The organism is Mesorhizobium sp. WSM4833, assembly GCF_055811095.1.
This window is the reverse complement of record NZ_JBVVQG010000007.1, coordinates 56,549-169,609: the sequence shown is the minus strand read 5'-3', so window position 1 is coordinate 169,609 and position 113,061 is coordinate 56,549. Positions and strand designations below refer to the sequence as shown.

The following is a 113,061-nucleotide window of genomic DNA, read 5'->3' as shown; positions in this document are numbered from 1 at the left end:
CATCGGCGTCAGCATCTCTGCCAACAAGGTGCCGGGCATTCGCGCCGCGTTGACCCACGATACCTATTCCGCGGAGCGCGCCGCCAAGTCCAACAACGCCCAGATCATCACCATGGGCGCCCGCGTCATCGGTCCCGAACTGGCGAAATCGATCGCCGACGCATGGCTTGCCTCCGAGTTTGATCCGAATGGCCCATCTGCCGCGAACGTGCAGGCCGTCGACAAGCTCGACGCCAAGCGCTGAAAGACGCGGCAAGTCCGCTGATGATCAGTCGGTCAAGGCGGTCCGCATCGCCTCGATCACGGTGACGGCGGACGCAGCGCCCGGATCCATATGGCCAAGCGAACGTTCGCCGAGGCGTGATGCCCGGCCCTTGGTGGCCACCATCGCTTTGGTCGCTTCCGCGCCTGTCTCTGCCGCCTGGGCGGCGGCCTTGAGACTGGCGGCCAGATCCTTGCCTGAGGCCAGCGCTTCGCCCGCCGCTTGCCCCGCCGGCGCCCATGCATCGATCATCGTCTTTTCGCCAAGCTCTGCCTTGCCGCGATCCTGAATGCCGTTGGCCATGGCCTGGAACAGGGCGACCACATCCGCGTCGTCGAGCGCCGTCTTGCCCTTGACGGCTGCCGCGGCGCGCATGAGCGCGGTCGCATAGAGCGGACCGGAGGAGGCGCCGACCGCATTCAGGAACGACTTTGCCGCCGTGTTCAGCAAGGTGGTCGGATCGGTCGCCGCGGTGTCCAGTCCGGCCACCGCATCGCGCGCAGCGGAAAATCCAAGCTCCATCGCGATGCCGTGGTCGGCGTCACCGATAACCCCGTCAAGCGCGCACAGCCTGTCCCTGTCTGCTGACATGGAGTTTGCGATCGCCGCGAACATCGTGACAAGGCGGGCAGTATCGATTGTCGTCATGTCTTAGTCCTTGCCACAGAGTGGGTTTAGCCGGCGCGAAACATGGCGCAGTCGCAGGGGTGGTCCAGCATCGTCTGCAACTCGCCGTCCAGCCGATGCAGCGTGATCGAGGCCCCGGCCATTTCGAGCGAGGTGCAGTAATTGCCGACCCAGCTTGCGTGGATGGACACACCGATCTCATCAAGCCTCTGCTTCACGCGCCGGTTCATGATGTAGAGTTCCATCAGCGGCGTTGAGCCCAGCGAATTGACGAGCACCGCGACCTTGTCGCCGCGCGCCGGCGCCATCTCGTCGAGGATCCTGTCCAGCATCTCGTCGGTGATCTCATCGGCTGTTTTCAACTTTTCGCGTGCGATGCCGGGCTCGCCGTGGATGCCCATGCCGATCTCCATCTCGTCCGGCCCGATCTCGAAATTTGGCCGGCGGGTCTGCGGCAGCGAACAGGGCGACAGCGCCACGCCCATGGTGAAGGTGTGGTCGTTGGCCTTGCCGGCGATGCGCTCGCATTCGTCGAACGACAACATCCGGTCGCAGGCGGCGCCGGCCGCCTTGAAGATGAAGAAATTGCCGGCGACGCCGCGCCTCTTGTGCCGCTGGTCGCGCGGTGCCGAGGCGACGTCGTCGGTGCTCAGCACCGTGCGCACCTCGATGTCGTCCATCGCCGCCATCTCGGCCGCCATGTCGAAATTCATCACGTCGCCGGCATAATTGCCGTACATGAACAGCACGCCGGCGCCGCCGCTGACCGCCTTGGCACATTCGAGGATCGGGTCCGGCGGCGGCGAGGCAAAGACATTGCCGATGGCCGCAGCGTCAGCCAAGCCCTTGCCGACAAAGCCGAGAAAGCTCGGCTCGTGGCCCGAGCCGCCGCCGATGACCAGGCCCACCTTGCCCTGGCGCGGCCCGTCGCGGGCGACGATGGAGCGTGGACTGCCGTCCACGCTTTTGAGATGGCGGGGATGCGCTGCCAGGATGCCTTCCAGCATCTCGTCGACGGCGCGGTTGCCATCGTTGATGATCTTCTTGGTCTGCACCCGGCATCCTCCCGACTTCGGCATTTTCGCAGATAATACCGGGTGTTACCGGGATTTCCACCCGGCAAGGCGTATTTCGCGCGCTGAGATGTTCCCACGGCCAACACCTGGACGCAGGCGCTGGCTGTTTCAACCGCCGAGGCCGTCGCGGATGGCTGAGAAATAGCGATCGGTCCCGACCTGGCCGCCCTTGAGCGCGACCTCCAGTCCGTCGATCGCCTTGACGCGCGAGTGGGCAACGCAAAGCGGGGAACCCGGCGAAGCGGGCAGCGGCATGCGAATTGTCAGGGCATCGACGCCCGTCTCGCCGAGTGCGTGGCTCGACGTGTCGCCGCCTGCAATGACCACGCGACGCAGGCTCTGTTCCACCGTCAGGTTGCGAAGGATTTCTCCGAGGCCGCGGCCAAGCCTGTGGCGGGCGCCTTCCTCCCGGTCGATTTCGGCGCCCCTGTCGGCAGTGGGGCCAAGCGCGGTGTAGAGGATGACGCTGCGCCCGGCTTGCAGACTGGCACGGCCGCTTGCCGTTGCGCGCGTGATCGCCTGCTGCGAGGCCTCCGAAACCAGTTCGACCGGATCGACCTCGATGCCGTCGAAACCGTCGGTCAGGGCATGCCGGATCTGTCGTTCGGTGGTCGGCGAGCAACTGCCCGACACGACGGCTATCCGCTCGGCAGCGCCCGGCGGTGTGAAGCCTGGCCCAGCGCTGACGACGCCATTCGACGTCCATTCGGCCAGCAGCGCATATTCGACACCGGACGAGCCGACGACAAAAGAACCGCCGGGCTTGCGAACGCGCCACAGTTCCTTGCCGGCCAAAACCTGCGTCTCCAGACTGTCGACATCGACAAGCACGATGGCGGTGCCGTTTCCGGTCAGGCGATCGAACGCCGCCGACCGCGATGCCGACTGCAGCGTCGCAAGATCGACCAGCCCGGAGCTCAGCGCCGTCTGCCGCGACAGATGGATCAGCAGATCGGACTCATCCATTGGCGTCGTCGGGTGACGGCTCATCACCGGGTGGCGATCAATGCGGAAATATTGGTCGCGATAGGCCGCGAACAGATGGCCGAAAGCGGTATAGCGCTTGAGCTGCGGCGCGCCGACCAGCAGCGGCACGCTATCCTGCGCGAACACCGAGCGGCCGACCTCGATGGCTCGGCCGATGCTGCCGATCGTCGGGCTGGAATCGAAGGTCGAGCAGACCTTGTAGTGGCAAATCTCGGCGTTAAGCGTCTTCAGCCAGGCGAAGGCATCGCGCAGATGCGTGTCCATCCATTGCGGCGTCTCACTGCGGCTGGTGCCGGCCAGCCCTATCGCCCGGCAATGGCCAAACCGGGACAGCAGGGCCGCGTCCGGCTGGCGCATGAACAGCACGGTCGGCACGCCACCGAGCTCGAGCGCCTCCATGACATCGGTCGAGCCGGTCAGGTCGTCGCCATAATAGCTGAGAAGCAGGTCCTGCATCGTCTCAGGCTGCCTTGCCGTCGCCGAATTTTTCGATCGACCGCGCCAGTTCGGGATGGTTCAAGGCGAAGTCGGCCAGCGGAATGCCGTCGACCGCCGATTGCCAGGCTTGCTGCACGGCACGTACGCCGGCGCCCGGTCCGTCCGGATGGCTGACGATGCCGCCGCCGCAGAGATAGAGAAGATCCACGGTCCGGCCGGTTCGTGCATATGTCTCGGGCGCCTGACCGCCCCACTGGCCGGAACCTGCCACCGGTAATGCGCAGTCCCCAGCCGAAAAGATCGGCGTCGTCACCGCCTTGAAGGATTCGACGAAAGAGTCATCCGGCTCCCAGTATTTCGAGGCGATGCCGTTGATCTGGAACTGGTCGACGCCGAGCAGTCGCCAGAATTGCTGCCAGACCTTGAAGTCCATGCCGAGGCCGGGGTGACGGGTGAGGATGTCCCAGCCGTTGCGATGAGCATGCAGCACCAGGCCGGAGCGTTTTCTCAGGAATGCCATGCCGCCAAAGCCGATCGAATTGATGTTGATAACAGCACAATTGCCGCCGGCCTTCGCCACCAGATCGTGGTTGCGCATCATCTCGTCGGGATCGGCGTGCGAAATGCCGAAGGCATACATCACCTTCTTGCCGGTCTTCTGCTCGTGATCGAGGATCAGCGGCATGATTGCCTTCACCCGTTCCGACAGGGGCGAATAGGCCGGGCTCATCAGCTTCTCGTCATCCTTGATGAAGTCGACGCCGGCGGCGATCAGTTCCGCCACCATTGCCGCCGTCTCGTGCGGCCGCAATCCTAGCGCCGGCTTGACGATCGTGCCGATGATCGGGCGGTCAGTCACATTGGTCAGCCGGCGGCTGCCGGCGACCCCGAACTGTGGGCCAGGATGTACGCCGCAAAAATCCTCCGGCAGCTTCATGTCGATGACGCGAATCCCGGTGAGGCCCTTGATCGAATAGGTGCCGCCGATGGCGATCGTCATCAGCGCCGAAAGGTCGGTGCCGATGGCATCGAACGGAAAGGCGATGTCGACATCGGCGCGCCTGAACGGCCCCTTACCGTCATTGGGAAGCGACGGCCGCTCGGCATCGGGCAGAGGCCGAATCGCCAGCACACGCGCCGCCACCCGGGCCTTCAGTTCCTCGGTCTCGCCGGGCAGCGCTACGAAGGTGCCGGTCGACTGATCGCTGGCGATCTTGGCCGCCAGCGCTTCGATGCTTCCAGGCGTTTCGATGCGGTAGGTGAGCGTGATCATGGTCCGCTGTCTCAAGCCGAGGCGTTCGAAAAAGGTTCACTGGTGTTTCAAATCTGGTATAATGAGTACATAAGTATTGCAAGTCATATCCGGCAGCGGGATCGACAGACGGCAATTCCGGGAATTGTGGCGGCAGTGTTAGATAGGGCCGGGTCAAGGGAGTGATTCGCGGCGATGAACCGTTCGGAACCGATTGTCCGGCGCAAGCTTTCCGATGAGGTCTTCTTGCGGCTGAAGCGCCTGATCACCAGCGGCGAGCTGATGCCAGGCGACGACATGCCCTCGGAGCGCGAGCTGATGGAGCGCTTCGAGGTCGGCCGCCCCGCGATCCGCGAGGCGATGCAGGCGCTGAGCAATATGGGGCTGGTTGCGATCTCGCATGGCGAACGCGCCAAGGTGCTGCAACTCACCGCCAAGTCGATCATCAAGCAGGTCGACGGCGCCGCCAAGATCATCCTGTCGTCATCGAAAGACACGCTGGAGCACCTGAAGACCGCGCGCATCTTCTTCGAGCGTGGCATGGTCAGGGAAGCCGCCGAAAAGGCCACCGCCGAGGATGTGCTGCGGCTGCGGGCCACCGTTGCCGAACAGCGCGGCTTTCGCGGCGATTCCGAAGCCTTCATCTCCGCCGACATGAAGTTCCATACACAGATCGCCGCGATCTCCGGCAACCCGATCTATGTCGCCGTCAGCGAGGCGATGCTCGGCTGGCTGAAGGAATACCACACCGAAATGCTGATCTGGACCGGCAAGGAAAAGTTCACGCTCACCGAGCACGAAGAGATCATCGGCCGCATCGAGAAGAAGGATGCCGATGGCGCCGAGAAGGCGATGATCAAGCATCTCGAACGCTCGCGCGCGCTCTATGTGATGAACTCCGAAAAATAACGTCAGTCGATCCGGACGATCTCGTAAGGCGTCATCACGAGATGGCCTCGGCCAAAAGCTGAAATGTCGACTTGCACGTCGTCCGCCGTCAGGTTCGCCAGCCACACGACAGTGTCGCCCGAGGCCGAGCGTCCAGCCAGCGCCAGCACCTTGGTCTCATCGCTCGTCCCTGCGGCCACATGCGCAAGGCCGGCCAGTTCGCAAAGCCCCTTGATGGCTCTGAAGAGCGGCCGGGGCGATCCTTCCGCGACGGGTTCTCCGGATGACGCCAGCACGCCGAACGGTCCGGTGAAGCTGGAGAGCGTGAGCTGTTCCAGCCCAGCGGCTGCGACGCGCGCGGCATAGCCGATCGTCCAAGCCGCCGCGAACTGGCCGGCATGGCGCGGATCGCTGTCGGCCATGGCAATGCGCTGTCCGCCGGGATTGGGTTTGGTCGCTCCGCCATAAGGGTTCTGGCGCATGGCAATCGTCGATGGTCCGATCCGGTAGGGTTTTGCCCCGAAGATTGCCCGTGCCGATTGGGTGATGAAAGGCAGCGCCTCCAGCGACTGCATGACGCTGAGATCGTCGGCGGCGTGCACGATCGGGCAGGTGCAATGGGTGACGAAATCGAGCTGGTCTGCCGGGACGCGCTTGCGGTTGAGTTCGGTGAAATAGCTGAACATGCCGCCGCCGAGGCGGATGTCGGGGAATGCCCGCCGCGCTGCGGCATAAATGTCGTCGAGCGGCGGGCATTCCGGCCACGCGCTGCCCGGCGGTGTCGACTGCCGGTCGACCGACGGCGACACGGCAATGGCCGAGAGTTTTAGCCCGGCCCGGCGAACCAGGTCGGCGACGCCGGACAGCTCGGCGTCAAGATCGCCAGCGCAGACAACGACGCATTCAAGGGTTGTTTCGGCTGCGTAGGCAGTTGCGAGCCGGGCGAAAGCGCGCAAGGCATCGAGCCCGTGGCCGCGCGTCGGATCGTGGTGAAACAGCAGCTGTTGTGGGCCGAGTGCCGCCAGCGTGGAGAGGTTCGCCAGCGCCGTCTCGACATCCTCGGGATAGATGACCACGCCGACATCGGGCAGCCTTGCTCCCGCCTCGCCGAGTTCGACCCTGACCGGTTCGCTGGCCACTGCGGCAGCCGGCGCTTTGCCTTCACCTGCGATGCGCAGGCTGATCGTCTGGCTCAGGGGCTGGCCGGCAGGCAGCACATACGGCCACGGCAGCACCAGCGGCCGCACATAGGTCTTGTAGGAGGCGTCCGACCAGTTGCGCTGGTCCTCCATTTCGAAAGTATCGCCTTCCATCCGGCACTCAGCGGTGACACCAGGCCGAATCTGATGGGAGATGGCGCGGATATCCTTGAAAGGCTGCCAGGGGTCGATCAGCTGGGGAAGTTTCGTCGCCACCACGCTGCCGTCTGTGTGCTCGACCATGACCGGGCTACCGGCGAGGTCGGCGATCGGGTGCAGGATACAGAAGCCGCAGCGGTTGGTTTCGAAATCGTTTTCGGGAAGGGCGCTGACGTCGAAGACCAGACGGCCGTCGGCAGAGCCTTTGATGGTGGCGCGGAAGCCGAGCCGGTTTCCATCGGGGGCCAGGCAGCTTGCCGAATAGCTGACCGAAAAAGCGTCGGCACCCTGCTCGATCACCAGGTCCATCAAATTTGGCTCATAGGTGCCCCAGTCGCGGTCACGCACGATATAGGCGATGGCGCGTAGCACTTCGGTGCCGCCATGCCGAATGGTGCGCAGATTGCCGTTGACGAAGTCGGCGCTGAGCGCGCCTGCGCTGAGCCTGACCGGCTCGGCCTCGACCACGCGCGTGCCGTAAAGGAGGAAGGTATCGGCGGTCATTTCAGCGAGGCGTCGAGTTGCACCGGTTGCCGGCTCGCGGCCCCAGCATAGGCGGACTCGACCAGCGCGAACGTCTTGAGATTGTCCGCGCCCGAGGTCGCCGGTTGTACGCCCTTTGCCAGGCAGTCTACCCAGTGCTGCTGGATGGCGACGACGCTTTCCTGGATGTTGTGCCAGGGCCGCGACGCCCAGGCCAGCAGCGGCGGCGAGACGTCGGTGACGGCCGTGCCGCTCTTGCCGGTGACGGTCAGCCGGTATCCCTGCGCCAGCCGGATCGTGCCGTCGCTGCCATCGATCTCGATCAGCGTTTCGGGAAACGGCTCGGTGGCGAGCTTCGTCGCGTAGCTGCAGTCGACCACGGAGGTTGCGCCGCTCTTGTGGTCCATCAGCATGGTCGCCACATCCTCGCCCGCAATGGCGGGATTGATGCGGGCGATTCGTGTCGTGATGGTCGAGACGTCGCCGAGCAGGAAACGGGCGATATCGAGGATATGGATACCGAGGTCCTCGATGATGAAGCGCTTTCCCGTCGCCAGATAGGGCTGACCGGAAAACACGTCATAGGCCGAGCGGAAGGAGATACGCCCGAAGAAGGGCGTGCCGATCTCGCCGCTATCGAGCACGGTCCGCACCGCCTGGACAGGTGACTGCCAGCGAAAATTCTCATGCACCATCAGCGGAACGCCGGCTTCCGCGCATGCCTTGACCATCGCCTTTGCGTCGGCAAGCGTCGGCGCGAACGGCTTTTGGCAGATCACCGGAACGCGGTGGGCGGCCGCCATTTCGACAAGCGGACGATGGCTGGGCGCGGTGGTGGCGATATCGACGAAGTCCAGGCTTTCGCCGGCAAATAGTTCCGCCGCATCGGTATAGCGCTTCGCAATGCCGAACTGGTCACCGACGATCCGCAACCGTTCCGGGTCACGGTCGCAGATGGCGATGATCGAGGCGCCCGCTATGTCGCGCCAGGCATGCATCTGGTTGACGGCAAAGAAGCCGCAGCCGATCAGCGCTCCCCGCAGTTCCGCCATGCTCAGCCTGCCTTTGCCATCTGCATCAAGGTGACACGTTGCTGAAGCCGGCGCTGTGCCTGGTCGACGACGACGGCGACGATGATGACGAGGCCCTTGATCACCATCTGCCAGAACGAACTCACGCCCATCATCACCAACCCGTCCGAAAGGATGCCGATGACGAAGGCGCCCACGATGGTGCCGCCGATCGTACCGCGGCCGCCCGACATCGAAGTGCCGCCGAGCACTGCCGCCGCAATGGCGTTGAGCTCGAAGCTTTCGCCCGTCGCCGGATGCGAGGCCATCAGCTCGGACGAGATGATCAGGCCGACGATCGCCGCGCAGAAACCGGAGAACATATAGACGAACATCTTGACCATGTTGACCCGGACGCCCGAAATCCGCGACGCCCGTTCATTGCCGCCGACGGCGAAGATATGGCGACCGAGTGGCGTGTACTTGGCGAGATAGGCGGCTCCCAGTGCAACGACGATGAGGATCCAGATCGCCACCGGCAAGCCAAGCAGCCGACCGGCACCGAGGAAGCCGAAGCCGGTGGTGCCAAGCTCCGGCTTGCCGACGAGGTTGGGAAAGGTGCGGCCATCCGACGACAGCAGCGCCAGGCCGCGCGCGACATAGAGCACGCCGAGCGTGGCGATGAACGGCGCGACGTTTAGCCTGGTGATCAGCAAGCCGTTGACGGCGCCGATCAATATGCCGACGGCAAGCGTGATCAGCGCGATCTCAAAGACGTTGAAATAGATGGTGTAGCCGATCTGCAGGTCGATGCCGTTGAGCACGAGATACCCGGCCACCATACCGCACAGGCCGACGATCGAACCGACCGAAAGGTCGATGCCGCCGGTGATAATGACGAAGGTCATGCCCATCGCCAGGAACGCATTCAGCGCCACGTGCTTCGACATCAGGATCAGATTGGCGGTCGACAGGAAATTCGGCGCCGCGATCGAGAAGAAGATCAGCACGGCGATCAGCGCAATGAAGGTCCTGAGCTTCATAACTGTCAGCAGCACCGAGCCGCTGGAAGCGGAGGGAGCGGCCGCTTTGGCTGGGATGTCAGTCATGGGCGGTGCTCTCCGTATGTGGGGCTGGTCCGTGGCCAAGCGCCGATGCGGCGACGAGTGCCGCCTCCGTCGCCTCAGTGCGGTCGAACATGCCGGTCAGTTTTCCGTTGCTCATCACTGCGATGCGGTCCGACAGCGCCATCACCTCATCGAGATCGGAGGTGGCGAACAAAATCCCCAAACCGTCGCGGGACAGTTTGCGCATGGTGCGGAAGACGTCGGCCTTGGCGCCGACATCGATGCCTCGGCTGGGCTCGTCCATCAACAGCACCTTGGGTTCGGTGAGCAGCGCCTTGCCGATCACCACCTTCTGCTGGTTGCCGCCCGACAGCGACGACACCTCTTGCGCCGGGTCGGCGACCCTGATCGCCAACTCCCGCACCACCTGCGTCACCGCCTGCCTTTCGTCGGCGCCACGGATGTGGAACAGGCGGGCAAAGCGCGACAGGCTGGCCAGCGTCAAATTGCTGGCGACCGAAAGGATCGAGACAAGCCCTTCGCGCTGGCGATCCTCGGGGATTAGCGCTAGCCCGCGCCGGATGCGCCGCGTCGTATCGCGCTCCTTGACCTTTCTACCGCCAATGAAGATGTCGCCGGTCGAATGGCCGTGGCGGCCCATGATGCAGTCGAACAGTTCGCTGCGCCCGGCGCCCATCAAGCCGTATATGCCGAGGATCTCGCCGGCACGCAGCGACAACGAGACATGGTCGACGGCAAGTCCGCCGATGGCACGAGGCAGGCAGATCTCCTCGGCACGAAAAATCTCTTCGCCCGGAAGATGGCCGTCGGCCTTGGCGAAGTCCTTGGCGTCGGAGCCGATCATCTGGCGAACGATCCACTGCGTGTCGACGTTCTTCATCTCTTCCTGGCCGGTGATGCGGCCGTCACGCAGCACGGTGATGTAGTCGCCGATGCGGATCAGCTCTTCGAGCCGGTGCGAAATGTAGACGATGGCCACGCCGCGCGCCTTGAGGTCGGCGATCACCTTGAACAGGATCTCGACTTCCGCTGCACTCAGCGCCGAGGTCGGCTCGTCCATGATCAGGATGCGTGCATCGAGCGAAACCGCCTTGGCGATCTCGACCAGCTGCTGCTGGCCGATGCGCAGATCCTCGACCAGCATGTCGGGCCGGATGCCGGCCTGTAGGCGTTCCAGAAATTCCGCAGCGCGGTTTTCCTGTTGCGCGTGGTCGATTTTGCCGAAGCGGTTGGTGATTTCTCGGGTGGCGAAAATATTCTCGGCGACGCTCATATTGCCGAACAGGTTCAGCTCCTGGAACACCATGCCGATGCCACGGTTCACCGCATCACCGGATGACGAGAAGGAAACCTCTTCGCCTTCCAGCAGGATGCGGCCGGCGGTCGGCCGTTCGACACCGGCGATGATCTTCATCAGCGTCGACTTGCCGGCGCCGTTTTCGCCGACCAGCACGTTGACCGCGCCCTTGCGCACCTCGAAATTGGCGCGCTTGACCGCAACGGTGCCGGAATAGACCTTGGAGACGTCCTCGAGCTTCAGAATGATTTCGCGCTCCGCGATCGCGCTCATGGCTTCGGCCCGATCTCTGCCTCCGCCGGCGTCACCAGCGGCAGGTCCTGGCCGCTCCCCAGCGTATAGGCGCCGAGCACCTTGGCACTGCGGCCTTCCAGCGCCTCGCGCGGCAGCTTCGACAGCACCGTCTTGTCGGCATAAGCGTTGAAAGCCTTGCCGAACTGGGCGAAGTCGATCTGGTTGGTGAAGTCGTTGAACTGGATGAAGTCCAGGCTGTCGCGCAGCGCGGTACCGCGCACCGCCGGTCCGATCTGCACCCGTGCATCGGCTTTGCCGTCGCCGTCGACATCGACGTCGACCGTTGCCGCACGCGACTGTGTGTTGGCCGCGATAATCTTGCCTTCCAGCCGAACCGCGAAAGTCCAAGGCGAATTCGCCTGCTTGTTCGGATTGCCGTATTTGGCGCCGGCAGCCGCTGGGTCGGTTGTCGCCAGTGTGTGAACCTGCGCAAACGGTCCGGCTTTCTGCTGGAGATAGGGCACGACCTTTGCCGCCCATATCTCTTCGACCATCTTGTCTGGATTGAAGGTGGCAGCGTTGTTGCCGTCGTCCGATTTCGTCGGCAGGATCTTGCAGGCGGTCAGGCTGATGCCGACCATCACGGTAAGGATCGGCCAGTTCGGCTTGGTGTTCAGCATGGCGGCCTGTCGTTCAGCATCGTGGGCGGCCCACGGAAAATGGCGGCGAGGGGCGATCCTGGGTTCGCCCCTCGCTATTCAAATCACGCTGGCTCAGTTCGTCAGCGCGAAGGTCTCCAGCTTGGCGGCATTGTCGCCATTGACCAGAACGCAGTCCATCAATTGCTTTTCCTTGGCCGGCGACTTCTTGTTCTTGATGAAGTCGTTGGCCTGCTCGACCGCCATCTGCGCCTGCGCGAAGGCGGGCTGCAGCACCGTTGCCTTGATGCCGCCCGAGGTGATGGAGTCGCGAACATCGTTCGATCCGTCGAAGCCGACGACGATGACATCCTTGCGGTTCGCCGCGGCAAGTGCCGCATAGGCGCCCATCGCCATCGTATCGTTGCCGGAGATCACGCCCTTGATGTCGGGGTTGGCCTGCAGGATCGATTCCATCTTGGAATAGGCTTCCGTCTGGCTCCAGTTGGCCGACTGCTGGGCGACCATCTTCAGGTCCGGATAGTCGTCGATGACGTCGTGATAGCCCTTGGAACGAATGCCGGCATTGGTGTCGGATTCCTTGCCGACCAGCTCGACGAAATTGCCCTTCTCGCCCATCAGCTTGACGAATTCCTGCGCGCCGAGCTGGGCGCCCTGGTAGTTGTTGGAGACGATCTGCGCGACGGCGACGCCGGTGGCGTTGATCTCGCGGTCGATCAGGAAGGACGGAATGCCTGCGTCCTTGGCCTTCTGTACCGCGGCGACGGTGGCGTCGGCGCCGGCATTGTCGAGGATGATCGCCTTGGCGCCGCGGCCGATCGCGGTGTCGATCAGCTCGGACTGCTTGTTGGCGTCGTCGTCATGGACCAGCACCAGCGCCTCGTAGCCGAGTTCCTTGGCCTTGGCTTCGGCGCCGACGGCTTCCGCCTTGAAGAACGGATTGTCGTGCGAGGGCGTGATGATGGCGATGAGATCCGCCGCGTAGGCGGGCGCGGCCGTGCCAAGCGCCAGCATGCCGGCGAAAGCCGCAAGCGTCATTCTGCGTGTAAGTTTCATGAAGTCCTCCCGTTTGAAAAATTGCCTTGGTAACCCAAAGCATCTGTCGGCATCCGAATTCGTCAGGCGGCGCGGGCGGCGGATCGCTTTCGGGCTAAAGAGCCGTTTGCCGGCTTCCCCTCCACGGATCGTTGCTCCCCAGCCATCCTCCACTCGCCCAGGCATCGTACTCCTGCGAAAACCCTGTCGATCCGAGCCATGAACAGCTAAGCCAACTGGTATGATGAGTCAACCACGAATCCAGGTGATATGTACCTGATGAGCTACGATGCCGAGCGTCGCAACGGTACGGCGACGTCGCTGCGGCAGCGCCTCTCCTCTTCAGGTGATACGCTGAATGCTGGCGGCGATCTCTTCCGGCTCGAACACGCGCTTCCAGTCGTCCCGCATCAGCACCGGCTTGCCGAACTCGATCGCCTTGTTGCAGGCATCCGAGAAAACGCCCTTGGTCTCGCCGAAAATGACGGCGCCCAGCACGTTCATATGGCCGAGCAGGAAATCGAGCGCCGCCTGCTGGTCGACGCCGCGTGCCACGACCTCGTCGACGGCTTCCTTCATGACCACCAGCAACGAGGCGCACACCGTCTCCGAAAGCCCGGGTTCCAGCAGCGCCATCTGTTCGACGCTGACGCGGTGCGAACGCATGACCGGCGCCCAGATGATCTTCGCGATCGCCTCGCCCTTGGCGTAATCCTCTTCCGGCCCCTGCATCAAGGCGCTGACCATATGCTGCTTGGCCTTGACGCCGCCGAAATAGTCCTTCTTTGCCGCCATGTCTGTTTCGTCGTTGAAGATCGGCGGATGGCAGGGGTGGGTGACGAAATAGGTGAGGTCCGGTCGATTCGGCAGGTGGCCGGCGAAGGGTGCCGCCGCGTCGAGCACCACCACCATGGTGCCCGGCGCCAGCTTGCTCTCGATGCTGCTCGCCACCTTGCCGATATGCGTGTCGGGAACGGCCAGGATCACCACATCGGCGCCCTTGAGCGCTTCGTCGGCGCTAACCGCATCGAAACCCAGCCCGGTCTTCAGGCGCTCCTTGCCGGCATCGCTGACCTCGACATGGCGTATTGTGTAGGGCGACCCGCGAAAATTGGTCGACAGGCGGTAGCCCATTTTCCCACCGGCACCGAACAGCGCAATCGTTGTCATTTGGTCACTACTCCTGATCTCAGCGGACGGTATCACCCGTCGTCAACTGATCAACTGGTATAATCACGCTACCAGATTTTGGCAATCCGATAATGACCATGCGATGCGTTCGCCGCGTCATCGGCTGCCGCCGGCAAGCTCCAGCACGAGAACAATGGATGGCGCGCTCGGGATATGACCTCTAGATCACCAGAAGAAGCCCGCGCTTGCCCGCTGAGTGCGCATGAGCGCTGCTCTGCCATCCCCAGAAATAGGAGGCATGTGATAAGGGTCGGAGGTCGGGCCGGGCGCTACTTCAAAAGATCGACCAGCATGTCGAAAGCCGCATCGATATCGCCGCGAACCGCCGCCTGAACTGCCTGCTCGTCCCGGTCGCGCAGGGCCGCAAACATCTGTTGATGGTATGTGTTCGCGGTCGAGTAGGATCCATGCAGCATATTGAAATAGGGGCTGATCTGCAGCCATAGATCCTTGATGATCTTGAGCAGGGTTTCGGATCCCGCTGCTCGGTAGATTGCGAAGTGGAAGGTATAATTCGCCCTGAGATAGGCCTTTACGTCGTCCGCGCCATTCGCGCGTTCCAGTGAGTCCAGATCGCGCGCGAAAATCGCAAGGTCCGCATCACTGCGGTTCTGTGAGGCCCAGCCGGCGGCGATGGCCTCTATCTCAAAACGTACATTTCGCAAATCGGTGAGCCGCTCGCGGCTGAGCGCCGGAATACCAATGGAGCGCCCGGATACTACCGTCAGCGCGTTGGCTGCCGTCAGGCGCCGCAGCGCTTCCCTGACCGGCATCGGACTGACGCCAAAGGCGTCGGCGAGGCTCTGAACCGTGACCATCTCGCCCGGCACGATGCTGCCGTCGAGGATCAACTCGGTGACCTGATTGTAGACCCGGTCCTGCAGAGTTTCCTTGGACAGTGGAATGATCTCGACACCAGGCTTCCTGAACGCCGATCCAGCCATCTCCTGTCAACCTTCCCGCCTGAGGGCGACACCTGCTTGTGTGGTCGTGTCGGAATGCAAGGTTCGTGGTGCCACGTCAAGCGGCTGACACGGCCAGTTTTGATATAAACGATTTCATCATTGATATTTGATCAAATCATGATACGGTCGCTGGCATCGAATGACAAGGGTTTACGTTTTGTGCCCTTGGGAGGCATTCGGTCGTTCTGTTTGGGAGGAGTTCCACATGGGTATCGGATCGAAAGTCCGGCGGCTCGCGCTGCTGGCCGGCATGGCTGCGTGCGCCTTCGGCCTGTCCGCCGCGCAGGCCGCCGAGAAGCACAAGATCTTTCTCAGCATGAGCTACATCGGCAATGATTGGCAGGCGGAGGCGGCCAACATGGTCAAGGCCATGGCCGCTCATAAGAGCCTGGCCGACAAGGTCGACCTGCAGGTCCAGGTCGCTGGCCCCAACGCGCAACGCCAGATTCAGCAGATCAACGCAATGGTGCAAAGCGGCGCCGAAGCCATCGTCGTGTATCCGATCTCGCCGACCGCGCTCAACCAGGTCGTCAAGAATGCCTGCGACAAGGGTGTGAAGGTCTTTGCGTACGACGCCGAGATCACCGAGCCTTGCGCCTACAACGTCCACATAGACCAGCTGGAAGCGGGCAGGGTGACCGCCGAATGGCTGGTCAAGAAGCTCAACGGCAAGGGCAACATCATCGCCATCACGGGCGTCCCGGGAACATCCGTTGACGATCAGCGGACAAAGGCCGCCAAGGAAGTCTTCGCCAAGTATCCTGATATCAAGATCGTCGGCGAGGCTGTCGGCATGTGGAGCCAGGCGGTCGCCCGCACGGAACTTTCGAAAATCCTGGCCACCCGCAATTGGGACGACATCAACGGACTGTGGATGCAGGTCGGCTGCTTCACCGCCAACTCGATGCAGCTCGAGGCTGGCAAGAAGACCAGCGAACTCCTGCCTTGCGCCGGCGAAGGTTCCAATGGCGGCCGCATCCAGATGCTGCCGGAGGGCACCGAAGTCGAAGGTGCCGCTCCTCCTTATGCACCGGCGGGCGCACAACGCATTTCCTATGCCTCGCCGCCTTATTCGGGTGCGCTGGCGCTGAAGCTTGCCGTCGAGGCGATCGAAGGCAAGGACGTGCCGAAGACCACCATCCTGCCGCTGCCGGTCGTTACCAATGAGACGATCAAGCTGTGCGACGAAGGCACATGGGCGGAGATGAAGGCCGGCTGCAACGCCTTCAAGCCGTCGCTGGTCTCCAATCCGGGCTGGTTTGCCTCGATCTTCTCGGACCAGACACCCGAGGTCGGCCTTAATGCTGCCCTCGTCGGACAACCGGAGAACTAAGCCTCCCAAGGCCCGTGTGACGATGCACGGACAACTGTCCGTGCGTCGTCAATCCATGCCAAGCCGGCGATCGAGGACAATGACAGAACACTCCGAGCTCCCCGCCGTCGAGATCGACGGCATCAGCAAGGCGTTCGGCCCGACCGTCGCGCTGGACGGCGTGTCGTTTGCGATCGCGCCCGGCAGCGTCCATGCCCTGCTCGGTGAAAACGGAGCCGGCAAGTCGACACTGGTGAAGCTGCTGTCCGGGCTGGTCCGGCCGAGCCAAGGCCATGTCCGTGTCTTCGGCAAGGAGATCGCTTACGGCGCACCGCGCGCAGCACATGCGCTCGGCATGCAGACAGCATTTCAGGAGATGACCCTGGTGCGCGATCTCTCCGTGCTCGACAACATGCTGCTGCCTTACGCCCCCGTCGGCATCTCCGGCCTGATCCGCCGCGGTGCCGCCCGCAAGGCCGTCCGCCGCCATATCGAAGATCTCGGTTTTTCCGTCGATCTCGATGCCGAGGTGAGCGAGCTCGAGCTTTCGGTGCGCCAGAAGATCGAGATCGCGCGCGCCGTCTACCGCAAGCCGCGCATCCTTTTGCTCGACGAACCGACCTCGACGCTCGCCGGACGCGACGTCGACTGGCTGGGCGACATCATCGCCAGGCTGAAGGCGGCAGGCACCACCATCGTCTTCATCACCCACCGCATGCGCGAGGTCCGCGCTTTTTGCGACACGCTGACGATCCTGAGAAACGGCCGCCACATCGTCACCGCGCCGGTCGCCGATGTCTCGGATGCCGACGTCATCGAAAAGATCATCGGCCGCAGCATCGAGCAGACCTTTCCGCCCAAGCCGGACAGCGCCCAGGCCTTCGGTCCGCCGGTTCTGGGCGTGCGCGACCTCAAGGTCGGACGCAAGCTCGACGGCGCCGGCTTCGATCTGCGCAAGGGCGAAATCCTCGGCGTCGCCGGGTTGCAAGGCATGGGCCAGCAGGACCTGTTCCTGGCCTGCTTTGGCATGGCCGAGATCGAGCGCGGCCACATCCTCGTCGACGGCCGCAAGGTCTGGCTCGGTTCGCCGGCCGATGCCTTGCGCCCCAACATGGCCATCGGCCTGGTGCCGGAAGACCGCAAATCCGAAGGCCTGTTCCTGAAATTGTCGGGCAGCCAGAACGCCACGCTGCCGGTGATATCGCGCTTCACACGGCTAGGCCTTGTCGACGCGCAAGCCGAGACCCGCTCCGTCGAGGCGGCATTCGCCACTGTCGAGGTCGACCGCCGAGCGCTGTGGACGCGGGCCGGTGCGTTTTCCGGCGGCAACCAGCAGAAGATCGCCATCGCCAAGTGGCTGGTGGCGCAGAGCCGCATCCTGCTGTTGTTCGATCCCACCCGAGGCATCGACGTCGGCACCAAGCACGAGCTTTATGTGATGATGCGAAACTACGTGGCTTCGGGCGGTTCGATCCTGCTGCACTCGACGGAGATCCCCGAACTCGTTCACCAATGCGACAGGGTGCTGGTCCTCTATGACGGGCGCATCGCCGCCGAACTCGAAGGCGACGCCATCACCGAACCGGCCATCATGCGCCCGGCGCTCGGCCATGCCGGGGAAGCCGCCGCATGAGCAGCGCAGCAGCCTCATCCCCTGTTCCCGGCGGCTTCGGACTGCGCCGTGCGCTGGTGCGCAATCGCGGCGCGCTGATCGCCGCGGCCGTCCTGGCGATCCTGCTCTTCGTCGTCGACTGGATCAGCGCCGGGCCGCTGACCTATTTCGATGTGTCGTTCCTGTCGAGCGGCGGCGCCACCTCGGCGCTCGCGGCGATCGGCCAGACGATCGTGATCCTGTCGGGCGGCTTCGACCTGTCCGCCGGCGCGGTGATATCGCTGGTCAATGCCGTGCTGGCATCGAGCATGGATCCGATGGCGCCAGGCGCAAGCATCCTTCTGTGGACCACCGTCGGCATCGGCGTCGGCATGGCGGTGGGCGCCTTCAACGGCTTCTTCATCGCGGTGCTGCGCATGCAGCCGATCGTGGTGACGCTGTCGACCATGTTCATCCTGCAAGGCGTCACGCTGCTGGTGATGGACAAGCCCGGCGGCTTCGTGTCGCCCGATCTCGGCACCTTCTATCTCGGCGACGCGATCGCCGGCTGGCTGCCGATGCCGCTGGTGGTGATCGGTGTCGTCCTGCTCGCCTGGTTCTGGCTGAAGGGAACCCGCTTCGGCACAGCACTCTACGCGCTTGGCAGCGATCCGGAGTCGGCCGCTTCCGTCGGCATCAATGTCGTTCTGGTGCGCTTTGCCGTCTATGTCATCGCCGGCGGCTGCTATGGCCTTGCCGGCGTGTTCATCAGCGCCCAGACCGGCAGCGGCGATCCGCTGGTCGGCAATCCGCTGCTCTTGTCGATGTTCGCGGCGGTCGTCGTCGGCGGCACGCGCCTCGGTGGCGGGCAGGGCGGTCCGGTGGGCTCTGTCTTCGGCGCCTACATCCTGATGATCGTGGTGAACATCCTGCTGGTGCTCAACGTATCGGCCTATTATGCGACCATCGCCGAAGGCACCATTCTGGTGCTGGCAGCACTTGCCGGCTCGATCTCGCATGCATCGGTGCTTGCCGTGCAACTGCGCGCCGCGCGTGCCCGGTTTGCCGCCTGGCGCGCCGGCATATTGCCCTCGCAGCTCGAGCGCGTGGACCGGCGTCTCAAGATCGCCGAGCCAGCCCATGCCCAGCGCAGTCCGGCATCGCCGCGCCCTGCCTTCCATCTGCGCAATGCGGAAACGCTGCGCTATGCGCTGCCGGCCTATGTCTGCCTGCTGCTCATCGTGCTTGTCACCCAGATCTGGCTCGGCCGCGCGATCCTCAATCCGGGCTATTGGAATTCGCTGCTGGTGCTATCGTCCTTCCTAGCCGTCCTGGCGCTCGGGCAGGGAACCGTCATCCTGACCGGAGGCCTCGATCTCTCCGTGCCGTGGACGATCGGCATCTCCGGCATCATCCTGGCGGGCATGGTCAACGGCTCCGACGCCGCCCTTGTCTACGCCTTGCCGGTCGTCCTGGTGATGGCCTGCGCCATCGGCTTCGCCAATGGTTTCGGCATCGTCTATCTCGGCATCTCGCCGATCGTCATGACGCTCGCCACCAACGGCATTCTGCAAGGCTGTGCGCTGCTCTATTCGCAGGGAACGCCGGCCGGGTTTTCCTCGCCGATGCTGCGCTGGGTCATGACGGCCAAGCTCGCCGGCCTGCTGACTCCAATCGTGCTGCTGATGGTCGTCTTTGTCGTCGCAGCGGTACTCCTGCTTGGCCGCACCCCGTTCGGAAGGCGCGTCTACGGCATCGGCAACGGGCTGCGCGCGGCGCGCTTGTCGGGCATCGGCGTCGAGCGCACGCTGATCCTGGTCTACATGCTTTCGGCCGTCTGCGCGGCTGTTGTCGGCGTCATGCTGACCGGCTTTTCGGGTCAGGCGAGCCTCGGCATGGGCGACGACTATCTATTGCCGTCGATCGCCGTGGTGGTGGTCGGCGGCGCGCTGATCACCGGCGGGCGCGGCCACTATCTCGGCATGCTCGGCGGCGTGTTGTTGCTGACGGCACTGCAGATGCTGCTCGCCGGCACCACGCTTCCCTATGCCACGAGGGCAATTCTTTACGGACTGGTCGTTCTGGGCGCCGTCATGGCGCTGCGCGAACGGCGGCTGCAATGAGAAGGACAGGACCATGAGCACAAGGGCGCCGGCATCGGCGGACGAATTTTTGACCGGGCTGAAAGGCCAGCGCGTGCTGGTGACGGCGGGCGCAGGCGGCATCGGGTTTGCCATAGCCGACACGCTGTCACGCCTCGGCGCCCGCATCGTCGTCTGCGACGTTTCCGACGAGGCGCTGGCCGCTGCTCCCAGCAAGATCGACCTGGTCGCGGCGGTCAAGGCCGACGTCTCGCGCGACGACGACGTCGACCGTCTGTTCGAGGCGGTCGAGAAAAAACTCGGCGGGCTCGATGCGCTGATCAACAATGCCGGCATTGCCGGGCCGACCGGCGGTGTCGACGAGATCGATCCGGCGGACTGGCGGCGCTGCATCGACATCTGCCTGACCGGCCAGTTCCTGTGCGCCCGGCGCGCGGTGCCGCTGATCAAGGCGGCGGGCGGCGGTTCGATCGTCTCGATGTCGTCGGCCGCCGGCCGCCATGGCTACGCCTTCCGCACACCCTATTCGGCGGCCAAGTTCGGTGTCATCGGTTTCACGCAAAGCTTGGCCAAAGAGCTCGGGCCGCACGCCATCAGGGTCAACGCCATCCTGCCCGGCATCATCGAGGGCCCCCGCATCGAAGGTGTTATCTCGGCGCGCGCCAAGCAGGTCGGTATCAGCCACGAGGAGATGACCGGGCGCTATCTCCAGAACATCTCGCTGCGTCGCATGACCAGCCCCTATGATGTCGCGTCGATGGTCGCCTTCCTGCTCTCCGATGCGGGGATCAACATTTCCGGCCAGTCGCTCGGCGTCGACGGCAACGTCGAAACACTTTGAGGAACAAACCATGGCCAATGTCGCGATCGTCGGAAGCGGGTTCATCGGGCGGGCCTGGGCGATCAGCTTCGCCCGCGCCGGCCATGACGTGCGGATGTGGGACCAGTCGCCCACTGCCACAGGTGGAGCCCGCGACTACATTGCCGGCGTGCTCGGCGATCTCGCCGCGAACGATCTTCTGCGGGGACAGCAAGCCGGTGAGGTTCTTGACCGTATCTCCGTTGTCGCCGAGCTTGAAGAGGCGTTGGCAGGTGCCGTGCATATCCAGGAGAACACGCCCGAGAATCTCGAGGTGAAGCGCAAGGTGTTCTCCTTGATCGACACGCTTGCCGATCCGCGAACAGTCATCGCCAGTTCCACCTCGGCGCTGTTGCCGTCGAAATTCACCGACCATCTGCAAGGGCGGCAGCGCTGCCTGGTCGTGCATCCGATCAACCCACCCTATCTCATTCCGGCGGCCGAAATCGTGCCGGCGCCGTGGACCTCGGCCGAGACGGTCGAGAGAACCCGCGCCTTCCTCGTCGACGCCGGCCACGCGCCACTGGTCATGCAGCACGAGCTTGACGGCTTCATCATGAATCGCCTGCAAGGCGCATTGCTTGAGGAAGCTTTCCGGCTTGTCGCCGATGGCTACGCCAGTGTCGAGGATGTCGACATCGGCATCCGCGACGGGCTGGCGCTGCGCTGGTCGTTCATGGGGCCGTTCGAGACCATCGATCTCAATGCACCCGGCGGCGTGCGCGACTATGTCGAGCGCTATCAGGGCATCTATTCCAACATCTTTCCCCAGACGCAGCGGCGCGTCGACTGGGCCGGCAAGGTCATCGACACGGTCGAGGCTGATCGCCGCAAGCGACTGCCACAGCAAAGCCTAGGCGACCGGCAGGTGTGGCGTGACCGCCGGCTCATGGCGCTCGCCGCCCACAAGAGAAAATCGGATCAGGAGTTTGGAGAATGACGCAAACCAGTCGCAAGCCGGGACCTGCACGGACCAGGGGCAAGGTCATCATCACCTGCGCGGTGACGGGCGCCATCCACACGCCGACCATGTCGCCCTATCTGCCGATCACGCCCGACCAGATCGCTTCGGAGGCGATCGCGGCGGCGGAAGCCGGTGCCGCGATCCTGCATCTGCATGCCCGCGATCCGGAAACCGGCAAGCCCGACCAGACGCCGGAGGCCTTCGCCCGCTTCCTGCCGCGCGTCAAGCAAGGCACCAACGCCGCCATCAACATCACCACCGGTGGCAGCCCCTACATGAAGGTCGAGGAGCGCGTGCGCCCGGCCGCCCAGTTCAAGCCGGAAGTCGCCTCGCTCAACATGGGCTCGATCAATTTCGGGCTCTATCACTTGGCCGACAAATACGAGACCTTCAAGTTCGATTGGGAAAAGCCGCATCTGGAAGCGACGCGCGACCTCGTCTTCCGCAACTCATTCAAGGACATCGAGTACATTCTGGCGACCTGCTACGACAACGGCACGCGCTTCGAGTTCGAGTGCTACGACATCGCCCATCTGTACAACCTTTCCCACTTCGCCGACCGTGGGCTGGTGAAGCCGCCTTTCTTCGTGCAGTCGGTGTTCGGGCTGCTCGGCGGCATCGGCACGCATCCGGAAGACGTTGCCCATATGAAGCGCACTGCCGACCGGCTGTTCGGCGACCAGTTCCGGTGGTCGGTACTGGGCGCCGGCGCCAGCCAACTGCGCATCGCCGCGCAATCGGCGGCCCTTGGCGGCAACATCCGCGTCGGGCTGGAGGACAGTCTGTGGGCGGGCAAGGGCAAGCTTGCCAAATCGAACGCCGAGCAGGTCTTGCTGGCCCGCAAGATCATCGAAGGGCTCGGCATGGAGGTGGCGACGCCCGACGAGGCACGCGAAATCCTGTCATTGAAAGGCGGGGACAAGGTCGCTTTCTGAGGCTGCCCGAGCAATCGCCGCGAGACGCAAAACGGAGGAGGACGGCATGAAGATCGAAGTCGTGGTGGACGTGAAGACCACACTGGGCGAAGGACCGCTGTGGGACGTCGAACAGGAACGACTCTACTGGATCGACAGCTTCGACGGGCGCGTGTTTCGGGCGACCGCCGACGGGCGCGAGATCCGGTCATGGGACGTGCCGATGAAGATCGGCTCAATGGCGCTGCGCAAGGACGGCGGCGGCGCTGTCGTCTCGCTGCAGCGCGGCTTCCATCTGCTCGATTTCGCCACCGGCGAGGTGACGCTGATCCACGATCCCGAGCCGGACAAGCCGATGAACCGGCTCAACGACGGCAAGGTCGACCGGCGCGGCCGTTTCTTCGCCGGCTCCATGGATACGATGGAAGAGGGGCCGTCCGGCGGTCTCTACAGGCTCGATCCGGATTTCTCCGTCACCCGGATCGATTCCGGCATCATCTGCTCCAACGGTCCATGCTGGAGCCCCGACGACCGCACCTTCTATTTCGCCGATACCTGGACCGGGGAGATATGGGCCTACGACTACGATATCGCCACCGGTGCCGCCACCAACAGGCGTACCTTCGTGCGCGTCGACACCAGCCGAGGCGGTGCGGCGGACGGCTCGACCGTCGACGCCGAGGGCTATCTCTGGAATGCGCTGGTCTATGACGGAAGGCTGGTGCGCTACGCGCCCGATGGCAGCATCGATCGCATCATCGACATGCCGGTCAAGAAGATCACCAGCGTCATGTTCGGCGGACCGAAGCTCGACACCCTCTACGTCACCTCGATGGCCAAGCCGCCGCTGCCGCGTTTTCCCGGCGACGGCGTTTTGCGCGGCAGCCTGTTCGCCATATCAGGCCTTGGCGTTAGGGGCGTTGCGGAACCGCGCTTCGGCGGCTGACGCCAGGCAAGCGAAGCGCCGGTAAAATACGCAGATCAGGCCTTGGCGCAAGAATTCGGGCAAGTCTGGCAATTGATGCCGAACGTGTGCATATACAGGCATACATATATCCATGCAGAGGGGTTTCCGTTAGGCTGAGCGCCCCGCGTCAAACGGGAGCATCGATTGCCAGGATTTGCGGAAAGCGTGATGCAGGGGCCGCGAACCGTGGCCGAACAGGTCGCCAATGTCCTGCGCGAAGCGATTGCCAGTGGCACCATCAAGGCGGGCACTTCGCTGCGCCAGGACGAATTGGCCGAGCAGTTTGGCTTCAGCCGCATGCCGATTCGTGACGCCCTTCGCCAATTGGAAGCCGAAGGCATTGTTTCCATCCATCCGACAAAAGGCGCGCAGGTCGCCCGGATGGACAGCGCCGAGATCAGTGAAATCTATGCACTGCGCGAATTGCTCGAATGCGAGGCGTTGCGGCTTTCGCTTCCCAATCTCGCCGGTGACAGGCTCGACGAGGCGGAACAGGTTCTCGATCAGATCGACGCGGAGCGCAATGTCGGCCGATGGGGCGCGCTGAATCGTGCCTTTCATCTGGCTCTCTACGATGCCTGCGGCAACAATCGATTGCTGGCCTTAATCGAGGCGCACCACAATGCCGCCGATCGCTACGTCCGCATCCTGCTGTCGAACCTGGACTATCGCAGCCGCTCGCAGACGGAGCACCGCGATCTGCTGGCCGCCTGCCGGTGGCGCGACGGCGACAGGGCCATAGGCATTCTGAGGCAGCATCTTCGCGAGGGAAGCGAGACGCTGGTCAGCGCGATCAGGGAAGATGGCCTGTCGCGAAAATCCTGACGACATGGCTTGAGTTGCCTCCGCACGATCACTGCCACATATTGCAACATCGCTACTCGATCCGAGGATCATCATGTCCCCCGACAGCAGCCTGCCGGCGCGCGCCCTTGCTCCACGTCGCCACGAAGAGATCCTGCGGCGGCTGGGCGCCCAGGGGTCTGTCAGTGTCGCCGAACTGGCCGGGTTCTTCGATGTCTCGCGCGAAACCATCCGCCGTGATTTGAAGCTGCTGTCGGATAAGGGACGGCTCGGCATCGTCCATGGCGGCGCCGCCCGCTTCGAGCCGAGCGAACCGGCAATGAGCTTGCGCAGCCACGAAAATGCCGGAGGCAAGGCCGCGATCGGCAGGCTGGCCGCCGGTCTTGTGAAGGACGGCATGGTGGTGTTCCTCGATTCCGGCACCACCACATTGGCCGTCGCACAAGCCATGGCCGACCTGCGCGATCTCACCATCTGCACGGCGAGCCTGAAGATCGCGCTTCTGCTGTGCCACGTCTCAGGCATGCGCGTGCATGTGCTGGGTGGCGAAGTCGATCCGGGCGAGGAAGCGGCCTCCGGCATCGACATGCTCGAAGCCATGTCGCGATTTCGCGTTGACATCGCGTTCCTCGGTGGTGGCGCGCTGTCGCCCGACGGCGAGGTGACCGATTTCACCCGCGCCGGCGCCGAACAGCGCAGCCGCATGATCGCGCTTGCCGCCAAAACCTACTTCGTTCTCGACAGCAGCAAGTTCGCAAAGCTGACGCCGCTCAGGATTCCGAATTTTCAACGCGCCGCCGGCGTGATCGTCGACGCGAAACCGCAGGCTGACATCGCTGAAGCGCTTGCGCGCAAAGGGCCTGAGCTGATGATTGCCTCTTTGATGTGATATTTTGTGGTATTTTGTGTTGATATTTGGAATTCGGCTGCTATGATCCAACCGGTGTCAAAACGGCAGGATGTCCCATGGCAAACGAATTCCCCACGCAAGCGCGCGTCGTCATCGTCGGCGGCGGTATCATTGGCTGCTCGGTCGCCTATCATCTGACGAAGCTCGGTTGGACCGATGTCGTGCTGCTCGAACAGGGGCAACTCAGCGGTGGCACCACCTGGCACGCCGCAGGGCTTGTCGGCCAGTTGCGCAGTCATTCCAACATGACCAGCCTGATCAAATACTCCACGCAGCTCTATGGCGAGCTGGAGGCCGAGACCGGGCTCGCCACCGGTTGGAAGAATTGTGGCTCGCTGTCGGTGGCGCGGACCGCCGACCGCATGACGGTGCTGAAGCGCACGGCCGCATCGGCACGCGCCCAAGGCGTCGAGATCGACGTGATTTCGCCGAAGGAGGCGGCCGATCTATGGCCGGTCATGGCGACCGACGATCTGGTCGGCGCCGTCTGGCTGCCGGGCGACGGCAAGGCCAATCCGACCGATCTCACGCAATCGCTGGCCAAGGGTGCGCGCAATCGCGGCGCGAAAATTTTCGAGCGGGTCAAGGTCGCCGGCATCAGCGTGAAGAACGGCGTCGCCTGCGGTATCGAGACGGACCGCGGCAACATTGCCGCCGAGATCGTCGTCAATTGCGCCGGCCAGTGGGCGCGCAAGGTCGGGCTGATGTGCGGCGTCTCGGTGCCGCTGCATTCGGCCGAGCACATGTACATCGTTACCGGCAGGATCGAGGGCGTGCATCCGGACCTGCCGGTCATGCGCGACCCCGACGGGTTCATCTATTTCAAGGAAGAGGTCGGCGGCCTGGTCATGGGTGGCTTTGAGCCGCACGCCAAGCCGTGGGGCATGAATGGCATTCCCGAAAATTTCGAGTTCGCGCTGTTGCCGGACGATTGGGATCAGTTCGAGATTTTGATGGAAAACGCGCTGGTCCGCGTGCCGCAATTGGCCGAGGCCGAGGTCAAGAAATTCTACAACGGTCCCGAAAGCTTCACGCCGGACAACAATTTTCTCCTCGGCGAGGCGCCGGAACTGAAGAATTTCTATGTCGGCGCCGGCTTCAACTCCATGGGCATCGCCAGCGCCGGCGGCGCGGGCAGGGCGCTGGCGGAATGGATCGTCAACAGCGCGCCGACCATGGATTTGTGGCCGGTCGACATCAGGCGTTTCGCCTCCTTCAACAACAATCCGCGCTGGCTGCATGACCGTGTCAAGGAAACGCTCGGCTTGCATTACGCCATGCCGTGGCCGAACCGTGAACTGGACACGGCGCGGCCGTTCCGCCGCTCGCCGCTCTACGACCGGCTCGCCGCCAAGGGCGCCTGCTTCGGTTCCAAGATGGGCTGGGAGCGGGCCAACTGGTTCGCGGCACCGGGAGAGAAGACCGAGAACGACTATGCCTTCGGCCGCCAGAACTGGCACGAGGCGGTCAAGCGCGAAATGAAGGCGACACGCGAAGCCGTCGCCATCTTCGACCAGACCTCTTTCGCCAAGCTCCTCGTGCAGGGCCGCGATGCCTGCGCCGTGCTCAACTGGATCTGCGCCGGAAATACAGACGTACCGGACGGTACGTCTGTTTACACGGGCGTGCTCAATGCACGCGGTGGCTATGAGAGCGATCTCACCGTTATGCGGCTCGGCGCGGAGAAATTCCTCATCGTCACCGGGTCCGCACAAGCTGTCCACGATGCCGACTGGATCGTCAAAAACATTCCGTCCGACGCGCATGCAATCGTGACCGACGTCACCTCGTCCTACGCGGTGCTGGCGTTGATGGGACCGCGATCACGCGATCTGCTGGGCAAACTCTCCTCGGCCGATCTTTCCAACGCCGGCTTTCCCTTCGCCACCATCCGCGAGATCGATATCGGCTATGCCACCGCCTATGCCAACCGTATGACCTATGTCGGCGAACTGGGCTGGGAACTGATCGTGCCGACAGAATTCGCCGTCGGCGTCTATGAGGCGTTGCATGAGGCGGGCCGTGAATTCGGTCTGCTGGACGCCGGCTACTATGCGCTCGATGCCTTGCGCATCGAAAAGGGTTTTCGCGCCTGGGGCAGGGAGTTGACGCCTGATATCGACCCCTGGCAGGCCGGGCTTGGCTTCGCCGTGGCGATGGACAAGCCAGGTGACTTTATCGGCCGCGACGCGCTGGTTGAGACGAAGCCATCGGCAGCACCGGCAAGACGCGTCATGCTGTTCACGCTCGATGATGCCGAGCCGATGCTGTGGGGCGGCGAACTGATCCTGCGCGACGGCAAGCCGGTCGGCGAAGTCCGCTCGGCCGCCTACGGCCACACGCTTGGCCGCTCGGTGGCGCTCGGCCTGATCGAGAACGAGGCGGGCGTCGACGCTGCGTTTCTCACCGGTGGTCGTTTCGAGATCGACCTTGCCGGCGTTCGCCATGCCGCGACAGCACATCTGCGCAGCCCCTACGATCCGAAGTCGGAGCGGGTGAAGGCTGATGCGGTGGAGATCAGGGCCGCCGCTTAATCCGCTGACATCGAGCGCGCCATATCCAGGAAAGCCCGCACCAGTTTGCCGCCGCTGCGTTCACGCAGGCAGATCAACGCCTCGTCCATCAGGGTCTCGGGAGCATCGATGGTGATCGGCACCAGCCGCGAATCCTGGCCGAATTCGGCCGCCGAGACAAAGCCGATGCCGGCGCCCGAGGCGACGATCTCGCGGACGGCTTCGCGGCCCTCGGCTTCGATCGCCGGCCTCAATTCGATTTTCGAGGCGGCTGCGAGATCTTCGAGTTTCTGACGCGTCTTCGATCCACGCTCGCGCATGACCAGTGATTCCTGCGCGAGCTGCTTGAGGGTGAGCGACTTTTTCGCGGCCAGCGGGTGGTCGACGGATGCAAACGCGATGATCGGCGTCGAGTTGAGTTTCAGCACCTCGAAATCGCGCCCCGTCGGCACCTCGCCCAGCACGCCGATATCGGCATCGTAGCTGTAGAGGCTGCTGATCACCGTCTCGGTGTTGCCGGCGCGCACCGAAACCTGCACGCCGGGATAGCGGGCCCGGAAGCTGCCGAGAATGTGAAGCAGATGATGTGCGGCATCGGCGACGATGCGCAGCGTGCCGGAACGCAGGGCGCGGGACTCCGTCAGGAGTTCGAGCGCCTGTTGCTCGGTATCGAACATGCGGTGGGTTATTTCGAGCAATTTCTGGCCCGAATGGGTCAGCGTGACCTGCTTCTTGTTCCGATTGAACAGCAGCACATCATACTCTTCCTCGAGCTTGCGCACCTGGTCCGAGATCGCCGGCTGGGTCAGGAAGAGCGCCTCGGCGGCGCGAGAAAAGCCACCGCAGATGGCCACCTGGTGAAAGGCTCGCAACTGGACGTAGCGCATCTCCCGTGCCTCCGACACTTCTGAAATCACCGACATCTTATCATAAGGATTGCTTAGGAAAAGATCGAAAGGAACGATTTGACTTATGTTTTGCCGACCCTCAGCCTGAGCATGGGTCGACATCCCTGCCGGCCGTTGGCACCGGAGGCCTCGCCATGCAATTTTCCATCATCCTGCTGCATCTGGCGGGTGCGGTCATGCTGCTGCTCTGGGCCGTGCATATGGTGCGCACGGGTGTCGAGCGGGCCTGCGGGCCCGCTTTGCGTGATGCCTTGAGGCAAGCACGGGGTGAGCGGATCAAATCGGCCGGCGTCGGCACCGTGCTTGCCGTGCTGCTGCAGAGCTCGACCGCCGTCGCTATCCTGGCGGCCGGGTTTGCCGCCAGCGGCATGGTTTCGGTGTCGGCCGGGCTGGCGATCCTGCTGGGCGCCGATCTCGGTTCCGCCCTGGTCGTGCAGGTGCTGTCGTTCGACCTCAGCTGGCTTGTGCCGGCGCTGATCCTCGTCGGCGGCGCGATGGCCCTGAAGTTCGAAGTGGCTGGCATCAGGCATAGCGGGCGAATCCTGATGGGGGTCGCCTTCGTCCTGTTGTCGCTGCATATGATCGGCGAGGCGACCGCACCGATGCGGCAGAGCACCTTGCTGCCACTGGTGATCTCCTATCTGCGCGCGGACTATTTCACCGCCTTTGCCGCCGCTGCCCTGTTCACATGGCTGATCCACTCCAGCGTCGCGGCGATCCTGCTGTTCGTCACGCTTGCCGCACAAGGCGTCTTGCCGGTCGAGGTCGGTCTGTTCTTCATCCTCGGCGCCAATTGCGGCGGCGCGCTTATCGCGGTTTGGCTGACGCGCGGCGAAGCCGTCGAGGCGCGCCGTATCCCGCTCGGCAATCTGATCTTTCGCGGCACGGCGGCGCTGGCGGCTTTGTTCGCGCTTCAGGCCGTGACCTTCCCGGCGCCTCTGTTCGGCGCAACCGAAGGCCGCCAGCTGGTCAACCTGCACCTTGCCTTCAATCTGGTGCTGGTCATCTGCTGCTTGCCGTTCACCGGCATGATGGAGCGGCTGGTCGCCTTGTTGATCGCAGACAGGCCGGTGGCAAAGGCCGGAGAGGGTGGAGACCTGATGTCGCGCCGCACCAGCGCGCTCGACCGCACCGTCATGCGCACACCCGGTCTTGCGCTAGCCAGTGCCACCCGCGAGCTGCTGCGCATGGGCGAAGTCGTCGAGGTGATGCTGCGCCCAGTGATGGATTTCTTCGACGCCGGCACCGGCGACCAGATACGCCAGGCCCAAAAACTCGATGAGGAGGTCAACCGCGCTCATACCGAAATCAAGCTCTACATTGCCGAAGTCAACCGCGGCAGCATGAGCGTAGCCGAAGCGCAGCGCGGCATCGAGCTCACAGACTTCGCCATCAATCTCGAACGCGCCGGCGACATCGTCGCCAAGAACCTGCTCGTGCTCACCCAGGAGCTGCGTGACAAGAACCTGCGCTTCTCACGCGACGGCTGGAGCGAACTGGCCGGGCTTCACAACCGTGTCATGGCCAACATGCAGCTTGCACTCAATGTGCTGGTGTCGAGCGATCTCGATTCGGCGCGGCAACTCGTCGTCGAGAAGGAGCGGATGCGCAGACTGGAACGCACGAGCCACGACCGTCACCTCAAGCGCCTGCAATCGGGAATGCCGCAGAGCATCGACACCAGCGACATCCACCTGGAGGCCGTGCGGGCGCTGAAGGAGATCAACTCGCTGATGGCCTCGGTCGCTTATCCCTTGCTGACGCAGAGCGGTGATCTGCTCGAAAGCCGGCTGGCGAGAGGGGCTGCGGAAGTGAGGGCTCCTGCAATGGCCTGAGGACGGATTCCCGCCCGGCAGGCCATCACTAAAATCTATACATCGATACAAAATAACGATTTTACAAATAGATCATTCAGGCCAAGAATAAGGCCACATCGAACGCAGATCGAGCGGAGGACAACATGCTCGCCGAGACGAAATTTGCCGCGGAGCCGCTGGCCAGCCCGGCGCTGGGCGAGCCGTATCTTCTGACCCCGGGGCCGCTCACCACGGCCTATTCGGTCAAGCAGGCGATGTTGCGCGACTGGGGATCGTGGGACGGCGACTTCCGCGCCATGACATCGGATATGCGTCGCCGCCTGCTGGCGCTGACCGGGGACACGAACGATGAGTTCGACTGCGTGCCGATGCAAGGCAGCGGTTCTTTCTGCGTCGAAGCGATGCTGGGGTCGTTCGTGCCCAGGGACGGCAAGGTTCTTGTGCTGGCCAACGGCGCCTACGGCCTGCGCGCCGCGCAGACCATGCAGTATCTCGGCCGCGCCTATACGCTGATCGACAAGGGTGACTATCTGCCCCCGCGCGGCGACGAGGTGGCAGCGGCCCTCGCGGCCGACCCTGATATCACCCATGTCATCGCCATCCATTGCGAGACCAGTTCCGGCATCCTCAACCCGGTCGCTGAAATTGCCGAAGCCGTCCATGCCAAGGGTCGCAAGCTGCTGGTCGATTCCATGAGTGCGTTCGGCGCCGTGGCGCTCGACGTCAACGAAATCCGCTATGAGGCGATGGTCTCGTCCGCCAACAAGTGCATCGAGGGCGTTCCGGGTTTTGGCTTCATCATCGCGCGCAAGAGCGAACTGGACGCCGCCAAAGGCAGGAGCCATTCGCTGTCGCTCGATGTCCACGCCCAGTGGGCGCACCTGAACAAGACCGGCCAGTGGCGCTACACGCCGCCGACGCATGTCGTGGCCGCCTTCCTCGAAGCACTGCGCCAGCATGAGGCCGAAGGCGGCGTCGCCGGCCGTGGCGCCCGCTATACGAGGAACCGCGACGTTATGGTGGCCGGCATGCGCGACCTCGGTTTCGAGACACTGCTCCGGGATCGCTGGCTGTCGCCGATCATCGTCACCTTCTTCAACCCGGCTCATGCCAGTTTCGCGTTCGACCGTTTCTACGACCTGATGAAGGACAAGGGCTTTATCATCTATCCGGGCAAGCTGACCGCCGTGGATTCGTTCCGCGTCGGCTGCATCGGCCAGATGGACGAACATGTCATGCGCCGCGTCGTCGAGGCGGCAGCGTTCTCGCTTCATGAAATGGGCGTCGACACCGCCGCCCCACCCGCCGCGGCACTTGCCGAACGCGCCAAACTCGCCGCCTGAAGCGGCCGATTTCGAGGATATCAGATGAACCAGATGTCTCCCATCAATGTCGCCGTCAACGGCCGCACCTATGCCTGGCCGCGCGTGCCGGCGATCGCCATCTGCCTTGACGGCTGCGAGCCGGCCTATCTCGACGAGGCGATCGAGGCCGGGCTGATGCCGGCTCTGGTCAGGATCAAAGAGAAGGGCACGGTGCGCTTTGCGCATTCGGTCATCCCGAGCTTCACCAACCCCAACAATCTGTCGATCGCCACCGGCCGACCGCCGTCGGTGCACGGCATTTGCGGTAATTATCTCTATGAGCGCGAGACCGGCAAGGAAGTGATGATGAACGACCCGCGCTTCCTGCGCGCGCCGACCATCTTCCAGGCCTTCTACGATGCCGGCGCCAAGGTCGCCGTGGTCACCGCCAAGGACAAGCTGCGTGCCTTGCTTGGCAAGGGCCTCGCCTTCGACGAAGGCCGCGCGCTGTGCTTCTCGGCTGAAAAATCCGACACCACCAGCAAAGCCGAGCACGGCATCGACAATGCCTCGAAGCACTTTGGGCTGCCGGTGCCGGAGGTCTATTCGGCAGAATTGTCGGAGTTCGTCTTCGCCGCCGGCGTCCAGCTGCTGAAGGAATTCCGCCCCGACATCATGTACCTGACGACCACCGACTATGTGCAGCACAAATATGCGCCCGGCGTGCCGCAGGCCAACGCCTTCTACGAGATGTTCGACAAGTACCTGACCGAGCTCGATGCGCTGGGTGCTGCCATCGTCGTCACCGCCGACCATGGCATGAAACCGAAGCACAAGGCCGACGGCTCGCCCGACGTGGTCTATGTCCAGGATATTCTCGACGACTGGCTGGGCAAGGACGCCGCCCGCGTCATCCTGCCGATCACCGACCCCTATGTCGTGCATCATGGCGCGCTGGGTTCCTTCGCCACCGCCTATCTGCCTGATGGCGCCGACCAGGCCGGCATCATGGCCAGGCTGGCCAAGATCGACGGCATCATGCTGGTCGTCGACAGCCCGACCGCCTGCGAGCGCTTCGAGCTTCCGGCTGACCGCATCGGCGACATCGTGCTGATCTCGACCGAGAACAAGACGATCGGCACCTCGGAACATCGCCATGACCTGGCGGCTCTGAACGAGCCGCTACGGTCGCATGGCGGGCTGACCGAGCAGGAGGTGCCGTTCATCGTCAATCGTGTGCTGCCGGAATTGCCGAACGAGCCGACGCTGCGCAATTTCGACGCCTTCTACTACGCCACCATGGCGGCGGCGCTGGCTTGAGTCGAGCGTGATTGTCGACCCCCACTCCGCCGAGCTTCGCTCGGCACCTCTCCCCCGGTCGCCGGGGGGGGGGGCAGGGGGCCGGGGTAGCCGCGGCGTAGGCGGGGACCCGTGGGGGCCGGGCCGCCGCCGCCCCCCCCCCCCCCCGCGCGGGGGGGCGGGGGGGGGGGGGGGCGCCGCCGGCCCCCCCCCCCCCCCCCCCCCCCCCCCCCCCCACCTCTCCCCCGATCGACGGGGGAGAGGAAAGGCGCCAGGGTTAGCCGCGGCTTAGCCTGAAAACGTTGAGGCACTGACCTCGCCTGATTTCCTCTCCCCCGTCGATCGGGGGAGAGGTGGCCCGAAGGGCCGGAGTGGGGGTCGATCCTCCGCGCAACAAGAATCTGCTGGAGCAGAACCCATGACCAAGCTCGACCCCGCCATCAAAGTTCGCCACGAGCCGATGCGCATCGCCGGCAGACGAGTCGATGCCGACGGCGTCGTCGAGGTGCGCTTCCCCTGGAACGACACCGTCATCGGCACCGTTCCGGCCGGCCGGGCCGAGCACGCCCGCCAGGCATTCGAGATCGCCGCCAGCTACAAATCGAGGCTGACGCGCTACGAGCGTCAGCAGATCCTGTTCCGCACCGCCGAGGCATTGGCCTCGCGCCGTGAAGAAATCTCCGATCTCATCACGCTCGAGCTCGGCATCTCCAAGACGGACTCGCTCTATGAGGTCGGCCGTGCCTATGACGTGTTCACGCTGTCGGCGCAGATGTGCATCCAGGATGACGGCCAGATCTTCTCCTGCGACCTCACCCCGCACGGGAAGGCGCGCAAGATCTTCACCACTCGCGAGCCGTTGAAGGCGATCTCGGCGATCACGCCGTTCAATCATCCGCTCAACATGGTCTCGCACAAGGTGGCGCCGGCGATCGCCACCAACAATTGCGTGGTGGTCAAGCCGACCGAACTGACGCCGATGACGGCGCTTCTCTTGGCCGACATTCTCTATGAAGCCGGTTTGCCGCCTGAAATGCTGTCGGTGGTGACCGGCTGGCCGGCCGATATCGGCAACGAGATGATCACCAATGAAAACATCGACCTGATCACCTTCACCGGCGGCGTGCCGGTCGGCAAGATGATCGCCCGCACCGCCGGCTACAAGCGCCAGGTGCTGGAGCTCGGCGGCAACGACCCGCTGATCATCCTCAACGATTTGTCGGACGAGGATCTGGCAAAGGCGGCGGACCTAGCAGTGGCCGGAGCGACAAAAAACTCCGGCCAGCGCTGCACGGCGGTCAAGCGCATCCTGGTCCAGGAAAGCGTCGCCGACCGCTTCGTGCCACTGGTGCTGGAGCGGGCGAAGAAGATCCGCTTCGGCGATCCGATGGACCGCGCGACCGACCTTGGCACCGTCGTGCACGAGAAGGCGGCGGCGCTCTTCGAAGCCCGCGTCCACATGGCTGCCGAGCAAGGCGCCGACATTCTCTACAATCCGGGCCGCCAGGGCGCGTTGCTGCCGCCAATCGTCGTCGATCGCGTGCCGCATACATCCGAGCTGGTCATGGAAGAAACCTTCGGGCCGATCATCCCGATCGTGCGTGCGCCGGACGATGACGAGGCGTTGATTGCGCTCTCCAACTCGACCGCCTTCGGCCTGTCGTCGGGCGTCTGCACCAACTCTTTTCCGCGCATGCAGAAATACATCGCCGGCCTTCAGGTCGGCACCGTCAACATCTGGGAAGTGCCGGGCTATCGCATCGAGATGTCGCCCTTCGGCGGCATCAAGGATTCGGGCAACGGCTACAAGGAAGGCGTCATCGAAGCGATGAAGAGCTACACCAATGTGAAGACATTTTCGCTGCCCTGGTCCTGACCGGACGGCATTGACGGATAGAACAATCGAGGGAGCGTTCGCCGCTCCCTCATTCGCATTTCGGAGACCATGATGGCCGCGATATCTGAACTTGTGCACACCGAAGGCGATTCCAACACCACAGCGGCTCGCGGTCGCTGGGATGCCGGGCAGGGCGATCCGCGGATCCGCCGCCTGCTCGATCGCGACGCGGCCGCCTTCATGCACCAGAGCCTGTCCAGCCCCTGTTTGTCGACGATCGCCAAGGCGCAAGGCATCTGGATCGAGGACACCGCCGGTCGCCGCTTCATGGATTTCCACGGCAACAGCGTCCATCACCTCGGCTATGGCCACCCGAGGCTTGTGGCCGCCATCAAGAAGCAGCTCGATCAGCTCTGCTTTGCGCCGCGCCGCTTCACCTGTGAGCCCGCCGTCGAACTGGCCGAGAAGCTGGCGGCATTGGCGCCCGGCAATCTCGGCAAAGTGCTGTTCACCACCGGCGGCTCGGACGCCATCGAGGTCGCGCTGAAGATCGCCCGCGCCGCGACCGGCCGCTTCAAGACGGTGTCGTTCTGGGATGCGTTCCATGGCGCCGGCTTCGGCGCAGCAAGCGTTGGTGGCGAGGCGACCTTCCGCTCGCACATATCAGGCCCGATGATGACCGGCACCGAGCACGTCGCGCCTTGGGACGGCTATCGCTGCCCCTATGGCCACGATTCCCTGGAAGCATCGGGCCTCGCCTGCGCCAACATGATTGCCTACGTCCTTGGCCGCGAGCAGGACGTGGCGGCGGTCGTCGCCGAACCGATGCGGGCGACGCCAAACCCGCCGCCGCCGGGCTTCTGGAAGCGGGTGCGCGAGGCCTGCGACCGGCACGGCACGCTCTTGATCTTCGACGAGATCCCGACCGGCCTTGGCAAGACCGGCAAATTCTTCGCGCACGAGCATGATGATGTGACGCCTGACATCGTCGTCCTCGGCAAGTCGCTCGGCGGCGGCGTCCTGCCGATCGCCGCCATCATCGCGCGCCGCGATCTCGACGTCACCGGTGGCTTCGCGATCGGCCACTACACCCACGAGAAGAACCCGGTGACGACCCGCGCCGCATTGACGACGATCGACATCATCCTGGAGGAAGGGCTGGTCGAGCGCGCGGCCGAACTCGGTCGGCACATGCTAGGGCGCATGCAGCACCTGATGGCGCGCTCGCCCGATGTCGGCGACGTCAGGGGCAGGGGACTGATGGTCGGCGTCGAGCTCGTCGAGGATCGCGATACGCGCCAGCCGGCACGCGATCTCGCCGAGCGCGTCTTCTATGCTTGCCTTGAACAGGGGCTGAGCTTCAAGATCAGCCAAGGCAACGTGTTGACGCTGTCGCCGCCGCTGGTCATTTCGAAAACCGACCTCGACGGCGCGCTCGACATCGTCGAGCGAACGGTGCTGGCGGCCTGACCGTGAAGGCCGTGCGCACCGACCGCGAACTCGAATGTCCCGGCATCGACGCCGGCTTGCGGGCGAGGGGGGTCGAACTGGTGACGCTGCCGGACGGCATCCCCGAAGCTGATCTCATGCAGGCCGTTGCGGACGCCGATCTTTTGCTGATGTGCTACACGCCGATCACCGCACGGGTGATCGAGGCGGCTCCCAGATTGAACGGCATTGTCAAATATGGCGTCGGCGTCGATGCCATCGACATCCCCGCCGCGATGCGGCGTGGCATTCCCGTTGTCAACGTGCCGGATTATGCTGAGGAAACCGTCGCCGAAGGCGCCTTCGCGCTGATGATCGCGCTGGCCAAGCGGCTGCCCTCCATCACCGCGGCGGTGTCACGTGATGGTTGGATCTGGCCCGAGCAACGCTGGCTGGGGCGCGACATGTCCGGCGCCACGCTTGGGCTCGTCGGCTGCGGCAAGATCGGCCGCAGCATGGCGCGCATGGCAGGCCAAGGATTTCACGCGCGCGTTCTCGGCTTCGATCCCGGTGTCGATGTCGCAACCATGCGCACCGCCGGCATCGAGAAGGTAGAAGACCTCCACGTCATGCTGCGCGCCTGCGATTTCGTTTCCCTCCACTGCGTGCTGAACGACAGGACGCGCGGCTTGATTGGTGAAGCCGAGCTCGCTTGCCTGAAGCCTTCCGCTATCATCGTCAACGTCTCGCGCGGCGCGCTGATCGACGAGGCCGCCCTTGTCGAGGCGATCATCTCGGGGCGCATCGGCGGCGCCGGGCTCGACGTCTATTCGGTCGAGCCGCTGGCCAAATCGGGCCATCCGATGAGCGCGCTGTTCGGCCGCGACAACGTCATCCTGTTTCCGCATCTCACCTTCTTCACGCAGGGGGCCATGCGCCGGCTCGAAGACGACACGCTCGCGCGCTGCTTCGAAATTCTCGAAGGCCGGCCGGTTACCGTTCGTTCGTTCGACCCGCGGCTGCGGGCGCAGACATCTGGGGTTTCATTCGGCTGACCATCACCATCTCTGCCGCCAATCGCGGGCCTTCCGCGAGGCCGGAATCGAAGCCAGGCCAGCGTTGCGACAGTTCCATGACAACTATCAGGTAAAATTTGCCTCTCATAAAATAAATAGATTTTACTTATCGATCGTCAGTCCCCAAAGTCGGCACAACGACGAGATCGAACGGTGCCGCATAAGGCTCCGGCCTACAGGCGAGATCGTCACAGTGCATCGCAGAATGTGCCATCAATCACAGGGGAACTGAGCATGAAATCGCAAAAGGCAACCATAGCTATGGCCTTCGCCGCGTCGCTGCTGGCGTCGTCGGCTCTTGTCGGACCGGCACTCGCCGACGGCGTCGTCACCATCTATTCCGCCGACGGCCTGCATGACGGCAATGGCAGCTGGTTCGAGACCGAATTCGCCGCCTTCACCAAGGCCACCGGCATCACCGTGCAGTATATCGAGGCAGGTTCCGGCGGCGTCGTCGAGCGTGTCGCCAAGGAAAAGTCGAATCCGCAGGCCGACGTGCTGGTGACCTTGCCGCCCTTCGTGCAGCGGGCCGCGGCTGACGGCCTGCTGCAGGACTACAAGCCGGAAGCCGCCGACCAGATCGATGGCGGCACAGACAAGTACCGGCCGCTGGTCAACAACTATATGAACTTCATCTACAACAGTGCCGTCCTGCCGGAAGCGCCAAAGGCCTACAACGACCTGCTCGACCCGAAGTTCAAGGGCAAGATCCAGTATTCTACCCCCGGCCAGGCCGGTGACGGCACCGCCGTCATGCTGCAGATCATCCACGCCTTCGGCAGCGAGGATGCCGGCTTCGAGTTCATGAAGAAGCTGCAGGACAACAATGTCGGCCCCTCCGCTTCGACCGGCAAGCTGACCGCGCTGGTCAACAAGGGTGAGCTGCATGTCGCCAATGGCGATCTGCAGATGAACATGTCGCAGATGGCCGACAATCCCAATATCAAGGTGTTCTGGCCGGCTGGACCTGACGGTGTGCGCTCCACCTTCGCGCTGCCCTATGAAATCGGCCTGGTCACCGGCGCACCCAACGTAGACAACGGCAAGAAACTGATCGACTTCCTGCTCTCCAAGGAAGCCCAGTCGAGCATCAGTTCCGTTGCGCTCGGCATGCCGGCTCGCAAGGACGTCAAGCCGGATGACGCCAACTTCGCCAAGGCGCAGGAGGCGATGAAAGGCGTGACCATCTGGTCGCCGAACTGGGACGACGCGCTGAGCAAGCTGCCCGATTATGTCAAGCGCTGGAACGAAGCGACCGGAAGTTGATCCGCAAGGGAAACCCGGAGGACCACGCCATGTCGGCCGCAGCCTTTACTGGTACCAGTGTCATGGACATCGACGCCGCGAAGGTTCGCGGCGCCGGCTCCAATGTCCATTTCGACAAGGTCAGCGTTGCCTATGGCGCGCATGTCGTCCTGCATCCGCTGACCCTGGATATCGCACCTGGCGAGATCCTGGCGATGATCGGCCCATCCGGATCCGGCAAGACGACGGCCTTGCGCGCCGTGGCGGGCTTCGTGCGACCCGCCAGCGGGCGGATCCGCATCGGCGCCACCGATGTGACCGATCTGCCGCCCTACGAGCGCGGCCTTGGCATGGTGGTGCAGAACTACGCGCTGTTTCCGCATATGCGGGTCGAGGACAACGTTGCCTTCGGCCTCAGAGCACAGGGCGCCGACAAGGCGCTGATCGGTGAGCGGATCAAGGATGCGCTGGGCACTGTCGGCATGTCGGCCTATGCCCGGCGCTATCCGCGCGAGCTTTCGGGCGGCCAGCAGCAGCGCGTGGCGATTGCGCGTGCCTTGGCCGTGCGGCCGCGCGTGCTCCTGCTCGACGAGCCGCTCTCGGCGCTCGACGCCCAGATCCGCCGCAACATGGTCGAGGAGATTGCGCGGCTGCACCGCAGCCTGCCCGGCCTCACGATCCTCTATGTCACCCACGACCAGACCGAGGCACTGACGCTTGCCGACAAGATCGCCATCATGCGCGACGGCAGGGTCTGTTCGCATGGACCGACGACCGAACTCTACCGCCGCCCGCCAAACCGTTTTACGGCCGAGTTCCTCGGCCGCGCCAATCTTCTTCCGGTAACGGTTGCCGAGGCCGTCGGGTCGAAGGGATTTGCCACGGCAAGGCATGGTGACGCGCTGCTGACCGGCGCCGGCCGCAACGAGAAGGCCGGCGACAAGAGCCTGCTCTGTATCAGGCCGCAGCATCTCAGCCTGACCGCCGACAGCGACCATACCAACCGCATCGTGGGCACGCTCCAGGAAGTGCACTGGCAGGGCGAACTGACCCATCTCGTGCTCGACGTCGACGGCACGCCGGTGCGTGTCTCGGCGACCAGGCTGCCGATCGCCTTGCCCGAACCCGGCGCCAAGGTGCCGCTGTTCTTCGCGCCCGCCGACACCTCGCTTCTCCCGGAAGACGCCGGTGTCTGAGGCCGTCACACTTCGCGCGCCGGCGTTTCGGAGGGAACCCGGCAAGCTCTGGATAGTGCCACCGGCGGCCCTGCTGGCGCTGCTGTTCTTTTATCCGCTGGCGCTGATCGCCCGGCAGGCCTTCCTCGACGACAGCGGCGTCGCCAATGTCGCCGAAGTCATCCGCGTGCTGCATTCGCGCTTCTTCCTCAACGCGCTGATCAACACGGTATCGATCTCGGTCGCGGCGACAGCCGGATGCCTGGTCGTCGGCCTCGTGCTGGCGCTGATTCTGGCCTTCGTGCCGTTCCCCGGCAGCGGCTTCATCGCCCGGCTGATCGATACTTTCATCGCGCTGCCGACATTCCTGGTGACGCTTGCCTTCACCTTCCTCTATGGCTCCGCCGGCATGCTCAATGCCGGGCTGATGGAGACCTTTTCGCTGCCGCTGCCGCCCGTCGATTTCCTCTATTCCGCGTGGGGTGTGATCCTGGCCGAGGTCACTGTCTACACACCCTTCATCCTGCGGCCGCTGCTCGCCGCCTTTTCGCTGGTCGACCGTGGCCAGATCGAAGCGGCGAGCGTGCTCGGCGCGCGGCCGTTTCGCATCGTTCGCCAGGTGATCCTGCCGGCGGCAATCCCGGCACTCATCGCCGGCGGCAGCCTCTGCCTGTTGTTGACCGTCAACGAATTCGGCATCGTGCTGTTCATCGGCGCCAAGGGCGTCATCACCCTGCCGCTGCTGATCTACGGCAAGGCGATCCAGGAATCGGCCTATCAGGTCGCCTGTATCATCGCCGTCGTCAACATCGCGCTGTCACTCGGCCTGTTTGGCCTCTACCGTTTCGCCGCCGGCCGGTTGGGAGCCTAGCCTATGCTGGTCTGGTCACGCTCCGGTCGTCTTGTCCTGTGGGTGCTCTTCGCACTGATCTTCGGCGTGCTGTTCCTGGCGCCGCTCGCGGTCATCCTCCTGTCCAGCCTCGCCGACCAGTGGAACGGCGTGCTGCCCAACGGCCTGACGACGGAGCACTACACTGATGTCATTTCCGGTGCCGCCGGCAGAGCGGTCAAGGCGAGCCTGGTCACCGGCTTCCTGGCCAGCGCGCTGGCGCTGGTCAGCGGCACCTGGGCGGCCCTGTCGCTGCGCCTCCAGGGCCATGCCTTGCGGCGGCTGCTCGGCCTTTTGTTCTTCATCCCAAGCGCGGTCCCTTCGGTGTCTGTCGGCCTTGGCCTGCTGGTTGCCTTCAGCCATCCGCCGCTGCTGCTCAACGGCACGATCGCGATCGTCATGATCGCGCATTTCGTGCTGATCTCGGCTTTCACCTTCGGCAATGTCTCGGCTGGACTGGCGCGGCTTTCGCCCGACTTCGAGCAGGTGGCATCGAGCCTCGGCGCTCGCCCGGCCTACCGGCTTTGGCACGTCACACTGCCCTTGCTCGCACCCTATCTGGTCGCCGCCTTCGGTCTCAGTTTCGCGCTGTCGATGGGGGAACTCGGCGCCACCGTCATGGTCTACCCGCCGGGTTGGGTGACGCTGCCGGTCTCGATCTTCAGCCTTACCGATCGCGGCGACATCTTTGCCGGCGCGGCACTGACAATGATCCTGGTCGTGGCGACGCTGGTTCTCTTGCTCGGGCTGGAGCGCATTACCAAGCGCGCTACCGGCTCGTAGGACTTTCCCGAGTCTCAGCCCTGCGCCGGCCTGCGTTCGACGATGTAGATGTGGTCTGCCGCCAGCACCACGTCGCCGCGCTGGTTGATCACCTCGCACCGCTCGATCACCCGTCCTGAACCCGGCCGCTTGGGATCGTCTTCCTTGACCGCGATGGTGGTGCGCGTGCGGATTGTGTCGCCGATGAACACCGGCTTGATGAAGCGCAGCCGGTCGTAGCCGTAGGAAAAGGCGACAGGGTTAACGACGCTCGCGGTCAGCCCGATGCCGACCGAGAACACCAGCGTGCCATGCGCGATGCGCTGGCCGAATGGCGTCGTCTTCATGTACTCGGCGTCCATGTGGTGCGGAAAGAAATCGCCGGTGTGGCCGGCATGGACGATGAAGTCGGTCTCAGTGATGGTGCGGCCGCTTGTTAGGCGCGACGCGCCAATCTCGTAATCCTCGAAATACTGGATCTGTTCCATCAGGGTCTTTCCGCAATCGGCGTCGCCGGTGCCGCGCTCGACTGATACGCCGCCTCGACCAGCGCCATCGTGCTCCAGGCATCTTCGACGGGGCTTATCAGCGTATCATCTTCTCCGGTCGCAAAGCGCTGGACATTGGCCATGCGGCCGACGAAGGCATCGGGAAACCACTCGCCGGCCAAGGGCACGGCGATCCAGCCCGTTCCGCCCTTCGGATAGATCTCCAATACATCCGGTTCGCCTGTGGGATAATCGAGGTTGAGACCCAGCTTGAGATAGGCGGCACCCTCTGTGCCGCAGATGCGGAACTCGCAGGCCTGATGCCGGCGACCGAATTTGTGGTCGTGGTTGATCGACAGCGCGCAACGCACGGTGTCGCCATAGTCGAGAATGGCGCTGGTGCGCGTCTGCGCCACTTTATGGTTGGGATGGCCGAGCGTCTTGGCGTGCACGCCTCTGGGGTCGCCGAGCAACTGCCGGATCAGGTCGAGATAGTGGATCGAATGCATGGCGATCTCGACGCGCGGCGCCGTGAGCAGGAATTCCCAAAGCTCCCATGGTGTCGCCAGCGCCAGCCAGGCGTCGAAATCGACGATCTCGCCGAGCCAGCCCTTGCCGATGGCATCCTTCAGCGCCAGCATCATTGGCGCGAAACGCAATTGGAAGTTCACCGCCGCGTGCAGCCTCCTGGCGCGGCAGATCTCGAGGATCGCGGTCGCCTCGGCAAGATTGCTGCCCATCGGCTTCTGGACCAGCGCCACCGCGCCGTCAGGCAAGGACTTCAGCACATCGGCATGATGCGACGGCGGGGTGGCAAGGTCGAAGATCGCGCCCTCGACAGCAGTCGCTTCTTCGACCGAGCCAAAGGCCGTCACGCCCCATTGGCTGGCCAGCTTTTCAGCCCTGACATGATCAGGATCATAAAGCCCGGCAACCGGAAAGCCGGCCTTCCGGTAGGCTGGGAAATGCGCGTCGCCGACGATCGATCCCGCGCCGAAGGTGACGATCGGCCGGGGTCTTGAGGGTTTTGGCCAGGATTGAACGAGCAAGGCAGGGTCGAAGCCGCCTTCAGTCATGATGGAAGACCTCATCCATCTCGGCCCACCACTCGCCCTCCTTGCGGGTCGCCAGCGGCTCCTGGCATGGCATGCAGACGGCCCACCATTCCTGCGTCTTCGGGTCGGCCGCCATCTTGGCCATGTCGGCGGCATAGTCGGTGCCGTGGTATTCAAAATAGGAAAACAGCAGGTTCTCCGGCCGCTTCAGGTAGATCGAATAATTCTTGATGTTGCAGGCCGAGATCATGGTCAGCACGCCGGGCCAGACGGCGGCATGGAGGCGGACATACTCCTCGACCTTTTCCGGCTTCAGCCCCAAAACCATACCCATCCGCTGCATATCAGTTCCCCTATTTGGTGATCGCCGTGGTGAATTCGGCGATGCTCATGGCCTTGACCGCGTCCCAGTCCCAATCGATGCCGATGCCCGGTTCGTCGGGCGCCAGCGCCTGGCCATCTTCGATGCGCATGCGCTTGCCGGTCAACTGGTCGAGCTGCGGAATGTACTCGACATATCGACCGTTCTGAACAGCGCAGGTCAGGCTGACATGCAGTTCCATCAGGAAATGCGGGCAGACCGGAATGTCGAAGGCCTCTGCCGCGTGCGCGATCTTGAGCCATGGCGTGATGCCGCCGATGCGGCCGACATCGACCTGCACGATCGAACAGCCGCCTTTCTGCATGTATTCGCGGAAATGGCGGATCGAGTAGAGCGACTCGCCGATGGCGATCGGCGTCGGCGTCGAGTTCGACAATCGCACATGCCCATCGATGTCGTCGGCCGGCAGCGGTTCCTCGATCCAGGCGAGGTCGAGCTCACGCAGCCTCGCAGCGCGCCGGATCGCCTCGTCGACCGAAAACCCCTGATTGGCGTCGGTCATGATCTCGTAGCCGTCGCCGACCGCCTTGCGCACCGCCGACAGGCGGGCAAGATCCTCCGACCCGTGCGGCCTGCCGATCTTGACTTTCGAGCCGCGAAATCCCTTCGCCTTGGCGGCCAGCGCATCGTCGACCAGCGCCTGCGTCTCGATGTGCAGCCAACCGCCTTCGGTGGTGTAAAGCGGACAACGATCCTTGGCGCCGCCGGCCAGTTTCCACAAAGGCAGGTTTTGCTTCTTGGCCCGCAGATCCCAGAGTGCTGTATCGATGGCGGCGATCGCGATGGCGGTGATGGCACCGATGGTCGTGGCATGGGTGGCGAATTCGAGATCGTGCCAGATCGCCTCGATCATGTCGGGATCGCGGCCGATCAGGCGCGGCACCAGATGGTCCGAGAGCAGCCGCATCACCGACGAACCGCCGGTGCCGATCGTGTAGCTGTAACCGGTGCCGACCGCACCGTCGGAATCGGTGATCGTGACGATCGGCGTTTCCTGACTGACGAAGCTCTGGATCGCGTCGGTGCGCTTGACCTTGGGCACAAGGTCCACCATGCAAAGGTCGACTTTCTCGATTCTGGCCATGCCGATCAGCTCCGCAATGTCTTTCCGGTCTCAGTGGCAAACAGATGCGCCTGCGACATGTCGAGGCTCATGGCGACCCGCTCGCCCGGCCGCAGTGGCCTCGGGTTCAGCATGCGCGACACCCAGTCCGTGCCGTTGAATTCAACGAACACCAGCGTCTCGTTGCCGAGCGGTTCGGTAACGGTGATCGGCAGCTCGACCTGGTGGACGTCTGCCGCGCCACCGGAACTGATGCCATGGCCGGTCGGGTAGATGTCGTCCGGCCGCAGCCCGAACACCACCTTATCGCCGGTCGTGACATTGGCCTTGAACTGAGCGGGCAGCGGCAGCCTTTCGCCGCTGGCGAAAACCATCTGGCCGTCATCGATCGTCGCCTCGTGCAGATTCATCGGCGGTGAGCCAATGAAGCCGGCGACGAAGCGCGTCGCGGGCCGCCGGAACACCTCGTCGGGCGTGCCGACCTGTTCGATATGACCGTCGCGCATGATGACGATGCGATCGGCAAGCGTCATCGCCTCGACCTGGTCGTGGGTGACGTAGATCACTGTCGACTGCACCTTGGCATGCAGCTTCTTGATCTCGGTGCGCATCTGCGTGCGCAATTTGGCGTCGAGATTGGAAAGCGGTTCGTCGAACAGAAACACATCGGGGTCGCGCACGATGGCGCGGCCCATCGCGACGCGCTGGCGCTGACCGCCGGACAGTTGCGACGGGCGGCGGTCGAGCAACGTGTCGAGGCCGAGGATGGCCGAGGCCTCGGCGACGCGGCGGTCCATGTCTTCTTTGGCGGCGCCGGCGATCTTCAGGGAGAAGCCGAGATTCTCGCGCACCGTCATGTGCGGATAGAGCGCATAGGATTGGAACACCATCGAGATGTTGCGCGAGCGTGGCGGCAAATCGTTGACGATGCGTCCGCCGATCTCGATCGAGCCGGCGCTGATTTCCTCCAGCCCGGCGATCATGCGCAGCGTCGTCGACTTGCCGCAGCCGGACGGGCCGACCAGCGCAATGAACTCGCGGTCGGCAATGTCGAGATCGATGCCGTGCACGATCCCAATAGTGCCGTAGCGCTTGGTCAGCTTGGTGAGGGTAACGGTTGCCATGGGATCAGCCTTTCACCGCGCCGGAGGTCAGGCCGCCGACAAGGTGTTTCTGGACTATGTAGGTGAGGGTGAGCGCCGGGATGATCATCACCACGGCCAGCGCGCACATGCCGCGCCAATCGATGGTGAACTCGGCCGTGTAGTCGAGCAGGCCGACCGGCAGCGTCTTGGCGCTCACCGAGCGGGTCAGCTGCGAGGCCAGCGCGAACTCGTTCCAGCAGGTCAGGAAGGCGAAGATCGCGGCCGACGCAATGCCCGGTCCGGCGAGCGGAAACTCGACCTGCCAGAACGCCTGCCAGCGGGTGCAGCCATCGATCTGCGCTGCTTCCGCGAGGTCCTTGGGCACCTGGCGGAAGAAGCCGTCGATCAGCCAGATGGTGAACGGCACGTTGAGCGCGACATAGGCGAGGATCAGCCCGAAATGGGTGTCGATGATGCCGAGCCGCACATAGAGGAAGAACAGCGGCAGCGAGAGCGCGATGCCCGGCACGGTGCGCGTCAGCATCAGGCCGAGGAAGACGCTCGATTTACCGCGAAAACGATAGCGGGCGAACGCATAGCCGCCTGCCATGCCGATGGCCACCGCAATCACCGTCGAGGTCACCGAGATGATCAGCGAGTTGCGGAAATATTCAATCACCGGGATGCCGCCCTTGCCGATGCCTGAGAACATCGCGACATAGGCGTCGAACGAAATCTCCTGTGGGATCCACACCGGTGGCTTTGCCATGATCTCGACCGTCGGCCGCAGCGACGACAGCACGATCCACAGACCCGGCAGGCAGATGGTCAGCATCGCCAGGAACAGGCCGATGCGATAGACGATGCCGAGCAGCCGGCGCTTCAGGCGGGCGGAAGAATTCTCGTCCATCCTCACCACTCCGCACCGATCTGCGTGCGCGCCGCGGCGAGCTTGTTGAAGAAGTAGACGGTGAAGGCGATCGACAGCAGGATCGAAAAATAGGCCATGGCGTTGGCCATGCCCATGCGCCCGTCGCTGTAGGCGGTGCGGGCCACCAAGGTCCATAGCAGTTCGGTGCGGCCAGCCGGTCCGCCATCGGTCATGATCTTGACGATGTCATATGCGCGCGCCACGTCGAGCGAACGGATGGTCATGGCGATGTAGGCGAAGGGCATGACGAATGGCCACGTCACATAGCGGAATGTCTGCCACGGCGTGCAGCCGTCGACCCGCGCCGCCTCGATCGGCTCCTTGGGCATGGCGAGCAGGCCGGCGAGGATCAGGATGGCGAAGATCGCCGTCGACGACCAGATCTCGGCGATCGAGATGGCGATGAAGGCGAGATGGCCCTCGATCAGCCACGGTATGGCGTCTCGCGTGATGCCGAGCGACTGCAGCGCATTGTTCACCAGGCCGATATTGTCGTTGAACATGAACTTGAATTGGAAGCCGACCAGGATCGGCGAGAACATCATCGGAAACATCATCAGCGTGCGCAGGATGCGCTGGCCGCGCGTCGCCTTCTCGACGAGCATGGCGAGGCCGAGCCCGAGCAGCATTTCGAGATTGAGCGCGATGGTCAGCAGCAGAACCGTGCGACCGAAGGCCCACCAGAAGTCGGTGTTGGACAGGATCGAAAGATAGTTCCGGATGCCGATGAAGACGTAGAACGTTTCGGGCCGCGTCAGGCGGAACGGGGTGAAGCTCGAATAGAGCGACAGAAGCAGCGGCACCACCACCACCGCCGCCAGCACGATCATGGCCGGAAGCAGCAGCAGGAATGGCGCGGATGGCTTGAAGCCCTTCATCAGAATCCTTGAGTGTTTGTATTTGGACGGCGGTGCGTTGGCTGGGCGCGAAGGATTAGCGTAAACCGCTGGCATCCCGCGCAACGCGATCGCCTCCCCCATTGCTGATGGGGGAGGCAGCCCTGGGAGCCGTTGCTAGAGCTTGCCGGCGTCCTGGAGGATTTGTGTCGCCTTGGCGGCGGCTTCATCCAGTGCCTGCTTCGAGGTCTTGTCGCCAAGGATCGCCGCCTGCAGCTCGGGATAGACGGCGTTCGAGATTTCGATCCATTCAGGCGTCTGCGGCACGGCGAAGGCGTGCTTGGCCTCTTCCTGGAAAGCGGTAAGAACCTCCTTCTTGTAAGGATCGTTTTCGGCCTGCTTCAAATCCCAGTCCCAGACCGCGGTGCGGGTCGGCAGCGGACCGGCGGCGGCCTCGAGCTTCTGGCTGTCCTCGTTGGTCAGCCACCAAACCAGGGAAGCCGCGGCCTCCTTGTTCGGGCAGTTCTCGGTCACCGAGAAGCCATGGAAGCCGGACCAGCCGGTGCGCTTGCCGGACGAACCCTTCGGCGCGACTTTGACGCCGACATTGCCGGCGACCTTCGACGACTTCGGATCGTTGAAGAAGCCGGCCCAGCCCGGCCAATCCAGGTTGATGGCGACAGTGCCGGACGCAAAGCCCTGGCCGAGATCGTCCCAGAGATAGTTGGTGGTGCCGGCCGGCACAGCCTTGGCCTTGTAGAGGTTGACGAACCAGTCGAGCGCCCGGATGCCGGCCTCGGAGTTGAAGACCGGCTTGCCGTTCTTATCGAGATATTCGCCGCCCTCGGCGACGACCATCTCGTAGAAGCGGCCGTTGATCGCCTCTTCCTTACCGGCGAACTGGGTGCCGTAGAAATTGGGCGGGTTGGCGAAGAACTCGGCCTGGTCGGTGACTTCCTTCCAGGTGTCCGGCGGCACCAGGTCATAGCCGTATTTCGCCTTGAACTTGGTCTTGTTGTCGGCGTTCTCGTACAGGCTCTTCTGGTAGTAGAGCGCCGAAACGTCGAACTGCGCGCGCGGCAGCATCTCCAGCTTGCCGTCGATGGTTGCCGCCTTGATCGTCGACGGCACGAAGGCGTCGATCTCTTCCTTCGGCAGCAACTTGCTGAGGTCGGTGTAGAGGCCCGTATATTGCGGCGCGAACGACGAGTGGTTCCAGCCGACGCACCAGTTGGTGCTGCCCGAGGCGATGTCGGACTTGAGCTCCTTGTCGATATCGAAGCCGTTCTTCTTGGTCAGGATGTTGACCTTGGCGCCGGTCGCCTTCTCCCATTCCGGGATCCGTTCGTAGAGCTTTTCATATTGCTGGCCGCCGATCAGCTTCACGTCGACGGTCACGCCTTCGAACTTGCCGGGCAGGTCGCCGGCAAGGGCTGCGCCTGCACCAAATGCAAGCAACAATGCACCGGCGGAGACGCCGGAAAGCAGTCTGTTCATTGGTATCCTCCCTGGGTGCGCCTTGGCCGGCGACCGCAACTCGTCTGATGACAAGAAGTGCTACATTCATATACAAACAAAACATTCATGGAGACGTCAAGGCGAAATTTGTTTCCGCCGCGCACGTTCCTGCGTATATGAAGGGTGAAATTCACTGGAGGATGAGCCCATGGACGACAGCGAAGACGAGCGCTATCGCGCGCCGGCGCTCGACAAGGGGCTCGATATCCTTGAACTGCTGGCGGGCGTCGACGGTGGCCTGACCCAGGCCGAAATCGCCAAGAAACTCGACCGCAGTCCCAACGAATTCTATCGCATGCTGGACCGGCTGGTGCGGCGCGGCTACGTCACGCGCCTCGACGGCGACCGCTATTCGCTGACGCTCAAGCTGTTCGGCCTGGCACAGTTGCACGCGCCGGTACGGCGGCTGGTCTCCTATGCCACGCCGCTGATGCGTGAGCTTGCCGAGACATCGCAGCAGGCCAACCAACTCGTTGTTTTTGATCGTGGTTCTGCCGTCGTCATCGGTCAGCAGGAAGCACCGAACTACTGGGGCATATCGATCCGGGTCGGCTCCCATATCAGTCTATTCGATACTGGCTCGGGACATGTGCTGCTCGCCTTCCGCTCACCGGAAGAGCGCCAGATGATGATTTCCGAACACGTCCGCAGCACCGACAAGACGGCGCAATCGAGCGAGTTCTTCACCCGTCTCGACCAGATCCGCGACCGTGGCTACGAGATGATGGCTTCGATGCAGACAGCCGGCGTCTTCAACCTGTCGGCCCCGGTGCGCAGTTCCGACGGCAAGGCGATCGCCGCGCTGTCGATTCCCTACATCACGGTGGTCAACGCGCCTTCCGCACCCGATATCACCAGGACAATCGAACTGTTGCTGGCAACGTGTGAAAAGCTGTCGCACCTTGCTGGATCAGCAGTCGGCTCATCGGTGTGAATTCTTATTTGAATGAAGAATTCTCTCGTGAGATGATTTGAAAAGCCAGAGGGAGGAGCCTCGCCATGATCATCGACACCCATCTTCACCTCATCGATCGCTCGGCCCTGCGCTATCCCTGGCTCGCCGGCGTGCCGGCGCTCAACCGCGATTTCTCTTATGAAGACTACGCGACGGAGGCGCAGCGTGTCGGCGTCGAGCGCGTGCTGCATATGGAGGTCGATGTCGATCCGGCCGACATCGAAGCCGAGACGGCTCGTGTGGAAGGACTGTCACGGCAGCCCGGCAGCATGCTGGCCGGGGTGATCGCGTCCTGCCGTCCTGAGGAAGGAGACTTCGCGGCCTATCTCGAACGGCAGCGGGCAAACCCGTTCGTAAAGGGCTTTCGCCGCGTCCTTCATGTCGCGCCCGACGAGCTCTCGGAAGGTGCGGTGTTCCGCGACAGCATCAAGCGGCTTGGCGGCACCGGCCTGACCTTCGATCTCGTCGTGCTGCCGCACCAGATTCCCAAGGCTATCGTGCTTGCCGACCTGGCACCCGATGTGACGTTCGTCCTCGACCATTGCGGCGTGCCCGACATCAAGGGCAACAGGGAACATCCATGGCGCGAGCATATGAGCGAGATCGCCCGGCGCCCGAATGTCATGGCCAAGATTTCCGGTGTCGTCGCCTATGCCGATGCCGGCAGCTGGACGGTCGAGACGTTGCGGCCGTACGTCGAGCACACCATCAATTCATTCGGCTGGGACCGCGTCGTCTGGGGCAGCGACTGGCCGGTCTGCACGCTAGGCGGCGGCCTGTCGACCTGGGTGGCGGCGACCCATGCATTGCTCTCGGGCTGCAGCATTGCCGAGCGCGACAGGCTGTTGTCCGGCAATGCCCGCAAGCTGTGGCGGCTCGACTGACAGGTCCTTTCAGATGGTTGCCGAGACGTGCCGTTCGCGGCCATAGAGCGAAACCAGCAGCACGATGACGAAGCCGAGCGCGGCCTGCACTGCCGCGGGCTGGAAGCCGAGGCCGATGAGCAGCGTGTTGATCTCGGTCAGCACCAGCACGCCGGCGATCGTGCCGAGATAGCTGCCCCGGCCGCCGACCAGTGCTGCGCCGCCGACGACGACCGCTGCGATGGTCTGGAACAGATAGGGCTGGCCGACATCGCCATAGGCCGAGCCGGTGAAGCCGAGCAGCAGCACGCCCGCGACAGCGGCGAAGAAGGCGCTTGCTGCATAGGTGATGACCCACATGCGAACCGGGTCGATCAGCGCCAGCGGCGCCGCTCCCGGATTGCTGCCCAACGCATAGAGCCGGCGGCCATAGGGCGTCCGCTCCAGCACCAGCACGACCAGCGCCGCCAGCACGACCAGGCTCGGCACCAGCCACGGCACCGGCAGCGGGCCGGCCGATCCGCCGATCGAGACGAAGCTGGAAACCGCTTGTGGCGCGGAGCCTGACGGGAAGCCGGCTGTCCACAGCAGCACCAGCCCTTGCACGACCATGCCGATTCCGAGCGTGACGATGAGCGGCTGGATGTCGAGGCTGCGCGAGATCAGCCCGTTCAGCCCGCCGATGACGAGCGCCAGCGCGCCGACCAGGCCGCAGACGAGAAAAAAGTTCCAGCCATCGCCATAAAGCTGCGCCGCCACGACATTGGCAAAGCCGATGACGAAGGGGATCGAAAGGTCAATGCCGCCCATGATGACGACCAGCGTCTGGCCAATCGAGGCCACGGCGAGCAGCGAGGCGAGCACCAGCATGGCACGTATCGCAAACGGCGCCGAGTAGCCGGGAATGAGAATTGTGCCGGCAAGGTGCAGAAGGGCGGCGACGCAGAAGGCGCCGACGACGCGGGCGTTGGTTGTCGCGAAGAGGTTTTGGCGCAAAACCATGTCAGCGTCTCCCCATGGCAAGACGTTCCTGCAGCGCTGTCAGCATCACCGCCAGCACCAGGATCGCGCCGTAGGCGATCTGCAGCACGAAGGTCGAGACGTTGAACGTCGTCAGCACGCTCTGCAGCAGGAAGATGTCGATGGCACCGATGGCGGCACCCGCCACGCCACCACGGCCGCCGGCCAGGCTGACGCCGCCAAGTGCTACGGCGGCGATGGCGATCAGTGTGTAGGTCGGCCCGATATTGGGATCAGCCGAGCCGATCAGCGCGGTCAGCATCAGCCCGGCGCATCCGCCGAGGATGCCGGTCATGACATAGGCGATGAAGCGCACGCGCGTGACATCGACACCGGCGGTGTAGGCGGCGCGGTCGTCGCTGCCGACCGCCATAAGCTGGTCGTAGTATGGCGTGCGCCGCACCAGCCACCAGGCGACGAGCATCGCCGCCAGCGGCAGCATCGACAGCGGGCCGGACAGTGCCTTGAGCCAGGCCGGCGCTGGGCCGATCGGCGCCGGCAGGATTGTCAGCGTCACGCCGGTCAGGATCAGATAGGTGCCGAGCGTGGCGACGATCGGCTGAATGCGCACGATTGTCGCCAGGAAGCCGTTCGCCGCGCCCACCAGCGCGCCGACGAGCAACGCCGCCGGAACGAGCACCAAGGGCGACGAGATGCCGGTGCCGAGGAACAGCACCTGGATCGTCAAAGCGTTGACAAAGCCCATCAATGGCCCGACCGAGATGTCGATTCCGCCACGCCCGGCGAGGATGACAGGCGTTGAGGCGATGGCAGCACCGATCAAGGGCGCCGCCAATCCGACCAGCGCCCCCCAGGAACCCGGCTGGAACCGTCCCGGGCTGAGGATGAGATTGACCGCAAGCAGCACGACCAGCAGCACGACGGCGAAGCCGAAATTTCGCCCAAGGAACAGGAGGCGCGCAACAGGGCTCATGCCGCACGTCCGAACATGGCTGATATCACGCCGTCGGTGGTGAGGGCGTTGCCGGCGATCTCGGCCGCGACTTCATTCTCACGGAACACCAGCACGCGCTGGCACAGGAGAAGAATCTCCTCGATTTCGCTGGACAGGATGACGAGCCCCATGCCGTCGGCCGCCAGCCCGCGAAACACGTCGTAGAGAACATGCCGCGTCGCCACGTCGACGCCACGCGTCGGATCGTTGAGGAGCAGGATCGCGGGCTCCAGCGCCAAGGCCCGCGCCAGCAGCACCTTCTGCTGGTTGCCGCCCGACAAAGTGGTGATCGGCGCATCGGGCCGGGGTGCGGCGATTGACAGTTTTTCGCGGTAGATGTCGTAGCGCGCCTTGCGCGCCGCCGGGCTGATCAGGCCGAGCCGTGTGTCGCGCGACAGAGTCGAAACGGCGAAGTTGTCGAGCACCGACTGCGTCGGGAAAATGCCGTTGGCGCGTCGGTCGCGCGGCAAATAGGCGATGCCGCTGGCGACAGCCTTGCGAAACCCGGTGATCTTACGGGACGCATCCGATGCACCGAGTTCGATCGAGCCGCCATGCGGCGGTTCCAGGCCAGCAAGCATCTTGAGAAACAGCTCCTGGCCATGACCATCGAGGCCGGCAAGCCCGACGATCTCACCCGGAGCGATTGCCTGCGTGATCGGGCTGGCGCCGGGCGCGATGACGAGTTCGCGAACGGCAAGACCACCAAAATCGAGAGCGGTGCGATCAGCCATGCGCAAGCTCCGCGGCGGTACGTGGCGCCATTGTCTTGAGAAGCTCAGCCGGCGTCGAAGCGCCGCGCTCTTCGGTGCGCACCACGCTGCCGCCCCGCAGGATCGAGATGCGATCCGAAAGCGACATCACCTCGTCCATGCGGTGGGTGATGAACAGGATCAGGCAGCCCTCGCCGGCAAGCGCACGCATCAACGAAAAAACGGATTCGCGATCGGCGAAGTCGAGCGCGGCGGTGACCTCGTCGAGGATCAGGATCTTTGGGTTGCGCACGATCGCGCGAGCAAGGACGACCAATTGCTGCGCGGCGAGCGGCAGCAGGCCGGCTGGCATGTCGAGAGGGACGTCGGTGACCGCGAAGCGCTTAAGCGCAGCTTTCGCCCGGTCACGGCGCTCGTTGCGGGGCACAGCGCGCCGGACCAGCCCGTCGAGGCCGAGCAGGATGTTGTCGGTCACGCTGCGATCCGGCGCGATCAGCACCTCCTGGAACACCGTGGCGAAGCCTTGCGCCTGGAAGGCCGAGGGGTTGGCGCCCGAGAACGGCTTGCCGTGCAGGAGGATCGCGCCGCTGTCCGGCTGGACGATGCCGGACAACAGCTTGACCATCGTGCTCTTGCCCGAACCGTTCTCGCCCAGGATGGTGTGGATGGTTCCCGCCCGAAACGCGATCGATGCGTCCGCGAGCGCGATCGTCTCGCCATAGCGTTTGGATATGGTTTTGACTTCAAGCATGTCGCATTTCGATGCTGGCAGGCCGGCTCCCCGAAAGGAGCCGGCCTGTTGAGAGATTAGCAGGCGTCACTTTGCACAGGCATCGGGCACCTTCGAATAGTCCCAGCCCTTGGTTGGCGCCGGGTTCGAGAAATAGGCGTCGAGCCATTCCTCCGGCATCGGATCTTTCGGCGGGATCGGGAAGATAGACACGGCGTCCGTCGTCATGCAGTCCTTGTACCAGGCACCGAGATCGGCGGTGTGGACAGGCGGGATCGGGATCAGCAGCGTGTTCAGCTTCGGCTTCTGCCCGTCGAGCATGCGCTCGCCGACGCGGAACAGCGTCTGCGCGGTCCAGTGCGGCAGCACCGCATGGCCTTCGAAGCGGTACTTGTCGGGGTTGGCCTTCCAGTAGCCCAGCGCATCGCCGGTGATCGAGCCGGTGATCAATGGTGCGGGCCGGCCGGCTTCTGCGAAGGCTTCGGCGACGACGCGGCTTTCGCTGCCTGTCGTCCACACTGCATCGATCGGCGCCGGGTTGGTGGCGATCGCCTGCAGCACCACGGTCTTGGTGACGTTGGCTGTCCAGTTGCCATTGACATTGCGCGAGATCTTCAGCTTCGGATTTTCAGTCAGCGCCTTGTCCGCGCCCTGGCGCTCCTGCACCACGATCGGGTGTCCGGCGATGCCTTCGACCAGAAGGATGCTGGCGCCGTCCGGCTGCGCCTTGCCGATCGCCGCCATCATGTCGTAGCCCCAGCGCGCATAGTTGGAATCGACATTGATGGCGTTCGGGCTGGTCACCGAACCGGCAGCGGTGATGAACGGAATGCCGGCTTTGGCGGCAGCGTCGATCGCATCATCGAGTGCCGTCGCCGAGCCCGGGATCGAGGTGATGATCGAGCACTTCTTGTCGATGAAGGCGCGGATCTGGTTGATCTGCTGGCTGGCGTCGTTGTTGGAATCAGACACCTCGAAGCTGGACACCGTTCCGTCGGCGATCAGCCCGTCGACGAGACGCTTCAATTCCTTGGTCACCGTGACCCGCCACGGATTGCCCTGGTAGGATTCCGAGTGGCACCATTTCCACGGTTTCGGCGGCGCTGTGAAATTGTCCCAGGCCGAAGGCAGCACCTTCTGCGGCGCGCCGTCATATTGCGCCTTAAGTTCGGTTGGCAGCCCGCCGATGACGCCTTGCACATCCTGCGCAAAGGCGGTCGTTGCAAGCGAGGCAAGCGCGGTTGCGGCCAGCAGGCCGCGGATCATTCCTGTCATCTCGTTCTCCTCCCTTCGGTTTGGTTCAGGCTCCTCCACCGGCAGCGCCGGACACCTGCACCGGGGAACTCTCCCGAAACAGGCGATTGAGATCGGCAACAACCTGTCGGGCTTGATGCCCGGAGGTCATGCCGGAAAGGATGCGTTCGGATGCTGCTTGCTGGAACGTCATGTAGCCGTCGTGGCGCGGCCGCACCCATGCACCCTCCAGCGTCGCGCGCGTATCCCGATAGAAGTCGCCGGTCGCTTCATTGACAGCCTGGTCCTCCCAGGCCGCTGCATGGCCGGGCTGGCCGCCGGCGGCGGCATAGGCGCCACGCTGGACATCGCCGCTCGCGACCCAATAGGCGAAGTCGATCGCGGCATCCCTGGCTTTGGAAAAGGCTGATACGGCTATGCCGGTGCCGCCAAGCGCCGAACCGACCGGGCCGCCGGAACCGATGACCGGAACATCGGCAAAGGCCAGCCGGTTCGCCCGAAAGCCAGCCGTCGCATAGGAAACGTAACCATAGATCAGTGGCGCGCAGACGAACCTGGAACCGGCCTCCGCCATACGTTCGGAGACGGCAATCGGGTCCATCTCGAAACACGCGGGATCGACCAGCGCTGCGATCTCGCGCATTGCCTCGAAGACTTGGCTACCGATCTCCACATCGATCAGATCGTGGGACGGATCGGTCGTGCAGGCATGCCCGAGATTGCCGGCAAGCGTGTAGAACACCATCAACACGTGAGGCGGCCGCAGCGGCAGCAGCACGCGGCCTTGCCGGGCGAGATTGAGCACCTCGCTCCAGCGCGCCGGCGGCGCCGCGAGCGCATCCGGACGCCATGCCTGGACCTGGGTTGCCGCATCGATCGGGAAAGCCCATTGCCGTCCTTGCCAGTTGTAGCTCGGATAGGACTGGCCGATGCTGCCTGAGGCAAGGGCCGTGCGTTCCGCCTCGCGTCCGGCGACATCCAGCGGCTCCAGGCAGCCTTCGGCCGTGATCTGGCCGACATGCGGATGGTCGATGACGATGAGGTCATAGGCGCGCGCCAGTTCTTCGACCGGGAAGGATTCGAAGTCCTGCAGCGAGCGCTTGTCCCATTCGATGGCAATACCGGTCTTCTGCTGCCACAGCGCCGAGCAGGCGACCATCGGATCGTAGCCACGCGGATGGCTCCAGGTCATGCCTTTGAGCTTGGGCGAACTCACAGGCCGAACTCCGCGCGGATGGCGGCACTGTGCTCGCCGATGCGGGGCGCCGCCCGATCGGCCTTGGCTCTTATGCCATCGACCCGGAGCGGCGAACTGGTGGTGAGGATCGAGACATCGTCCTCGCGCGTCACAGTCTGCAGCATGCCGAGGGAATGGAACCCTTCGCTCGCCAGCATCTCCGGCCAGGTCAGCACTTTGGCGCACCAGATGTCGGCCGGCTCGAGGATATCAAGCCACTCGTCGATCGTCTTGGTGGCGATCCGCTGTGCGATGATCGCCTTGATGTCGTCGCGCGCGGTGAACCACGATGCAGGCTTGTCGCGATAGGGTGCGAGTTCGCTGAGCGACAGGAGATCGGCCAGCTTGGGGATCGGCGTCATGGCGATGGCGAGGTATCCGTCCTTGGCCGGGTAAACACCGTAAGGCGCCGACAGATAGGCATGCGCGCTGCGGAAGCTGGAGCGCCTGGGCAGCCGGCGGCCGTCATTGAGATGCGTCGTCAGCACCTCGAACTGGAAATCGACCAGCGCTTCCAGGAGACTGGTTTCGATATGGCTGCCCTGGCCGGTGATGCCGCGCCGCACGAGTGCGGCCAGAATGCCCTGCGCGCAGGCGGCACCGGCCAGCATGTCGCCGATGGCAAGACCGAACGGCACCGGCCCTTGGTCCTCATCGCCGTTCAGCCACATCACGCCGGAGCGCGCCTGCGCCAGCAGGTCTTGGCCGGGTCTCTTGACCCATGGTCCGTCTTCGCCATAGCCGCTGATCGAGGCATAGACCAGCCGCGGATTGATCTTGCGGACCGCCTCATAGTCCAAGCCGAGCCGCTCGATGACGCCCGGCCGGAAATTCTGGATCAGCACATCGGCCTTGGCCAGAAGGCCGCGCAACGCCTCGAGATCGGCCTCGTTCTTGAGGTCGATGGCAAGACTTTCCTTGGCCCGGTTGATGGCATGAAAGATGGTGGAATCGCCGCCGATCTCGGTGTCGCTGAGATAGAGCCGGCGCGACAGGTCGCCGCCATCCGGACGCTCGATCTTGATGACGCGGGCGCCGAGATCGAGCAGCCTGAGTGAGCAATAGGGCCCGGACAGGAACTGGCTCATGTCGACGACGACGAGACCGGCGAGCGGCAATTCGGCTGCTGCCGGCATGCTATTTCTCCGTCTTGCCGACGAAGTCGGCCGGGTTGCGGTACTTCACCGTCTGCAGATGCTCGCAATAGAGAACCAACTCGCCTTCGCCCTTGAACACCTCATAGCTGGCGCGGATCAGCCCCATTTCCTTGTAGCGGGGCTTCTTGTCGAGGTTGGAGCGGATCGAATAGATCGTGTCGCCAATGAAGACGGGTTTTATGAAGCGGAGCTTGTCGTAGCCATAGGAGAAGGCATTGACGCAGTTGGTGGCGACCAGCCCCAGGCCAGCCGAAAAGACGAAGGCGCCGGCGATCAGCCGCTTGCCGAAAATGCCTTCGTTCTCGGCAAACATCTGGTCCTGCACATAGGGGTGGATGTCGAGCACCAGCGTGTTGAACAAATGGCTGTCGCCTTCTGCCATTGTGCGCCGCAACGAGCGGATCTTCTGGCCGACGGGCCAGTCCTCGTAGAACCAGTTCTCGGCATTCCACACCGGCAGCGCGGCGTGATCTCCGGGCATGTTCTTAGGATGCGTCGAGGCGACGCCGACGGTAGGTGCGAAATCGTTCATGGTCGGCACCGCCAGACCTGCATGGGGCACGTCACAGCTATCGGAAAACGCATCAAGGCGTCGAAATACAAGACGTCTCCTCCCGTCAATCTTCTTTTGTAAATAGTATTTTCACATATGGGGTTGCGTTGCAAGCGTGAACAGGCGAAATTTTGGCTGCTCCCGCGCGCCAAAGCGCAGGCGGGTAGGGGAGGAAATCATGCGCGAGAATTGTCTGGTCTTTGTCGGCAGCCAGAACCGCGAGGCGCCGTATTTTCAGGGCGCTCGGGGCGTCGGCCTCAGCGTCTACAGCTTTGACGAGACGACGCTGGAAACACGAAAACTGGCCGAGACCAACGACGTCGACAATCCGACCTTCCTCTCGGTGACACCGGACGGCTCGCGGATCTACGCCAACTCGGAAGTGTTCACCTGGCGCGAGGGCACCGTCTCAGCTTACAGCTTCGATCGAGCTTCGGGGACGCTCATTTATCTGAACAAGCAACCGTCGCTCGGCAGCATAGCCGCCCACAACACCATCACCCGCGACGGGACAAAACTGCTGGTCGCCAATTACGGCATGGGCGAGGGCGGCCCGGATCGTGCGGTGGCTGTCTATGGCTTCGAAGAGAACGGCGCCTTGTCGGCGCCGCTCGCCAGCGTTTCGCATGAGGGCAGCGGCCCGAATGTGGCGCGGCAGGAACGCTCGCATGCGCACAGCGTCACCGAAACCATCGGCGGGGGAACAGCCATCGTCGCCGACCTCGGCACCGACCGGCTGGTGTCTTACCGGATCGAGCGCGAGGGCAATCTGGCCAAGCTAACCGAATCCGCTTTGCCATCCGGCGCCGGTCCACGCCACCTCGCACTGCATCCGAACGGACGCTTCGTCTTCGTCATGAACGAACTGGATTCGACCATCGTGTCGATGACGCTGGATGAAGCCACCGGCAAGCTCTCGATCATCGACGCAAAGCCGGCGGTGCCGGCCGAGGCACGCGACAGCAACCACTGCGCCGATATCCAGATCTCACCGGATGGCCGTTTTGTCTACGGCTCCAACCGCGGCCATGACAGCGTCGTCATCATGGCGGTCGACCAGCAGACAGGATCGCTCAGCCTCGTCGGCTATGTCCCTTGCGGCGGCGCGACCCCGCGTAACCTGGCGCTGACGCCGTCAGGCGGCCATCTGTTTTCCGCCAACCAGAATGGCGACCGCATTTCGATCTTCGCCCGCGACGCCGACAGCGGCATACTGACCGACACCGGGCGCGCCATCGAGATCGGCACGCCGATGTGCGTCAAGATCGTGCGCTGAACGCCCACAACTGCGAAACCTCGGAAAAAATCGCCCGAGGCTCAAGCCTGTTGTATTGCCGAGAGCTTCCAGTTCGATCCATTCTCACGCACGAAAGTCCACAGCTCGGTCGTCTCTGTCGGATGATCATCGTCGCCCGCGACGATTTTGCCGCTGGCCCGTTCGCGCGTCACGTCACGAGATTCGTAGCGCAAGGCGGCCGTGGCGTAGTCGCGCTCATCCTCGCGCCAGCTTTCCGCAACGTCGGCCTGCAGCAAGGTGATATCAGTCACCTCGTTCCTGAGACCTTTCTGGGCATTGTCGGCCAACTCTTCCGACAGATAGGATACCATTTCGGGTGTAACCGCCCGGCGCAGAGCGGCATGGTCTTCGCGCCCGAATGCTTCCTGGACATCGGTCAGCAGCTGCTGGAATGCGTCGAGATCCGTCTGGGCCAGCGTGATCTCCTCGGAGGCGGCGGCCGGAGAGCCTCCACCTGAACCGCCGCCGAAACCGGGAATTGTGAAGGAGCCTGCAGTCTGCTGCCCTGCCGTTGAGCGGTTCTCAAATCGCGAAGCCTGGGCATTGCCGGCACCTGCGAGCGCCGGCGCGGGGCCGCGCGCGGATTGCGAGCGGAAGAACCTGATGGCCAGCATGATCGCGCCACCGATCAGCAAGGCCTGAAGCAGGAAACCGAACATGCCGGCCAGGCCGCCGAAGCCCTGACCCAAAAGCAGGCCGAACAGGCCGCCGAGCAACAGGCCGCGCATCATCGTTCCACCGAAACCGCTCATGAAGCCGGGCCTCTGCAGGCCGGCCTGCGGCTGCCGGGCCGCGTTGTTCACACCGGTGTTGGGCGTCATCGACCGCTCGACCGGAGCGGTCGGTGCTGGGGCCGTCCTGGTCGGCGGTGCCGATTGGAACGTACGCATGCCACGACTGCCGAAACTGCCGCCACGACGGGCCTCGGCATGGTCCATCGCAACCATGGAGAATGCAAGGAACAGTCCTGCAAAGAGGGCTGCAAATCGGCTGGTGCGGGAAATCATCGGAGATGAACCTTTGTCGATGTGGTTTCGGAAGTTTCAGCAAGTGCCGGCCTGGATGTCGGGCATCATGCGGTCAGTCGAACAACTCTTCGAAGAATGATTTCTTCCGCTTCGGATAGCGGTGACCGTGCGAGCGGGAATAATCGTCATCGCGGCTCTGGCCATGTTGTGGCTGGGAGAATGCTGCCGGCTGTGGCTGCGGCGCGGGCGCCGCTTCCCTGCCGGAACGCTCGATGATCTTGTCGAGTTCTCCTCGATCAAGCCAGACGCCGCGGCACTGCGGACAGTAGTCGATTTCGATACCCTGGCGTTCGCTCATCACGAGCGCGACGCGGCAGGAGGGGCAAACCATACCGAGGAGGGAAGTAGATGTCATACGGGGCTCCAAACCGAAAGGAATGAGCCCGCTTGACCGAAGAATGGAAACGGGCCCGTTAAAGCGGTCCGACATCACAATCGCCAAAAGCGACAGTCAGAGGGGCCCGGCCCGCACCGGACAGTTAGGGATGCAAAGCCGCGGCTTCAAGGTCGATATTGCCCTGCAAGAATGATTTGTTCGCCAGCGTTGCTCAGGCAGTCACCACGATTCAGATCGTCACCACGATCTCAGATCGTCACCACGATCTCAGATCGTCACCACGATCTCAGATCGTCACCACGATCTCAGATCGTCACTACGATCTCAGATCGTCACTACGATCTCAGATCGTCACTACGATCTTGCCGAACTGCTCGTTCGACTCCAGGTAGCGGTGCGCCTCGACGATTTGGTCGAACGCGAAGGTCCTGTCGATGATCGGCCTCAGCGTTCCGTGCTCCAGACCTTCGACGATAAACGCCTTGGCGGCCTCGAGTTTCACAGGGTTGCCGGTGATCTCGTGGACGAGGTAGCCGCGCAGTGTCAGCGTCTTGCTCAGCACCGCTGGCAGCGGGAATGGCGTCGGCTCGCGGCTGAGACCGCCATATTCGATGAGGATGCCGCCACGCGACATGGCCGCTGTGAGTGGCTCGAAGATCGGGCCGCCGACCGCATCGAACACGACGCGCACGCCTTCAGGCCCTGCGATCTCATTCAGCCGTGCCGCCAAATCCTCCTCGGCCAAGGTGACGACTTCAGCCGCGCCGGCATCGAGCAGGGCCTGCCTCTTCGCCGATGTCCGCGTCACCGCAATCGCTGTTGCACCGACCCTGTTGGCGATCTGGATTGCCGCAAGCCCGACGCTGCTCGAGGCTGCGGTGATCACCACGTGGTCTCCGCTGTGCAGCCCGGCGATATCGATCAGCGCGCCATAGGCGGTGAGATACTGCATCCAGACGGCCGCTGCCGTCTGCCAGTCGAGCGACGGCGGATGCTTGACGACAAGTCCGGCGGGGTAGGTGGCAAACTCGCCATAGGCCGGCCAGCGGATCATCGATTGCGGCGGGATAACACTGACGCTGTCGCCCGGCGCGAAATCCCTCACACCGTCGCCAATAGCCTCGATGACGCCCGCTGCCTCGAGGCCAAGCTCCGAGGGGAGCGTCGGCGTCTCGATATAGGAAGCCGCGCGCAGCAGCGCTTCGGCGCGATTGAGGCCGAGTGCCTTGACCCGGATTTGAACTTCGCCCGAACCCGGTGGGGAAAGCGCGACATCCTCGATGCGCAGAACCTCGGGACCACCATGCTGGTGAAAGCGAACTACGCGTGTCATTCGGATACTCCAAATCATCTGAACCGAATGAGCTATGCAGCCGGTCTTTTCGGGGATAAATGGCTGTAAGAGAAGAACAGTAGAAACCAGGAGTTCCGAATATGGATCGGCTTGAGAGCATGGCCGTGTTCGTCAAGGCGGTCGATCTCGGCTCGTTCGCGGCCGCGGCGGTCGCGCTCGACCTCTCCGGACCGATGGTCGGCAAGCATGTCCGGTTTATCGAGGAGCGGCTGGGCGTGCGGCTGCTCAACCGGACCACGCGACGGCAGAGCCTGACCGACTTCGGCCGCGCTTACTATGAACGCTGTCGGGTGGTGCTCGCCGAGGCCGAAGCCGCCGATGCGCTCGCCGCCGAACAGTTTTCGGAGCCACGTGGAAAACTGCGGGTCACCATGCCGGCGCATTTCGGGCGCCATTGCGTGACCCCCGTGTTGCTGAAGCTGGCCCATCAATATCCGATGCTGGAACTCGACCTGTCGCTCACCGACCGCTTGGCGGATCTTGCCGAGGACGGCTACGATCTCGCAATCCGCACCGGCACTCTTGACGACAAGGTGGGGGTGATTGCGCGTCGCGTCGCGCGTCAGGGCATGGTCGTCTGCGCGGCACCCTCTTATCTCAGAATTCATGGCGAGCCGCAGCGGATCGAGGATCTCGCCGACCATCAGGCGATTGTCTACCGCCGGCTCGGCCAGGTCGTTCAGCCGTGGTTGTTTGTGCGCGAGGGGCAACCCACGCTCGAGATCACGCCAACCGGACGGCTGCGGCTCGACGATCTCGATGCCATCGCTGACGCGGCCGCCGACGGCATGGGGCTGGCCTGGCTGCCCTGGTGGCTGGTACGCGACCGCATTCAGGCCGGCGCGCTGATGGCGCTGTTGCCGGACCAGCCGCGATATCTCTACGACTGCCACGCGCTTTGGCTGCAGACACCGCACCTGCCGCTGAAGGTGCGGCTGGCCCTCGATGCGCTGGCCGTCGCCTTGCCGAAATCGATGGCCTGATTGCCAATCGCCGCCGCTCAGTTGAGATCGCGCCGATACTCCTTGACCTCGCTGCGGTCGACGATCCGCTCGTCTCCGTCATGGGCAGTGATGTGGGTCTCGATCCGCCAGACGTCGCGCAGCGCGCGCACCGTCGCCGTCACTGAAAGGCGCGCCTGCCAGTCGCCGCGGCCATAGGATTTTTCCCAGGTGCAGGTGCCGACCGCCGAGGTCGGGTCGTCGGGGTGAATGGAGAACCGGTCGACATGCTTCGCTGAAAGGACGATTCCCGTATGCGGGTGCCGCACCGTGCCGCCATCATTGACGACTTGGTAGACGGTCTCGCCAGTGACCTGGTCTGTCGAAACCGAGCGCTGAAAGCCGTCCCCTTTGGTCAGAACCTCCTGCTCCATCGGCGCGGCGCTTTCCGGAGCCAGGAAGGCCCCCAGCGTGTCGTCCAGCTTCTGCGGCGCGCGCACCGGCAGGATCAGCCGGCTATCGCCGCAATGGATCGACAGCGTCGCCTGCTCGGCGGTCGGAAAGACGATCGGCCAATGCGATGTCGCCAGTGCCAGCCGGATACGCTCGCCAGCCTCGAAACGCTGCCCGCAACAGCGCAGCTTGATGCGGACGGTCTCCGCCCGGCCCGGCACCATGGGTACGATGTCCAGATCATCGTTGCGATGGCTCAGATTGAGGATGCCGTAGCTGATGCGCGAGGCAGCACCTTCCGGGAACACTTGCGACAGCGTGGCGGACAGAAGCGCAACCGGCTTGTCGGAGGAGAGCTTGACCTCGAATTCGGGAAAACCGAGGATCTCGACCGCTTCGGTCAACGGCGCCGTCTCGAAGATCAGGGCATTGCCTTCTTCCGTGCGTTGGTCGACCGGCAAGGTAGGCATGACACCATAACCGCACCAGGCGCCGGACGACAGGCCGGCCGTCTGCGGCGATGAAATCTCCAGGATCGTGTCTTCGCCCCTGGCCTCGCTCAGCACATGCGGCGCAAGGTTCAGCACCTTTTCGCCGACCCCCGGCCCCGGCCAAGCCGGCTCGGCGACCCAGCGGCCGGGCCGCTCGTCATAGATCGCCGCCGGCCGTGCGGGATCCTGAATCCAGGCGCGCAGCATCGGCTCGTCGGCAATGCCGGTGTTTATGCCCTTGAGATATTGGTCCCACCAGCGCAGGCACTCCTGCAGGAAGCCGATGCGCGGTCCTGGCATGGCGAAGTGCGGATATTTATGGCCCCAGGGTCCAATCAGCCCTTTGCGGGGACCGCTTAGCTTTTCCAGCATCCGGAAGATCGGATTGGGATAACCGTCGGCCCAGCCGCCGACGGCGTAGACCGGGATTTCGACATCGGAATAATCCTCGTAGATCGAACCGTGCTTGTAGAAATCGTCGCGGCGCTGGTGTTCGAACCAGTCCTGCATCCAGATGCCATTGCCATTCAGCCGTTGTTTCCAAAGATCGCGCCAGCGGTCACCGACAATGAACGGGTCGGGCGGGGTCATGGCGATGGCCCAGGCGGTGGTTCCCCACATCAGATTGTCGCACATCATCGCGCCGCCGAGATAATGCACGTCGTCGTTATAGCGGTCGTCGGTCGAGCACAGCGAAACGACGGCTTTCAGCGCCGGCGGCCGGCGGGCCGCAACCTGCAGCCCGTTGAAGCCGCCCCAGCTGATGCCGATCATGCCGACGCTTCCCGAGCACCAGGATTGCCTCGCCAGCCATTCGATGACCACCAGGCAGTCATCCTGCTCCTGCTTCAGATACTCACCCTTGCACAGCCCTTCGCTGTCGCCCGAGCCGCGCATGTCGACCCGCACGCCGGCATAGCCGTGACCGGCGAAATAGGGATGCGTCAGCGCATCGCGCTCCACCGTTCCGTCACGCTTGCGATAGGGCAAATATTCGAGGATCGCTGGCACGGGATCGCTCTCCGCGTCTTCCGGCAGCCAGACACGCGCCGCCAGCTTGACGCCATCCGGCATCGGAATCCACAAATTCTCGATCTCGCGGATTTTGCGCGGGAAATCGGTGACGATGCGGATATCTTGCATGGCGGCTCCTCTCAACGCCCCGGCCGACACTTGCGCCGGTGGCGATCCTTATGTGTTCAGCGGGAAATGGCAGGTCAGGCGGCTGTCGCCGACCGAGGCCGGGACGGGGACATCCAGCGCGCAACGGCCCTCGGCCTGCGGGCAGCGTGTGTGAAACTCGCAGCCTGAGGGGCGCGCCAGCAAGGACGGAACGTCAGCCGGCAGCGTGATGCGCTGGTGCACCCGATCTGGATCGGGCTCGGGGTTGGCGGACAGAAGGGCCGCCGTATAGGGATGATGCGGGGCACGGAAGATCGCTTCGGTTTCGCCCTGCTCGACGAAGCGTCCGAGATACATCACCGCCATGCGGTCGGCGATCTGGCGCACGACATGCAGATTGTGGGTGATGATCAGCATCGACAGGCCCATGCGGTCGCGCAGGTCGTTGAGCAGGTTCAGCACCTCTCCCTGCACGGAGACGTCGAGGCCGGCGGTCGGCTCGTCGGCGACGACCAGCACCGGGTCCAGCGCGATCGCCCGCGCAACGCCGACGCGGCGCGCCTGGCCGCCGGATAGCTGGTGCGGGTAGCGGTCGGCGAAATCGCGCGGCAGCCCGACCAGCACAAGGAGCCGTGTGACTTCAGCGTTGAGATCGCGATCCGACAAACCGTGGATGACGAAAGGCTCCGACAGCAGCGAGCGCACGCTGAGCCGCGGCGACAGCGATCCGACCGGATCCTGGAACATCATCGGCATGCGCCGCCGCACCGGTTTCATCGCGGCGTTGGACAGGCCTTGCAGTTCCTGTCCTTCGAACACGATCGTGCCTGCTTTCACCGGCTGAAGACCGTTGAGGGTGCGCGCCAGCGTCGTCTTGCCCGAGCCGGATTCGCCGACCAGCGCGAAGGTGCTGCCTCGTTGAAGCGTGAAGCTGACGCCGGAGACCGCTTCGATTTCGGTGGCCCGCCCCGCGAGCCTGGCGGACAGGCCGCCAACCCGGAACGAGACGCGCAGGTCGCTGACACGGAGCAGGTCTTCGTTCATGCGCTCATGGCCCCCAGTGGAACGTCCGCGTGCCAGCAATGGGCGATATGAGATCCGCCGACAGGGGCGCTGGGAGGCGTCGTCAGGCATTGGGCGTCGGCGCGATCGCAGCGCGGCTGGAAGACGCAGCCGCTTGGTCGGCGGCGCAGGTCCGGCAAGGTCCCGGCAATCGTCGGCAGCCGGGGCACACGCTGCGATAGCCGGGCGGGATCGCAGGCCAGCAGCTTCTGCGTGTACGGATGGCGGGCGTCGTGGAAGATCTCGCGGGTCGTGCCGCTTTCCACCACCTCGCCGGCATACATCACGATCATCTCGTCGCAGAGTTCGGCGATCACGCCCAGATGATGCGAGATGAACAGCACCGAGCAGCCGATGTCGCGCTGCAGATCCTTGAGCAGTTCGATGGTGGCCACCTCCAGCGTCGCATCGAGCGCCGTGGTCGGCTCGTCGGCGATCAGCAGCGCTGGCTCCATCATCAGCGCCATGGCGATGGCGATGCGCTGCTTCATGCCGCCGGAGAATTCGTGCGGAAACTGCGTCAGCCGGCTTTCCGGATCGGGAATGCGAACCTTGCGCAGCATGGCGACCGAGCGCGCATCCTTGTCCCGCTTCGACAGACCCGAGCGATACTGGATGTCGCGCATCTGCCGCCCCACCGACAGCACCGGGTTGAGCGCACCCATCGGGTCCTGGAAAACGGTGGCGATCCTTTGCCCGCGCAGGCCGCGCATCGCGGTGGGGTCGAGCCGGGCAAGGTTCTTGTCGCCCTCGAAGATGATCTCGCCCGATAATATCTCGCCATTGTCGGCGAGCAGGCCGAGAATGGCGTTGATGAGCGTCGACTTCCCGCAGCCGGATTCGCCGACCACGCCAACGCTGCGGTTGGCCGGCACGGAAAAACTCACCTGCTTCAGCGCCTCCAGTCGCCCACTCTCGGTGTGGAAGGCGACGCTCAGATCCTTGATCGCGAGAACCGTCATGACCGCCCCTTCAGCCGGGGATCGAAGAGGTCGCGCAGCGTCTCGCCGAAGAAGGTGAAGCCGAGTGTGGTCAGCACGATGGGCAGGCCGCCGACAATCACGATCCAGTAGGAATCGCGGATGTTGGCAAAGCCGTCATTGAGGATCGCGCCCCAGCTCGGCGTTGGCGGCCGCACGCCGAGCCCGAGGAAGCTCATGCCGGCCTCGATCGCCACCACCACGGGAATGTCCATCGATATCAGGATCAGGATCGGGCCGATGATGTTGGGCAGGATATGGACGCGCAGGATACGGCCGGCACTGGCGCCCATCGAGCGCGCCGCCATGACATGTTCGGCCGACTTCAGCACCAGCGTCTGCGTCCTGATGATGCGGGCATAGCCCGGCACATTGACCAGCATCACCACCAGCACCACCGCATAGAGCGAGGGGCCGAACAGGGTGACCAGCGTCAGCGCCAGCATGACGGTGGGAAAGCTCTTCACGGCGTCGAAGATCAGCAGCAGCACATTGTCGAGCCAGCGCGGCCCATAGCCGGCGATCAGCCCGAGCACCACGCCGACGACCAGCGACACCGCTGTCGCGCCGAGCGCGATCAAGAGCGCGACGCGCCCGCCATAGAGCACCCGGGTCAGAAGATCACGGCCGAGGTGGTCGGTGCCGAGCAGATGCAGCAGGCTCGGCGAAGCGAAGCGTTCGGCCGGCGATATCTTGCTCGGCGCATAGCTGGTCAGCGCGCTGGCAAACACCGCCGACAGCACCACCAGCGTCACCAGCGTCAGGCCGACGGCGCCGAGCGGCTCGCGCATGATGCCGCGCACGGTCCGCCACAATCCGGACAACCGGCTGCCGCCGGAAGACAGCTCAGTTGAAACTTGATCTGACACGGGGATCCAATACACCGACCAGAATGTCGGCCGCTACGTTGACGAGGACGAAGAAGACCGTGGTGACCAGCACGGCTCCGGAGACGATGGGGTAGTTGCGCACCGAGATCGCCTCATAGACCAGCTTGCCGATGCCGGGGCGGGCGAAGACGATTTCGGCGAAAACGGAAGACGACAGCATGTGGCCGATACCGACGCCGAGCAGGGTGATCGTTGGCAGCACGGCAATGCGCAGCGCGTAGGTGTAGACGATCCGGTGCTCTGTCAGGCCGAAGGCGCGCGCCGTGCGGATATGGCTGGCCTCCAGCGTCTCCAGCATCGAGGCGCGCACCATGCGCGAGATGTAGCCGATCCAGCCAAGCCCGACCGCCAGCGACGGCAGGATGAGGTGCTGGAGCCGGCTGGCGAGGTCGCCCGGTTCGCCGGCGCCGATCGCCGGCAGCCATTGCAGTGCGACCGCGAACACCAGCAGCGAATAGATGGCGACGACGAAGGACGGCACCGCGATCATCGCCACCGAAAGAACCCCGATCACCTGATCGACAAAGCCGCCTCGGCGCACCGCGGCGATACAGCCAAGCGGGATGCCAAGCGCCACCGACCAGGTAATGCCGCCGACCACCAGCGCCAGCGTGAACGGAAGCTGCTCGATCACCACGTCCAGCACCGGCCGGTTCGACAGAACCTCGGTGCCCAGGTCACCGCGCAGGACCGATCCGTAGAAGTGCAGGAACTGCCGCCACACCGGCTGGTCGAGGCCCATGCGCACGCGCAGCGCCTCCATCATCTCCGGCGTCGCGCGTGGCCCCAGCGCGACGGAGGCCGGGTCGCCGGGAATGAGGTAGACCATGGCGAACATCATCATCATAGCGACGCTGATGATGATGGCGCCAAGCCACAGACGCTTGAGGGCGTAGCGGATCATTTTCGGTACCTGTCCGACGGTCTTTGGCGGGGACGAGCCCCGCCCGCCGATATCATGCCGGTTTGAAGTCGGTGAACACGGGTTCGCCATTCGGTTTCAGGCCGGCCACAAGCGTGTCTCGATTCATGATGCCGGTGACCTCATGGGTCAGGAAAACGTAGTTGCCGTTCTCCTCCATCAGGTCCTGCAGCTTCTTGTAGATGACATCACGTTTCGCCGGGTCGAGCTCGACCATGCCTTCGGCATTGAGCTTGTCGAATTCCTCGCTGGAAAACCGCTCCCAGTTCCAGACGCCGATCTGGTCGCGGGTGAACCAGGCAGTCGCCCAGCTCGGATCCGGCTGCATGGAGAAGCGGCTGATGATCATCTGCAGCTTCTTCCAGTAGTCGCCTTCCTTGGCGCCAAGCGTCCAGAAGGTGCCGCTGTCGTTCTGCTTGATTTCCACGGTGAGGCCGACATCCTGCAGGTTCGACTGCACGACCTGCGCCGCGGTCAGGCGCTCGGTCTTGTTGAGGATATCGAGCGTGATGGTCGTGCCGGCCAGCCCCTCCTCGGCGATCATGTCGCGGGCGCGGTCCGGATCGAAATCGAAAAGGTTCTTCTCGCGATGGCCGGGCAGGCCGGGCGCGATGATGCCGGTGGCGGTGGCGGCGGCGCCGAAATAGGCAGCATCGACCACCGCCTTGCGGTCCACGGCGTACTGAACCGCGCGGCGCATGTTGGGATTGTTGAAGGGAGCGACATCCTGGTTCATGCCGAGCCAGACAAAGGCCAGCGAAGGCTTCTCCACCACTGTCGTCTTCGGCGGCGGCGTCTGCTTCAGGCGCGAGATCGAGGAGACCGCGGTCCAGGTGTAGTCGAGGTCGCCGGCCTCGTAGCCGAGTTCGGCGGTCTTCTCGTCCTCGATCGGATGAATGTGGATTTCCGCGAAGGCACCTTGCTCGTACTTCCAGTCGGGATTGCGGACCAGCACCGTGCGCTGCTTGGGCAGCCATTCCTTCAGGATGTAGGGGCCTGACTGAGCCACTGGCTTGACGCCCATCTTGCCACCGAGCTCGGTGATGGCGCGCTTTGACAGGATGGTGCCGGACGGCGTCGGCAAGGTCGACGTCCACAGCGGCGCGAAGGCTTGTTTCAGGTGGATCAGCCCCGACAGCTTGTCCTTGACCTCGACTTCCTTGAGCGTTGCCCAGTCGCCGGAATAGGGGCTCTTGTTGGCTGGGTCGGCGATGCGTTCGATCGAAAACTTCACGTCTTCGGCCGTCATCTGGCCGTAGCCATCGGTGAAGCCGATATTGTCGCGCAGCTGGAAGGCGACGGTCAGCGGATCGATCTGCTTGATCGTTTCCGCCGCCATCGGCCGCCAGCCCCAGCTGTCGCCCGGCGTGGTGACGACGAGGCCGGCGAAGATGACGCTGGTGATGTCGCCTTCAGGCGCCGCCAGCCGGAAGCAAGGGTCGAGCGTCTGGATGTCGGCGTAGGAGCGCACCTTGAGGATCGGCCCGTCGCTCGACCAGGAAACTTTTGGATTGACCATTGAGGCAAGGCCGAAAGCGCCGGCTCCGGCGAGCAGGCTGCGGCGCGAAACCCTGGTGTCGGCTAGAATGGACATGCTTTACCCCTCAGCTGTTTTCGTTGTCTTGTTTTCAGGCCGCAGGCCATTCTCCAAGCCGGGCCGAATGTGTCGGTCCGCTAAAACTGCTAATAATAGACATCTATGTCTAGCGAAAATTTTGCCGGCACGTCTGAATCTTGGATACCGACGATCTTGCGGAAAATCTCGACATCTGTTCCGACCGCCGCCGGCGCGTCGACTTGGGCAAGTCGCGGGCGGAATGTGATCGCGCAGACGATATGGCCTGGCCCGCCATTCGGTGGGGCCTGGATCAAGAGCTGTAGCGGAGATAGGCCTCTCGGCCGCCGCTCACTTCCAGATTTCAGCCGCCAGGCGCATGAAATTGCCGCCCAGGACATCGCGCACGGTCTGCTCGGACTGGCCGCGGCGCAGAAGAACCTCGGTCAGTTCGCGCATCTGACCTGGAGCCGCGTAGGTCGTCGCCCCCTCCGGATATTCGCTCTTGGGCCAGAATTGCGGATTGTCGGAAATGATGCGGTCGATACCTTTGACATCAACCGGAAAGGCGTAATCCAGTCCGATGCCGACATGATTTGGGCCAGCCAGGTCGACGAGATATTCGATGTGGTCAGCCAGCCTGTCCGAGTCCGTGCGTCCCTCTCCCAGGAAACGATTGAGCCCGACGATCGCGACGATGCCGCCGGTGCGCGCGCAGGCCTTGATCTGCTCGTCGGTGATATTGCGGCCATGGCCGCACAAGGCCTTGGCGTTGGAGTGCGAGAAGATGACCGGCCGGTTGGAGTATTCCATCACCTCCATCGAGGTGCGATAGCCGGTGTGGGTGACGTCGACGAACATGCCGAGACGGTTCATCTCGTCGATGACCTCGCGGCCGAACGCCGTCAGGCTGGTCTCGACATCGTGGCAACCGCCGCCGGCCAGATTGTTCCTGTTGTACGCAAACAGGATCTGGCGGACGCCCAGATGGTGATAGAACTCGACCATCTCGACGCGGCCGTCGAGCGCGTTCATGCCCTCGATGTCGAAGGTGATCGCCAGTTTGCCTTCAAGCTTGGCCTTGCGGATTTCCGCGACGGAGGAGACCAGCGTGTAGTGCTCGGGATTGGCAAGGATCCAGTGGCGGAAATTTGCGAGCGTCCGCACGGTCTGCTCCCAGGGCAACAGGTCGAAGCCGACATCGATCGACAGATAGTCGATGCCGGCGTCGCGCCAGATCTGCAGATTGTTCAGGTCCGCCGCCGGGTCCGGCATGAAGCCGGAATGCGCGTCCCATATGATTTCACTGTCGAAAATGGCCTGGGCGGCTGTCGAAACGCTCACTTTTTCCTCGCTCTCTCGGCGACACAACACAACGGAAAGCCGGATCAAGCGGCGTTCCGGACGTGTGATCCAGATGCAGTGCGCATCAAGTATCAGGCCACAGACACATGTGTCTAGACAGTCCGGGACGAGCCTGTATGGTCGCCGTCGCTGTATGTCGCTCCGACCGGAACATCGGCAAAAGGGAGAACAAAGATGAGTTCAAACGGAAGCCATGGCGGCAGCGATAGCAGGCATATCGCGGTGATTGGCGGCGGCATCATCGGCTGCAGCGCGGCTTTCCATCTGCTGCGGTCCGGCGTGCGCCGGGTGACGGTCATCGATGCCGGCCAGCCGGGTGCCGCAACCACAAGCGCCGGTGCTGGCTTCGTCTCCCATTGGTCCGCCGGCATGATCCCGCTCGGTGAAGAGGGCTTTCAGCTGCAGCAATATGGCCTCGATTTCTATCGCAGGCTGCACGAGGTCGGCGCCGAGATTGGTTATCGGCCGAACGGCACCTTGATCATGGCGCTGACCGAGGACGGGCGCGAACGCTTCGTCCGCCCGGTGCTGGATTCTCCCTATGCGCCGCCGGAAATGCAGGACCTGGATGCCGTGCAGATCGGGCAGAAGATGCAGGGTCTCATCGATCCGGCCCGGGTCCATTCGGCGGCCTACAATCCGCATGGCATCCAGCTCGACACCAAGCTGGCGATGGGGGTGCTGACCGGCCAGACCAGCGAGCTCGGCGGCGTCTTCCGCAGCAACACACGCGTGACTGCCGTCCATGATGCCGGCGACCGGGTGACGATCGAGACCGACCAGGGCGGTCTTGAGGCTGATGGCGTGATTGTTGCCGCCGGCGCCTGGAACAACCAGGTCCTGTCAGGCCTTGGCTGGCAGTTGCCGCTGCTGCGCGTCGTTGCAACGCGCATCGTCACCGACGACCGTGGGCTGCCATCGACCATCCCCACCGTCCAGTGCCGCGAATTGCGGCTGTGGCTGCGCGAGACATTCGGCGCCGTCATGTGGGGAACCGGCCGGCACTACAAACCTCTCTACAAGACGAACGACAGCGAAATCGAACCCGGCCAGCCGCACAATATCGGGCTGATGCAGGAAACCTCCGAGCAGGAGCTTGCCGAGTTGCAGACGGTGTTCCCGCCGCTGCGCGGTTCGACGATCGCGAGCTGGGCGCAAGGCGTGCCGTGCTACACGCCCGACAACAACCTTATCGTCGGCAAAGTCCCCGGCAGCGACAATATCGTGGTCGTTGGTGGCGACAATGAGAGCGGCGTCACCCATGGACCGGGTCTTGGCCGGCTCTCTTGCGAACTGGTTCTCGGGCAGACCCCGTTCGTTTCCGTCGAGCGGTTCCGTGTCGATCGCTACGCCTCCAACGCCTTCAAGTCGGAAGCCGAGATCGAGGCCGCCATGCCGGCCTGGGGCGCGCGTCACGAGGCGTCGCGGTTTGGTCGCGAGGCCTGATCGTCAGCTGCCCCCGGCGCTTGCCTGCAAGCTGTCGCCGACGCTGCCGAGCAGCGCCTGCGCCACCGCCCTGACAACCGGGCCGGCGTTCTTCCTCATGACGATGTGGAAGGAGCCGGCGTGGCGCCGCGAGGTCTTGGTCAGCCGGACGAGCTGGCCGCGGCGCAGATGCTCGTCCGCAAATCCCGCCCAGGCGAGCGCCGCGCCGCGCCCGGCGATGGTTTCGTGCATCATCGACATGTAGCCGGTGAACCGAGGTCCGTCGAGTTTCCGGTCGGTTCCGACCCACGATTGCCAACTGTCGATCGCGCCCGGCGGCGTCACCTGATGCAGCAGCGGCACTGCCAGGAAAGCCTCAGGCTCCTCCGAGGCGAGCGCCGGATAACGCGCCAGGAACGCCGGCGCGCAAACCGGGAACCACTCACCCTCGAGCAGTTTTTCGGTCACGAATTCGGGCCATTGCCCGGCTTCGCCGAAACGGATCGACAATGCCACTTCAGGCTGGTCGAAATCCCTGTAGTCGGTGGATGTCTGCAGCAGCACGCGGCCATCGGCAACCTGCGATGTGATGAGGCCGAAGCGCGGCATCAGCCATGCCTGCGCGAAGTCGTGGCTGCAGCCGACCACGAATGTATCGCTGTCGTGCGCGGTCAAATCCTCGACCGCTTGCCTGATGGTGCCGAGACCCTCGCGGATCGCTTCGGCCAGCGTGTTGCCGGCCCCGGTGACGGCGACGCGGTTGCCTCTGCGCGTGAACAGCTCGACCGACAGCTGGCGCTCGAGATTGGCGACATGCCTGCTGACCGCCGATTGTGCGATGTTGAGCTCCTGTGCGGCCAGCGTCAGCCCGCCATGCCTGACGGCAGCCTCGAAGACGACCATGGCGTTCAGCAGGGGAAGCGATGTCTTGAGGGTTTTCACGATCCAAACCTGCTTTCATGCCTTTTCGATATGAAGGTCTATCATTTCTGTATTTGCTGCAAGCCTTTCCGCATCGCACACTCTATCGAAACGTCATTCGAACGCCAGCGAGCAGAAAGGTGTTTGCCGTGCAGGCCTACACATCGAACAGCCAGCCTATCGACAGAAGCGAGACCGTCAGGCTGATCGACCGGCAACGTCCGGACTGGTCGCTGGAACAGGCCTTCTACGCGGACCCTGCCATCTTCGCGCTGGAACGGGATTTGTGGTTTCCGCGCCAATGGATGCTTGTCGCCCATGCCAGCGAGGTCCCAGAAAAGGGCCGCTACATCGTGCGCCAGCTTTTCGACGAGGAGATCATCGTCGTGCGCTTCGGCGATGGCGAGGAGGACATCGCGGCCTACTACAATGTCTGCACCCATCGCGGCTCGCGGCTCTGCGCCAAGGATGGTCGCGGCAAGCTTCTGGTCTGCCCCTACCATGCCTGGTCGTTCAGGCTGACCGGCGAGTTGCAGTCACGGCAGGATCTACCGGAAAGCGTCGATCCGGAAGCGCTGGGACTGCACCGCGTGCCCTGCAAGCATTTCGGCGGCCTCGTGTTCTGCGGCCTTGATGCCAATTCGCTGCCCGACATCCAGCCTGTCGCGGACGGGCTGACCGGCGGCTTGCGCGAAAACGGCCTTGACCGTGCACGCATCGTCGCGCGCAAGAACTATCTCACCAAGGCGAACTGGAAGCTGGTGCTCGAGAACTTCCTCGAATGCTATCACTGCCGGCCGGCTCATCCCGAATATTACCGCGTCAACGGCCATGTCAAAGTGACCGCGACCCGCGACGCCGACAAGGCGGTCGAGTGGCAGAATGAAATCGAGGCCTGGCACAGCGTCATCGGCGATGCCGAGTTCCACAAGGGCGCGTGGCAGGCTGGCGACCTCGACACGATGCCGTTTGCCATGCACCGCAAGCCGATCGGATCCGGCCGCAACACGCTGTCCAATACAGGTGAGGGGGTCTCATGCCTGATGGGCGGCCGTCACGCCTATGATGGTGGCGAAAGCGGCTTCCGCCTCGGACGCCTGTCGTTTGCAAGTGCTGCCAATGATTATGTCACGCTGTTCCAGATGATACCGCGCAACGCCATGAAAACAGACGTCATCCTGACATGGCTCGTCGACAAGGACGCCGATGGCGACATCGACGCCGATGCGATCAGCTGGATGTGGGACGTCACCACGGTGCAGGACAAGAAGATCACCGAGGACAATGCCGACGGCATCATGTCGCGCGCCTACCGGCCGGGTCCCTATACGCCGCTGGAAAGCCAGACCTCGTTCTTCGTGCAGACCTATCTGTCGGAACTGCGTTCGCTGATCACCGGCACGCGCGGCGCACCGCTCAGCCAGTGGTCTGCACCGAAGGAACTTTTCGCCTCGCCGAAAGCGGCGAGCTGCAACACGCGCCGCTGACCCGCAGCCGAAGATGCCTCTTTGAGGCGTCGCATTCCGATGCCATATGAAGGTGGCCGACGGAATGTTGCGGGAGAGGTGGTCATGACCAAAGGTTCGGATCTGTTCGTCGCGGCCCTCGAGAACGAAGGGGTCGAGCGGATTTTCGGCATCCCGGGCGAAGAAAATCTCGACATCGTCGAATCCATCCGCCGCTCCTCGATCCAGCTGATCCTGACCCGCCACGAGCAGGCAGCCGCTTTCATGGCCGCCACCTATGGCAGGCTTACCGGCAAGCCGGGTGTGTGCATCACCACGCTTGGCCCGGGCGCGCTCAACCTTTCGACCGGTTCGGCCTATGCGCTGCTCGGCGCGATGCCGATGATCATGATCACCGGCCAGAAAGGCATCCTGTCATCCCGGCAGGCGCGCTTCCAGATCGTCGACATCGTCGCGGCGATGAAGCCGCTGACCAAGCTGTCGCGTCAGATCGTCTCGCCGAAGATGATCCCCTCGTTGGTTCGCGAAGCTTTCCGTGTCGCCCAGGAAGAGCGTCCCGGCCCCGTACATCTTGAATTGCCGGAAGACATTGCGGCGGCCGAGTGTGAACCGGTAGCACTCGTGCCAACGCATCCGGTCGAACTGCCGCTGGCCAGCCCGGGCGCGCTTGATCGCGCCGCCCGTATGATCATGGAAGCCAGGCGTCCGCTGCTGATGTTTGGTGCGGCGGCGTCGCGACCGCGCGTGACTCCCGATGTCGCCCAGTTCGTGCTGCGGACGCAAATTCCCTATTTCACCACGCAGATGGGCAAGGGCACCGTGCCTGGCGGCACGGAGCTCTATATGGGAACGGCAGCCCTTTCGGAGCGCGACTATGTGCACGAGGCCATCGAACAGGCCGATCTGATCATCACCGTCGGTCACGACACGGTAGAGAAGCCGCCCTTCATCATGGGGGCAAAGGGGCCGAAGGTCATTCATGTCGGCTACCATTCAGCCGATGTCGAGCAGGTCTATTTCCCGCAAGCCGAAATCGTCGGCGACCTCGGTCCTTCGCTGGCGCTGCTGGCCGACCGCATCGAGGGCAAGGTCCCCAATGCACAGGCCTTGCTGCCGCTGCGGGAAGGCATTCTGAGCCGCATCGCCGCGCGCGCCACCGAAGATCGCTTCACGCCGCAGCGCATCGTGCACGATGTCCGCGCCGTGATGCCGGCGGATGGGATTCTTGCCCTCGACAACGGCATGTACAAGATCTGGTTCGCGCGCAACTACCGCACCCGCATGGCAAACACGATCCTGCTCGACAATGCGCTGGCCACGATGGGCGCGGGCCTGCCGTCGGCGATGATGGCGGCACTGCTCTATCCGCAGCGCCGTGTCATGGCCATCTGTGGTGATGGCGGCTTCATGATGAACAGCCAGGAACTGGAGACCGCCGTCAGGCTCAAGCTCAACCTCGTCGTCCTGCTGCTCGAAGACCATGCCTATGGCATGATCCGCTGGAAGCAGGCGGTCGACGAATTCCCGGATTTCGGCATGACCTTCGGCAATCCCGATTTCGTCAGATATGCCGAGGCCTATGGCGCCAGGGGGACCAGGGTTACGGAGATCGCCGACTTGCGGCCGGCGCTGGAACAGGCCTTCACCGGCGGCGGCGTGCACCTCGTCGTCGTGCCCATCGACTATTCCGAAAACACCAGGGTGCTCGTCGACGAATTGCGCGAGCGGCTGCCTGCGCCGCAAGCGAGCTGACGGCGGCAAAGCCGCCGTCAGGATTGCCTGGAGCCGTTGCCGGAGCTCCTACAGCTTGCAGTAAGGCGTGACCGGCGCGATGGTGCCGAAATCCTTGGCGATTTCATAGCTGATGCCGTCTGCGGCCGCCTTGCCGACATAGGAATGGCAGAGCGTGTGGTTGTTGCTGGCATCGACCCGGATCTTGCCTTGCGGCGCGTCGAACTCGATCGTCGGCAGCGCCTTGAGCACATCATCGTCCTTCAGCGATCCGGCCTTCTCGGCGGCCAGGGCGTAGAGATGCAGGCCGTTGTAGCCGGCTTCGCCGATGCCGTTGACCATCTTCTCCTTGCCGAACTTCTCGCGGAAGCTCGCGATGAACTTCTTGTTGACCGGATTATCGAGCGCCATCCAGTAAGGCTGCGGTGCGTAGGTGCCGGCCGCAACGCCGGGCGGCAGCGCGTCCTTGTTGAAGACCTCGTCGAGCGGCGCGATCAGCGGCTGCTTGATGTCGAAAGAGCGATACTGCTTGAGCTGCGTGACCGCGTCATTGCCGACCACCATCGACCACACGACGTCGGGCTTCAGCGACTTGATCTTCTGGAAGGCCGGGCCGAAATCCGTGGTGCCGAACGGATAATAGTCGGCGCCGATGATCTTGCCGCCGGCCTTTTCGTAAGCCGCCGTGATCGCCTCGGTCATCTTCTGCGGCCAGGCATAGTCGGAAGCCATGACATAGACCGTCTTGCCGAGCGTCTCGGCCACCCATGGCATCATCGGGTCGACCTGCTGCATCGGGATCGGGCCGGTGGCGACGAAGTAGCGGTTGCATTCGCCGCCTTCGAAATTGGTCGGGTAGAAGAACAGCTTCTTGGCCTTCGAGGTCACCGACAGCGTAGCACTTCGCTCCGGCGAAATGATCGTGCCCATGACCACGTCGACCTTGTCTTCGTTGATGAGCTTGCGCGCCTTGTCGATGGAACCCTTGGTCGTGGTCTGGTTGTCCTCGATGAACAACTCGACCTGGCGCCCGCCAATGCCATTGGCGGCGTTCAGTTCGGCGGCGGCGAGCTTGTAGCAATTGAGCAGCGTCTCGCCGAGGATCGCCTGCAGCCCGGTGATCGGGATCGACAGGCCGACCTTGACGGTGTCGGCGGCGCGCAGGACCGACGGCGCACCGACCATGGCGAAAGCGGCCGCGGCGCCGCCGGATTTCAAGACAGTTCTTCTGCTTATCATTGTTGTGTTCCCTTCCAGTCCCAGACGCGCCCCATGCACGCCTTACAAGTCAACAAGCTCCCAGGCGCGCTTCAGGTGCGCCTTATAGGGCCAACAGGTCCTTCAGCAGGGTCTCGTCGGCGAACGCCTCCGGCGCGCCTTCATGGACGATCCTGCCCTTCTCCATCACCAGGCAGCGGTCCGATGCCTTGAGAACGAGATCGAGATTCTGCTCGACCAGCACGATCGCGATGCTGCGTTCGCGCGCGATGCGCGGCACCAGCTCGGCGATCGACTGCACGATGTTCGGCTGTATGCCTTCCGAAGGCTCATCGAGCAGCAGCACCGACGGCAGGCCGCAGAGCGCGCGGCCGATCGCCAGCATCTGCTGCTGGCCGCCCGAAAGCGTGCCGGCGACCTGCGCTTCGCGCTCGCGCAGGATCGGAAAATAGCCGAAGATGTCGACCGGAATGCCGCCGTCGCCACGGTCCTTGGCAGCGCGGGTGCCGACCTCCAGGTTTTGCCGCACCGTCAGCTGGTTGAAGATCCCGCGCCCCTGCGGCACATGCGCGATGCCTGCCCGCGCGCGGCGGAAAGCTGGCGCGTTCGTGAGGTCCTTTTCACCGAGAACCACGGCGCCACCGCTCGCCCGCAAGCCGCCGGCGATGACGCGCAGCAGCGTCGTCTTGCCGGCGCCGTTACGGCCGAGCAGGCCGACGACTTCGCCCGGCGCGACACTGAGGTCGATGCCGTTCAGCACCGGGAGCGGGCCGTAGCCGGCTGACACCGCCATTGTCCGCAGCATGATCAGCGCCTCCCCAGATAGACGTCGCGGACCATCTCGTCGGTCTCGACGTCGTGGAAAGGACCGCTGCGCAGGCGTCGTCCCTGATGCAGCACCAGCGTCTCGCAGTTCAGCGCCCGTACGAAGCGGATATCGTGTTCGACGGCGACGATCGAGAACTCGCCCTTTAGGCGCAGCAGCATATCGGCCGTCGCCAGCGTCTCCTGCGGCGTCATGCCGGCGGTGGGTTCGTCGAGCAAAAGCAACCGCGGCTCGATTGCCAGCGCCATGCCGATCTCCAGCCATTGCTTCTGGCCATGCGCGAGTTCGCCGGCCGGTGTGGCGGCGCGATTGCTCAGCGCGACCAATTCCAGCAATTCGCCAACCGGGCGCACAGGCGAGGGCGCCCCCCAGCGGGCGACCTTCACATTGTCTTCCACCGAGAGGCTCGGGAAGACGGACGGGATCTGGAACTTGCGCGCGATGCCGAGCCGGGCGATGCGATGCAGCGGCAGGCCGGCTATGTCGTGGCCGAGGAAGCGCACGCTGCCGCTGGTCGGGCGCAGCGTACCGGTCAACACATTGAGGAAGGTGCTTTTGCCGGCGCCGTTCGGGCCGATGATGCAGCAGAGTTCCTTGTCGCGTACAGTGAGGTTCAGGGCCTCCAGCGCCTGCAGCCCGCCAAAGCGGATGCCGACATTTTCGGCCTGGAGCAGGATGTCGCTCATTGTGCGCGCCTCCCGCCTTTGAACAGGGCTTTCAGTCGCGCGTAGATCGACAGGATGCCGTCCGGCAGGACGAAGACGATGATGACGAAGACACCGCCGAGCAATAGCGGCCACAGGCTCGGGTTGAAACTGCTGATCGTCTGCTGCGCACGCTGGATGAAGATGGCGCCGAGCACCGGCCCCAGCAGCGTGCCGCGCCCGCCGACCGCCACCCAGACGATGACTTCCGTCGACAGAAGCAGTCCGGACAGATCCGGTGCCACCAACCCCGCCATGCAGACATAGAGCGCGCCGGCAAGGCCGGCGATCGCCGCCGACAGGACGAAGGTGACGAGCAGCCGCAACGGCGCATTGTGGCCGAGCGCTGCTGCCCGGACTTCATTGTCCTGTATGGCGGTCAGCACCGTACCCCAGCGGCCACGGCTGATCGACCACAGTGCCAGCACGGTCACCGCGACGATGGCCGAGACGAAGATGTAGCTGGGCAGGTCCTGGCTGAGATCGACGTGCAGCCCGCCGACATCGAAGGCAATCGGCGGAATGCCGATCAGCCCGCTGTCGCCGCCGGTGACCGAGCTCCAGGAGACCGCCGCCTGCTGGCAGATGACGCCCATGGCCAGCGTGACGATGGTGAAATAGCTGCCACGGATGCCGCCGAAAAACAGGAAGTAGCCGATGATGGCGGAGACCAAGGCCGCACCGGCCACCGCACCGATGATGCCAAGCAGGCTGGCGAAGGAGATCGCATCGTTGAGCGTGATCAGCGCCATGATGTAGCCGCCGATGCCGAAAAACGCAGCGTGGCCGAAACACAGGATTCCAGTGCGGCCCCAGAAGAAGTCGAGGCTCGCGGCGAACAGGCCGAAGATCAGCGCGTCGCGGATCACGGTCAGCTGATACCCGCCGACAAAGAACGGATAGATGATCGCGAGCGCCACGCAGGCGGCGAAGATCAGCAGCCAGTTGCGGTCGCGGGCGATCATCGCGACGCTCCGTTGAACAGGCCGTTGGGCCGAAGCCGGACAGCGACGATGGCCGCCAGCAGCACGACCGCCTGCGCCAGCGACGGCGAGATCTGATAATTGAGGATGCTGGTCAGCCCGCCGACGAAGACGCTGCCGGCGACGAGGCCGCCGATCGAGCCGACGCCGCCGACAATGACGACGAAGAAGGCGTTGGCGAGATAGTTCACCCCCATCTGCGGCAGCACGATCGCCAGCGGCGCGACCAGTCCGCCGGCGAGCCCGGCGATGGCCGCGCCGAAGGTGAAGGCGATGGCGTAGGTGCGCCGCGTGTTGATGCCGACGCCCTCGGCCATTTCGCGGTTCTGGATGACGGTGCGGATGTCGAGACCGAAGGACGTGCGGCTGATCAGCAGGATGACGCCGAGCAAGGTCAGCATGGCGATGCCGATCAGGATCAGCCGATAGGCCGGGTAGGCGGTGAAGAAGAGGTCGAGCGTGCCCTCGATAGGCGGCGTCACCGGCTTGGCGCCGAGACCGAAGATCAGTTCCAGCCCTTGCTGCAGGATCAGGCTGACGCCCCAGGTGGCAAGCACAGTTGAGACCGGCCTGGAATAGAGATGGCGGATGATGGCGAATTCGAGGATGCAGCCGATCACCGCGCCGGCGATGGGGGCAGCCGCCAGCCCTAGCCAGAACGAGCCACCCATGCTCTGGACGAAATAGACCGCGAAGGCGCCGACGGTGACGAACTCGCCATGTGCCAAATTGGTCACGTTCATTAGGCCGAAGCTGATCGCTAGCCCGAGCCCGACCAGCATCAGGATACTGATCAGCGTCAGCGCATTGAGCAGCGTGGTGATGACGAAATCCATCGCGTCAGGCCGCACTGGCGAGACGTTGGCGCAGGCCGGCGAGCAGGCCTTCGGCGGCATCGATCACCGCGGCCTGATGAAGCTGCAGGTCTTGCCCGGCCCATTCGTCGATATGGTCCGACAAAGGGTCGACCACTTCGGTACGGTGATTGGCTAGCGTCTCGATGACGGCATGGCCGCAGAACGGCACATAGCCCTCGGAGTAGCCGCCTTCATGGGTCATCATCAGGCGCCCTTGCGAGGTCTCGGCGGCCAGCGCAACCATGCGCGCGGCGAGACGCCTGAAGCATTCGCTGTTGAGCATCATGCGGCCGAGTGGATCGAAGCCGGACGCATCGAAGCCGGAGGCGACGATGACGAGGTCCGGCCTGTAGGCGCGCAGTGCCGGCGCGACAACGCGGTCGAAAGTCGCTTCATAAGCACCGGTTCCGCTGCCGGCCGGCAGCGGGATGTTGATGTTAAAGCCCTCGCCGGCATCTTTCCCGTTGTCGGCCAGCGCACCGCGCCCGGTCGGATAGAGATTGTCCTGGTGCACGGAAATGGTCAGAACCGACGGGTCGGAATAGAACACCGTCTCGGTGCCGTTGCCGTGATGCACATCCCAGTCGACTATCGCCGCGCGCCCGAGCAGGCCTTCATGCTGCAGCCGGCGGACAGCGACGCCAATGTTGGAGAACAGGCAGTTGCCCATCGCCTGGTCGGGCTCGGCATGGTGTCCCGGCGGCCGCGCCAGCGCATAGGCATTGTCGACGCGGCCCGTCAGCACGGCGCGCATCGCGGCATAGGTGGTGCCGGCCGACAGCAGCGCGATGTCAAAACTGTTGAGGCCGATCGGCGCCTGCGGCCCGGCGAAACCGGAGCCGCGTTCGCTGAGCATGCGAATATCGTCGACATGGCGTTGCGTGTGCACGCGCAACAGGTCGTCGACCGAGACCGGCTCGGGGATGATCGGCACCAGATGCCGCGACAGGCCGCTGACCTGGATGAGGTTGTTCAGCCGGCGCTTGGAGCCAGGGGATTCCAGATGCCGGCCGGGTTCCACGAAACGGCCGGGCGGCATCATGTCGGCGCTGGAGCCGGTGTCATGCCACATCAGCTGTTCGTGAAAAACGTAGCCTGTCGCCATCCGCAGCGTCCTCTGAAAACCAGGTGACGCTAGCAGGCTAACGATCAGATGGCCCGACCCGAAAGTGGGGTCGCGCCTCTTATCTATGCCCCTCCTTTCGGAGGGGTATGGGCGCCTGCAGATCCTTGCGCGGCGCGCACCGCCTGCACCCGGTTGGTCACCGCGAGCTTGCCGAAAATGTTCTTCAGATGCCATTTCACCGTGGTCTCGCTCACCGACAACGCCAAGGCGATATCGCGGTTGGACATGCCCTCGGTGAGATAGCGCAGCAGTTCGGCCTCGCGCTGGGTGAGCTGTTCTTTCTCGGCGGCTGGTGCGGCCAGCTTGCGCGTCGCGACAGGCATCGCCTGCGCGGCATCGATGATGCGCGACGCATAGGCTGACAGTGCGGGATCGGTCTTCGCCTGGGCCGCGCGCAGCCGCATCAACCCTTCGACAACAGGCCTTCCCTCGTCGACGAAAGAACGGATGAAGCCGGAGGGTTGGGCGAGACGCAACGCATTGAGGAGATTGCGGTCGGCCTCGCGTTGGTCGTGGGCAGCGCTGGCCACTTTGGCGCGCAGGATCAGCGCCAATATATGGCGGCGCATGCGCCCGCTGTCTTTCGTGCGCTCGAGCAGCGCGTCGAAAACCCCCGCGGCAGCGGCATAGGATTTCTCGGCCGTCAGCAGGCGGCCCTCGGCAAAGAACTCGAACTCGTTGGCGGTAGTGATGACCACCGAAGCCTCGGTCCCTTCGCCCCGATGCTCGGCCAGCAGCGCACGCGCCTCGGCAATACGGTTCTGGTCGAGCAGCACACGTATGCGGTCATGCACGATCATCGATGCCAGGCGGCGATACACCGTGCCATGTACGCGTTGATAGACGCGCTCAAGCATATCCAGTGCCGCTTCGGTGCGACCGGTCAGCTGCAGCACGCGGGCATAGGTCGGCACGCTGGCCAGGGGATAGACGATGACCGCCGCGCCCTCGATCTGCGGTCCGAGATTCTCGACCAGGGTCAGCGCTTCGCCCGACGCATTGGTCTCATAGGCAAGTTCCGCAAGCAGCGTGCCGGCCAGGGCCTCGGCATAGGAGTTTGCACCGATCCGCGCCCGAGCCTCGATGATCGCGTTGCGCAGCAGCCGCTCGGCGGCGGGCAAGCGGCCCGCCGAACGCTCGATCACGGCCATGTAGCAATTGGCAATGGTGACGCCGAGCAGGCTGCCGCTTCGCTCATGCGCCCGGCGTGCCGCATCGATGGCGGCGCGTGCGCCGTCGAGGTCACCCAGCGCATAGAGGTTGTAGCCAATGACATTGGCGGTCGCGCCCTCCATGAACCAGGCATCGGGCGCGATGACGCGCAGGGCCGCAAGGGCTGTGTCGCGCGCCTGATCGAACTGCTCCAGCGTGCTGTGAACGGCGGCGGCGAGAACCACGAGCTCAGCCTCGATCGTTGTGCCGGTCATCGTGCCTGGGTCGTTGCTGTCGGTCGGTCCGGTCTCGACCAACTTGCGCGCATTGCTCAGCGTCTGTTGGGCAATCTCCGGCTGGCTGCTGTGCACCGCCAACCACAGCACGACCAGCTGCAGCCGAATGCGCTGGTCGATCAGCTTCCTCGGCAGCAGTGCCAGCAGCTGGCGCACGTAGAGAAGCTGGCACTGGGCGATGAGGTCGAGCGCATTGTTCTCCACGAACACCGCCGCGCGGGCCTGGTCGCCGGCGGCCAGCGCGTGCCCGATCGCCTCTGTCAGCATCTTGCGCTCGCCGAACCATTCGGCGGCCGCCAGATGCAGCGGCGCGATCATCTCCGGTTCGCGCCGTTCCATTTCGCGGCTGAGGAAATCGCGGAACAGATGATGGAAGCGGAACCAGCGCCGCTCTTCGTCGAGCGGCACCAGGAACAGGTTGCGCGTCTCGATCTCGGTGATCGCCGCTTCGGCGTCGGCCGCGCGCATCACCGCCCGGCAGGCCTCGGCGCTGAAGCGTTCGAAGATCGAGCTGTAGAGCAGGAATTTTGCGATCGCCGGCGGCAGTTCCAGGAACACTTCGCCCATCAGGAAGTCGGCGACGTTTCGGTTGGCGCCGGTAAAATTGCCGATGACGGTTTCCGGTGCATGCGCGGCACTCAGTGACAAAGAGGCCAGTTGCAGGCCGGCGGCCCATCCTTCGGTGCGCGAGCACAAGGTCTCCACCGTGCCGCTGCTGACGCTCAGGCCCAGCTTGTCGTTGAAGAAAGCTTCAGCCTCGGATGAGGCGAAACGCAGATCGTCGGGGCCGATTTCGAAAACGTCGCCAAGCACCCGGAGCTTGCCGAGCTGCAGGTCGGGCAGGCTGCGTGAGCCGATGACGAAAGCAACATTTTCCGGCGCCTGCCGGGTCAGGCGCTCCATGAACCGCTTCACCGCCGGCGCCTCGACGGCGTGGTAATCGTCGAAGAACAGGGTGATGTCGGCCTCGCGCGCCGCCAGACCCGCCACAAGTGCCGCGAGCACGACATCGAGCTGCGGGATGGGGCTCGACTGGAAGGCAAGGTCGAGTTCCGCCGGGCTCTGGACCAGATGGCGCAGCGCGCCCACCAGATGCGATAGGAAGGCGCCCTCATCATTGTCCGTCGCCTCGCAGGACAGCCATGCCGTCAGCCTGCCGTGGCGTGCGATTTCCGCAGCCCATTGCGCCATCGTCGTCGATTTGCCGAAGCCGGCGGGCGCGGCGAACAGCACGATGCGGGTGTCGATATGACGCTCCAGCGTCGACAGAATGGTCTCGCGGCGCACCCATCGGCGATGGTGCGGCGACGCTTGGCTGACGGATTGCGGAGCTGTTCTCATCTAGGTCCGCACAGCCTGTAGCTCTCTGGGGGAGAGTCGCCGCAGCCGCTCCACTCCGCTTCGATCAGCGGAATTTGCGGTGCGGCATCGCGCGGCAAGGTTCCCTTGATACGGGGATCGTCGACGATCTCAAATCCGGTAGCGAAGGGCACGAACCCGCAGGCGCTGTAGAATCCGATGACGCTGTGATGATCGAAGCTGCTTGTATGCAGCCAGATGCGGCTCGGGTTGAGACGCCATGCGAGCTCCAGTGCCCCGGCCATCAGCCGTTTGCCGAAACCGCGGCCGGTCAGGGACGGGAACAGGCCGAAATAGGTGATCTCGATCTCGTTATTGTCGGCGGCGAAGAACTCGACCATGCCGAGATGCGCGCCGGTTTCGTCATGGCCGTAGTAGAGATGCTGGCGCGGGTCGGCGAAATGCTCGGTGATTTCGGCATCGGACATTTCGGAAACGCGGTCCCACAGCCAGGGTGCGCCGATCTCGAGAAAGATCGCCCGGTAGGAAACGCAATCGGGCGTCGTGATCCGTGTCATGCCCAAGGGGCGCGCGAGATCCGGCTGCGGCGTGCGCGCTTCCATCCAGGTCACCGCATTGGCAAGCTTGCCAGCCGGCAGGCGATGGTAGCCAATGGCGAGATCGGTGATTTCGGCGGGCATCGTGTCTTCTGTGATCAACGCATTCCTCGTCATGTCTTCCAGAGATAGCAGTATCGGCTTGCTGCATCCGATGCCAACTCCCCCAAGACCATGGCAGCATCGAACGGCAAGTCCTGGACTGAAAGTTTGGCGCGCATGCCTCTTGCATTTCACAGGAATGGCATATGAGATATGATACATCATCCAGGTGAAAGTAAAATATGATGCCTGAGCGGATTGCGGATGAGGCCATTCTGAGGGCAGTCGATGATGGCTTCGCCCGACAGGTCGCGTTTCTGCAAGACCTCGTGCGCTTTCCCTCCCAACGTGGCGAGGAACACCCCGCGCAGTCGTTTATGGCCGCCGCCTACGAGGCGGATGGCTACGCGGTCGACATGTGGCGCGTCGATGTCGATGCGATTCGCGACCTGCCGGGTTTTTCACCCGTGGCGGTCTCTTACGACGATGCCTTCAACGTCGTTGCTACCCACACGCCGCGAAACGCGACCGGCCGCTCGCTGATCCTCAACGGCCATATCGATGTCGTTCCGACCGGACCGCTCGACCGCTGGGTGCGCGATCCCTACGACCCGGCGATCGAGGACGGCTGGATGCATGGTCGCGGCGCCGGCGACATGAAGGCCGGCCTGTCCGCCTGCCTCTATGCGCTGAGCGCCTTGCGTAGCCTTGGCTATCAGCCGGCCGCGAACGTGTATCTCCAGTCGGTGGTCGAGGAGGAATGCACCGGCAATGGCGCGCTTGCATGCCTGCAGCGCGGCTATCGCGCCGACGCCGCCTTCATTCCCGAACCGCTGGAGCCGCGGCTGATGCGGGCGCAGGTCGGGCCGATCTGGTTCAGGGTCGAGGTCGACGGCGATCCGCAGCATGCGTCGGGTGCATTTTCGGCCGGCGCCAATGCCATCGAAAAGGCCTTCGTCATCATTCAGGCGCTGAAGCAGCTCGAAATCGTCTGGAACGCGCGCAAGGTCGATGACAGGCATTTCCATGATCACCCGCATCCGATCCGCTTCAACCTCGGCAAGATCGAAGGCGGCGAGTGGACATCGAGCGTTCCGGCGCGCTGTGTCTTCGAGATGCGCGTCGCCACCTATCCCGGCCAGAGGCTCGAAGACGCCAGGGCCGAGCTCGAGGCCTGCATTGCCGATGCGGCGCGCGCCGATCCGTTCCTGGCCAACCGACCACCCAAGATGACCTACAATGGCTTCATGGCCGAGGGCTATGTGCTGGAGGGCGCCGACGAGATGGAAGCGGTGCTGCGCCGCAGCCATACCGCCGTGTGGGGCGAGCCGCTGACGGAACACGTCACCTCGGCGACCACCGATGCGCGTTTCTTCGGCCTCTATGCCGACACGCCGGCGATCGTCTACGGCCCGATCTGCCGCATGCCGCATGGCTATGACGAGGCCGTCGATCTCGACTCGGTGCGCAAGGTCACCCAGACGATCGCGCTGTTCATCGCCGACTGGTGTGGCCTCGAACCTATCGAGGCTAAGCCATGAATGCGGCGGTGCCCGATGCGTTCGGCGAAACACTCGCCGAGGACGCACCGGATGTTTCCACGGCCGACGCGCTCGCCATCCTGCGCCGGCACTACGGGCTGACCGGCACCGCGCGTCCGCTGCCTGGCGAACGCGACCACAATTTCCATATTCAGACCGACGGCGAGGGCGAGTTCGTCCTGAAGATCTCCCATCCGGCGGAAGAAGCTGGCTTCACCGATTTCCAGAACAAGGCGCTCGACCACATCCTTGCGGTCGACCCCACCTTGCCGGTTCCCTCGGTGCGCAAAAGCCTCGAGGATGAGGCGCAGTTCGCGGTTAGAGTCGCTGGATCGGCGCCGCGCATCATCCGGCTGGTGACCTATCTGCCCGGTCAGTTGCTGTCGCGCTCGCCGACTTCCGAGGCGCAGGATCGCAATCTCGGCATCTTCCTCGCCCGCCTTGGCAGGGCGCTGCGCGGCTTCTTCCACCCGGCCGCCGGCAGCGACCTGCTCTGGGACATCCGCAAGGTCGCCAAGACACGGCCGATGATGGCGCACATCACTGATCCGACTCGGAGGGCGATGGTCGAGCGCGCGATCGACTCCTTCGAGCAGCATGCAGCGCCGGTCATTCCCACCCTGCGCGCGCAGATCGTCCACAACGACATGAATTCCTACAATGTGGTGATGGATGCTTCGCGGCCGGAGGTCGTCAGCGGCATTCTCGATTTCGGCGACATGATCCATTCGCCGCTGATCTGCGACCTCGCCATCGGCGCCGTCTACCGCTGGCCGGCGGAAGGCCATCCGCTGGCACCGGCGGCGCGCTTTGTCGCAGGTTATCAGTCGCTCCAACCACTGGAGGAGGAAGAGATTGGCATTCTCTTCGATCTGATCCGTGCCCGACTTGCGCTCATCGTCAACATCGCCAGCTGGCAGGCCGAGCGTTTCCCGGCCAAGCGCGACTACGTGCTGCGCCTCGCCACCGAAGTCTGGGCTTCACTCGAACGGTTGAACGGCCTGTCGTCCACCGATGCCCGCCGCTATTTTCTCGACCATTCCAATCCGGAGTAGATTCCCGTGTCCCAGTCCTCGCCATACCCCGCAAATGCCGACGCGGCTGCATCGGAGCGCGCGCTGCTCGAACGCCGCGCCAGGCTGCTTGGGCCGACCTACCGCGCCTTCTACCGCAACCCGATCCATCTGGTGCGCGGCAGCGGTGTGTGGCTCTACGACGCCCAGGGCCGCAAGTTCCTCGACGCCTACAACAACGTCGCCTCGGTCGGGCATTGCCATCCGCGCGTCGTCGAGGCGCTTTCGAGGCAGGCCGCAACGCTCAACACCCACACACGCTATCTCAGCGAGATCATCCTCGATTACGCGGAAAAGCTTCTCGGCACCGTTCCGGCCCATCTCGGCCACGCGATGTTCACCTGCACCGGCAGCGAGGCGAACGACCTTGCCATCCGCATTGCCCAGCATTCCAGCGGCGGCACCGGGGTGATCATCACCGATTTCGCCTATCACGGCGCCACCATAGCGACGGCGCAACTGTCGCCGGCGGCGGTCGGGGCAAAGGGGGTGCCAGCGCACCACCGCACGGTGGCAGCGCCGGACACGTTCCGCGACCATGGCCGGGCCGCGCATGATTTCGCCGGAAATGTCGCCGCTGCCATAGAGGACATGCGAGCAAAAGGCATCAAGCCGGCGGCGCTGCTTCTCGACTCGGCCTTTTCCAGCGACGGCATTTTCTTTCCCGATGCGAAGGTGATGCGCGAGGCAGCCGATCACGTCAAAAAGGCCGGCGGCATCGTCATCGCCGATGAGGTCCAGTCCGGCTTCGGCCGGCTTGGCCAGGGCATGTGGGGCTTCGCAAACTATGGCATCGAGCCTGACATCGTCTCGATGGGCAAGCCGATCGGCGATGGGCACCCGATGGGTGCCGTGCTCGTGCGGCCGCAGCTTGTCGCCTCCTTCGGTTCGAACACCGGCTACTTCAACACCTTCGGCGGCAATCCGGTCGCGGCCGCCGTCGGCCTCGCCGTTCTGGAGGTCATCGAAGGCGAGGGGCTGATCGAGAATGCGCGCAATGTCGGCGCCTATACGAGTGAACTGCTGCGCGCCCTGCAGGGCCGGCACGGCGCGGTCGCTGATGTCAGGCACAACGGCCTCTATTTCGGCGTCGAGCTGACGGCGGACGGCGACGAGGCTCTGGCCGCCACCAAGACATCGGCGGTCGTCGAAGCCATGCGCGAGGACGGCGTGCTGATCTCGTCCTGCGGTCCGCGCGGCAATGTGCTGAAGATCAGGCCGCCACTGCCCTTTGCCAGGGACAATGCCGAGCAACTGGCCGAGACGCTCGATCGCGCTCTGTCGAACTGGTGATCGGAGCGGCCCGCGTATGCTGAAGCTTGAACATCAGACCCTGAATGACCGCGCCTATGGCGCGCTCAAGCAGGAGTTGATTTCCGGCGGCTTCAGCCCGGGCCAGGCGCTGGTCATCCGCAAGCTCGCCGAGACGTTCGGCATCTCGACGACACCGATCCGCGAGGCGCTGCAGAGGCTTGTCGCCGAGCGGCTGCTCGAGATGCAGAACAACCGCTCGGTCATCGTGCCGTTGCTGTCCGCGCCTGCCTTCGAGGAGCTGACGCGCATCCGCATCGCCGTCGAGGGACTGGCGGGCGAGATGGCGGCGACCAGGATGAGCGAAAGCGGGCTGGCTGACATCCAGGCGACGCTCGCCGGCATGCAGCGTGCCATTGAGGCCGGCGACGCCAGGGCCTATCTCTCATTGAACGAGGCGTTCCACTTCGCCATCTACCAGCATGCCGGCGCGCCGATCCTTTTGAACATGATCCGCGACCTCTGGGGGCGGGTCGGGCCTTATCTCAAGCTGCTGATGCAGGCCGATCGCTACATCCCGCAGTCCAACGACGCGCATCGCAAGATCGTCGCCGCACTGGAGCAGCGCAGCGGTCCCACTGTGCGGATTTTCATAGAAAAGGACATCGCCGTGGCGGCCGCTGTGCTGTCTGCAAACCTTGACGCTGCCAGGTAGCCGTCGGCCTAGCTCGTCCCGTCCAGCCGGTCGCGCAGCATGCTCCAGCCGAGCAGCATGTTGGGCGCGTGCCGCAGCACGGCGTGGAACGGTATTGGCGCCGGCGGCGCGAAGGGCAGCGGCAGGTCGCGGGCGTCGGTGCCGGCGGCCCAGTCGGCCAGAACCTTGCCCATCGCCGTCGTCATGGCCATGCCGCGCCCGTTGCAGGCGCGACCGGCGATCAGTCCCGGACCGAGGTCGATCAGGTGCGGCAGGAAATCCGGTTCGACCGCTGCCATTCCCGACCAGCTGTAGGCAAGCGGCGGCAGGTCGGGCAGACCGAGATGCCGGCCGAGCCTTCGCCAGATCGTCTGCGGTACGCGCGTATCCGCACCGGCGCCAAGGATATGCATGCCGCCGCTGATCAGCCGGTTTTCGGCGTCGAAGCGGAAGGTGAACAGATTGCGTCTGGTGTCACCGACACCTTGCCCGCCGGGAAGCAATCGGTTGCGCACTTCACGAGGCAGCGGCGCTGTCGCGATCTGGAAGACTTTCAGCGGGAAGTAGGTTCGCTGCAACGACGGATTGAGGGACCAGCCATAGGCGTTGGTGGCGATCAGCACCTTGCCCGCGCGTACCGAGCCAGAGGGCATTTTCAGCATCCAGCCATCGGCTATGCGATCAACCGAGGTGACGCGCGTCTGCTCGAAGATCTTTGCGCCGGCCTTCTCCGCCGCATCGGCCAATCCGCGCGCATAGGCGACCGGATTGAGCACGCCGCCGGAACGGTCCATCCAGCCGCCGACATAGCCTGGCACGCCTGTCAGGGCTTCGACTTCCTGCCGATCCAATGTGACTGCCGGCCGGCCACGCTGTGCCCACTGACCGGCACGTGACTTGACCTTTTCAAAGGCGGCAGGCGAATGCGCCGGCTGGATCCATCCGTTCTGCACGGCGTCGCAGTCGATGCCGTGCTGCCGGATCAGGCGGAAAACCAGGTCGGCGCTGCCGGCGGCGAAATCGATCAGCCTTTCGCCACGCGATGGTCCGAGATGGGCCAGTATGTCGGCCGGGTCCATCTTGGCGAAGTTCGGCACGACGAAGCCAGCATTCCTGCCGGTTGCGCCCCAGGCGATGAATTCGGCTTCGAGAACGGCGACGGAAAGGCCTTTGCCGGCGGCGTGCAGCGCGGTTGAAAGGCCCGAAAAGCCGCCGCCGACGATTGCTAGGTCGACATCGAGCCCGCCTTGCAGTGCCGGCCGCTCACGTCGATTGCGGCCGACGGCATGCCAGAGCGAAACGCCGTGCGCTTCCTGCCGGATGACGGCATTCATGAGCTGGAACTGCTCCTGTCTGCAGCGATCCTCGCCCGCTTGCCAAACCAAGGCCGCCGTGGCCTGTCGCCGAACAGCCCGTTCGGCCGGACCAGCAGGATAACGCAGAGCATGACGCCGATGGCGGCGATCTGCAGCGCGGCGGCACGAGCCTGCTGTTCCGGCGGGAACAGGATGCTGGTCAGCGTGCCCGACCCAGCCCATATCGCCCAGACCAGGATGCTGCCGACGACGGCGCCGAGATTGCTGCCCGAACCGCCGACGATCAGCATCACCCAGACCTGGAAAGTCAGGATCGGCAAATAATTGTCCGGCGCGATGAAGCCGGTGAAATGCGCCTGCAGTGCACCGGCCAGCGCCATGATGGCGCCGCCCACGGCAAAGGCCTGGACTCGGTAGAAACGCGCGCTCTTGCCAAGCGAGATCGCCGCCCGCTCATCCTCGCGTAGCGCCTTCAGCACGCGGCCCCACGGGCTGCGCGACAGATGTTCCAGAGCGAAATAGGCGACCAGAGTCACCGCCGCGACCACGGCAAGGTTCGACAGGTTGAACAGCAGCGGCGTCTCGGCAAGGCTGCCGAAGGGGCGCGGGATGAAGCCGATGCCGAACGGGCCGCCGGTCAGTTTCTGCGCGTTGAGCGCGACCAGTTGCACGACGACGGCGACGCCGAAGGTGGTGATCGCCAGATAGTCGGACCTGAGCCGCAGCGTCGCCATGCCAGTTAACGCCGCGGCAATGCCGCCGACGACCATGGCGCCCGCCCAGCCGACAACGATCGGCAGGCCAAGGCCACCCAGCCGCGCGGCGTCGTCGGGAGTGGTCAGCAATGCCGAGGTGTAGGCGCCGATGGCGACGAAGCCGGCAAGGCCGACATTGAACAGGCCGGTCAGGCCCCACTGCAAATTGAGCCCCAGCGTGACCAGCGAAAAGATCAGCGCGGTGGTCAGGAAGAAGGCGCCGTAGCCGATCAGATCCATCAGCGTTCCCTCACACCAAACAGGCCGATCGGCCGCACGAACAGCACCGCCATCAGGATGATGAAGGAGACGGCGGCGCGCCATTCGGCGCCGATCAGCTGCACGGCACCGGCCTCGGCGAGCCCGATGATCAGGCCGCCGAGCACGGCGCCGGGGATGCTGCCGATGCCGCCGAGAATGGCGGCGGCAAACATCGGCAGCAGCATGTCGAAGCCCATGAACGGGCGGATCTGCACCAGGATGCCGATCATCACGCCGGCCACGCAGGCCAGCGCCCCGCCGATGACCCAGGTGACGCGCACCACGCTGGCGACGTCGATGCCGACGATGCGGGCCAGTGCCGCGTTCTGGCTCAGGGCCTGCATCGAGCGGCCGGTCTGCGTGCGCGTCATCAACAGATGCACGGCGAGCACCAGCACCGCGGTCAGCAGCAAAAGCGCGATCTGGTCTGATGTGATGCGGATGCCGAAGCCGACCGGCATGGCGATCTGGATCGCCCGGCTGAAATAGGTCGGCCGCGAGGTGAAGGTGAATTCGAGCAGGCTTCTCAGCGCCATCGAGGCACCGAAGCTCGCCATCACCACGATGATCGCCTGGCCTTGCGAGCGCAGCCGCGAAAACAGCACCTTGTCGAGCAGCAGCGCCAGCAAAGCGGTGAACGCCATGCCGGCGACCAGCGCGACAATCAGCGGCCAGCCGAAGGACAGCGGTGCGATCGGTGCCACCTTGCCGACTGTCGCGCCGATGGCGCTGACGACGGCCAGCGTCGCATAGGTGCCCCAGGCCATGAAGTCGCCATGGGCAAAGTTCGAGAAGCGCAGGATCGAATAGGTAAGCGTCACGCCGATGGCGCCCAAGCCGATCATCGAACCCGTCAGCAATCCGTCGACGACAAATTGCAGGCTCATGCCCCACCTCCTGTGCCGGACTTGCGGGGGCGCTGGCCGAGATAGAGTTCGGCGACCACCGGATCGTTCCACAGCTCGGAAGCAATGCCCTCGTGCCGGTCTTTGCCTTCGACCAGCACATAGGCGCGGTCGCCGATGGCGAGCGCTGCCTTGGCATTCTGTTCGACGAGCAGGACAGTGACGCCGGACTTGCGGATGCCGGCCAGCATCTCGAACACCATCGAGACGAATTTCGGCGACAGGCCGGCCGACGGCTCGTCTAGCACCAGCACCTTGGGGTGGACGATCAGCGCCCGCGCAACGGCGAGCATCTGCCGTTGTCCGCCCGAGAGGTTGCCGGCGGCGGTGCGGCGCTGGCGGACGAGATCGGGGAAGGCGGCATACATCTCCTCGATGCGCGCAGGAATTTCGTGCCGCTCAAGGATGCCGCAAGCAACTCTGAGATTGTCCTCGACCGACATCAGTGGGAAGATGTTTTCGGTCTGCGGCACGAAGGCCAGCCCGAGCCGCACCATGGTGTGGGCCGGCGCGGCAGTGATGTCCTTGCCGTCCAGAAACACTGTGCCGCCGGTGATCGGGACTAGGCCGGCGATGGCCTTGATGAAGCTAGACTTGCCGGCGCCGTTGGGGCCGAGCACCACGACGATCTCGCCCTTGGCGACGGTGATCGAGGCGCCGCGCACGATCGGCACGCCGGGCTCGTAGCCGGCTTCGAGGTCGCGGACATCGAGAACGATCTCGCTCATGCCGCGCCTCCGAGATAGGCCTCGATGACGCGCGGGTCGCGAGCGACCTCTTCGGCCGTGCCTTCGCTGAGCAACTGGCCGCTCGCCATGACGAGGACGCGATGGCAGAGCCGCGTTACCATGTCGATATTATGCTCGATCAGCAGGAAGGTGATACCGCGCGCATTGATGTCGCGGATGCGGTCGATGATGACTTCGAGCAGCGTCGCGTTGACGCCGGCCGCCGGTTCGTCGAGCAAGATGATCGCCGGATCGGCCATCATCACGCGGGCGAGTTCGAGCAGCTTGCGCTGGCCGCCGGAAAGCACGCGCGCCGGCTCATGCGCGAGATGGGCGAGGGCGACCAGTTCCAGCAGTTCAAGCGCCTTTGTCCTGGCGGCCCTTTCCTGCGCGGCGACGCGCCATGGCGTGACGAAATTGGCAAGCAGCTTTTCGCCGGCCTGACCCTGTGCCGCCAGCATGATGTTTTCGATCAGCGTCAGGTTGGGCAGCGGGCGCGGTATCTGAAACGTGCGGCCGAGACCGCGTCCGATGCGCAGATGTGCTGCTTCGCCCGAGACGCGCGCGCCGTTGAGAAGGATTTCGCCGCTGGTCGGCAATATGCTGCCGGCAAGCAGGTCGAACATCGTCGTCTTGCCGGCGCCGTTGGGGCCGATGAGGCCGAGGATCTCGCCCGCTTTGACGTTAAACGAGACGTCGTTGACCGCGACAAGGCCGCCGAACCGCCTGACGACATTCCTTGCCGTCAGAACCGGCGCGCGGGTTTCCCCTTGCCGTTTGGTTGCCTCGCTCATCAAACCCTCTGGCCGAAGACGATCGCTGCCGCCTCCTGATTATGATTTGTGATCACACTTGCATTGATCACGCTATTCGGCTTTAATTTCCTCCGCAAGCCGAAAACCGGCCACGAACGGAATTCCATGCAAAAGGCTGCCATCGAAAAGAACAACGAGGTGATCGCGGCCCAGCTTGCGCCGGTCGGCCGCGAGACCGTGCAGGACCGCGTGTATTCCGAGCTGCGCCGCGCCCTGATTGGCGGCCTGTTCGAACCGAGCCAGGTGCTGACCATCCGCGGCCTGGCTGACGCCTTGGTCACCTCGACCATGCCGGTGCGCGAGGCGCTCGGCCGGCTGATCACGGAAAAGGCGCTGGAGGCGCTGCCCAACCGTTCGGTGCGCGTGCCGCCGATCACGCTGGAACGCCTCGACGATCTCCTGCGGGCTCGCATCCTGATCGAGGGCGAGGCGATCGCGCTGGCCGCCGCCCGCATGGGTCCGCGCCAGATCGCCACCATCGAAACCATCCTCGCCGAATGGGACGAGATGCGGGCTTTGAAACACAAGAAGGACGTCGACCGCGAAGTGACGCTCAACCAGAGCTTTCATTTCGAGATTTACCGCTCCTGCGGTTCGGCCGTGCTGATCCCGATGATCGAGAGCCTGTGGCTGCAATCGGGTCCCTGCATTCGTGTCGCCATCTACGCCTTCTCGGAAGCCGGCGAGGTCGACACCGCCCAATATCACCGCCGCATCGTCACGGCGCTGTCCACGCAGGATGCGCAGGCGGCGCGCGAGTCGCTGGTCGCCGACATCAGCCGACCCTTCACCTTCCTGCGCAGCAAGCTGCAGGCCGCCGCCGCGAAAGACCAGACATGACCGCCATCAGGATCACCGAGCCGCGCTCGCAGCTTTCCGTAACGGCATTGCTGCTGCCCGAGAAGGCGCCGGAAAACGCTGCCTTCCTCTTGGCCTATCTCGGCACGCCACGCGTTGTTCCGGGCATCCATGCGATGTGGACGGGGCCTGAGATTTCCTGTCCGGTTCCTTCAGCCGACCTCGAGGGCCAGGCCTATGCAAAACCGTTGCCGGCCGAGAACGCGACGCTGAACCCGCAGCCGGGCGATATCGTACTGTCCTACGTGCCGTCACGCATGTGGGGCGGCAATCCCAATGCGATCTTTGACATTGGCCTCTACTACGGGCAGGGCGCGCGGCTCTTGTTCCCGATAGGCTGGCTGGCCGGCAGTGTGGTGGCGCAGGTGCGCGTCGAAGAGCGTGACCGGTTCGCCGCCGCGTGCGGTGTCATCCGCCGCAACGGCGCCTGCGATGTCACCTTCAGCCTGATGGAGGCCTGACATGGCCGACGACGGTTTCGAGCTGTTCGACCTTCGCGTCGAGGCGATCATCCCCAAGGACAAACCTATCTATTGCGGCGCCAAGGAAGGCGACTATTTCGAGCTCAAGGGCGAGATGCTGTCGATGCCGGCAGGGCAGGGTTTTTCGATCTATTCGATCGCCGCCGTGTTGCCGCTGCTGGCAGCCAAGCAGCGCCCGACCCACCCGAACGACTGGATGACCTCGGACGCCGAGATCGCTTGTCCCGATCCCAATTGCGGCAGCCGGCTGCGGATCGTCAGGGCGGCCAGGCGGCGGTTCAGCCACGCCGAGACGACGGCGGTGCCGCTGCCGAAAGAGGATGACCTGAGATGACCGCAAACACCTTCGAACTCGGCCCCGGCTACACCATCTCGCGCGTCATTCGCGGCGGCTGGCAGCTGGCTGGCGGCCACGGCGCCATTGACCGCAGCCAGGCGGTGGCCGATCTGATCGCCACTTTCGATGCCGGCATCTGGACCTATGATTGCGCCGACATCTATACCGGCGTCGAGGAGCTGATCGGTGCCGCGCGCCTGCGGCTGGCCAGCGAGCGCGGCCTCGACGTCGCGGCCAGGATGAAGGTGCACACCAAGCTGGTGCCCGACCTCGAACGGCTGGCCAGTATCAGCCGCGACTACATCAGGGGCATCGTCGACCAGTCATTGCGGCGGCTGAAGACCGAGCGGCTCGATCTCGTGCAGTTCCATTGGTGGGACTATGAACAGCCGCGCTATGTCGATGCCATGGGCTGGCTCAACGAGCTTCGGTTGGAGGGCAAGGTGCGCAATCTCGGCACCACCAATTTCGACACGCCAAGGCTCGCCGAGATACTCGCTGCCGGCATCCCACTGGTCAGCCAGCAACTGCAATATTCCGTGCTCGACCAGCGCCCGGGCAACAGCCTGGCCGCGCTCGCAAAACAGAACGGCGTCAGCTTCCTCTGCTATGGCTCAGTCGCCGGCGGCTTCCTCAGCAACAAATGGCTCGGTGCGGCCGAGCCCGCCACGCCGCTCGAAAACCGCTCGCTGGTCAAGTACAAGCTGATCATCGACGATTTTGGCGGCTGGGAGCTGTTCCAGCACCTGCTGCAGGCGCTGAAGGCCGTTGGCGACCGCCACGGCGTTGACGTCGCCACCATCGCCAGCGCCTGGGTGCTGGAGCAGCCGCAAGTGGCGGCGGTCATCGTCGGCGCCCGCAACCAGGCCCACGCCATTGCCAATGCGAAAATCATGGACGTTGCGCTCGACACCGAGGACCGGGAGCGGATTGCGGCCGTCATCGCGCAAGGCACCGGCCTCGAAGGTGACGTCTACACGCTGGAACGCGACCGCCGCGGCCGCCACGGTTCGATCATGCATTACAACCTCAATGCGGGGAAGAAATGAGCGGCGAACCCTCCCTGTTTTCACGCGCCAGCGCCGAAATCATCGACCTGCACCGCTTCTTCGTCGACTGGTTCGTCGCCGCGCGAGCCAACACGGTGGACTTCGGCCGCTTCGAACGCGCCATGGGCAAGGACCTCAGCATGGTGGCGCCGGACGGGCAGATCCTCGATCGCGAAGCGGTCGTCGACCATGTCCGCGCAAGCCGTGCTTCCTGCGACGATGGTTTCGCCATTTCGATCGAGGACATCCGGCCCGGCTGGCAGGACGCGGATACCATCGTCGTCCTCTATGTCGAAGCGCAGCTGCGCGCAGGCAAGCACAGCCGCCGTCAATCGAGCGCCGTCTTCACGACCAGTTCATCGGCGCCCAACGGCGTCGAATGGCGACATCTGCATGAAACCTGGCTGCAGGTGCCGGAACGCTGAACAAGCTCCAGAGTTCAAATACAGTCGAGTAACGAAAGGGGAACAACAATGACAAAGACGATACTCCAACTCACCACAGCGCTCGCTCTCGTCACGATGGCGGGTGCTGCGCAAGCCGCCGATTGCAAGATCACCGTCGGCCTCGTCATGGAGCTGACCGGCCCGGCCGGCGAATACGGCCAGGCCGGCGCCAAGTCGGTCGAGATGGCCTTCCGCGACATCAACGGAGCCGGCGGGGTGCGCGGCTGCGATCTCGTCACCGACACGCGCGACAGCCAGAGCCAGGGCAACATCGCGGTCGACGCCGCCACTCAGCTTGTGCAGGTCAAGAAAGTGCCGGTCATCATCGGCGGCATCATCTCGTCGGTGTCGATCCCGATCCTGACCTCGGTGACCGCGCCAGCCAAGATCGTCCAGGTCTCGCCAGCATCGTCCTCGCCGACGCTGACCGCGCTCGGCCGCGACGGCAAGACCAACGGCATCTTCTTCCGCACCATCACCTCGGATGCGCTGCAGGGTGTCGCCGCCGCCAAATATGCCATCGACAAGGGTTTCAAGAAGCTGTCGATCATCCACGTCAACAACGATTTCGGCGTCAACATGGTGGCCGAATTCTCGCGTGCCTACAAAGCGCTCGGCGGCACCATCGTCTCCGACACGCCTTACAATGAAAAGCAGTCGAGCTATGCCTCCGAAGTCACCGCGGCAATGGCCGGTGAACCGGACGGTCTCTACCTCGTCAGCACACCGGTCGACGGCGCCACGGTCGCCCGCACCTGGATCTCGCAGGGCGGCGTGCAGAAATTCCTGCTCAATGACGGCATGAACAGCCCGGACTTCATCGAATCCGTCGGCGCCGATTATCTGAAGGAAGCCTACGGCACGTCGTCCGGCACCAGCCCGACGGCCTCGACGGAGTATTTCACCAAGAACTATAAGGAATTCTCCGGCATCGAACCGACCAATCCGGCAGCCGACCGTTCCTATGACGCCGGCGCGATTGTTGGCCTCGCCATCGCCATTGCCGGCTCTGAGGACCCGGCCAAGATCAAGGACGCGATGTACAAGGCGGTCGATCCGGCCGGCACGCCGATCTTTGCTGGCAAGGAAGAGTTCGCCAAGGCGCTCGGCCTGATCAAGGACGGCAAGCCGATCCGCTACGAAGGCGTCATCGGCCCGGTCGCCTTCGATAAATATGGCGACATCACAGGCCCGTTCCGGCTGTGGAAGATCGTCGACGGCAAGGTAGCGACGGACGGTGAAATGACCACCGACGATGTCAACGCCTTGCAGGCCAAGCTTCAGTAAGCATCATTCCGTTTGGTCCGGCATCGATTATGTCAGCATCGATGCCGGGCCAAGAATATGGCTGCCTCATTGCGGCGCTCTTGCCCGGCACTCACGTCCGTTCCGTCGCAACTTGCCTGGGGATGAGAAAGCGGGCGGCGAGCACGCAGAGCAGCACGGTGAACATCAGGATCAGCGCCACCAGCGCATTGATATCGGGTGAGAAGCCAAGCCGCATCATCGCCCACAGCCTGACCGGCAGCGTGCTTTGCGTGCCAGTGACCAGGATGGTGATCATGGTCTCGTCGAATGACAGGGCGAAGGCCAGGATGGCGCCGCCGACCATGGCGCTCGACAGGTTCGGCAGGATGATGCGCCAGAAGGTCTGCCAGCCCGTGGCACCGAGATCGTAGGACGCTTCAACCAGCGTGCGGCTCATCGACTGCAGCCGCATCAGTACCGTGCGGTAGACTATCGCCAACACGAAAACCGTATGGCCGATAACGACCGTCAGCAGCGAGCGTTCGAGGCCGATCTCGCGGAAGAAGATCAGCAGCGCCAGGCCGCTGATGATCGGCGGCATCAGGAACGGCAGGAAGATGATGAACTGCAGCAGCGAGCGTCCGGAACGGCGCCCATGATAATAGAGCGCCAGCAGCGTTCCGCTGACCACCGACAGGATGACGGTGCAGACGCCGACGATCAGCGTCGTGCGCAGAGCGGCCAATATGTCGTGGTTTTCAGCCAGCGCCACATAGGTCGCAAGCGTCGGCGACGACCAGTCGACGGAGCCATGCGAAATGGTGAAGAACGACGAAACGATCGGCACGAACAGCGGGCTGTAGAGCAGGACCGCAACCAGCGTCGTGATCGCGGCCAGAAAGATCGTGGACAGTCGGGGCAGGGCGCTCATACCGAAGTCCCCGGGTTGCGGCCAAAGCGTTCGCCGATGAGGATTGCGGCGATCACCACGACGGCCAGCGCCACCGACAGCGCCGCGCCGAACGGCCAGTTATAGGCCGTGCCGAACTGGCTGTAGAGGATGCGGCCGAAGGTGAAGCCGCTGATCCCGCCGACCATCTGCGGCGTCAGGAAATCGCCGATCGCCAGCACGAAGACGAAGCTCGCCGCCGAAGCGACGCCGGGCAGGCTGAGCGGCAAGGTGATGCGCAGGAAGGTCTGCAAGCCGCTCGCGCCGAGATCGTCGGATGCGCGCAGCAGCACTTGCGGAATCCGCTCCAGCGACAGGAAGATCGGCAGGATGGCTAAGGGGATCAAGAGCAGGGTCAGCGTCAAAAGGATGGCGTTCATGTTGAACACGAAAAGCGTCGACGGTTCCTGCAGAATGCCGAGCGCCACCAGTGCCTTGTTGAGGAAACCGTTGAGGCCGAGGATGCTGCGGATGGCATAGATCTTGATGACATAGCTCATCAGCAGCGGCACCAAGAGCAGCATCAGCAAGGCATAGCGCCAGCGCCCTTTCAGCGTCGTCAGGAAATAGGCGGCGGGATAGGCGAGCAGGATGCAGATGATGGCCACCGACACGCACAGCACGAGGGTGTTCCAGAACACCGGCAGAAAGACCGGATCGGTAAAGAACCTGACATAATTGCCCAGCGAAAAGCCGTAGACGATCGTGCCCTGGTCGACGCTGAAGAAGCTGTAGCCGAGGAAGATCGCCAGCGGCACCAGGACGAAGACCACTGGCAAGGCAAACGCGAGCACCGTCACCAGCAGCGACAGCCGTTTTTCCGCAGGCAGTGTCGATCCGGCTTTGCTCATGCCAGCACCAGATGGCCTTCATGCGGCGCAAAGGAAAGCGATACGGCCTCGCCGGATCTGAGCGCGCTGCCGTCGACGCGGCTCGGCACGCGCAGCCGCAAGCGTTGCGCGGCATTGTCGGCGCCGGCCGCGATGGTGGCGACGGTCGACGAGCCGGCAAAGGCCAGATCGGAGATCGTGCCGGAAAAACGGTTGTCGGTGTCCTTTGCATCCGCAAGGTGCAAGGCTTCTGGACGGAACGCGGCGTAAGCGCTGGCGCCTTCCGCTGCGGCTTTCAAATGCGGCTGGTCGCTGATCGAACAGATGAGGCGCCCGAGCGCCGTCTCGATCGATCGCAGCTCGCCCTGGACCGGTCCGAGTTTCCCGGCCACCAGATTGTTCTCGCCGAAGAAACGCGCGACGAATTCGCAATTCGGTCTGTAGTAAAGGTCGTGCGGCGTGCCGAGCTGGCGGATATGGCCGGCCTCCATGACGCAGATCCGATCGGCCATGCCGATGGCTTCTTCCTGGTCATGGGTGACGAACAGGAAGGTGGTCCTGATTTCGCGCTGGATGGACTTTAGGAACACCTGCATCTGCCGGCGCAGTTCGAGGTCGAGTGCGGCGAGCGGCTCATCGAGCAGGATCAGGCGCGGCTGGCAGATCAGCGCACGGGCGAGTGCGACGCGCTGGCGCTGGCCGCCGGAGAGCTGCGCCGGAAAGCGGTCGGCGAAACGCCCGAGCTGGACCAGTTCCAGCGCCTCCGCGACTCGGCGCGCGATTTCCTTGCGCTGGACATGGCGAACCGAAAGCCCGTAGCCGACATTGCCGGAAACGGTCAGGTGCGGGAACAGCGCATAGTCCTGAAACACGGTGTTGAACGGCCGCCGGTTGATCGGCATGCGGCTGATGTCTTGCCCATCCAGGCGTATCTCCCCCGACGTCAGCGGTTCCAGCCCGCCGATCAGCCGCAGCACCGTGGTCTTGCCGGAGCCGGATGGTCCAAGAACGGTGAGGAACTCACCGTCCTTGATCGACAGGTCGATGTCGTGCAGCACGGGGACCGTGCCGTAGGATTTCGAGACGGACCGCAGCGTCAAGAGGTCGGTGTTCTGGTTCATGAAATACTCTCGCATACGCTTCGGCGGTCCGGAACTCCGGACCGCCGGGTCCTTCGAAGGCATGGTGCGGAAAGATCAGGGCGTTGCCTTGACCTCGTTCCACATGTCCGAACGCTTGAGCGGGTCCTCGACATTGTTGAGCCAGACCAGCTTGTCGTTGCCGCCGGCGCTGCCGGTTTCCGTCACCGTGTTGCCGAAGCCGGTACGCTCGGAAAGCTGGCCGCCGACCTTCTTGCTCAGCATGAAGTCGATCCATTTCTCGGCTGCCGCATTATCACGGACACTCTTGGAAATGACCCAGTTGTCGAGCCAGGCAAGCGCGCCCTCGCTTGGATTGACGTAGGCGACATGGGCGCCGATCTTCTGCAGCGCCTTGACCTGCTGCTGGCCGTAATTGGCCCAGATCAGGGCCACATCATTGTTCTGGTAGATCTGCTGCGCCTCGTCGGCGGTGGTGTAGAAGCTGAGCACGTTGCGCTTGAGTTCGACCAGCTTGGCCTTGACTGCAGCCATCTGCTCTTCGTTGAGGTTGAACGGATCCTTGTAGCCGAGCGTCAGTGCGGTGAACGAGAAATTGTGCTCGCCATTATCATACGCCAGCACCTTGCCCTTGTAGGCCGGGTCCCACAGAACCGACATCGAGGTCGGCGCCGGCTTGACCTTGTCGGTGTCGTAGATCAGGCCGATGGAGTCGAAGCAGAACGGAATGCCGTAGACCTTGCCGTCCTTGGTCACGCCGCTGACCGCCGCCAGGTCGCGGAAGCGCGGCAGCACGTCTTTCTGGTTGGCGAGCTTGGTGACGTCGATCGGCGACACCAGGTCAGCCTTGATGTAGCGCTGCAACTGGGCGGTGTTGACAGCAAAGACGTCGAAGTCCTGGCCCTCGCTGCCCTTGATCTTGGCCCAGATCTCGTCGTCGCTGCCGATGAAGACGACATCGACGCCGATGCCGGTCGCGGCGGTGAAGTCCTTGACCCAGTCGGCATCGGCGTAGCCGTCCCAGGCCAGTACCCGAAGGTTCGCGGCGAGCGCCGCCGATGTCATCAGGCCGATGCTGAGCCCGATTGTCGCTAGTCTTAGAAACGCTTTCTTCAGTCCCATTTTTAATCTCCCATTATCGTTCTGGTGGACCGTAATTTTCGGGCCTGCGCCGTCACAGCTGGGTAATAGCGACCAGTCCCTCGTCCGGCACCGACACCATCCGGTTGCGCAGTGGCTTGCCGAACGTCTGTGCCTGGATTTCATACTCGTCGCCGGAAGCCGTCTTGACGCCGGAGGCGTAGCTCATCACCGCCGCGCCGAAGAAATAGGCGTGCAGGTCGCCCGCCCTGCGGTGCATCGGGTAGCGGAAATGGAAGTGTTCGAGATTGGCGATCGAGTGCGACATGTGCGCTTCACCCGACAGGAATTCCTGCTCCCAGATAACAGTGCCGTCGCGCAGGATGCGCGAATGGCCGCGCACTTCTTCGGGCAGGTCACCGATCAGCAGTTCCGGACCAATCGAGCAGGAGCGCAGCTTGGAATGGGCGAGATAAAGGTAGTTCTCGCCCTCCGTCACGTGGTCGGAATATTCGTTTCCGAGCGCATAGCCGATGCGATAGGGATGGCCATCGGGTCCATTGACATAAAGCCCGACGATCTCGGCTTCCTCTGCACCGGCTTTCGCGAATGCCGGCATCGGCAGCGGCGCGCCGGGCGGGACAATGCAGGTGCCGACGCCCTTGAAGAACCACTCTGGCTGAATCCCGATCTTGCCGGAGCCAGGCTTGCCGCCCTCCAGCCCCATGCGGAAGATTTTCAAGGAATCGGATTCGTCGGCACCTTCGCCATGGGTCAGAACATGCATCTGGTTGCGCGCGGCGGCACTTCCGGTGTGGGTGAGGCCGGTGCCGGTGACCAGGAAGCGCGCCGGTTCGGGATGGTCGACCGGAGCGAGCACCTGGCCGTCGCGCAACAGCTGGTCGTAGTCGATCGTCGCGCTGCCGGTCCGCTTCTCGACCAGCGCTGCGATCGACGTGCCCTCGGCGATTGCCGCTTCGGCCAGTTCCAGCACGCTGCTGGTCTTTTCGAGCGGGTGCAGATGATTGCCGTCATCGCAGACACGGCCAACCCGTCTGCTGCCGTCGGCCATTCTGAACTGAACAAGACGCATGAACTAACCTTCTTCCTTTGAAACCGTACGGGTCACACCCAGCCCGCATCGACGATGAACTGCTGGCTCGTGCACATGCGGCTGTCGTCGGCGGCCAGGAACAGCGCCATGCGCGCGATATCGGAGGGTTGCAGCCGGTCGGGCAGGCACTGCCTTTCCGCGATCTGGCGTTCGCCGGCCGGGTTCAACCACAGGCGCATCTGGCGCTCTGTCATCACCCAGCCCGGCACCATGCAGTTGACGCGGATGCGCTCGGGGCCAAGCTCGCGGGCCAGCGCCCGCGTCATGCCGTAAACAGCCGCTTTCGCGGTGACATAGGCTGGGCAATCTGGATCGCCGACCATCCAGGTGATGGAGCCGAAATTGATGATCGAGCCGCCGCCCTGCGCGCTCATCTGCGGACGCACTGCCTGCGCCGCGAAGAACTGGTGGCGCAGATTGACCGCCATGCGGTCGTCCCAATAGGCAACCGTCACATCCTTGGTCTGGTGGCGGTCGTCATTGCCGGCATTGTTGCACAGCGCCTGGATGGGGCCATTGTGCTGCATTGCCTGCACGGTTGCCGCCTGCAACTCTTCGACGTTGCGCAGGTCGCAGGGAATGAACAGCGGCGCGGCATGTCCCTCGGCCGCAATCGCGTCGACCAGACGTTGGGATGGTTCTTCGGCCATGTCGACGAAGGCGACGCGGCTGCCCTGGGCGCAGAAATGGCGCACCAGGCTTTCGCCGATGCCGCTGCCGCCGCCGGTTATGAAGACGCTGCGGCCCTTGAGGCTTCGATAGATCGCGTAGCCGATTTCATCCGTCATCGCGCGCCTCTCTAGTGCGAATGCCGAGGAATGCCGGCATCGCGCCGGCCGACGAGAAAGTCGAAATCGCAGCCCTTGTCGGCCTGCAGCACGCGCTCGACATAAAGGCTCTGGTAGCCGCCCTCCGGCGACGCCGGCGGCTTCCAGTCACGCCGGCGGATGGCGAGCTCCTCTTCCGACACCAAAAGTTCCAACCGGCGGCCGGCGACGTCGAGCTCGATGAGGTCGCCGTCGCGCACCAGCGCCAGCGCGCCGCCTGCGGCTGCTTCCGGTGCCACATGCAGAACCACGGTGCCGTAGGCGGTGCCGCTCATGCGCGCGTCCGAAATGCGCACCATGTCGGAGATGCCTAGCTTGAGCAGTTTGGCCGGCAGCGGCATGTTGCCGACCTCGGCCATTCCGGGATAACCGCGCGGCCCGCAGTTCTTCAGCACCATCACCGAGGTGGCGTCGATGTCCAACTCCGGATCGTCGATGCGGGCGTAGTAATGCTCGATGTTTTCGAACACCACCGCCTTGCCGCGATGCTGCATCAGCTCGGGCGTTGCCGCGGACGGCTTGATGACCGCGCCGTCAGGCGCCAGATTGCCGCGCAGGATGGAGATGCCCCCTTCCTTGGTCAGCGGCTCGCTCATTGGGCGGATCACTTCGCTGTTGTAGTTGGGCGCGCCGTCGATCAATTCACCGATGGTCTTGGCGCTGACGGTCATGGCGTCGCGATGAAGAAGCCCCACTTCATCAAGCGACGCCATGACCGCAGCTAGCCCCCCGGCGTAGTAGAAATCTTCCATCAGGAACCGGCCCGACGGCATCAAATCGACAATAGTTGGAACGTCACGACCTAGGCGGTCCCAGTCTTCGAGGCTGAGATCGACACCGATCCGGTTGGCGATGGCGATCAGATGCAGCACCGCATTGGTCGAGCCACCGATCGCGCCGTTGACGCGAATGGCGTTCTCGAACGCTTGCCTGGTGAGGATCTGCGCGATCGTCACGTCCCTGCGCACCAGATCGACGATCTGGCGTCCGGCCATCTGGGCGAGCACGCCACGGCGCGAATCCACCGCCGGGATCGCGGCATTGTCCGGCATGCCGATGCCGAGCGCTTCGACCATGCTGGCCATGGTCGAGGCGGTGCCCATCGTCATGCAGCTGCCCGCCGATCGGCTCTGGCCCTGCTCGGCGGCGAGAAAGTCGGCAACCGGCATGCGGCCGGCCTTAACCTCCTCGGCGAATTTCCAGACATGGGTGCCCGAGCCGATATCCTGTCCGCGGAACTTGCCGTTGAGCATCGGCCCGCCGGAAACGGCGATGGTCGGCAGATTGCACGACGCAGCCCCCATCAGCAGCGCCGGCGTGGTCTTGTCGCAACCGACCAGCAGGATGACGCCATCGATCGGATTGCCGCGGATGGACTCCTCGACATCCATGCTGACCAGATTGCGAAACAGCATGGCGGTGGGGCGCATGTTGCTCTCGCCCAGCGACATCACCGGAAATTCGAGCGGCAGGCCGCCGGCTTCATAGACGCCGCGCTTGACGTGATCGGCCAGCGCCCGCAGGTGGGCATTGCACGGGGTCAATTCCGACCAGGTGTTGCAGATGCCGATCACCGGGCGGCCGTCGAAAGCGTCGGCGGGGATGCCCTGGTTCTTCATCCAGCTGCGGTGCATGAACGCGTTCTTGCCTTCGCCACCGAACCAGGCCTCGGACCGTAGCTTGCGTTTGTTCTCGCTCACGATGCCAGCTCCCGATTCTGGCGGCGCTTGTTGCGGTTCTCGACACTGCGGCGCACGTCCTCCTCGGCATTGTCGATGAGGACCAGCAGCGCCTTTTGTGCGCCGGTCGCGTCGCCGGCGGCGATCTTTTCGGCGACTTCCCGGTGCAGCGGCAATGAGGGGCGCTGCCCTTCCGGATTGTCGTTGGAAAGACGAAAGCTCGTCACCAATGCGGTTTCGACCAGTGCCGCCAGCGAGCCGATCAGCTCATTGCCGGTCATGCGCAGTATGGTCTGGTGGAACAAAAGGTCAGGCTTGGCGAAGCGGTCGCCGTCGTCGACCACCGCCTCCATTTCGACCAGAGCTGCATTGATCTCGGCGATCTGCGCTGGCGTGGCGCGCTGGGCCGCAAGCGCTGCCGACATCGGCTCGATGGCCCTGCGCAATTCGAACAGCGCCCGGACATCGTCGGCGCTGACACCGCTGGCATAGCGCCATGACAGGACGTCCGGGTCGAGGAAATTCCAGTCGGCACGAGGACGCACCCTTGTGCCGGTCTTCGGCCGCGATTCGACCAGCCCCTTGCCCGCCAACACCTTGATCGCCTCGCGCAGCACCGTGCGGCTGACCCCCAGCATCTCGCTTGAATCGTCGGCATTGGGCAGTGCCTCGCCGGGCAGGAAATCGCCTTGAACGATGCGCAATCCGATTTGCTCGACGACGGTCGCATGCAGAGCGGTGGAGCCGCTGGAAACCGCCACCGCGACTCTCGACGTACGCGCCATACTGAAAGATTTGTTATTCTTCATACTATTCATATGATATGTCTTATCGGCATTGCGATTGGAGTCAAGGGATGGGGGAGTGCCGATGACAAAGAATTCCGCTGCCGTTGCCGAGCAGCACCAAGGGCTGATCTCGATCAGCGACGGCATTGCGACCGTGGAGATCGCGCCGGCCGCCGGCGGCGCGCTGGCGTCGTATCGCTGGCGGCAAAACGGATCCGTCGTGGATTGGCTGCGCCCTGCGGATCAGGCGGCGATCGACGGCCGCGATGCCGGCGCCATGGCCTGCTTCCCGCTGGTTCCCTACTCCAATCGCATAAGGCACGGCCGCTTCGCATTCGCAGGCCGCACCGTCGAACTGCCGACCAGCCCGGACGATCCACATCATGAGCATGGCCATGGCTGGCGTCGGCCATGGACCGTCGTGCGGCACGAAGCCAGCGCCACCGTCCTATCCTATCGCCATGCCGCCGATTCCTGGCCGTGGAGCTATGAGGCAAGGCAAGAGATCTCGCTGGTCGATGGCAGCCTGATCACCGCCATCTCGCTGCGCAACCTGTCGGACGCGCCGATGCCGGCCGGGCTCGGCCTGCATCCCTATTTCCCATCGACACCGTGGACGCATGTCCAGGCGCGGGTGTCCGGCATGTGGGAGACCGACGCGGAAATCCTGCCCACCCGGCACGTCCTGCCGCCTGCAGGCTCCAACCCGACCACGGGCTTCGACGTGTCGGAGACGGACTTCGACACGGTCTTCACCGGATGGTCGCGCCGCGCCCGGATCTCCTGGCCGGAGCATGGACGGCAACTGGACATCGAGGCCGAGGCGCCACTCGATTTCCTTGTCCTCTACACGCCGCCCGGCGAGCCGTTCTTTTGCGCCGAACCGGTCAGCAACATCACCGATGCCTTCAACCGCAGGGCTGACACGGGCATCGAGGCCGGCTGTATCGTACTGGCGCCCGGGCACATGCGGTCCGCAAGCGTTCGCTTCACGCCTTCGCGGGAGATCTGATCGCCAGTCTGAGCCGCATCAACTGCTTTGCCTCGCCGCTTCGCGGATGGTCTGCAACAGGATGGAGAAGGCCGGCGAGGGCGCCGTGTCGGTCCGCATCGTCAGGCCGACCGGTCCTTTGGTTTCCCCGGTGTCGACCGGCAGGGCGACGAAGGCGCCACTGCCGAGTTCATTGGCGACGACGCCTGCCGAAATGATCCAAACCGCATCGCTCTGCCGCAGGAAGGCGCGGCCGAAGGAGTCCGAGACGGTTTCGATCTCGGTTGCCGGCGCCGTCATGCCGTTGGTGATGAACAGGCGGTCGACGAAAGGGCGGATGACCGATTCCCGTGTCGGCATCAGCGCCGGGAACTCGTCGAGCCGCGCGAACACGTCCTGTCCGGGCTCAAGCAGCGGATGTCGCGCCCGCACCACGAACAGCACCTGTTCGGAGTAGAGATGCTCGAAGAAGAAGCCGGTCATGTTCTCCGGCGCCGCCAACCGTCCGACGACGAGATCGAGCGCGCCGGTGCGCAACTGTTCGAGCAGCACCGCGTTCTCGCCGGTGACGATCTTGATCGCCGCACCGGTGCTCTCTTTGAGGAACAGGCTCATGGCAAGCGGCATCACCCGCGCCGACACCGTCGGCAGCGCGCCGATGCGGATCGGGTGCCGGTTGACCGCTCCGTCCTGGCGGACGGAATCGACGCCTTGCTTGAGCGCCGTGATCGCCGTGGCGGCGTGGCGAAGGAAGATCTCGCCGATGCGCGTCAGTCGGATGCCGCGGCCGTCGCGCTCCACCACCGCAACCCCCAGCGCCTCTTCCAGTTCGCGCAATGTCTTGGTCACGGCCGGCGGGCTGACATGCAGCAAGTCAGCCGCTCGCGCCACGCTCCCCTGCCGCGCAACTTCCAGGAATGCCTGCAGGTGACGGAACCGAATGCGGCTCTCGGACATGGATTCGATAACCCCTGAGTTAATGAAACGCCAAAAAATATCATTTTACCGAACCAAACGCCTTGTGCAATGTGAGGGCGGAGGATCGAAACCGTGCCATTCGTCACCATCGGCGGCATCACGCTGCACCATCGCCACATCAAGGCGACCGGCAATGCGCGCCCAATCATATTCATCAATTCGCTCGGCACCGACTTCCGGATCTGGGACGAAATTGTCTCGACGTTCGATGGTGAAATGCCGCTGCTGGTGTATGACAAGCGCGGCCACGGACTGTCCGACATCGGCGACATCAGGTCGATCGACGATCACGTCGATGACCTCTCGGCGCTCATCGATCATTTCGGCTTGAGCAAGGTCGTGCTGTGCGGCCTGTCGGTCGGCGGCATGATCGCGCAGGGGCTCTATGCCAGGCGGCCTGAAATCGTCGAAGGCCTGATCCTTTGCGATACGGCACACAAGATCGGCACGACAGACAGCTGGAACACACGCATCTCGACCGTCGAAAGCAAGGGCATCCAGGCGATTGCCGATGGCGTGCTCAAACTATGGTTCACCCCCGCCTTCCACGCGGCGCGTCAGGCCGAGCTCGACGGTTACTGGAACATGATGACGAGGCAAGCGCTTGCAGGTTATGTCGGGACTTGCGCGGCCGTTCGCGATGCCGATTTCACCGATGCTGCACGCCGCATCGCGGTGCCGACGCTCTGCGTCGCCGGCGACCAGGATGGCTCGACACCTCCCGATCTCGTCCGCTCGCTGGCCGCGCTGATCCCCGGCGCGCGCTTCGAAATCATCCGCGACGCTGGACACATTCCTTGCGTCGAACAGCCTGAAGCGCTCACCGCCCTGATCCGCGGTTTTATCGCGTCGCTTGCCCCTGGAGCAGAAACCCATGGATGAAGTCCCCGGCGATGCAGCCAGATATCGCACCGGCCTCGCGGTGCGGCGCTCGGTGCTTGGCGACCGCCATGTCGAGCGCGCCGAGGTCGCCGCCACCGATTTCGACCAGCCTTTCCAGGAGCTGATCACCGAGGCCGCCTGGGGAACCGTGTGGGCGCGGCCGGGCTTGACCAGGCGTGAGCGTTCGATCGTCACGCTGGCGCTGCTGGCCGCGCTCGGCCATGATGAGGAGGTTGCTATGCATGTGCGCGCCACCGTCAACACCGGCGCCTCGCGCGACGATATCTGCGAGGCGTTCCTGCATGTCGCCATCTATGCCGGCGTGCCGGCCGCCAACCGTGCCTTCAAAATTGCCAAGGACGTGTTTTCGGAAATGGACGGAAGCCAGAATGACCGCTGAGTCCGGCTCGAACCGGAGGCCCGAGACCGGCGCCTTCTTCCAGCGCGACCGGACCTGGCATCCGCCTGTTCTGACACCGAATTACAAGAGCTCCGTGCTGCGCTCGCCGCAGAAGGCGCCGCTGCCGTTCGACAACACGCTGTCGGAGATTGCAGGCCCGGTCTTCGGTCACGCCATGCTCGGCAAACTCGACGCCGACCTGATCCACAATTTCGCCAGGCCCGGCGAGAGCGCGCTCGGCGAGCGCATCATCGTCCATGGCCGGGTGCTCGACGAACGCGGTGTTGGCGTACCCGGCGCGCTGCTCGAACTCTGGCAGGCCAATGCCGGCGGCCGCTACCGCCACAAGAAGGACGGCTATCTGGCGCCGCTCGACCCGAACTTTGGCGGCTGCGGGCGCGCCATAACAGGCGAGGATGGCGGCTACGCCTTTCGCACCGTCAAGCCCGGCCCCTATCCCTGGCCGAACGGGCCGAACGACTGGCGGCCCTCGCACATCCATTTTTCGGTCTTCGGCCACGGCTTTGCGCAGCGGCTGATCACGCAGATGTATTTCGAGGGTGATCCGCTGATCTGGCACTGCCCGATCGTGCGCGGCATCCCCGACAAGGCCGCCGTCGAAACGCTGATCGCCACGCTCGACATGCAGGCGACGATCCCCTTCGACGCGCGCGCCTACAAGTTCGACATCGTGCTGCGCGGGCGCCGCGCGTCGCTGTTCGAAAACAGGCTGGAGGGCAATTGATGGCCCAGTCGCTCGACCGGCTCAGGGAAAGCCCCTCGCAGACCGCCGGACCTTATGTCCATATCGGGCTGACGCCCAATTTCTGCGGCATCGGCGGCGTCTATGCGACCGACCTTGGTGCGACCATGGTCAACGACAAGACCAAGGGGGAGCGCATC

Annotated in this window: 106 protein-coding genes (2 of these 106 only partly in view); 44 read left to right on the top strand and 62 right to left on the bottom strand. The window is 63.9% G+C overall.

What is annotated here, in order from left to right; translation table 11 throughout:
- A protein-coding gene (gene derI / locus AC0L2D_RS16065; protein WP_024502451.1) for a D-erythrulose-4-phosphate isomerase crosses the window boundary here: on the top strand, positions 1-244 show its 3' portion. It extends 194 nt beyond the left edge of the window; only the last 244 of its 438 coding nucleotides appear in the window; its start codon lies off the left edge, out of view; it ends in the stop codon at positions 242-244.
- Between the two features lie 24 nt (positions 245-268).
- Here the strand turns inward: derI and dhaL are convergent, their stop codons facing one another.
- The 4 genes from dhaL to oiaX all read right to left on the bottom strand — a co-directional run bounded on the left by dhaL (position 269) and on the right by oiaX (position 4,663).
- Entirely contained in the window at positions 269-910 is a 642-nt protein-coding gene (dhaL, locus tag AC0L2D_RS16060) for a dihydroxyacetone kinase subunit DhaL (protein WP_473541517.1), read from the bottom strand.
- A 26-nt stretch (positions 911-936) separates the two neighbouring features.
- Positions 937-1,944 (bottom strand): dihydroxyacetone kinase subunit DhaK, encoded by a 1,008-nt coding sequence (locus AC0L2D_RS16055; protein WP_027163947.1) that lies wholly within the window; start codon positions 1,942-1,944, stop codon positions 937-939.
- A 129-nt stretch (positions 1,945-2,073) separates the two neighbouring features.
- The gene (locus AC0L2D_RS16050) at positions 2,074-3,408 is read right to left on the bottom strand and encodes a four-carbon acid sugar kinase family protein (RefSeq protein WP_027163946.1); all 1,335 of its coding nucleotides are present in this window, start codon (positions 3,406-3,408) and stop codon (positions 2,074-2,076) included.
- Positions 3,409-3,412: 4 nt separating this feature from the next.
- Positions 3,413-4,663 (bottom strand): 3-oxo-isoapionate-4-phosphate decarboxylase OiaX, encoded by a 1,251-nt coding sequence (oiaX, locus tag AC0L2D_RS16045; RefSeq protein WP_473541516.1) that lies wholly within the window; start codon positions 4,661-4,663, stop codon positions 3,413-3,415.
- Positions 4,664-4,837: 174 nt separating this feature from the next.
- Here oiaX and AC0L2D_RS16040 point away from each other — a divergent pair, with 174 nt between their 5' ends.
- A complete protein-coding gene (locus AC0L2D_RS16040) occupies positions 4,838-5,551 on the top strand; it encodes a transcriptional regulator NanR (protein WP_063167520.1) in 714 nt (237 codons plus the stop codon).
- A 2-nt stretch (positions 5,552-5,553) separates the two neighbouring features.
- Here the strand turns inward: AC0L2D_RS16040 and apnL are convergent, their stop codons facing one another.
- The 8 genes from apnL to AC0L2D_RS16000 form a co-directional block, all read right to left on the bottom strand.
- Positions 5,554-7,392, bottom strand: a complete 1,839-nt coding sequence (apnL, locus tag AC0L2D_RS16035; RefSeq protein ID WP_473541515.1) for a D-apionate lactonase — start codon at positions 7,390-7,392, stop codon at positions 5,554-5,556.
- Complete coding sequence (locus tag AC0L2D_RS16030) at positions 7,389-8,423, bottom strand: Gfo/Idh/MocA family protein (RefSeq protein ID WP_473541514.1); 1,035 nt, start codon at positions 8,421-8,423, stop codon at positions 7,389-7,391. The genes apnL and AC0L2D_RS16030 overlap by 4 nt, the downstream gene beginning before the upstream one ends.
- A gap of 2 nt (positions 8,424-8,425) precedes the next feature.
- Positions 8,426-9,490 carry an ABC transporter permease gene (locus AC0L2D_RS16025; protein WP_024502456.1) on the bottom strand — a complete coding sequence of 355 codons (1,065 nt, stop codon included), beginning with the start codon at positions 9,488-9,490 and terminating at the stop codon, positions 8,426-8,428.
- Positions 9,483-11,039, bottom strand: a complete 1,557-nt coding sequence (locus tag AC0L2D_RS16020; RefSeq protein ID WP_473541513.1) for a sugar ABC transporter ATP-binding protein — start codon at positions 11,037-11,039, stop codon at positions 9,483-9,485. Before AC0L2D_RS16020 ends, AC0L2D_RS16025 begins: the two co-directional genes overlap by 8 nt.
- The gene (locus tag AC0L2D_RS16015; protein ID WP_027163941.1) at positions 11,036-11,680 is read right to left on the bottom strand and encodes a DUF2291 family protein; all 645 of its coding nucleotides are present in this window, start codon (positions 11,678-11,680) and stop codon (positions 11,036-11,038) included. The genes AC0L2D_RS16020 and AC0L2D_RS16015 overlap by 4 nt, the downstream gene beginning before the upstream one ends.
- Positions 11,681-11,773: 93 nt before the next feature.
- Positions 11,774-12,715 carry a D-ribose ABC transporter substrate-binding protein gene (locus AC0L2D_RS16010; protein ID WP_224675630.1) on the bottom strand — a complete coding sequence of 314 codons (942 nt, stop codon included), beginning with the start codon at positions 12,713-12,715 and terminating at the stop codon, positions 11,774-11,776.
- A 321-nt stretch (positions 12,716-13,036) separates the two neighbouring features.
- Entirely contained in the window at positions 13,037-13,864 is an 828-nt protein-coding gene (locus tag AC0L2D_RS16005; RefSeq protein ID WP_024502460.1) for a phosphogluconate dehydrogenase C-terminal domain-containing protein, read from the bottom strand.
- Between the two features lie 290 nt (positions 13,865-14,154).
- The gene (locus AC0L2D_RS16000; protein ID WP_013533053.1) at positions 14,155-14,829 is read right to left on the bottom strand and encodes a GntR family transcriptional regulator; all 675 of its coding nucleotides are present in this window, start codon (positions 14,827-14,829) and stop codon (positions 14,155-14,157) included.
- Between the two features lie 226 nt (positions 14,830-15,055).
- Between AC0L2D_RS16000 and AC0L2D_RS15995 the strand changes: the two genes are divergently transcribed.
- From AC0L2D_RS15995 to AC0L2D_RS15950, 10 genes are all read left to right on the top strand, one after another.
- A complete protein-coding gene (locus AC0L2D_RS15995; protein ID WP_013533052.1) occupies positions 15,056-16,183 on the top strand; it encodes a sugar ABC transporter substrate-binding protein in 1,128 nt (375 codons plus the stop codon).
- A gap of 79 nt (positions 16,184-16,262) precedes the next feature.
- Entirely contained in the window at positions 16,263-17,795 is a 1,533-nt protein-coding gene (locus tag AC0L2D_RS15990) for a sugar ABC transporter ATP-binding protein (protein ID WP_224675629.1), read from the top strand.
- Positions 17,792-19,876, top strand: a complete 2,085-nt coding sequence (locus AC0L2D_RS15985) for an ABC transporter permease subunit (RefSeq protein ID WP_473541512.1) — start codon at positions 17,792-17,794, stop codon at positions 19,874-19,876. The genes AC0L2D_RS15990 and AC0L2D_RS15985 overlap by 4 nt, the downstream gene beginning before the upstream one ends.
- A gap of 13 nt (positions 19,877-19,889) precedes the next feature.
- Positions 19,890-20,696: an SDR family oxidoreductase gene (locus tag AC0L2D_RS15980; protein WP_084016157.1), complete on the top strand. Its 807-nt coding sequence runs from the start codon at positions 19,890-19,892 to the stop codon at positions 20,694-20,696.
- Positions 20,697-20,706: 10 nt separating this feature from the next.
- Complete coding sequence (locus tag AC0L2D_RS15975; protein WP_027163936.1) at positions 20,707-21,654, top strand: 3-hydroxyacyl-CoA dehydrogenase; 948 nt, start codon at positions 20,707-20,709, stop codon at positions 21,652-21,654.
- Entirely contained in the window at positions 21,651-22,613 is a 963-nt protein-coding gene (gene kce, locus AC0L2D_RS15970; RefSeq protein ID WP_013533047.1) for a 3,5-dioxohexanoate:acetyl-CoA acetone transferase, read from the top strand. The genes AC0L2D_RS15975 and kce overlap by 4 nt, the downstream gene beginning before the upstream one ends.
- Positions 22,614-22,659: 46 nt before the next feature.
- Complete coding sequence (locus AC0L2D_RS15965; RefSeq protein ID WP_013533046.1) at positions 22,660-23,538, top strand: SMP-30/gluconolactonase/LRE family protein; 879 nt, start codon at positions 22,660-22,662, stop codon at positions 23,536-23,538.
- A gap of 189 nt (positions 23,539-23,727) precedes the next feature.
- The gene (locus tag AC0L2D_RS15960; RefSeq protein WP_032809708.1) at positions 23,728-24,384 is read left to right on the top strand and encodes a GntR family transcriptional regulator; all 657 of its coding nucleotides are present in this window, start codon (positions 23,728-23,730) and stop codon (positions 24,382-24,384) included.
- A 73-nt stretch (positions 24,385-24,457) separates the two neighbouring features.
- Positions 24,458-25,252 (top strand): DeoR/GlpR family DNA-binding transcription regulator, encoded by a 795-nt coding sequence (locus tag AC0L2D_RS15955; protein WP_024502478.1) that lies wholly within the window; start codon positions 24,458-24,460, stop codon positions 25,250-25,252.
- Positions 25,253-25,329: 77 nt separating this feature from the next.
- The gene (locus tag AC0L2D_RS15950) at positions 25,330-27,807 is read left to right on the top strand and encodes a GcvT family protein (protein WP_473541511.1); all 2,478 of its coding nucleotides are present in this window, start codon (positions 25,330-25,332) and stop codon (positions 27,805-27,807) included.
- Here AC0L2D_RS15950 and AC0L2D_RS15945 read toward each other — a convergent pair.
- Positions 27,804-28,673 carry a LysR substrate-binding domain-containing protein gene (locus AC0L2D_RS15945; RefSeq protein WP_013533042.1) on the bottom strand — a complete coding sequence of 290 codons (870 nt, stop codon included), beginning with the start codon at positions 28,671-28,673 and terminating at the stop codon, positions 27,804-27,806. The two genes, AC0L2D_RS15950 and AC0L2D_RS15945, sit on opposite strands and share 4 nt — an antisense overlap.
- A 155-nt stretch (positions 28,674-28,828) precedes the next feature.
- Between AC0L2D_RS15945 and AC0L2D_RS15940 the strand changes: the two genes are divergently transcribed.
- The 10 genes from AC0L2D_RS15940 to AC0L2D_RS15895 all read left to right on the top strand — a co-directional run bounded on the left by AC0L2D_RS15940 (position 28,829) and on the right by AC0L2D_RS15895 (position 41,547).
- Positions 28,829-30,529 (top strand): Na/Pi cotransporter family protein, encoded by a 1,701-nt coding sequence (locus tag AC0L2D_RS15940; RefSeq protein ID WP_224619908.1) that lies wholly within the window; start codon positions 28,829-28,831, stop codon positions 30,527-30,529.
- A gap of 125 nt (positions 30,530-30,654) precedes the next feature.
- Positions 30,655-31,854: a 2-aminoethylphosphonate--pyruvate transaminase gene (locus tag AC0L2D_RS15935; RefSeq protein ID WP_473541510.1), complete on the top strand. Its 1,200-nt coding sequence runs from the start codon at positions 30,655-30,657 to the stop codon at positions 31,852-31,854.
- 24 nt (positions 31,855-31,878) lie between these two features.
- Positions 31,879-33,135, top strand: coding sequence for a phosphonoacetate hydrolase (phnA, locus tag AC0L2D_RS15930; protein WP_473541509.1), 1,257 nt, complete (start codon positions 31,879-31,881; stop codon positions 33,133-33,135).
- Between the two features lie 397 nt (positions 33,136-33,532).
- Entirely contained in the window at positions 33,533-34,990 is a 1,458-nt protein-coding gene (phnY, locus tag AC0L2D_RS15925) for a phosphonoacetaldehyde dehydrogenase (RefSeq protein WP_473541508.1), read from the top strand.
- Between the two features lie 72 nt (positions 34,991-35,062).
- Complete coding sequence (gene pbfA / locus AC0L2D_RS15920; protein ID WP_473541507.1) at positions 35,063-36,421, top strand: (R)-1-hydroxy-2-aminoethylphosphonate ammonia-lyase; 1,359 nt, start codon at positions 35,063-35,065, stop codon at positions 36,419-36,421.
- 2 nt (positions 36,422-36,423) lie between these two features.
- Positions 36,424-37,434, top strand: a complete 1,011-nt coding sequence (locus AC0L2D_RS15915; RefSeq protein ID WP_013533036.1) for a C-terminal binding protein — start codon at positions 36,424-36,426, stop codon at positions 37,432-37,434.
- 255 nt (positions 37,435-37,689) lie between these two features.
- Positions 37,690-38,721, top strand: a complete 1,032-nt coding sequence (locus AC0L2D_RS15910; protein ID WP_275953855.1) for a 2-aminoethylphosphonate ABC transporter substrate-binding protein — start codon at positions 37,690-37,692, stop codon at positions 38,719-38,721.
- Positions 38,722-38,750: 29 nt separating this feature from the next.
- Positions 38,751-39,896 (top strand): ABC transporter ATP-binding protein, encoded by a 1,146-nt coding sequence (locus AC0L2D_RS15905; RefSeq protein WP_024502486.1) that lies wholly within the window; start codon positions 38,751-38,753, stop codon positions 39,894-39,896.
- The gene (locus tag AC0L2D_RS15900; protein WP_127368840.1) at positions 39,889-40,746 is read left to right on the top strand and encodes a 2-aminoethylphosphonate ABC transporter permease subunit; all 858 of its coding nucleotides are present in this window, start codon (positions 39,889-39,891) and stop codon (positions 40,744-40,746) included. The genes AC0L2D_RS15905 and AC0L2D_RS15900 overlap by 8 nt, the downstream gene beginning before the upstream one ends.
- Positions 40,747-40,749: 3 nt before the next feature.
- Entirely contained in the window at positions 40,750-41,547 is a 798-nt protein-coding gene (locus AC0L2D_RS15895) for an ABC transporter permease subunit (protein ID WP_013533032.1), read from the top strand.
- 14 nt (positions 41,548-41,561) lie between these two features.
- Here AC0L2D_RS15895 and AC0L2D_RS15890 read toward each other — a convergent pair whose 3' ends face one another.
- The 8 genes from AC0L2D_RS15890 to AC0L2D_RS15855 form a co-directional block, all read right to left on the bottom strand.
- Positions 41,562-42,017 (bottom strand): MaoC/PaaZ C-terminal domain-containing protein, encoded by a 456-nt coding sequence (locus AC0L2D_RS15890; protein ID WP_027163926.1) that lies wholly within the window; start codon positions 42,015-42,017, stop codon positions 41,562-41,564.
- A complete protein-coding gene (locus AC0L2D_RS15885; protein ID WP_473541506.1) occupies positions 42,014-43,090 on the bottom strand; it encodes a Gfo/Idh/MocA family protein in 1,077 nt (358 codons plus the stop codon). Before AC0L2D_RS15885 ends, AC0L2D_RS15890 begins: the two co-directional genes overlap by 4 nt.
- Positions 43,083-43,412 carry an L-rhamnose mutarotase gene (locus AC0L2D_RS15880; protein WP_473541505.1) on the bottom strand — a complete coding sequence of 110 codons (330 nt, stop codon included), beginning with the start codon at positions 43,410-43,412 and terminating at the stop codon, positions 43,083-43,085. The genes AC0L2D_RS15885 and AC0L2D_RS15880 overlap by 8 nt, the downstream gene beginning before the upstream one ends.
- Positions 43,413-43,422: 10 nt before the next feature.
- Positions 43,423-44,535, bottom strand: coding sequence for a mandelate racemase/muconate lactonizing enzyme family protein (locus tag AC0L2D_RS15875; RefSeq protein ID WP_013533028.1), 1,113 nt, complete (start codon positions 44,533-44,535; stop codon positions 43,423-43,425).
- A 5-nt stretch (positions 44,536-44,540) separates the two neighbouring features.
- Positions 44,541-45,638, bottom strand: coding sequence for an ABC transporter ATP-binding protein (locus AC0L2D_RS15870; RefSeq protein ID WP_473541504.1), 1,098 nt, complete (start codon positions 45,636-45,638; stop codon positions 44,541-44,543).
- 4 nt (positions 45,639-45,642) lie between these two features.
- Positions 45,643-46,509, bottom strand: a complete 867-nt coding sequence (locus AC0L2D_RS15865; protein ID WP_063171551.1) for a carbohydrate ABC transporter permease — start codon at positions 46,507-46,509, stop codon at positions 45,643-45,645.
- A gap of 2 nt (positions 46,510-46,511) precedes the next feature.
- Complete coding sequence (locus tag AC0L2D_RS15860) at positions 46,512-47,408, bottom strand: carbohydrate ABC transporter permease (RefSeq protein WP_013533025.1); 897 nt, start codon at positions 47,406-47,408, stop codon at positions 46,512-46,514.
- A gap of 135 nt (positions 47,409-47,543) precedes the next feature.
- Entirely contained in the window at positions 47,544-48,863 is a 1,320-nt protein-coding gene (locus AC0L2D_RS15855) for an ABC transporter substrate-binding protein (protein ID WP_473541503.1), read from the bottom strand.
- A 169-nt stretch (positions 48,864-49,032) separates the two neighbouring features.
- Between AC0L2D_RS15855 and AC0L2D_RS15850 the strand changes: the two genes are divergently transcribed.
- Both AC0L2D_RS15850 and AC0L2D_RS15845 read left to right on the top strand, forming a co-directional pair.
- Entirely contained in the window at positions 49,033-49,818 is a 786-nt protein-coding gene (locus AC0L2D_RS15850; RefSeq protein WP_013533023.1) for an IclR family transcriptional regulator, read from the top strand.
- A 65-nt stretch (positions 49,819-49,883) separates the two neighbouring features.
- Positions 49,884-50,723, top strand: a complete 840-nt coding sequence (locus tag AC0L2D_RS15845; RefSeq protein WP_063167544.1) for an amidohydrolase family protein — start codon at positions 49,884-49,886, stop codon at positions 50,721-50,723.
- A gap of 9 nt (positions 50,724-50,732) precedes the next feature.
- Here the strand turns inward: AC0L2D_RS15845 and AC0L2D_RS15840 are convergent, their stop codons facing one another.
- From AC0L2D_RS15840 to AC0L2D_RS15805, 8 genes are all read right to left on the bottom strand, one after another.
- The gene (locus AC0L2D_RS15840) at positions 50,733-51,704 is read right to left on the bottom strand and encodes an ABC transporter permease (RefSeq protein WP_013533021.1); all 972 of its coding nucleotides are present in this window, start codon (positions 51,702-51,704) and stop codon (positions 50,733-50,735) included.
- A 1-nt stretch (position 51,705) separates the two neighbouring features.
- On the bottom strand, positions 51,706-52,656 hold the full coding sequence (locus tag AC0L2D_RS15835; protein ID WP_473541502.1) for an ABC transporter permease: 951 nt from the start codon (positions 52,654-52,656) through the stop codon (positions 51,706-51,708).
- Complete coding sequence (locus AC0L2D_RS15830; protein WP_063171555.1) at positions 52,653-53,411, bottom strand: ATP-binding cassette domain-containing protein; 759 nt, start codon at positions 53,409-53,411, stop codon at positions 52,653-52,655. Before AC0L2D_RS15830 ends, AC0L2D_RS15835 begins: the two co-directional genes overlap by 4 nt.
- The gene (locus AC0L2D_RS15825; RefSeq protein WP_013533018.1) at positions 53,404-54,141 is read right to left on the bottom strand and encodes an ATP-binding cassette domain-containing protein; all 738 of its coding nucleotides are present in this window, start codon (positions 54,139-54,141) and stop codon (positions 53,404-53,406) included. Before AC0L2D_RS15825 ends, AC0L2D_RS15830 begins: the two co-directional genes overlap by 8 nt.
- 66 nt (positions 54,142-54,207) lie before the next feature.
- Positions 54,208-55,395, bottom strand: a complete 1,188-nt coding sequence (locus tag AC0L2D_RS15820) for an ABC transporter substrate-binding protein (RefSeq protein WP_024502499.1) — start codon at positions 55,393-55,395, stop codon at positions 54,208-54,210.
- Positions 55,396-55,420: 25 nt separating this feature from the next.
- A complete protein-coding gene (locus tag AC0L2D_RS15815) occupies positions 55,421-56,590 on the bottom strand; it encodes an extracellular solute-binding protein (RefSeq protein WP_473541501.1) in 1,170 nt (389 codons plus the stop codon).
- Complete coding sequence (locus AC0L2D_RS15810; RefSeq protein ID WP_024502501.1) at positions 56,587-57,747, bottom strand: CaiB/BaiF CoA transferase family protein; 1,161 nt, start codon at positions 57,745-57,747, stop codon at positions 56,587-56,589. Before AC0L2D_RS15810 ends, AC0L2D_RS15815 begins: the two co-directional genes overlap by 4 nt.
- 1 nt (position 57,748) lies before the next feature.
- Entirely contained in the window at positions 57,749-58,300 is a 552-nt protein-coding gene (locus tag AC0L2D_RS15805) for a MaoC family dehydratase (RefSeq protein ID WP_013533014.1), read from the bottom strand.
- Positions 58,301-58,499: 199 nt separating this feature from the next.
- Between AC0L2D_RS15805 and AC0L2D_RS15800 the strand changes: the two genes are divergently transcribed.
- Positions 58,500-59,597 carry a lactonase family protein gene (locus AC0L2D_RS15800; RefSeq protein ID WP_473541500.1) on the top strand — a complete coding sequence of 366 codons (1,098 nt, stop codon included), beginning with the start codon at positions 58,500-58,502 and terminating at the stop codon, positions 59,595-59,597.
- 41 nt (positions 59,598-59,638) lie between these two features.
- Here the strand turns inward: AC0L2D_RS15800 and AC0L2D_RS15795 are convergent, their stop codons facing one another.
- The 3 genes from AC0L2D_RS15795 to AC0L2D_RS15785 form a co-directional block, all read right to left on the bottom strand.
- Entirely contained in the window at positions 59,639-60,625 is a 987-nt protein-coding gene (locus AC0L2D_RS15795; protein WP_473541499.1) for a Tim44 domain-containing protein, read from the bottom strand.
- Positions 60,626-60,698: 73 nt separating this feature from the next.
- Positions 60,699-61,001 carry a TFIIB-type zinc ribbon-containing protein gene (locus AC0L2D_RS15790; protein WP_024502504.1) on the bottom strand — a complete coding sequence of 101 codons (303 nt, stop codon included), beginning with the start codon at positions 60,999-61,001 and terminating at the stop codon, positions 60,699-60,701.
- Between the two features lie 325 nt (positions 61,002-61,326).
- Positions 61,327-62,316: a zinc-dependent alcohol dehydrogenase family protein gene (locus tag AC0L2D_RS15785; protein WP_473541498.1), complete on the bottom strand. Its 990-nt coding sequence runs from the start codon at positions 62,314-62,316 to the stop codon at positions 61,327-61,329.
- A gap of 101 nt (positions 62,317-62,417) precedes the next feature.
- On the opposite strand from AC0L2D_RS15785, the gene AC0L2D_RS15780 reads away from it, so the two are divergent.
- A complete protein-coding gene (locus tag AC0L2D_RS15780; RefSeq protein WP_473541497.1) occupies positions 62,418-63,320 on the top strand; it encodes a LysR family transcriptional regulator in 903 nt (300 codons plus the stop codon).
- A gap of 17 nt (positions 63,321-63,337) precedes the next feature.
- On the opposite strand, the gene AC0L2D_RS15775 is transcribed toward AC0L2D_RS15780, so the two are convergent.
- From AC0L2D_RS15775 to AC0L2D_RS15745, 7 genes are all read right to left on the bottom strand, one after another.
- Positions 63,338-65,365, bottom strand: a complete 2,028-nt coding sequence (locus AC0L2D_RS15775; RefSeq protein ID WP_473541496.1) for a CocE/NonD family hydrolase — start codon at positions 65,363-65,365, stop codon at positions 63,338-63,340.
- A 48-nt stretch (positions 65,366-65,413) separates the two neighbouring features.
- Positions 65,414-66,388: an ABC transporter ATP-binding protein gene (locus tag AC0L2D_RS15770; protein ID WP_473541495.1), complete on the bottom strand. Its 975-nt coding sequence runs from the start codon at positions 66,386-66,388 to the stop codon at positions 65,414-65,416.
- Positions 66,385-67,368: an ABC transporter ATP-binding protein gene (locus AC0L2D_RS15765; protein WP_473541494.1), complete on the bottom strand. Its 984-nt coding sequence runs from the start codon at positions 67,366-67,368 to the stop codon at positions 66,385-66,387. Before AC0L2D_RS15765 ends, AC0L2D_RS15770 begins: the two co-directional genes overlap by 4 nt.
- Positions 67,365-68,210 carry an ABC transporter permease gene (locus tag AC0L2D_RS15760; RefSeq protein WP_473541493.1) on the bottom strand — a complete coding sequence of 282 codons (846 nt, stop codon included), beginning with the start codon at positions 68,208-68,210 and terminating at the stop codon, positions 67,365-67,367. The genes AC0L2D_RS15765 and AC0L2D_RS15760 overlap by 4 nt, the downstream gene beginning before the upstream one ends.
- Before the next feature lie 22 nt (positions 68,211-68,232).
- On the bottom strand, positions 68,233-69,180 hold the full coding sequence (locus AC0L2D_RS15755; RefSeq protein WP_063171563.1) for an ABC transporter permease: 948 nt from the start codon (positions 69,178-69,180) through the stop codon (positions 68,233-68,235).
- A gap of 52 nt (positions 69,181-69,232) precedes the next feature.
- Positions 69,233-70,792, bottom strand: coding sequence for an ABC transporter substrate-binding protein (locus AC0L2D_RS15750; protein ID WP_473541492.1), 1,560 nt, complete (start codon positions 70,790-70,792; stop codon positions 69,233-69,235).
- Between the two features lie 312 nt (positions 70,793-71,104).
- The gene (locus tag AC0L2D_RS15745; protein ID WP_082826414.1) at positions 71,105-72,097 is read right to left on the bottom strand and encodes a dipeptidase; all 993 of its coding nucleotides are present in this window, start codon (positions 72,095-72,097) and stop codon (positions 71,105-71,107) included.
- Between the two features lie 195 nt (positions 72,098-72,292).
- Between AC0L2D_RS15745 and AC0L2D_RS15740 the strand changes: the two genes are divergently transcribed.
- On the top strand, positions 72,293-73,564 hold the full coding sequence (locus tag AC0L2D_RS15740; protein ID WP_473541491.1) for an NAD(P)/FAD-dependent oxidoreductase: 1,272 nt from the start codon (positions 72,293-72,295) through the stop codon (positions 73,562-73,564).
- A gap of 3 nt (positions 73,565-73,567) precedes the next feature.
- On the opposite strand, the gene AC0L2D_RS15735 is transcribed toward AC0L2D_RS15740, so the two are convergent.
- Positions 73,568-74,485, bottom strand: a complete 918-nt coding sequence (locus tag AC0L2D_RS15735; protein WP_473541490.1) for a LysR family transcriptional regulator — start codon at positions 74,483-74,485, stop codon at positions 73,568-73,570.
- Between the two features lie 128 nt (positions 74,486-74,613).
- Between AC0L2D_RS15735 and AC0L2D_RS15730 the strand changes: the two genes are divergently transcribed.
- Positions 74,614-75,951 carry an aromatic ring-hydroxylating oxygenase subunit alpha gene (locus AC0L2D_RS15730; protein ID WP_473541489.1) on the top strand — a complete coding sequence of 446 codons (1,338 nt, stop codon included), beginning with the start codon at positions 74,614-74,616 and terminating at the stop codon, positions 75,949-75,951.
- Positions 75,952-76,035: 84 nt separating this feature from the next.
- Positions 76,036-77,682 carry an acetolactate synthase large subunit gene (locus AC0L2D_RS15725; protein ID WP_473541488.1) on the top strand — a complete coding sequence of 549 codons (1,647 nt, stop codon included), beginning with the start codon at positions 76,036-76,038 and terminating at the stop codon, positions 77,680-77,682.
- 48 nt (positions 77,683-77,730) lie between these two features.
- Here the strand turns inward: AC0L2D_RS15725 and AC0L2D_RS15720 are convergent, their stop codons facing one another.
- From AC0L2D_RS15720 to AC0L2D_RS15685, 8 genes are all read right to left on the bottom strand, one after another.
- Positions 77,731-78,879 carry a substrate-binding protein gene (locus AC0L2D_RS15720; protein WP_473541487.1) on the bottom strand — a complete coding sequence of 383 codons (1,149 nt, stop codon included), beginning with the start codon at positions 78,877-78,879 and terminating at the stop codon, positions 77,731-77,733.
- Between the two features lie 103 nt (positions 78,880-78,982).
- Positions 78,983-79,684, bottom strand: a complete 702-nt coding sequence (locus tag AC0L2D_RS15715; protein WP_024502518.1) for an ABC transporter ATP-binding protein — start codon at positions 79,682-79,684, stop codon at positions 78,983-78,985.
- Positions 79,685-79,686: 2 nt separating this feature from the next.
- The gene (locus tag AC0L2D_RS15710; RefSeq protein ID WP_027163906.1) at positions 79,687-80,391 is read right to left on the bottom strand and encodes an ATP-binding cassette domain-containing protein; all 705 of its coding nucleotides are present in this window, start codon (positions 80,389-80,391) and stop codon (positions 79,687-79,689) included.
- Positions 80,388-81,374 carry a branched-chain amino acid ABC transporter permease gene (locus AC0L2D_RS15705; protein WP_473541486.1) on the bottom strand — a complete coding sequence of 329 codons (987 nt, stop codon included), beginning with the start codon at positions 81,372-81,374 and terminating at the stop codon, positions 80,388-80,390. The genes AC0L2D_RS15710 and AC0L2D_RS15705 overlap by 4 nt, the downstream gene beginning before the upstream one ends.
- Positions 81,371-82,288 carry an urea ABC transporter permease subunit UrtB gene (urtB, locus tag AC0L2D_RS15700; RefSeq protein ID WP_473541485.1) on the bottom strand — a complete coding sequence of 306 codons (918 nt, stop codon included), beginning with the start codon at positions 82,286-82,288 and terminating at the stop codon, positions 81,371-81,373. The genes AC0L2D_RS15705 and urtB overlap by 4 nt, the downstream gene beginning before the upstream one ends.
- Positions 82,233-83,354, bottom strand: coding sequence for a class II histone deacetylase (locus tag AC0L2D_RS15695; RefSeq protein ID WP_013532992.1), 1,122 nt, complete (start codon positions 83,352-83,354; stop codon positions 82,233-82,235). The genes urtB and AC0L2D_RS15695 overlap by 56 nt, the downstream gene beginning before the upstream one ends.
- 83 nt (positions 83,355-83,437) lie before the next feature.
- Complete coding sequence (locus AC0L2D_RS15690; RefSeq protein ID WP_473541484.1) at positions 83,438-86,164, bottom strand: winged helix-turn-helix domain-containing protein; 2,727 nt, start codon at positions 86,162-86,164, stop codon at positions 83,438-83,440.
- Positions 86,161-86,823, bottom strand: coding sequence for a GNAT family N-acetyltransferase (locus AC0L2D_RS15685; RefSeq protein WP_224673970.1), 663 nt, complete (start codon positions 86,821-86,823; stop codon positions 86,161-86,163). The genes AC0L2D_RS15690 and AC0L2D_RS15685 overlap by 4 nt, the downstream gene beginning before the upstream one ends.
- Before the next feature lie 203 nt (positions 86,824-87,026).
- Here AC0L2D_RS15685 and AC0L2D_RS15680 point away from each other — a divergent pair, with 203 nt between their 5' ends.
- The 4 genes from AC0L2D_RS15680 to AC0L2D_RS15665 are packed head-to-tail and all read left to right on the top strand — an operon-like array spanning position 87,027 to position 91,361.
- Positions 87,027-88,322 (top strand): ArgE/DapE family deacylase, encoded by a 1,296-nt coding sequence (locus AC0L2D_RS15680; protein WP_473541483.1) that lies wholly within the window; start codon positions 87,027-87,029, stop codon positions 88,320-88,322.
- Positions 88,319-89,377, top strand: a complete 1,059-nt coding sequence (locus AC0L2D_RS15675; protein ID WP_473541482.1) for a phosphotransferase — start codon at positions 88,319-88,321, stop codon at positions 89,375-89,377. Before AC0L2D_RS15680 ends, AC0L2D_RS15675 begins: the two co-directional genes overlap by 4 nt.
- Positions 89,378-89,383: 6 nt before the next feature.
- Complete coding sequence (locus AC0L2D_RS15670; RefSeq protein ID WP_473541481.1) at positions 89,384-90,688, top strand: aspartate aminotransferase family protein; 1,305 nt, start codon at positions 89,384-89,386, stop codon at positions 90,686-90,688.
- A 16-nt stretch (positions 90,689-90,704) separates the two neighbouring features.
- Positions 90,705-91,361 (top strand): GntR family transcriptional regulator, encoded by a 657-nt coding sequence (locus AC0L2D_RS15665; protein ID WP_473541480.1) that lies wholly within the window; start codon positions 90,705-90,707, stop codon positions 91,359-91,361.
- Positions 91,362-91,369: 8 nt separating this feature from the next.
- Here the strand turns inward: AC0L2D_RS15665 and AC0L2D_RS15660 are convergent, their stop codons facing one another.
- From AC0L2D_RS15660 to AC0L2D_RS15640, 5 genes are read right to left on the bottom strand one after another with little or no spacing between them, the layout of a single operon-like run.
- Positions 91,370-92,674, bottom strand: a complete 1,305-nt coding sequence (locus AC0L2D_RS15660; protein ID WP_224619821.1) for an NAD(P)/FAD-dependent oxidoreductase — start codon at positions 92,672-92,674, stop codon at positions 91,370-91,372.
- The gene (locus AC0L2D_RS15655; RefSeq protein WP_224620044.1) at positions 92,671-93,654 is read right to left on the bottom strand and encodes a branched-chain amino acid ABC transporter permease; all 984 of its coding nucleotides are present in this window, start codon (positions 93,652-93,654) and stop codon (positions 92,671-92,673) included. Before AC0L2D_RS15655 ends, AC0L2D_RS15660 begins: the two co-directional genes overlap by 4 nt.
- Positions 93,651-94,559 (bottom strand): branched-chain amino acid ABC transporter permease, encoded by a 909-nt coding sequence (locus AC0L2D_RS15650; protein ID WP_224619819.1) that lies wholly within the window; start codon positions 94,557-94,559, stop codon positions 93,651-93,653. Before AC0L2D_RS15650 ends, AC0L2D_RS15655 begins: the two co-directional genes overlap by 4 nt.
- Positions 94,556-95,305 (bottom strand): branched-chain amino acid ABC transporter ATP-binding protein, encoded by a 750-nt coding sequence (locus tag AC0L2D_RS15645; RefSeq protein WP_473541479.1) that lies wholly within the window; start codon positions 95,303-95,305, stop codon positions 94,556-94,558. The genes AC0L2D_RS15650 and AC0L2D_RS15645 overlap by 4 nt, the downstream gene beginning before the upstream one ends.
- Positions 95,302-96,099, bottom strand: a complete 798-nt coding sequence (locus AC0L2D_RS15640) for an ABC transporter ATP-binding protein (RefSeq protein ID WP_013532981.1) — start codon at positions 96,097-96,099, stop codon at positions 95,302-95,304. The genes AC0L2D_RS15645 and AC0L2D_RS15640 overlap by 4 nt, the downstream gene beginning before the upstream one ends.
- 126 nt (positions 96,100-96,225) lie before the next feature.
- Here AC0L2D_RS15640 and AC0L2D_RS15635 point away from each other — a divergent pair, with 126 nt between their 5' ends.
- From AC0L2D_RS15635 to AC0L2D_RS15610, 6 genes are read left to right on the top strand one after another with little or no spacing between them, the layout of a single operon-like run.
- The gene (locus AC0L2D_RS15635) at positions 96,226-96,960 is read left to right on the top strand and encodes a GntR family transcriptional regulator (RefSeq protein WP_024502532.1); all 735 of its coding nucleotides are present in this window, start codon (positions 96,226-96,228) and stop codon (positions 96,958-96,960) included.
- Positions 96,957-97,439, top strand: a complete 483-nt coding sequence (locus AC0L2D_RS15630; protein WP_473541478.1) for a DUF3830 family protein — start codon at positions 96,957-96,959, stop codon at positions 97,437-97,439. The genes AC0L2D_RS15635 and AC0L2D_RS15630 overlap by 4 nt, the downstream gene beginning before the upstream one ends.
- A 1-nt stretch (position 97,440) precedes the next feature.
- Complete coding sequence (locus tag AC0L2D_RS15625) at positions 97,441-97,794, top strand: TIGR04076 family protein (RefSeq protein ID WP_275953829.1); 354 nt, start codon at positions 97,441-97,443, stop codon at positions 97,792-97,794.
- Positions 97,791-98,846, top strand: a complete 1,056-nt coding sequence (locus AC0L2D_RS15620) for an aldo/keto reductase (RefSeq protein ID WP_275953828.1) — start codon at positions 97,791-97,793, stop codon at positions 98,844-98,846. Before AC0L2D_RS15625 ends, AC0L2D_RS15620 begins: the two co-directional genes overlap by 4 nt.
- On the top strand, positions 98,843-99,271 hold the full coding sequence (locus tag AC0L2D_RS15615; protein ID WP_064995060.1) for a DUF4440 domain-containing protein: 429 nt from the start codon (positions 98,843-98,845) through the stop codon (positions 99,269-99,271). The genes AC0L2D_RS15620 and AC0L2D_RS15615 overlap by 4 nt, the downstream gene beginning before the upstream one ends.
- 48 nt (positions 99,272-99,319) lie before the next feature.
- Positions 99,320-100,579, top strand: coding sequence for an ABC transporter substrate-binding protein (locus AC0L2D_RS15610; RefSeq protein WP_013532975.1), 1,260 nt, complete (start codon positions 99,320-99,322; stop codon positions 100,577-100,579).
- Positions 100,580-100,670: 91 nt separating this feature from the next.
- Here AC0L2D_RS15610 and AC0L2D_RS15605 read toward each other — a convergent pair whose 3' ends face one another.
- The 8 genes from AC0L2D_RS15605 to AC0L2D_RS15570 form a co-directional block, all read right to left on the bottom strand.
- On the bottom strand, positions 100,671-101,471 hold the full coding sequence (locus tag AC0L2D_RS15605; RefSeq protein WP_063171580.1) for an ABC transporter permease: 801 nt from the start codon (positions 101,469-101,471) through the stop codon (positions 100,671-100,673).
- Positions 101,468-102,340: an ABC transporter permease gene (locus tag AC0L2D_RS15600; RefSeq protein WP_473541477.1), complete on the bottom strand. Its 873-nt coding sequence runs from the start codon at positions 102,338-102,340 to the stop codon at positions 101,468-101,470. Before AC0L2D_RS15600 ends, AC0L2D_RS15605 begins: the two co-directional genes overlap by 4 nt.
- Entirely contained in the window at positions 102,337-103,440 is a 1,104-nt protein-coding gene (locus tag AC0L2D_RS15595; protein WP_027163891.1) for an ABC transporter ATP-binding protein, read from the bottom strand. The genes AC0L2D_RS15600 and AC0L2D_RS15595 overlap by 4 nt, the downstream gene beginning before the upstream one ends.
- Positions 103,441-103,515: 75 nt before the next feature.
- Positions 103,516-104,541: an ABC transporter substrate-binding protein gene (locus AC0L2D_RS15590; protein ID WP_473541476.1), complete on the bottom strand. Its 1,026-nt coding sequence runs from the start codon at positions 104,539-104,541 to the stop codon at positions 103,516-103,518.
- Positions 104,542-104,593: 52 nt separating this feature from the next.
- A complete protein-coding gene (gene araD1 / locus AC0L2D_RS15585) occupies positions 104,594-105,592 on the bottom strand; it encodes an AraD1 family protein (RefSeq protein ID WP_473541475.1) in 999 nt (332 codons plus the stop codon).
- 32 nt (positions 105,593-105,624) lie between these two features.
- Positions 105,625-106,401: an SDR family NAD(P)-dependent oxidoreductase gene (locus tag AC0L2D_RS15580; protein ID WP_473541474.1), complete on the bottom strand. Its 777-nt coding sequence runs from the start codon at positions 106,399-106,401 to the stop codon at positions 105,625-105,627.
- 11 nt (positions 106,402-106,412) lie between these two features.
- Positions 106,413-108,140, bottom strand: coding sequence for an IlvD/Edd family dehydratase (locus AC0L2D_RS15575; protein WP_473541473.1), 1,728 nt, complete (start codon positions 108,138-108,140; stop codon positions 106,413-106,415).
- A complete protein-coding gene (locus AC0L2D_RS15570) occupies positions 108,137-108,880 on the bottom strand; it encodes a FadR/GntR family transcriptional regulator (protein WP_013532967.1) in 744 nt (247 codons plus the stop codon). Before AC0L2D_RS15570 ends, AC0L2D_RS15575 begins: the two co-directional genes overlap by 4 nt.
- Positions 108,881-108,989: 109 nt before the next feature.
- Between AC0L2D_RS15570 and AC0L2D_RS15565 the strand changes: the two genes are divergently transcribed.
- On the top strand, positions 108,990-109,919 hold the full coding sequence (locus AC0L2D_RS15565; RefSeq protein WP_064995067.1) for an aldose 1-epimerase: 930 nt from the start codon (positions 108,990-108,992) through the stop codon (positions 109,917-109,919).
- 18 nt (positions 109,920-109,937) lie between these two features.
- Here AC0L2D_RS15565 and pcaQ read toward each other — a convergent pair whose 3' ends face one another.
- On the bottom strand, positions 109,938-110,855 hold the full coding sequence (gene pcaQ / locus AC0L2D_RS15560; protein WP_064995068.1) for a pca operon transcription factor PcaQ: 918 nt from the start codon (positions 110,853-110,855) through the stop codon (positions 109,938-109,940).
- 93 nt (positions 110,856-110,948) lie between these two features.
- Between pcaQ and pcaD the strand changes: the two genes are divergently transcribed.
- The 4 genes in view from pcaD to pcaG are tightly spaced (each overlapping or abutting the next) and all read left to right on the top strand, a layout consistent with a single transcriptional unit that may run on beyond the window.
- Positions 110,949-111,758 carry a 3-oxoadipate enol-lactonase gene (gene pcaD, locus AC0L2D_RS15555; protein ID WP_064995069.1) on the top strand — a complete coding sequence of 270 codons (810 nt, stop codon included), beginning with the start codon at positions 110,949-110,951 and terminating at the stop codon, positions 111,756-111,758.
- Positions 111,751-112,158, top strand: coding sequence for a 4-carboxymuconolactone decarboxylase (gene pcaC, locus AC0L2D_RS15550; protein ID WP_063171590.1), 408 nt, complete (start codon positions 111,751-111,753; stop codon positions 112,156-112,158). Before pcaD ends, pcaC begins: the two co-directional genes overlap by 8 nt.
- Positions 112,148-112,903 carry a protocatechuate 3,4-dioxygenase subunit beta gene (pcaH, locus tag AC0L2D_RS15545; RefSeq protein ID WP_473541472.1) on the top strand — a complete coding sequence of 252 codons (756 nt, stop codon included), beginning with the start codon at positions 112,148-112,150 and terminating at the stop codon, positions 112,901-112,903. The genes pcaC and pcaH overlap by 11 nt, the downstream gene beginning before the upstream one ends.
- Positions 112,903-113,061: the beginning of a protocatechuate 3,4-dioxygenase subunit alpha gene (gene pcaG / locus AC0L2D_RS15540; protein ID WP_013532961.1), read on the top strand. The gene runs 456 nt beyond the window's last position; the window shows 159 of its 615 coding nt (coding positions 1-159); its start codon is at positions 112,903-112,905; its stop codon lies beyond the right edge, outside the window. Before pcaH ends, pcaG begins: the two co-directional genes overlap by 1 nt.

What these genes read in the sequence shown, in the direction of transcription:
- dhaL (WP_473541517.1), bottom strand. Translation starts at nt 910, where the DNA reads ATGACGACAATCGATACTGCCCGCCTTGTCACGATGTTCGCGGCGATC.
- AC0L2D_RS16050 (WP_027163946.1), bottom strand. Translation starts at nt 3,408, where the DNA reads ATGCAGGACCTGCTTCTCAGCTATTATGGCGACGACCTGACCGGCTCG.
- oiaX (WP_473541516.1), bottom strand. Translation starts at nt 4,663, where the DNA reads ATGATCACGCTCACCTACCGCATCGAAACGCCTGGAAGCATCGAAGCG.
- AC0L2D_RS16040 (WP_063167520.1), top strand. Translation starts at nt 4,838, where the DNA reads ATGAACCGTTCGGAACCGATTGTCCGGCGCAAGCTTTCCGATGAGGTC.
- apnL (WP_473541515.1), bottom strand. Translation starts at nt 7,392, where the DNA reads ATGACCGCCGATACCTTCCTCCTTTACGGCACGCGCGTGGTCGAGGCC.
- AC0L2D_RS16030 (WP_473541514.1), bottom strand. Translation starts at nt 8,423, where the DNA reads ATGGCGGAACTGCGGGGAGCGCTGATCGGCTGCGGCTTCTTTGCCGTC.
- AC0L2D_RS16025 (WP_024502456.1), bottom strand. Translation starts at nt 9,490, where the DNA reads ATGACTGACATCCCAGCCAAAGCGGCCGCTCCCTCCGCTTCCAGCGGC.
- AC0L2D_RS16020 (WP_473541513.1), bottom strand. Translation starts at nt 11,039, where the DNA reads ATGAGCGCGATCGCGGAGCGCGAAATCATTCTGAAGCTCGAGGACGTC.
- AC0L2D_RS16015 (WP_027163941.1), bottom strand. Translation starts at nt 11,680, where the DNA reads ATGCTGAACACCAAGCCGAACTGGCCGATCCTTACCGTGATGGTCGGC.
- AC0L2D_RS16010 (WP_224675630.1), bottom strand. Translation starts at nt 12,715, where the DNA reads ATGAAACTTACACGCAGAATGACGCTTGCGGCTTTCGCCGGCATGCTG.
- AC0L2D_RS16005 (WP_024502460.1), bottom strand. Translation starts at nt 13,864, where the DNA reads ATGACAACGATTGCGCTGTTCGGTGCCGGTGGGAAAATGGGCTACCGC.
- AC0L2D_RS16000 (WP_013533053.1), bottom strand. Translation starts at nt 14,829, where the DNA reads ATGGCTGGATCGGCGTTCAGGAAGCCTGGTGTCGAGATCATTCCACTG.
- AC0L2D_RS15995 (WP_013533052.1), top strand. Translation starts at nt 15,056, where the DNA reads ATGGGTATCGGATCGAAAGTCCGGCGGCTCGCGCTGCTGGCCGGCATG.
- AC0L2D_RS15990 (WP_224675629.1), top strand. Translation starts at nt 16,263, where the DNA reads ATGACAGAACACTCCGAGCTCCCCGCCGTCGAGATCGACGGCATCAGC.
- AC0L2D_RS15985 (WP_473541512.1), top strand. Translation starts at nt 17,792, where the DNA reads ATGAGCAGCGCAGCAGCCTCATCCCCTGTTCCCGGCGGCTTCGGACTG.
- AC0L2D_RS15980 (WP_084016157.1), top strand. Translation starts at nt 19,890, where the DNA reads ATGAGCACAAGGGCGCCGGCATCGGCGGACGAATTTTTGACCGGGCTG.
- AC0L2D_RS15975 (WP_027163936.1), top strand. Translation starts at nt 20,707, where the DNA reads ATGGCCAATGTCGCGATCGTCGGAAGCGGGTTCATCGGGCGGGCCTGG.
- kce (WP_013533047.1), top strand. Translation starts at nt 21,651, where the DNA reads ATGACGCAAACCAGTCGCAAGCCGGGACCTGCACGGACCAGGGGCAAG.
- AC0L2D_RS15965 (WP_013533046.1), top strand. Translation starts at nt 22,660, where the DNA reads ATGAAGATCGAAGTCGTGGTGGACGTGAAGACCACACTGGGCGAAGGA.
- AC0L2D_RS15960 (WP_032809708.1), top strand. Translation starts at nt 23,728, where the DNA reads ATGCAGGGGCCGCGAACCGTGGCCGAACAGGTCGCCAATGTCCTGCGC.
- AC0L2D_RS15955 (WP_024502478.1), top strand. Translation starts at nt 24,458, where the DNA reads ATGTCCCCCGACAGCAGCCTGCCGGCGCGCGCCCTTGCTCCACGTCGC.
- AC0L2D_RS15950 (WP_473541511.1), top strand. Translation starts at nt 25,330, where the DNA reads ATGGCAAACGAATTCCCCACGCAAGCGCGCGTCGTCATCGTCGGCGGC.
- AC0L2D_RS15945 (WP_013533042.1), bottom strand. Translation starts at nt 28,673, where the DNA reads ATGCGCTACGTCCAGTTGCGAGCCTTTCACCAGGTGGCCATCTGCGGT.
- AC0L2D_RS15940 (WP_224619908.1), top strand. Translation starts at nt 28,829, where the DNA reads ATGCAATTTTCCATCATCCTGCTGCATCTGGCGGGTGCGGTCATGCTG.
- AC0L2D_RS15935 (WP_473541510.1), top strand. Translation starts at nt 30,655, where the DNA reads ATGCTCGCCGAGACGAAATTTGCCGCGGAGCCGCTGGCCAGCCCGGCG.
- phnA (WP_473541509.1), top strand. Translation starts at nt 31,879, where the DNA reads ATGAACCAGATGTCTCCCATCAATGTCGCCGTCAACGGCCGCACCTAT.
- phnY (WP_473541508.1), top strand. Translation starts at nt 33,533, where the DNA reads ATGACCAAGCTCGACCCCGCCATCAAAGTTCGCCACGAGCCGATGCGC.
- pbfA (WP_473541507.1), top strand. Translation starts at nt 35,063, where the DNA reads ATGGCCGCGATATCTGAACTTGTGCACACCGAAGGCGATTCCAACACC.
- AC0L2D_RS15910 (WP_275953855.1), top strand. Translation starts at nt 37,690, where the DNA reads ATGAAATCGCAAAAGGCAACCATAGCTATGGCCTTCGCCGCGTCGCTG.
- AC0L2D_RS15905 (WP_024502486.1), top strand. Translation starts at nt 38,751, where the DNA reads ATGTCGGCCGCAGCCTTTACTGGTACCAGTGTCATGGACATCGACGCC.
- AC0L2D_RS15895 (WP_013533032.1), top strand. Translation starts at nt 40,750, where the DNA reads ATGCTGGTCTGGTCACGCTCCGGTCGTCTTGTCCTGTGGGTGCTCTTC.
- AC0L2D_RS15885 (WP_473541506.1), bottom strand. Translation starts at nt 43,090, where the DNA reads ATGACTGAAGGCGGCTTCGACCCTGCCTTGCTCGTTCAATCCTGGCCA.
- AC0L2D_RS15880 (WP_473541505.1), bottom strand. Translation starts at nt 43,412, where the DNA reads ATGCAGCGGATGGGTATGGTTTTGGGGCTGAAGCCGGAAAAGGTCGAG.
- AC0L2D_RS15875 (WP_013533028.1), bottom strand. Translation starts at nt 44,535, where the DNA reads ATGGCCAGAATCGAGAAAGTCGACCTTTGCATGGTGGACCTTGTGCCC.
- AC0L2D_RS15870 (WP_473541504.1), bottom strand. Translation starts at nt 45,638, where the DNA reads ATGGCAACCGTTACCCTCACCAAGCTGACCAAGCGCTACGGCACTATT.
- AC0L2D_RS15865 (WP_063171551.1), bottom strand. Translation starts at nt 46,509, where the DNA reads ATGGACGAGAATTCTTCCGCCCGCCTGAAGCGCCGGCTGCTCGGCATC.
- AC0L2D_RS15860 (WP_013533025.1), bottom strand. Translation starts at nt 47,408, where the DNA reads ATGAAGGGCTTCAAGCCATCCGCGCCATTCCTGCTGCTGCTTCCGGCC.
- AC0L2D_RS15855 (WP_473541503.1), bottom strand. Translation starts at nt 48,863, where the DNA reads ATGAACAGACTGCTTTCCGGCGTCTCCGCCGGTGCATTGTTGCTTGCA.
- AC0L2D_RS15850 (WP_013533023.1), top strand. Translation starts at nt 49,033, where the DNA reads ATGGACGACAGCGAAGACGAGCGCTATCGCGCGCCGGCGCTCGACAAG.
- AC0L2D_RS15845 (WP_063167544.1), top strand. Translation starts at nt 49,884, where the DNA reads ATGATCATCGACACCCATCTTCACCTCATCGATCGCTCGGCCCTGCGC.
- AC0L2D_RS15840 (WP_013533021.1), bottom strand. Translation starts at nt 51,704, where the DNA reads ATGGTTTTGCGCCAAAACCTCTTCGCGACAACCAACGCCCGCGTCGTC.
- AC0L2D_RS15835 (WP_473541502.1), bottom strand. Translation starts at nt 52,656, where the DNA reads ATGAGCCCTGTTGCGCGCCTCCTGTTCCTTGGGCGAAATTTCGGCTTC.
- AC0L2D_RS15830 (WP_063171555.1), bottom strand. Translation starts at nt 53,411, where the DNA reads ATGGCTGATCGCACCGCTCTCGATTTTGGTGGTCTTGCCGTTCGCGAA.
- AC0L2D_RS15825 (WP_013533018.1), bottom strand. Translation starts at nt 54,141, where the DNA reads ATGCTTGAAGTCAAAACCATATCCAAACGCTATGGCGAGACGATCGCG.
- AC0L2D_RS15820 (WP_024502499.1), bottom strand. Translation starts at nt 55,395, where the DNA reads ATGACAGGAATGATCCGCGGCCTGCTGGCCGCAACCGCGCTTGCCTCG.
- AC0L2D_RS15810 (WP_024502501.1), bottom strand. Translation starts at nt 57,747, where the DNA reads ATGCCGGCAGCAGCCGAATTGCCGCTCGCCGGTCTCGTCGTCGTCGAC.
- AC0L2D_RS15805 (WP_013533014.1), bottom strand. Translation starts at nt 58,300, where the DNA reads ATGAACGATTTCGCACCTACCGTCGGCGTCGCCTCGACGCATCCTAAG.
- AC0L2D_RS15800 (WP_473541500.1), top strand. Translation starts at nt 58,500, where the DNA reads ATGCGCGAGAATTGTCTGGTCTTTGTCGGCAGCCAGAACCGCGAGGCG.
- AC0L2D_RS15795 (WP_473541499.1), bottom strand. Translation starts at nt 60,625, where the DNA reads ATGATTTCCCGCACCAGCCGATTTGCAGCCCTCTTTGCAGGACTGTTC.
- AC0L2D_RS15790 (WP_024502504.1), bottom strand. Translation starts at nt 61,001, where the DNA reads ATGACATCTACTTCCCTCCTCGGTATGGTTTGCCCCTCCTGCCGCGTC.
- AC0L2D_RS15785 (WP_473541498.1), bottom strand. Translation starts at nt 62,316, where the DNA reads ATGACACGCGTAGTTCGCTTTCACCAGCATGGTGGTCCCGAGGTTCTG.
- AC0L2D_RS15780 (WP_473541497.1), top strand. Translation starts at nt 62,418, where the DNA reads ATGGATCGGCTTGAGAGCATGGCCGTGTTCGTCAAGGCGGTCGATCTC.
- AC0L2D_RS15775 (WP_473541496.1), bottom strand. Translation starts at nt 65,365, where the DNA reads ATGCAAGATATCCGCATCGTCACCGATTTCCCGCGCAAAATCCGCGAG.
- AC0L2D_RS15770 (WP_473541495.1), bottom strand. Translation starts at nt 66,388, where the DNA reads ATGAACGAAGACCTGCTCCGTGTCAGCGACCTGCGCGTCTCGTTCCGG.
- AC0L2D_RS15765 (WP_473541494.1), bottom strand. Translation starts at nt 67,368, where the DNA reads ATGACGGTTCTCGCGATCAAGGATCTGAGCGTCGCCTTCCACACCGAG.
- AC0L2D_RS15755 (WP_063171563.1), bottom strand. Translation starts at nt 69,180, where the DNA reads ATGATCCGCTACGCCCTCAAGCGTCTGTGGCTTGGCGCCATCATCATC.
- AC0L2D_RS15750 (WP_473541492.1), bottom strand. Translation starts at nt 70,792, where the DNA reads ATGTCCATTCTAGCCGACACCAGGGTTTCGCGCCGCAGCCTGCTCGCC.
- AC0L2D_RS15740 (WP_473541491.1), top strand. Translation starts at nt 72,293, where the DNA reads ATGAGTTCAAACGGAAGCCATGGCGGCAGCGATAGCAGGCATATCGCG.
- AC0L2D_RS15725 (WP_473541488.1), top strand. Translation starts at nt 76,036, where the DNA reads ATGACCAAAGGTTCGGATCTGTTCGTCGCGGCCCTCGAGAACGAAGGG.
- AC0L2D_RS15715 (WP_024502518.1), bottom strand. Translation starts at nt 79,684, where the DNA reads ATGCTGCGGACAATGGCGGTGTCAGCCGGCTACGGCCCGCTCCCGGTG.
- AC0L2D_RS15710 (WP_027163906.1), bottom strand. Translation starts at nt 80,391, where the DNA reads ATGAGCGACATCCTGCTCCAGGCCGAAAATGTCGGCATCCGCTTTGGC.
- AC0L2D_RS15705 (WP_473541486.1), bottom strand. Translation starts at nt 81,374, where the DNA reads ATGATCGCCCGCGACCGCAACTGGCTGCTGATCTTCGCCGCCTGCGTG.
- urtB (WP_473541485.1), bottom strand. Translation starts at nt 82,288, where the DNA reads ATGCCGCCGAAGGCCTGCTCGCCGGCCTGCGCCAACGTCTCGCCAGTG.
- AC0L2D_RS15695 (WP_013532992.1), bottom strand. Translation starts at nt 83,354, where the DNA reads ATGGCGACAGGCTACGTTTTTCACGAACAGCTGATGTGGCATGACACC.
- AC0L2D_RS15690 (WP_473541484.1), bottom strand. Translation starts at nt 86,164, where the DNA reads ATGAGAACAGCTCCGCAATCCGTCAGCCAAGCGTCGCCGCACCATCGC.
- AC0L2D_RS15685 (WP_224673970.1), bottom strand. Translation starts at nt 86,823, where the DNA reads ATGCCCGCCGAAATCACCGATCTCGCCATTGGCTACCATCGCCTGCCG.
- AC0L2D_RS15680 (WP_473541483.1), top strand. Translation starts at nt 87,027, where the DNA reads ATGCCTGAGCGGATTGCGGATGAGGCCATTCTGAGGGCAGTCGATGAT.
- AC0L2D_RS15675 (WP_473541482.1), top strand. Translation starts at nt 88,319, where the DNA reads ATGAATGCGGCGGTGCCCGATGCGTTCGGCGAAACACTCGCCGAGGAC.
- AC0L2D_RS15665 (WP_473541480.1), top strand. Translation starts at nt 90,705, where the DNA reads ATGCTGAAGCTTGAACATCAGACCCTGAATGACCGCGCCTATGGCGCG.
- AC0L2D_RS15660 (WP_224619821.1), bottom strand. Translation starts at nt 92,674, where the DNA reads ATGAATGCCGTCATCCGGCAGGAAGCGCACGGCGTTTCGCTCTGGCAT.
- AC0L2D_RS15650 (WP_224619819.1), bottom strand. Translation starts at nt 94,559, where the DNA reads ATGAGCCTGCAATTTGTCGTCGACGGATTGCTGACGGGTTCGATGATC.
- AC0L2D_RS15645 (WP_473541479.1), bottom strand. Translation starts at nt 95,305, where the DNA reads ATGAGCGAGATCGTTCTCGATGTCCGCGACCTCGAAGCCGGCTACGAG.
- AC0L2D_RS15640 (WP_013532981.1), bottom strand. Translation starts at nt 96,099, where the DNA reads ATGAGCGAGGCAACCAAACGGCAAGGGGAAACCCGCGCGCCGGTTCTG.
- AC0L2D_RS15635 (WP_024502532.1), top strand. Translation starts at nt 96,226, where the DNA reads ATGCAAAAGGCTGCCATCGAAAAGAACAACGAGGTGATCGCGGCCCAG.
- AC0L2D_RS15630 (WP_473541478.1), top strand. Translation starts at nt 96,957, where the DNA reads ATGACCGCCATCAGGATCACCGAGCCGCGCTCGCAGCTTTCCGTAACG.
- AC0L2D_RS15625 (WP_275953829.1), top strand. Translation starts at nt 97,441, where the DNA reads ATGGCCGACGACGGTTTCGAGCTGTTCGACCTTCGCGTCGAGGCGATC.
- AC0L2D_RS15620 (WP_275953828.1), top strand. Translation starts at nt 97,791, where the DNA reads ATGACCGCAAACACCTTCGAACTCGGCCCCGGCTACACCATCTCGCGC.
- AC0L2D_RS15615 (WP_064995060.1), top strand. Translation starts at nt 98,843, where the DNA reads ATGAGCGGCGAACCCTCCCTGTTTTCACGCGCCAGCGCCGAAATCATC.
- AC0L2D_RS15610 (WP_013532975.1), top strand. Translation starts at nt 99,320, where the DNA reads ATGACAAAGACGATACTCCAACTCACCACAGCGCTCGCTCTCGTCACG.
- AC0L2D_RS15605 (WP_063171580.1), bottom strand. Translation starts at nt 101,471, where the DNA reads ATGAGCGCCCTGCCCCGACTGTCCACGATCTTTCTGGCCGCGATCACG.
- AC0L2D_RS15600 (WP_473541477.1), bottom strand. Translation starts at nt 102,340, where the DNA reads ATGAGCAAAGCCGGATCGACACTGCCTGCGGAAAAACGGCTGTCGCTG.
- AC0L2D_RS15595 (WP_027163891.1), bottom strand. Translation starts at nt 103,440, where the DNA reads ATGAACCAGAACACCGACCTCTTGACGCTGCGGTCCGTCTCGAAATCC.
- AC0L2D_RS15590 (WP_473541476.1), bottom strand. Translation starts at nt 104,541, where the DNA reads ATGGGACTGAAGAAAGCGTTTCTAAGACTAGCGACAATCGGGCTCAGC.
- araD1 (WP_473541475.1), bottom strand. Translation starts at nt 105,592, where the DNA reads ATGCGTCTTGTTCAGTTCAGAATGGCCGACGGCAGCAGACGGGTTGGC.
- AC0L2D_RS15580 (WP_473541474.1), bottom strand. Translation starts at nt 106,401, where the DNA reads ATGACGGATGAAATCGGCTACGCGATCTATCGAAGCCTCAAGGGCCGC.
- AC0L2D_RS15565 (WP_064995067.1), top strand. Translation starts at nt 108,990, where the DNA reads ATGACAAAGAATTCCGCTGCCGTTGCCGAGCAGCACCAAGGGCTGATC.
- pcaQ (WP_064995068.1), bottom strand. Translation starts at nt 110,855, where the DNA reads ATGTCCGAGAGCCGCATTCGGTTCCGTCACCTGCAGGCATTCCTGGAA.
- pcaC (WP_063171590.1), top strand. Translation starts at nt 111,751, where the DNA reads ATGGATGAAGTCCCCGGCGATGCAGCCAGATATCGCACCGGCCTCGCG.
- pcaH (WP_473541472.1), top strand. Translation starts at nt 112,148, where the DNA reads ATGACCGCTGAGTCCGGCTCGAACCGGAGGCCCGAGACCGGCGCCTTC.